We start from the raw sequence: 113513 nt of genomic DNA, 5'->3' as shown, positions 1-113513 counted from the left end.
CCGTTAGAGGCGTGCGCCGCTCAACGGCGCCAGCGTGACCCCGGCGGCTTCCAGCGCGGCACGGGCGCGCGCCGCGATCTGCACCGCCTCGGGGGTGTCGCCGTGCAGGCAGACGGTATCGATCCGGGCGGGAACATGGGTGCCGTCGGGCGTGATGATCGCGCCCGCGCGCACCATCTCCACCACCCGCGCCGCCGCCGCGTCCGGATCGTGGATCACCGCCCCGGGTAGGCGGCGGTCCACCAGCGTGCAATCGGCGTTATAGGCCCTGTCGGCAAAGATCTCGCAAGCCGCACGACACCCGAGCTGGCGCACCGCCCTTTCCTGCGCCGTCCCGGCGAGCACCATGATGACAAGCTCCGGCGCGACCGCCAGCGCGGCGCGGTAGCAGGTCAGCGCAATCTCAACATCCTCGGAGGCTATGTTCGCCAGCGCGCCGTGCAGTTTCAGGTGGCGCAGCTCTGCCCCCGTGGCGCGTGTCATCGCCAGCGCCGCGCCAAGCTGGTACTGGATCAGATGCGCCAGGCTTTCAGAAGGAAGCGACATGCGCCGCCGCCCGAAGCCCTGCAAATCGGCAAAACCGGGATGCGCGCCGATGCCCACGCCCCGCTCCGCCGCCGCGCGGATCGTCGAGGCCATGACATCCGGGTCGCCCGCGTGCATCCCGCAGGCGATATTGGCCGAAGTGACGATATCGAGGATCGCCGCATCGTCGCCCATTACCCAGGGCCCGAAGCTTTCGCCCATGTCCGCGTTCAGATCGACCGTCGTGCTCATGTGTCCGCCTTTTCCATGTCATGCCCCGCCGTGACACCGCTAATCAGCTGGTAGCTTATCAGGTCCGCCATGTGACGGGGATCGCGGATCAGCGGGCGGCGGAGCTTTCGCAACCCCTCGGCCCGGGCCTGTTCGCGCCGCGCGATCTGCACCCCCTCCTCCAGCGTGATGAAGCGGAAGCGCAGCGGCACCCCGGCCTGCGCCTGCGCCACGATGGGCAGATCGTAGGGCAGGACCGAGCCGATGCGCGGATAGCCCCCCGTCGTCTGGCATTCCGTGAGCAGCACGAAGGGCGTGCCATCCCCGGTGACCTGGATATCGCCGGGGATGATCACCTCGGACAGGATGCTGAGGCCGCTGTCGGTTCCAAAGCCCTTGTCAGGTGAGACGAGGCGCACCCCCATGCGGTTGCCCCGCGTATCGCGGGTGAAGGCGGTTGCCTCGAAGCGCGCTATTTCCTCGGGGGGGAACACCTCTGTCTGCAGGCTGGGCACCACGCGTACCGTGCCGCCGGCGAAGCGGGGACTGACCGGCAGGGTCAGGTTGGCGGCCGCGCCCCTGGCGGGTGGGCCCACGGGCAGACGGTCGCCCGCCTTGAGGGCGCGGCCAAGCCCGGCGGCCAAGTGGGTGCCGCGCGCGCCGAGTAGTTCGGGCGTGTCGATGCCGCCCGCGAGGTGCAGGTAACCATAGCTGCCCTGCTCCACCGCGCCGATGCTCAGCCGCGCGCCCTGCGGCAAGGCGTGGCTGGCGTTCCAGGCGATCCGCGCGCCGTCGATACTGGCTTTCATCGGTGCGCCGGTCAGGGCGATCACCATATCCTCGCCCGCCTCGAACGTGCCGCCCATGCCGGCCATTTCCAGCGCCGCGCAGTCGGCCCACTGTCCCAGCAACGCCGCCCCTTCGAGCAGCGCCATCCGGTCAGCGGCCCCGCCGCGCGACAGGCCGAAACCAAGGTATCCCGGCCGCCCCATGTCCTGCACGGTGACGCCGGGGCCGCTGGAATGAATGATCAACTCGCGGCTCATTTCAACGCCTCCGCCTCGGCGCCGCCCATGGGGCCGGCGTCGCGCATGTTGGAAAGCGCCTCCGGGGTGGTGGCGGGAAAGATCACTTCATCCCCGGGGCGCAGCACGAAGGGGTGCTCGGCCTCGGGCTGAAACAGGCGGATCGCGGTTTGACCAACGTGCCGCCATCCGGTTGGCGCGGTGACCGAGAACAGCACGATCTGGCGGATCGCCACGGTCAGCGCACCGACGGGCACCCTGGCCGTCAGCTCACTCTGACGCGGGATATCCCAGTCCGCGGGCAATTCCCCGAGGTAGGGCTGCCCCGGCGCGAAGCCGATCGTCTGCACCCTGACCCGCGTTTCCGAGAGGGAGGCGATCGCAGCCGCCTCACTCAGCCCGGCCATCTTGGCGGCCTCGCCCAACTGGGGGGCGAGGTCGGTGCCATAGACGGTGGGAATGCGCCACAGTCGGCGCCCCTCCGGCAAAGGGGCGTCGAACCAGTCCCGCGTGTCGATCAGCTTCGCAAGGCGGGCGCGCATTTCGTCATGGGTTTCCCACAATGGGTCGAACCGCAGGTAGGTGGAGACGAGCGAGGTCGAGGTTTCGTGCACCCCGGCCCAGCCCGCCTGTTCCACCGCCGCGCGGAACGCCAGCGCGGCGCGGTTCGCAGGCTCGCTCAGGCTTCGGGCGAAGCTGACGAGGAAGCCGTCGAAACCGGCAGTGCGCAGGCTGGGCCAGCTGGCGTCTTTGGGCATCACGCCGACTTCATTGCAAGGCATTGGGCAGCATCAGCGCGATCTGGGGGAACGCGATCAGGGCGGCGACCATGGCCAGCATCATCAGCACGTAGGGGATCGTGCCGAGCATGACATCGCTCATGTTGCCGCTCTTGCGCGCGCCCTGCACCACGTAGAGGTTCAGGCCCACGGGTGGGGTGATCAGCGCCATCTCGATCAGCACGATCATCAGGATGCCGAACCAGATCGGATCGAAGCCCTGCTCCACCACCAGCGGCACGATGATCGGGATCGTGACCACCATCAGCGACAGCGTTTCGATGAAGAAGCCCAGCACGATGTAGATGCAGACCACGACGAGGATGGTCATCATCGGCGACAGGCCCATGCCCTCAAGCAGCGACTCCAGCTCACGACCCAACCCGGCGGAGGCGAGGGTGAAGTTCAGGAACGACGCGCCCATGATCACCAGCATGATCATCGAGGTGATCTTGACCGTGCCAAGGATGCTTTGCGCGAACATCGACAGGTTCACCGTGCCGAACATCAGCGCGATAACCACCGCGCCCGCCACGCCGACGGCGGCGGCCTCGGTCGGGGTGGCCCAGCCCTTGTAGATGGTGCCGATGATTACCGTGAACAGCAGGATGATCGGCACCAGTTGCACCAGCGCGCGCAGCATTTCGGCCAGCGGGAACACCCGGCGGGCCCCGCCAAGCGACGGGCGGATCATGCAGATGATCACGGTAACCAGGATGAACGCCAGCGCCAGCGCCAGGCCCGGCACCAGCCCGGCCAGGAACAGGCGAGGGATCGAGGTCTGGGTCAGGAAGCCATAGACGATCAGGTTGATCGACGGCGGGATCATGATGCCCAGCGTGCCCCCGGCCGCGATGGCGCCGGAAAACAGCTTGGGGTCATAGCCCAGCTTTTCCGCCTGCGGCATGGCCACGGTCGCCACCGTCGCCGCCGTCGCCACGGAGGAACCGGAGGTCGCGGAAAACATCGTCGCGGTCGCGATATTGGCATGCACCAGCCCGCCCGGCAGCCAGCTGACCCAACGGTCCAGCGCCGCGTAGGTGCGCGTGGCGATTCCCGAGCGGACAAGGATTTCGCCCAGCAGCACGAAGAAGGGGATCGCGATCAGCGTCGCGTTGTTGGAGGTGGACCAGACGAGGTTGCCCAGCCCCTTCACCAACGGGAACGGGCTGAAGAAGGTGTCGATCCCGAAGCCCAGCAGGAACAGCACGATCCCCACCGGGATCGACAGCGACAGCAGGCCCAGCAGCGCGATGGAGAGATAGCCGATCATTTCAGCACCTCCTCTTCCTCGCCGAAGACGCCGATGGCGGCTTCGGAGCGGCCGTAGTCCCCGCGCATCACCATCGCCAGCGCCGACACGAAGGTCAGCCAGGACACGATGGCGAACCAGACCCAGCCCAGGAACCAAGGGGTCTGCACCAGCGCCAGCGGTGTTTCCAGCGGCGTGTTGGCGGTAGAGCTGTTGGTAAGCGAGCGCTCAAGCACCGGCCAGGACTGGATCGCGATCAGGCTGACGGTGGCCGCAAGGATCACCATCGCCAGCAGGTCCAGGACGGCGCGGAACTTCGGGCCGCCCGTGGCGCGCAGGAAGTCGATCCGCACGTGGCCGAGTTCCAGCAGCGTGTAGGCCATCCCCCAGGATGTGACGATGGCCATGACATAGCCGCTGATCTCGTCCGTGCCCCCGAAGGAGGACCCCAGCTGCCGCAGGACGATGTCTAGAAGGACAATCGTCGCGCAGCCCAGCAGGACGATCCCGATGAGGATTGCGAGCCCGTGATTTATCCGGCGCAATCCGTTCAGTAGTCTGCTGTCCATCGGGATCCCCCCTTTTGCTTGCGGATCAGTTGGTGGCGATGGTCACGCCGACGACCTGACCGACCGAAGCGTTCCAGCGCTCGGCCCATTCGGCGCCGGCGCGTTCGGCCCACTCGGGCAGCACCTCGGTGACCAGCACCTCGCGCGCCTTCTCGAAGTCGGCGTCCGACACCTCGACCAGTGTCATGGAGCGCGCCTCACCCGACGGGCAGTCGCCATTGCCGGTCAGGCAGGCGATGTCGTTGACCAGCGCGTCCTGCGCGCTGTCCCAGGCGGGAGCTTCGAACTGCGTCGTCACCTGCTCGGAAATCAGCGCCTGCATGTCCGCATCGAGGCTGTTCCACTTGTCCAGGTTGATCGCCGTCACGACGCTGTCCCAGCCGCCCAGCGGGATCGGCAGCAGATGCGTGGACACTTCCCACCAGCCCGCGGAATAGCCGGATCCGGCCCCGGTCACGGCGCAATCGACAACGCCCTTTTGCAGCGCGCCGGGCACCTCGGCGAAGCTGACGTTCACGCCCTCGGCGCCCAGCGCTTCGAGGAACTTGGCCGTCATGCGGCCAGAGGCGCGGACCTTCTTGCCCGCAAGATCGTCCAGCCCGTTGATTTCCGCGTTGCAGAAAACGATCTGCGGCGGATAGGGCGCGATGGCCAGCACGTGGCTGTTGAAACGGGTGTTGTAGATATCCTCGACCATCGGGCGCGCGGCATCGACCATGGCGCGGGCCTCGTCCGCGGTCAGCGCCAGCAGGGGCACGTCCAGCCCCTCAAGCTCGGGCGCGTCGGACACGGCGTAGTCGGCCACGGTCATCGCGACATCGTAGACGCCTTGGCCCAGCAGCGGATAGACGTCGCCAAGGCCCAGGTTCATCTGGTTGTGGGTGGTCAGCGCCACCTCGATCTGCCCGTTCGAGGCGGCTGGGAGCGTCTCGCTCCAGAAGGGGGCTTCGTACTGGATGTGCAGCGGCAGGCCGGACCAGCTGCCCACGACGGACAGGTCCTCGGCCAGGGCCGGGGCTGTCAGCAGCGCGGTTGCGGCGGCGGCACTCATCAGATGTTTCATGGTCGTCTCCTTGTTGGATTTTTCGGTTTTTGTTTCGGGTCGTGTTTGGATGACGGGCTTTGCCGTCTATTGGGCCGTCTATTGGGCTATGATGGTCGTCTCCGCGTCCTCGGGGACGTCCGCGATCAGCATGTGGCCGGGCTTGTGGGTGATGCACAGCGGCAGGCGCGCCGCCTCGATCGCCACTTGCGGGGTGACCCCGCAGGCCCAGAACACAGGCACCTCGCCCGCCCCGACCGGGGCAGGGTCGCCCCACTCGGGCCTTGCGATATCCTCGATTCCCAGCCCGGCGGGATCGCCCACATGCACCGGCGCGCCGTGCGCCTGCGGGTAGCGGGCCGAGATCCCGGTCACCTCGTCAACGCGGGTTTCGGGGATCGCGCGCATGGACACGACCATCTTACCCGAAAACGGCCCCGCGGGCACGGTATCTATGTTGGAGCGGAACATCGGCACGGTGGTATTGTTCTGGATATGCCAGACGGGAACGCCCGCCTCTTCCAGCGCCCGCTCGAAGGTGAAGGAACAGCCCAGCGCGAAGGCGACCAGGTCATCGGTCCACAGGTCCGTAATATCGGCCTGCGCGCCGCTGAGCCGACCGTCACGATAGATGTTGTACGCCGGCACATCGGTGCGGATGTCGATGTCACGCCCGAGCGTGAACATCAGCGGATTGCCGGTGTCCGAGACGCCGACCAGCGGGCAGGGCTTGGGATTGCGCTGGCAGTAACGCATGAAATCCAGGGCGAACGCCTCTGGCATGATGGCGAGGTTGGCTTGCAGGTACCCGGCCCCCAGCCCCGCCGTGTGGGACTGGTAGGCGCCCGCGCGGATGGCGGCGCGCACCGTGCCAAGATCGCTGGCCTTGAGTGATGAATAGCTGGTGTCCAAAGCAAGTCCCCCTGTGGGCACAAGCATCGCTTGCTTCAGACAATAAGGTCAAATCGATTATTTCTCTCTGACTCGATCAATTATTTTTATCAGCCATGTATCCTTCGGCGACTTCGCGCGCGATCGCGGCGCTGGTCTGCACCATCTGGCTGCGCGGCTCGCCCAGGTAGGACGCGGTGAACAGCAGCGGGGAGGGCACCCAGCCCGGGTCGAACTCGCGGATGCGCCCGGCGCGCACCAGGTCCTGTCCCAGGATGCGGGGCAGGACGGCGACGCCGATATCCTCTTCGACCAGGCGGAAACAGGCGGACAACGAGGAAGAGGGGAACAGCAGGAAATCCGGGCCGACGCGATCCAGCAACAGCTCCTTCAGCTCCCGGAAGGGCCGCGTGTTGCGCGCATAGGTCAGAACCGGGCGGGACAGGTAGTCCGCGCCCGTCACCTCGGGGGCGGCATTGGCGGCGGCATACCACGCCAGCCCGAACGCGGGCAGCGGCGTGTTGTCCACCGAAAACTCCGAGATCGGCCCGAGCAGGATCGCCAGGTCGATTTCCCGGTTCAACAGCGCAGCGCGCAGGTTTACCGAGATATCGACGTTCAGCTCGATCTGAAGCTTCGGGTATTCGCGGTGCAGGCGGCTGATCAACTCGGGCAGCCAGCATTGCGCGATGGTTTCGGACACGCCGAGGCGCAGGTGCCCCTCGATCCCCTCGGGGTCCATGACGTCCCGCTCGACCCGCTGGGCCAGGTGCTCGACCTTCTCCGCATGGGCGAGCAGCAACTCCCCGCGCTTGGTCAGGCGCATCCGCCCGCCGGCGCGGTCGAACAGGGTGCAGGACAGCGCGTCCTCCAGGTTCTTGATCCGGGCGGTGATCGCGGGCTGGGTCAGGTTCAGCCCGACGGCCGCCTTGCGCACGCCGCCAAGACGGACGACGGCAAGGAAGGTGGACAGATGTTCGAGGTTGAGTCGCGCCATGGGCCGATCCTTGCACTTCTTTGGGCCGGGACAACAGGCCATCCGTGCGCCGAACGCCCATGCCGCGCTGCGCCTGCCGCAGGAACACCTCGCCCGCCCCGGCGACGCGGGCGTAGGGCGCAAGCCGGGGTAAATATCTGGAAGCCCATGGAAAAACCTTCCGCGCGCGGTCATTCTGGGGTAGCAGCACAAAGCGCCGGTTGCGCGTTGCTTCCTTCGGGGCGGCGAACGTGTAATCTTGCGGATTTCGGGCCATGCGCGCCCAGGACATTGGTGCCGAGAGACTGGAGACGCGCCCCGTGGCGGAGAATGGGTTTCAGATGCAGTTCGATGCGACCGGGGACGGGGGGCAGCTCAGCCTTTCGGGGGCGCTGACGGTGCACGATGTGACCCGGCTGCACCAGCAACTCTCAAGCATCGCGGGGACGGGCCAGGTGACCGCCGACCTCGGCGCTGTCAGCCATATCGATACCGCCGGGGCCTGGGCTCTGTCGACGTTCGAGCAACGGCTGAGCGCGGCGGGCGGCGCGCTGCATGTCGCGAACGCCAGCGACAACGCCCTGCAGGTGCTGAAAAGCGTGCGCGACGCGATGCCGAAGCCGGAAACCCCGCCACGGCAAAGGATGGACCTCAGGGCCTTCCTTGAAGCAACCGGGCGCGCGGTGGTGAAAGGGGTCAGCTTCGCGCTGGAGTTGACGGGCTACCTTGGCATGTTCTTCTCGAGCCTCGGGCGGATCCTTGTTAACCCGCGCAAGTTCCCGTTGACCTCGCTCGTGGCGCATTCCGAGGACGTGGGCTTTCGCGCCGTGCCCATCGTCGCGCTGATGGCGTTCCTGATCGGGGTGGTGCTGGCCTTCCAGGGCTCGGCGCAGTTGCGCCAGTTCGGGGCAGAGGTCTTCGTCGTGGACCTGATCGCGATTTCAGTCCTGCGTGAGCTTGGCATCCTGCTGACCGCGATCATCGTCGCGGGGCGCACCGCCTCGGCCTTCACGGCGGCGATCGGGTCGATGAAGATGCGCGAGGAAATCGACGCGATGCGCACGCTGGGCCTGGACCCGGCGATGGTGCTTTTCCTGCCGCGCATCCTGGCGCTGCTGCTGATGCTGCCGATCCTGGGGCTGATCGCCAACGTCTCCGGCCTGCTCGGCGGCGCGCTGATGTCCTGGTTGGAGCTTGGCATCTCGCCCTCCATGTTCCGCATCCGCCTGATCGAAGGGACGGACATTTCCCATGTCTTCGTCGGGCTGATCAAGGCGCCGGTCTTCGCGCTGGTTATCGGCGTCGTGGGCTGTCACGCGGGCATGCAGGTCAGGGGCACGGCGGAATCGCTGGGGCGGATGACCTCCAACGCCGTTGTGACGGCCATTTTCGCGGTGATCGTCGTGGACGCCTTCTTTTCCATCTTCTTTGCCGAGCTCGGGATATGACGGACAACGACCAGCGCGAAGTGGTCATCCGCGTGCGCGGGCTGCGCAACCAGTTCGGCACCCACGTGGTGCACGAGGACCTGGACCTTGACGTCTACCGGGGCGAGATCATCGGCATCGTCGGCGGCTCGGGCACCGGAAAATCGGTTCTTCTGCGCTCCATCACCGGCCTGCAAAAGCCCGCCGCCGGCTCGATCGAGGTGTTTTCCGTCGATGTCCTGCACGGCACCGAGGAGGCGCGCGCCACCCTGGACGAGCGCTGGGGCGTGATGTTCCAGGACGGGGCGCTGTTTTCGTCCCTTACGGTGCGAGAGAACGTCGAGGTTCCGATGCGCGCCATCCACGAACTGAGCCCCGAGATCCGGCGCGAGCTTGCGGACCTGAAGATCTCGCTCGTGGGGCTGCCGTATCTTGCGGGCGACAAGTACCCCTCGGAATTGTCGGGCGGAATGCGCAAGCGCGCGGGACTGGCCAGGGCGCTTGCCCTCGATCCCGAGATCGTGTTTCTGGACGAGCCGACGGCGGGGCTCGACCCGATCGGGGCCGCCGCCTTCGATACGCTGATCCGCACGCTCAGCCGCTCGCTCGGGTTGACGGTCTTCCTGGTCACGCATGACCTGGATACGCTTTACGCGATATGCGACAGGATCGCGGTCCTTGCCGAGCGCAAGGTTCTGGTGACAGGAGATTTGCAGGATATGCTTTCGGTCAAACATCCCTGGGTGCATGAATATTTCCACGGCCCGCGCGCCCGCGCGGCGATGGACGCATCTGCGGGCGCTACCGGGGCTAAGGAAGAGTAACGATGGAAACGCGCGCAAATTTCGTTCTGATCGGCGCCTTCGCCCTGGCCGGATTCTTCGGCATCCTTGCCTTCTTCCTTTGGTTCGCGCGGATCGAACTGGATCGCCAGTTCGCCTACTACGACGTGGATTTTCCCACCGTCTCGGGGCTGAGCGATGCGTCCGATGTCCGCTTCGCGGGCCTTCCCGTCGGGCGGGTGGTCGATGTGCGCCTGTCCCCGACCGAGGATGGCACCGTGCGTGTCCGCCTTGAGGTGGGCTCCGAAACGCCGGTGCGCACGGACAGTATCGCCACCATCGAATCCCAGGGCGTGACCGGGGTTTCCTTCGTCGGGATCACCGCCGGCACCCCGGACGCCCCCCTTCTGCAAGAGGCGACCGAGCGGGGGATCCCGATGATCGAGCCCGGCCGCTCGGTGCTTCAGTCGCTGTCCCAGGAAGCGCCGCAGATCCTGTCCGAAACCCTTCAGGTGGTGCGCGACATTCGCACCCTGATCGGGGGCGAGAACCAGCAGCGGGTCCAGAACATCCTGGAAAACGTGGAACGCTCCTCCGTCGCTTTCGCCGATGCGCTGGACGACTTTTCAAACGTCAGCCAGACGGTATCGGACTTCGCCGACGAAATCGGCCGGTTCAACACCACGCTGGATTCCCTGACCACCGATGTGTCCGGGGTGCTGAGCGCGGCGGAAACGACGCTCGCTTCGGTCGATGACCTGGCCAAAGACGCGCAGGGCCTGGTGGCGCGGGGCTCTGACACGCTGACACGGGCGCAGGGCCCCATCGCCGCGGCTGAGCGCTATATCAACGAGGATCTTGGCCCCGCCACGGACCAGCTTCGCAGCTCCATCTCCGAAATCGAGGCGCGCATCTCGGCACTCGGTGATACCGCGGATGCACTGATGGCGACCTACGACCAGACGGGGCAGATCGCCTCGGCCCGGCTGAACGAAGCACGCGAAACGATCACCGCGACGAATGAGTTGATCGCGCGGCTCGACCAGACCCTTGGCAGCGTGGATACCGCCGCGCAACGCCTGGACGGGCTGATCGTTGATGGCGCGAACCCGCTGATCGCCGAGTTGCGCGTCGCCACGCAGGAGGCGACCTCGGTCATCCGCAAAGTCGGAGAGACCGCCGACATCGACCTGCCCGCCATCGTCAGCGATGTGCGCGCCGCCGCCGATTCCGCCTCCCGGATGTTCGAGGAGGTGGGCAACGACCTGTCCTCTGCGTCGGCCCGGATCGACGGGCTGGTCGCGACCGCAGGCGACACGCTGGAAACCGCGCGCACCACATTCGCCAACGCGAACGAGACTCTGACCGCGATCAACGGCGCGCTGGAAACCGGGGACCGCGCGCTTCAGGCCGCCGAAGGCGCGTTCACCGGCGCGCAGCGCGTCATCGACGAGGATGTCGCCGACATCACCGGACGCCTGAGCAGCACGCTCGATGAGCTAGAGGCCGCCATCGGCGCGGTGGCGGCGGATATCCCCGGCGTGACCGAGGAGTTGCGCGCCGCAAGCCGCTCGGCCGAATCCGCCTTCGCGCAGATCGAAAGCGCCGTCGACGGCAGCGCGCCAGCGTTCCGCGACTTCGCGGCGACGGCGCTGCCGCAATACGGCCGCCTGGCGGTCGAGACGCGCGCGCTGATCGAAAACCTCGACGCCCTGACCGAGCAGATCCGCCGCGACCCGAGCCGGTTCTTCCTTGACCCGCGCGCCCCCGAGTACCGCCGATGAGGAGTATCCCATGCGCCTGAGAGCCCTGCCCGCCGCCCTGCTGATGATCCTGGCCGTGCCCGGGTGTTCGGCGATTTCCTCGCTGAACTCGGCGTCCCAGCCGCTGGAGATCTATGAAATCAGCACCCCGGCTATCCAGCCCGCCGCGACGCGGCGCAATATCGAGCTGATCGTCGAGGAACCCTCCGCCAGCGGGGCGCTGGCGACCGAGCGGATCATGATCCGCCCCGCGCCTTTGCAGGCGCAATACCTGCCCGGGGTGCGCTGGTCGGACCCGGCTCCGGTGATGCTGCAAACGCAGATGCTGCGCGGGCTTTCGGCCACCGGGGCGCTCGGCTCCGTCGGGCGGCGGCCGGTGGGGACCTCGGGCGATTACGCGGTTCTGAGCGAGCTGACCGATTTCCAGGCCGAGTCGACGGGCGACGGCGATGACGTCACGATTCGCGTCCGCCTGATGGTCCGGCTGGTGCGCGAACAGGATGCACAGGTGATCGCCACCCGCACCTTCGAGGTCACCGAAGCAGCCGCCTCCTCAGACCCCGGCCCGATCGTCGAGGCGTTCGACCGCGCCGCGGGCCGCTTGCTGGGCGACGTCATGCCCTGGGTCCTGCGAAACAGCGGGGCGGCGTCCTAGCCCCCTCCCCGCCCCGAAGCGGGCGTTGATAAAGCCCGCCGCTTCTGCGCTAGTGGAAAGCCGAAGGCATGGCGCAACGGGCTCGGGGGTGGCGGCGATGAACGGCAATCAGGGCGGATGTCTTTGCGGGCGCTTGCGCTATGAAGTCGCCAATCCGCCGATACGCACCACCATATGCCACTGCAGGTTCTGCCAGCGCGCCACGGGAAGCGCCTACCTGGTCGAGCCGATGTTCGCCCTTTCGGATCTTTCGCTGACCGGGGGCACGCCCAGGACCTACACCCATGTTTCGAAAGGCAGCGGGAAGCAGGTGCATGTTCATTTCTGCGACACCTGCGGCACGAAGCTGTTCCTGACGTTCGAGCGTTTCCCGGATGTCGCCGGGATCTACGCGGGAACCTTCGACGACCCGAACTGGTTCGACCTGGAGCCCAAGACGACCAAGCACATATTCCTCGGCGTCGCGCAAAGGGGCACGGTTATCCCGCCGCATGTGAACACCTTCACCGAACACGCAACCCGGAACGACGGCACGGCTGAAACTCCCCGGGTATTCGACGCGCCCCGGATCATCGGCGGGGATTGACCGCCAGCCGGGACCGGCCAGAAGGGGCCGCCACTATTCCCCCGCCCTGACCGGCGCCGGAAAGCCGCGCACCTGGCGGCGCAGCGCGCGCCTGAGCGGCGCTTCAAGGTAAAGCGTCAGCGCGATGGACACCCCGAGGACCAGGGCCTGCACCACGATCATGCCCGCCACTCCACGCACGCCAAGGGCGGACAGCATGGCCAGGCCGAAGTTCTGGTGTAGAAGGTAATAGGCGTAGGACGCCTGCCCCACCAGCACCGCGCCGCCCCAGGACAGAACCGGAAGCCGCCGCGTGGACAGCGTGCCGAGGGTTCCAAGCCCGAACACCAGCAGGCTGACGATCAGATAGTCGAGCCCCGGCACATGCGGCGCCAGCCCCGGCCCCAGCACGCCGTAACCGATGGCCACCACGATCCCCAGCACATACATCGCGCGCACGAGACCTCCGTCCTCGCCCTGGCGCAAGGCGGCCAGCGCGATGCCGATGGTGAAATAGGGCTGATGTTCCGCGAAGATCAGCCGCGCGAACGGGTCCGCCAGCGGCACCCCGGCCAGCGCAAGCAGTCCGACCCAGGTCGACAGGGCGAAAAAGACCGCCCAGCAGGTCAGGAACCGACCGCCGGACAGGAAGAACATCAACCCCGCAAGGACATAGAAGCGCACCTCGGTCCAGAGCGTCCAGTAGGCCCCGTCGAGCCATGTGTAGCCGGATACGCCCATCAACTTGCCGACATGCGCGGGCGGCACGAAGGTCAGGCTGACAAGGTATTCCGTGACCGACACGCGCAGCGTATCGGGCCCGAAGATCGTGGTCGCCGCGAAGGTCAGCGAGCCGCAGAGGATCAGCGTCGGCCATAGCCGGATGCCGCGCAGGACGGCGAATTCGCCCAGTGACTTTGCCCGCCGCAGGCTGAGGGTGATGACGAAGCCCGACACGATGAAGAACAGATAGACACCCTGGTGCCCTTCCCCCGCCAGGGGAATCCAGGCGAGCGCTTCGCCGTAGGGCAACAGCGGATCGCCGTTGCCCGCCGGTGTCCAGAAGATCGCATAGTGATAGACGACAACCGCGAGGATGGCGATCGCGCGCAGGCTGTCCACCTGCCTGAGCCGCGCCGCCTCGGACGCGGGGTCCGCGCGGGGTCGAACCGGCTGTGCCATGGTGCGTCCTTCCCGTTTCATGCGGCTTCCTCCAGCGCGTGGGCGTAGATGGCGCAGATCCCGTCCACCCAGGCCTCCGGCGTGTGGGTGATTTCCCAGCCGCGCGCCGCCGCGGCGGTGCTCATGTCCCGCACCAACGCATCGTCGCCCGCGACCCGGACGAGGGTCTGCGCCAGGTCCGCCGCGTCCCCGGCGCGGAACGCCACGCCCATGCCGCGGCTCGTCACTTCCCCGGCCAGGTTCATCGCGTCCGAGATGATGACCGGGATGCCGCTGGTCACCGCCTCCGCCACCACCATGCCATAGGATTCCATCCCCCGGGAGGGCACCACGATCGCCCGCGCGCGGGTCAGGATCCGCCCGAGGTCGGCACGGGAGGTCCAGCCGTGCAGCCGCGCGCTGGGGCACAGGGCGGGAAGCTTGTCGGCCTCCTCCCCGGTTCCGAGGATCTCGGCGCGGACGCCCGAACGCTCCACCGCCGTCGCGAATTCGAGGATGCCCTTGTAGCTCAGCAGCTGGCCCACGTAGAAAAACACCCGGTTGCGGGCCGCATCGACGGGCTGCGCGGTGAACGGCGTGGCCGGGTTGCTGACGGTGTGAACCGCGCCATCGTACCCGGCGCGGGCCAGCAGCGGGCGCATCTTTTCATGCAGCACGATGATCTGGGGCCGGTCCTGCAACTTCCCGATATTGACGGCCAGCGAGGTGCCCCGCGCAACACGGAACAGCTTGTGCCCGTAGGAACGCTTGTCGCAATTGCGCGCGATACACCCCGCGCTCAGCGGTGTGCGGTCGCAATTCTCGCCGGAGCGGAAGTCGTAGTAGACGCCGTTCGGGCAGGCCAGGAAGTAGTCATGCGCGTGGATCACCACCCGCGCCCGAACCGGACCCAGCGCCCCGAAGATCGAGGGCGACAGGATCTGCGACCAGCCATGCACGTGATAGACCGTCCCCGGCGTGTCATGGGCGGCGATCCAGGCGCGCAGGCGGGCCGCGGAATGGCGGTTGTGAAGCCCGGTCGCGGCCGCCCTGACGGGGCCGCGCTTCAACAGCGCGTCGCTGCCGATGGCGACGGTTTCGACGCCCTCGGCCACCGGCCCCTCGGGGGTGTCGCCGGTGAAATAGGTGACGGGCACGCCCCGGCGCGCCAGCCGTCCGGCCAGCGACAGGGCAAGGGTCGTGGCCCCGCCGCGCGCAACCGAGAAGTCGTTCAGAAGGACAACCCTGTCGGCTTGCTTGACCATGCCGCTAGCCCTGCCCCCGGACCCGCGCCAGGCTTGGCGCCTGTCGGTGTCCGGTTCCGGCGGCGGGTGCGCTATGCATGGGTTACTCTCCTTCGCAATGACGGCGGGGCCAGTGTGGACGGTGCCGGCGCGAATGGGGCCGGGCGGGTCATCCCCGCCGGGCCCGGCGCGCCTGGGCGATGACGTAGCCCGACAGCACCGGCGCCCCCGGCTCGGTGGATTCCGCGGCGGCGACAAGGTCCGCCATATCGGTCTTGCCGTAGCGCACGATCACGAACAGCCCGTCGAGCAGTTGCTGAAGCTCGCGCAGTTCCGGGGCCGCGCCGATCTGCGGCAAGTCCACGATGATGGTCGAAAACTCCTGGCGACCGTGCAGGATCAGCCTTTCCAGCTCGGCGATCCGGGACAGCGACGTGAGCCCGCGCGTCGCGGCGGGGGCCTGGGACTGGGCAGGCGCGACCACGACCACCTCGCCGGACCCGGCGGGCAGGGTCGCGGCGTCGAAGTTCAGGTCCTCCACCCAATCGTACTCCTGCTCGAAGTCGAGCCCCGGGATCGGCTCCACCGGGCGCGCGCTGATGTAGAGGACTCGGTCGCCCCGCGCCGCGACGACCTGGCACAGGTCAGCCGTCACCGTGTTGGCCGCATCGCCCAGATCGAAGGCGGTGAAGCCGAGCACCAGCGGCTGGTTGCGCCCCTTCGGCAGGCTTTGCTGCACCGTCGCCTTCAGCGAGGACCAGAGTTCGCGCAGAGCGAGCGCGTATTTCGAGTTCCGGTCATCCCCGAGCTGAAGCGTCTTTCGCGTCTTGAACCCCATCACGCGCCGGCGCGGAATCTGGCCCATGCACGGCAGCCCCGTCTTGCGCGCAACCTGCGATGGCCGCTCGATCCGTTGCTTGAACAGCAGGCGGATCAAGCCGCCGGCAAGGCCGAGCAGAACCCCGAAGGTCATCCCCCCGAGAACGATGAGCGACGTCCTCGGATGGCTCTTTGACAGGGGAACCGAGGCGCGGGACACGATCCGCGCGTCGGTCACGGGGAAGGATTCAAGCTGAACGCTGCGCATGTACTGCTGAAGCAGGGTTTCATACATCACCCGGTACGCCCGGCTCTGGCTTTCGAGTTCCTGGAACTCCACCCTTGCGTCGCGCTTGTCGCGCTGTTCTCGGATGATCCGCTCAAGCTCAGCCGCGAGGCTTTCCTCGGTGATCTTGGCGGCGTCGTATTCGGCCCGCAGCGTCTGGGAGGAACGCTCCACCTCTCCGCGCAGCTGCTGGAACAGAGCGTCGAGTTCCTGCGTGGCGCTTCTGGTGACGACGGCATCTTCGCCAAAGCGGCTGGACAGGTCGCGCAGCAGCGCCTGCTGGGCCACTATCTGCTGGCGCAGGTTCAGCACCAGCGGATTGTTCGGAATTTCCGGCAGCCTGTTCGGGTCGAGCCCGTTGTTCAGTGCGGACTCCAGCGTGGACAGCCGCGCATCCAGCCCGCGCAGCGTGGCACGCGCGCCCATCAGCTGATCGTTGATCTGCACAAGCTGCTGTTCGTTCAGGAACCGCCCATCGCCGAAATCCACCAGTTCGTTGCGCGACTTGAAGTCCGCAAGGTTGATCGCCGCCCTGTTGGCGATGACGCGCACCTCCTCCAGCCGGTTGGAAAGCCAGGCCGAGCCGCGCCGCGCGGCGGTGGCCTTCGCCTCCATCTCCTGCTCGATGAAGCTGTTGGCGACGGCGTTGGTGATGTCGGCCGATTTCACCGGGTCCTGCGAGCGGGTGAACACATGCAGCACGTTCGACTGGCCCACCCGGCGCACCGTCAGCTTTCCGCGCAGGATCGCCATGGTGACGTTCATGTCCTGCTCGGGGTTCAGCGCCTGCATCGGCGGGCGGGACAGGACAAGGGCCTTGATCCGCGATGTCAGGGAGCGTTGCGGATCGAAATCCGGGTCCGACAGCAGGTCGAGCCGTTCGACCACCGGCAGCAGCACCTCGTCCGAGAGGATCAGTTGCAGGTCGTCGTCCACCGGCGCGGTCGCCAGCGTGATTGTGTTCGAGCTGACCGCCGCGATCTGGGTCTGGTCGCGATCGATCAGGATCGTCGCGCGGGCGGTGAACTGCTCGGGCGAGGAGCGGGCGTAATACAGCGCCAGCCCGCCGAAGAGGATCGTGCACAGGATGATCAAGAGCAGGTTGCGCAGAACGAAGCGGGCCACATCGCCGATGGTGAGGTACTCGCCCTCGTCCGCCGGCCCCGGGGGCCGGCGTCCCGTTTCTTCCATGCCCTTCTGAATCAGCAAATCAAGCGCCTCACAGGTTGCGACCCGTCAACGGGGGGGTCGGGAAGGTTGCGTCATTGCTCGGCTCGCTCGGCAGGTAACGCGGGCTGTCGCGCTGGCCTGTCGCGGCCTCTTCCGGGGTGCCGCGGGGGGCGACGCGCAGCACGGTCAGCACGTCGCCGGGCATCATGCGCGCCGTGGGCGCGACAGTCCGCGCGCGGGTTTCGCCCTGTTGCTGCAACTCGAAGCGCAGGTCGGTGTTCGCGCCCAGCGCGGCCTGCACCTGCACATCGTCGGCATAGGTCGCGAGGACGTTGCGGTTGGTTTCCAACTCACGCCGCTGGGCGGTGATCTCGGTGCGGGTCTGCGCCAGCAGTTCCTCGATCTCAGCACTTCGGTTCGCCTCGATGGCGATCCGCTCGCGGCTGACCGTGCTCAGCTGCGCGCGGGCCCGGAACAGCGCGAGGTCGATGTTCAGCGACTGCGTCCTCAAATCCCCCATGGCCCGCTGGGAATCCAGAAGCTGCTGGCCGCGCACGAGACCGCTTTCGGACAGGTCCTCAAGCTGACCCAGCCGGGTTTCCGTCAGCGCGATGATGGTATCGAGTGAGATCCGCTTCTTCAGCAGCGACTCCTCCTCGGCGGCGTAAAGGCGGTGCAGGTCCTCGACCCCGCCGACTTCCCGCTGCAAGCGGGCGCGGCGGGACTCGAAGACGGCGATTTCCGTGTCCTTGATCTGCACCTCGGCAGCGATACCGCCCGGATGCCCCAGCAGGTTGGGGAAGTCGATGGTGTCGCTGCCGTCACGCTCGGCGATCAGGCGCGCCTCGCGGGCAAGCTGGCGGGCCAGGGTTTCCTGCGCGCGGGCGATCGCGCCCGCCGTGACGGTGGAGGCCCTGATCTCCCCCTCGGCGGCGCGCGGCGCGCCACCGGCCAGCGCATAGGCCTTGGAAACGGTCATGCCGGGGCTGTAGGGATGCGCCCCCGCGACCAGCACCGCGCCGGTCACGATGACCGGGTTGTAGGCGACCACCTCGACAGAGGTTCCGGGCGGATCGACCAGCCCCACCACCTTTTGCAGGCGCGTGGCCACCGTGTCGCCCAGTTCCTGCGTGGTCAGGCCGGCGGCCGCGATCTCCCCCACCAGGGGAACCGAGATGCGCCCCGAGGTATCGACGGTGTAGGCGCGGGACAGCGCTTCCCACGTCTGGGGCGTTCCGATTTCGGCGCGCCACTCCACGACCTGCAACTGGATGCGGTCGTTCACCATCAGTCGGTACCCTGCGTCCTGGGCAGCGCCACGCCCCACGCCAAGGGCGGCGACAAGGATGACAAGCATCGCGCAAAGGCGCACCGCGCCGGGCCCGGCCAGGGGGGCGACAGCGACAGCCGCCACCGCTGCACGCGCGGTATTCAATAGCCTCATGGCCATGGCAAACACGTTCCCTTCCGCCGGTTTGAACATCCGTCGCCGCGCCGGTAGGCCATGCCTGCTGCCCCTTGCTGCAAAGGATATCAGACGGCCCCGCGTTCGCAAAAAACAAATATGATGCGCCACTTGCCCCCTCATATCGCCTGCGCCGCCTGGTTGCGGCGCCGGTCCGCCGCCGCGGACCTTGCCTGCGCGCGCGCGCCGAACGGGCGCAAGCCCGCCACGACAATGCCGCACAGCGCGTAGAACAGCATCGGAAACACGAAATCGCCCTTGGCCAGGATCGCGACGATCAGATGCGCCACGATCGCCCAGCGCACCGCGGTGACCAGCGCGCGCGCGTTGTGGGTCAGCGCGGGCTCCAGCCGTGACAACATCAGCAGCGATATGTGCAGCACGAACAGGATCGTTCCCGGAATGCCGACCTGGGACAGAAGCACGACGGCGATGCTCGACCCCCGGGTCGATCCCAGCCCCGCGCCCATCATGTTGGTGTCGAAGAAGTTCTGGATCGCGGTCTGGTTCCACAGCGTGCGTTCCCGCCCCGAGGCGCTGTCGAGCTTGCCGAAGACGGTTTCCTCCAGGAACGCCGACAGCGTTTCGCCAAGGGACGGCAGCAGGGCCAGCGCGAAGATCACGATGCACCCCGCGAAGAACAGGGCAAGGGCCAGTTCGGCGAAGCGCCGGAACGGCAGCGACCCGAAGAAGTGCAGGCACCGGCCCGTGACCAGCAACCCCAGCAGCATCGCAAGCCCGACATAGCCCGACCCCGAGGTCGAGATGACCAGCCCCACGAACAATCCCGCCGCCAGCGGCCCGGTGATCGCCGGGCGCACCCGGTCGATCCACAGGTTGATGAGCACCGCGAAGATGACCAGCGTGTAGCTGGCATAGGCCGAAGCCTCGCTCATGAAGCCGCACATGCGCTTCAGCCCGCCCTTTTCCAGCGCGCAGAGATAGGCGTAGTTGGCGTTCCTGACGGGCCCGAGCAGCGCGGCGCTGGAGCTGTAGAAGGTCAGCAGGTCCAGCAGGCTCGCCAGGATCTGAACCGCCGCGACGATACAGAACACCTTGATGACGAAGTCGAAATTCTGTGTCCGGCGCAGAAAGGCAACCATCGAGCAGAAGGCGGTGACGCCCAGCGTAAGGTAGATGGTCTGCGTGATGTTCGTCCCGCTCGGCACCAGCGGCAGGAACTGGATAACTTTCAGCCCGTTCGACGCCTCGGTTATGGAAACGGTGTTGGTCACGCCGGAAAACAGGCGCGGCATGAAATACCCCGACAGCACGGCGAAGACGAACAGCATCAGCAGCGTCACCCCCGCCCCCGTGCGCATCAGCGGACGAAGCAGCGCCATCACCCCCGCCCAGAGCGCGATCCGGAACGTCAGGATGATGACCGCGGCATACACCACGAGGATGGACGAGCCCCCGGCGTTGACCATCGACGCGGTTCCGAAGGCCGTGGCGATCAGCATCAGGCCAACGGCGAACTCCGGACGCCGGTAAAGGCTGAACAAACCCAAAGTCAGGAAAACCAGGCCGATAGGCTGTATCACGTCGCCACTTTCTCCGTTTTCCGGTTGCGGCCGGGCCTTCGGCTACACCGCGATATCCGATGTCGTCAGGATGGGTTTCGGGCGGTATCCCGCCTCGGTGACGGAGCGGACCAGCATCCCCGCGCCGGTGCGCAACACGTATCTCTTGCTGCGGTAGCGCCAGGCGTTCGCGATCAGGTTGGTCCCGTTCCAGAGCCGGGCGGTCGCGCCGTTCAGCGCGCGCCCGCCACGGGTCACCGCGCCATAGACCAGCATCCGGTCAGGCGTGTTTTCATAGGACGACAACAGCTTCGCCATGTCGCTGCGCGGATCGACGCTTTTCTGGTGGAAGCTCTCGTACACCGCGCCGGTGCCATGGGGCCGGGTGTGAAGCATCTGCACCTCGTCCACGATCGCGGCGCGAAAGCTCGGGTCCTTCATGTAAACGGCCCACAAACGGTCGATTCCCCAGCCGCTGTGATAGGTCTTCATCCAGTCGAGGACGTAGCGCAGGTGATCCGAGCGCAGCGCAGGGGCCATGCCTTCCACGAAATTGCTGTAGCGCAGCCGCAACCCCGCGCAGCGCAGCAGGATCGGGTAGCAGAAATAGCTGTCCGGATGCAGCGCGGGCTGCGCCACGGCCAGGTCATGCGCGTCCACGATGTTCAGAAACCGGTTCATGTCATCGAGGTTGAGCCGCACGTCGTCATCCATCAGCATGATGTAGCGGTAGCGGTCCAGCAGCCCGGGGTTGGCCTCGAACAGGCGGCTGATGCTGTCCCACTTGGTGCCCTTGTCCTTTGACAGCGGCAGGTCGCCGTCATGCTCGAAACCGGGGTGATCGTCGTATTGGCTGAGCTGCAGATCCCACAGCCGCGGCCCGGTTCCGGTCAGCCATTCCCGATGCAGGGACTTGGCGCCCACCCGCGCGACGACAAGGTGACTTCTAGACTCCATCATCATCATTACTCACACAAAATGAAGACTCACTATGCATTGGATCTACACCCACATCAACAAGCGAAGATATCGCATGATTTGAATGCTTTGAGCCACATACTCATCTAGAAATTATTAGATACACCCACCCCTTGTGGTGACTGTTTACACAGACACACCAAAATACCTTGGACACGAGTAGGCCGAGCTGCCAGTTTTAGTTTCTCAAACGCCCCCGAATCATGCAGAGTTCATCCGGGTTTCCGGACTCATGGTCCAAGCGTTGAGTCGTCAATGCATTGTTAATCATACCTGAAACCCGCCATTTTGTGGAGTAACCATGAATTTTGTCAGCCCATCCGAGACGCGCGGCCCCTGGGACCTGATCGTCATCGGTTCGGGATTTGGCAGCCTTTTCCTGCTCCAGGCCTACCTGAGGCGCAAACCGACCGCGCGGATCCTGATGCTGGAATGGGGTCATCACAATTCCGTGGACTGGCAGCTTGAACACGGCGTGAACTCGGACATCCCCCCGCAAAGCACCATGCGGCTGGAAAGCGGGAAGGAGTTCGACTTCACCATCGGCCTCGGCGGCGGCACCAACTGCTGGTGGGGCCTGTCCCCGCGCTGCCACCCCAACGACTTCCGCCTGAGGTCGACCTATGGCGTGGGCGTAGACTGGCCGATTTCGGTGGATGAGCTGATGCCCCACTACGCGGAGGCGGAGCAGACGCTGCGCCTTGCCGGGCCGAGCGATATCGGGAAGAAGCTGCCCGGCGCTGGCCGCTACCCGCAGCCGCCGCACCACCTGAGCACCGCCGACCGGATGCTGAAGGATGCCAGCCCGGACACCATCTTCGCCGTTCCGCAGGCCAAGAACTCGCGCCCGACCGAACAGGGCGGCACCTGTTGCTCGAACGGAACGTGCAACCTGTGCCCGTCCAAGGCGAAGTTCTACGGGATCGACAATTTCGCGGGGATCTGGACCCATGACACGCTGAAGATCTGCACCGGCGCGCGGGTGCGCCGGCTGGACCGGCAGGGCGACACGATCAGATCGGTGATCTTTGAAAGCGACGGCCGCGAATACCAGGCGGATGGCGACCTGATCGTGCTGGGGGCGAACGGCATCCACTCCGCCTTCATCCTGCTGCAATCCGGCATTCACGAGGGCAAGCCGGGCGCCTACCTCGGCGAAAAGCTTCTGGCGCTGGCGGAAATCCACCTCGACGGGCTGAAGCATTTCGACGGAGGGACAGTCACCCCGGCGTTCGACCTGAGCGATATCGACGGGCCGCACAGGGCAGAGTCCGGCGCGACGCTGTACCTGACCGAGAACTCGTTCAACTGGACCGGCCTGCGGCTGGACGCCCCCGGACGCTTTCGCGAGACGTTGCCCCTTGCCATCTATGTCGAGGATATCCTGCAGGAAGAAAACGCCGTCGTGGACGATGGCGGCGACCTGCCGATCATCCGGCACGCCGGGCCCAGCCCCTACGCCCGCAAAGGGCTGGACCGCGCGCTGGCGCGGCTGCCCGAGATCTTCAGCGCGCTGCCGGTCGAATCCGTGCACCTGCGCCGCGTCATGCCCACGATCGGGCATATCCAGGGCTCGCTCAGGATGGGGAACGATCCCGACACCTCGGTCTGTGACGCCAACCAGATGCACCACGCGGTGCGCAACCTGCTGCTCGTCGGCACCTCCGTCTTTCCTACGACAGGCTGGGCGAACCCCAGCCTGACGGCGTCGGCCATGTCACTGCGCGTGGGGGCGCTGGTCTGATGCGCGAACTGGAATATGTCGCGCCGCCAGCTGCCGCCGCCGCGCCGCATCGGCGGCCAACGGGATGGGAGCATTGGGATAATTCCCGCGCGCCCTCCCCTGCGCCGCTTGCGGCAAGGGAATTAAAGAATCGTCGCCGTTTGTCTAAGATCAAGCGGCGACGGGAGTAGTGCGTTTATCAGGGTTCGGGCGGCGGCCATATCCGCCGCAGGGCCGATGTAACAAGTGAACCGGACGCCCGCCGTCCGGCTGAACAAGGGGCTGCGTCGTGCAATTCATCCAGCCAGACCAAACCGCCGGGCCATGGGATCTCGTCGTCGTGGGGTCCGGATTCGGCGCGCTGTTCTTCCTGCACAGCTACCTGCAACGCCACCCGGACAAGAAGGTTCTGATGCTCGAATGGGGTCGGCACAACACCACCGACTGGCAGTTGGAGCAATTCCAGAATTCCGACATCCCGCCGCTGACCACCTTCACCAACGAAAGCCCCAAGTCGTGGAACTTCACCATCGGCCTGGGCGGCGGCACGAATTGCTGGTCGGGGATGACGCCCCGGATGCACCCGAACGACTTCCGCCTGAAGTCGCTTTACGGGCGCGGGATGGACTGGCCGATCAGCTATGACGACCTGATGGAGGATTACGACTGGGCCGAGCGGATCATGCTGATCTCAGGCCCCGACGACATGGGCAAGATGTTTCCCGGCGCCGGGAACTACCCCCAGAAGCCCCACAGGATGAGCGCCCCTGACAGGCTGCTGAAGGCGGCCAGCCCGGACGTCTTCTTCTCCGCCCCCTGCGCCAAGCTGTCGGAGGCGGTTGAGGGCCGGTCCGCCTGCTGCTCGAACGGTAGTTGCAGCCTGTGCCCGACGAAGGCGAAGTTCTACGGCATCGACAACATGACCTTCGTCTTCGACAACCCCGCCGTGCAGATCTGCACCGGCGCGCGGGTCCGCTACATCGATGCGGCAGGCGACACCGCAAAGGCCGTCGTTTTCGAAAGCGGGGGCCGGAGCTACACCGTCCCGGCAGAGCTGGTCGTCCTCGGCGCGAACGGCATTCACGCACCCTTCATCCTGCAACAATCCGGCATCACCGACGGCGCGCCCGGCGCCTATATCGGTGAGAAGATGCTCGCGCTGGTGGAAATCTTCCTCGACGGGCTGGAGCATTTCGACGGCGGCACCTCGACCACCGCGGTCGACCTGCGATACGTCGACGGGCCCCACCGCGCCGAGGGCGGCGCGAACCTCTACTGGAGCGAGAACTCCTTCCAGTGGAGCGGCCTGCGCCTTGAGCCGCCCAACCGCTTCCGCGAGGTGCTGCCCGTGGCGATAACCGTAGAGGACGAGTTGCTGGCGGATAACGCCGTCGTGGATACCGGGGGCGATCTGCCGAAAGTCGTGCACGCCGGGTTCTCGGACTACGCGATGCAGGGGCTGCAACGCGCGATCGACAAGGTGCCCGAGGTTTTCGCCGCGCTGCCCATCGAGGACGTGCAGTTCCGCCGGATCGAACCGACGACGGATCACCTTCAGGGCTCGCTGCGGATGGGCACGGACAAGGCGACCTCCGTCGTCGATCCGGGCCAGGTGCATCACCGGGTGCGCAACCTCGTCGTCGTGGGCACATCCGTATTCCCGACAACCAGCTGGGCGAACCCCAGCCTGACCTGCGCCGCGATGTCCCTGCGGCTCGGGCGGACCATGTGAGTAAAAAGGAGCCGTACCGATGAGCAGACGCCGCCTTCCCAGACCGTCGCGCCGCCAGTTCCTGGCCGGCACCGCCGCCGTCGGCGTCGCCGCCACGGGCGGCGCGGCCTGGATGCTGACCGACGACCCGAAGGACTTCATCGTCGCCATGATCCGCCGCAGCGTGCCCTACGTGGAGTTCGAGCCAGGCGCGATCGAGGAATTCGCCGCGTCCTACTACGACAAAGTCCAGGTCCAGCGCCGCGGGAACATCGAAAAGATCAGCAAGATGGCCCGGGGGATCGGCATGCCCCTGACCGAAACCGTCCTCGACGGCAACGAGAAGTACGAGAATTTCCGCCGCACCACCGTATCGACGTTCCTGATCGGCACCGACTTCTTCGACGAAACGCGGGATACCACGAAACCGGTGGCCTATTTCGGGATCAATCCTTGCGGGCGCAACCCGTTCGCGGAGTTCGCCTGACCGGCATTTCCCGCGCTGGCGGGCGGCGGCAATCCCCGTTTCGGCCGCGACAGGAATCGCCTTGGGTGACGCTATGACAAGTCACTGCGCCCCGGCACTTCACCCCGGCGCAGTCGGGCCCGGAAAATGGCAGGAACGCCACAATTCTCGGCCGCAGGCAGGGGGTGATTCCCGGGCCTCTCACCACCCTTAGTTCTAACGCCGGAGCCAAGTTTTACTTAATTTCCGTGATAATCATTACTTTCAATTATTTAGATATGTATATTTATAAATGCCAATTCCTCGCCCCCCTTCCACGCAGCCGGAAACCGACGTGACCGCCGCAGCTTGAAAAGGCTGAAGAAAGTCGTTTGTTAAGATTAGGTTAATTGACAATTGTCATAGCGAGCGAATTTGACCTGCTATAGTAAACATCACCCCGGTCGAATCGTGATATTCCGAATCGGGCACTATCAGTTTTTTGAATTTGAATACAACATATTGATAACGGAAAACTCTTAAGAAATCAGTAGGAATCAAGTCGATTCTTTGACATAGTTGGCAAGTTGGTGCTTTCCTGTTTTGGGTGTATTGTTATGAGTGACTCCAACATTGACGGCCTGAGGGACTGTGCGGACTTTGAATCCCGTACCAATCGCGGCCTTGATGTGCATAGTAGAAACACTGGCGGTTACGCGCTGAAATCACTGCTCGATTTCTGTTTCGCGTTGCTGGCGATTGTCTTCTTCGCGCCGTTCATGATCGTCGTTGCAATTCTTATCTTCGCCCATGACCGTGGGCCGGTGTTTTTTATTCAGGAACGGATCGGACAGGGCGGCCGGAAGTTTCCTTGCCTCAAGTTCCGCACCATGGTCGTCAACGCGCAGGAGCGTCTGGACAGCCTGTTGGCGGAATCCCCTGAAGCACGCATTGAATGGCGGGCCCAGCAGAAGCTGCGCAACGACCCGCGCATCACGCGCGTCGGCCGCTTCCTGAGGACCACCAGCCTGGATGAGCTGCCGCAGTTCTTCAACGTGCTGTTCGGCCAGATGAGCGTCGTAGGGCCGCGCCCCATCGTCGAGGACGAGGTGCCGAAGTATTCAACCGACTTCAGTACCTATAACTCAGTAAAGCCGGGTGTGACGGGACTTTGGCAAGTGAGCGGCCGCTCCGATACCAGTTATCGGGAGCGCGTCAGCCTTGATGTGCAATATGTGAATTCGATGAGCCTGCTTACAGATATGTCGATTATCCTGAAAACAGTGTCGATCGTGCTGAATGGTCGCGGCGCTTGCTAAGTCAGATCCCTGAAAACTTAGAGTAACGCGTAGATGATGACCATGACCCAGAAGCTTATACACCCCAGGACAACAAGCCTACGGCCATTTGCTTTCGGATTGGCAGGACGTTCCGAAACCATTTCGTAGGTCTTTTGCTGCTCTGGCTCGATGTACATTTCAGGTATCTACTCCTGTATTTGCACTAGTTACGGTATGACTACAATACGGCGAAACTTTGTACAATGGGTGACCCTTTCTGCACCGACAAATCGGCGGAAATCCAACCGCCGCACCTCGTGCCCGGGACTGCCCGGGCGGCGCGGGCGGGCCTGACGGATACCGCCAGGCACCCCCGTCTCGCCGCTATCGGCCCAGCATCTAGGGTTGCCGTCTTCAACGTCAAATACAGTGAAAACCTAGGCGACGGGCTGATCGCCGAGGCGATGGAGGCCGGTCTGGCGGAAGCGGGACTTCACGTCACGCCCCTGGACCTGGCCGGGCGGGACGACTTCGGCGCCCCGACCCTGCGCAACCGCAGCCTGGCGCTTGCGGTGCTCCGTTCCATGCCCCCGCCCCTGCGCCGGAAGGTGGTGGAGTTCAAGCTTCAGCCCCGGATCAACACGCTCATCCCCACATGGCGGGAGGCGATTTCCGCCGCCGAACACGTGGTTATCGGGGGCGGGCAACTGTTCCAGGACGGGGATCTCAACTTCCCGCTCAAAGTCGGCGCCGTCCTCGACATCGCCCGGCAGGAACGGACGCCCGTTTCGATCCACGCCGTTGGCGTCTCGGCAGACTGGTCGGCGCGGGGGCGTGCGCTGTTCGGCCGCCTTCTTGAGTGCCGGATCGGGCAGGTCACCGTGCGCGACGCGGCGTCCCGGCAGAACTGGGCAGCGCATTTCAGGGGCACGGCGCTTGAACGGGCGGACCTCGCGCCGGATCCGGTGATCGGGTTCCAGACGCCCCCCGCGCCACGGGCGGACCGCGTGCTTCTGGGCGTCACCCATCCGCGGGTGCTGTCCTACCACGGCAGCCACGGCGCCGCTGCGCCGCAGCTGACGCTGGAACTCGCGCGCCTGCTGACCGCGCGCGGCCATGCCGTGACCCTTTTTTCCAACGGCGCGCGCGAGGACGAGGACCAGATCGACGCGCTGTTCCAGAACCCGGCGGCCCACGCCCCCATTGCCGAGGGGCTGCTGTCCCGCGCGCCACGGCCCGTCCGCCCGGCGGACCTGGTAGAGAACCTGCGCCCCGCCTCGGTGGTGATCGCGCACCGGCTGCACGCCAACATCCTGGCCTATGCGATGGGTAAGCCCTGCGTCGGGCTGGCCTGGGACCCGAAGCTCGAAGGCTTCTTCAAGCTGACCGCGCGGCCGGAGTTCCTGTTCAACCCCGACACGCACCCCGCCAGCGAGATCGCCCGAACGGCGGAATACGCCGCGCGCAGCGGCCTCGACCCCCGACACCGGGAACGACTGATCGCCAGCGCACAGGACGCGCTGCTGACCCTGGCGCGATCGATCAAGGACCACAAACCCACGCAGGCGCACCCCCTGCAGGAGGCAACGCCATGAAAGTCGCGCTCGTCCACTACTGGCTGACCGGGATGCGCGGGGGCGAAAAGGTACTCGAGGCCCTGTGTGAGCTTTATCCAGACGCCGATATCTACACGCTTGTCTGCGACCCGGCGCGGATCTCGGAAACGCTTCGGCGTCACAGGATCCACACGTCCTTCCTGCAAAAGCTGCCCTTCGCGCTGAAGGCCTACAAATCGCTTCTGCCCCTGATGCCCTATGCGCTGGAGCAGTTCGACCTGAGCAATTACGACCTGGTGATCTCCAGCGAGGCGGGCCCGGCCAAGGGTGTGATCGTGCGCCCCGATGCCGTGCATATCTGCTACTGCCATTCACCGCTGCGATACATCTGGGACAAGTATCACGAGTATCGCGACAACGCGGGCTTCCTCAGCCGCATGGCGATGCCCGTTCTCGCGCCCCCGCTGCGGGTGTGGGACGTGACCACGGCGGCGCGGGTGGATCATTTCGTGGCGAACTCCGCCTGGGTCGGCAAGCGGATCGAGAAGTACTTCCGCCGCCCCTCGACCGTCATTCATCCGCCCGTGGAAACCGGCGACTTCGTGCCCGCCCCGGCCCATGAGCTGGGGGACGCGTATCTTTTCGCCAGCCAGCTGGTCGGCTACAAGCGCGCCGACATGGCCGTTCGCGTGTTCAACGACCTCGGCAAACCCCTGGTCGTGATCGGTGAGGGCGAACAGATGGCCGAGCTGAGGAAGATCGCCGGCCCCACCGTCACCCTGCTCGGCCGACAGCCGTTCGAGGTGTTGCGAAAGCATTTCCAGACCTGCCGCGCCCTTGTCTTCCCCGGCGAAGAGGATTTCGGCATCGTCCCGGTGGAAGTAATGTCCTGCGGGCGGCCCGTCATCGCGTTTGGACGCGGCGGCGCCGCCGAAACCGTGATCGACGGGGAAACCGGCGTGCTGTTTGACGAACAGACCGACGCCGCGCTGAAACAGGCGATCCATCGGTTCGAGCGGATCGAGGACAGCTTCAGCCCATCCCGCATCCGCGCCCGCGCACTGGGTTTCGACAGGTCCGTCTTCCTGGAAAAGATGCGCCGCTTCATCGACGACGCGCTGGAAAAGGACGTGATCCCGCTGGACCCGAAAGCCCGCCTTGCCGCGATCGAGGCTGCGGCTGCCCAGGGCCGGGCCGGTGGCTATCCGGCCTGACCGAGGCGCGCGTTTCTCAAGCCATTCGACGGCCTTGGCGTCAGGAGGCGTCCGCCGCAGCGCTTTGTGCGGCAAGCCCGCGCCCGGCGCCGATCGCGACATTCAGCGCCACGAAGCTGATCGCCTGCTGGCGAAGCGCGGCGGCATAGCGCAGGCGCGCATCCCCGACACGGCGCTCGGCGTCCAGAACGTCCAGCACAGACCGCTCTCCGCTGGAGAATGCGTCCTGGGACAGTTGCAACGCCTCTTCCAGCGTGGCTACGGCACGCCGCTGGGCGGCCACCGACTGGCGGGCCCGCGACACGGCGACCAGCGCGTTTTCCACTTCCTCGACGCCCTGCAACACGGTGCGCTGCCAGACCAGCATCGCCTCGCGCGCATTCGCCTCACGCGCGGACACATTGGCGGTCAGCGCCTCGCGCCCGAAGATCGGCAGGTTGATGATGGGGCCGAACCCCCAGGTCGAGCCGTTCACGCCCTCGCTGCGGGCGGTGCCGGTGATCTGGCCGGTCAGCGAGATGCTGGGATAAAGATCCGCGCGCGCGATACCGATCCGCGCCACGGCAGCGGCGAGGTTGCGCTCCGCCGCCCGGATGTCGGGGCGGTTGCGCAGCAGGTCCGCCGGCACGCCGCTGGGATAGATCGAGCGGGGGGTGGGCTGCGGCGCGCCGCGCGCCAGCTCGGACACGAGCGAGCCTGCGGGCAGGCCAAGCAAGGTCGCGACCCGGTGGCTGGCGATCCGGAACCCCGCCTCCAGGTCGGGAATGTCGGCGCGGGTTTCATCCACAAGGCCACGCGCCCGGGTCAGATCGACGGATGTGACGAGGTCGGCTTCCAGCAGGCGCTGGGTCAGGTCCACCGTCCGCTGGCGCGAGGCAAGGTTGCGGCGGGTCAGCTCAAGGCTGTTCTGGAAGAACCGGGCATCGATGTAGGCGCCGGACAGCTCGGACAGGAAGGCGAGCCGCGCCTGCTCAACGCCGAAGCCCGCCGCCTCCAGGTCGGCGGCGGCCACTGCCCGCTGCCCGCTGAGCCGACCGAAGAAGTCCAGCACCCAGGACACCTGCACCGTGCCGGTAGCGAAACGCTCGTCAACCGCGTTGGAGCCGCCACGCACCCCCGCCGCACCGTTGAACCCGCCGCCCAGCGCGATCCCCGCGCCACGGGCGACCGCCGCCGCGGCGCTCATCCGCTCGCCCGCGATCCTGGTATCGAGGTTCTGGCTCAGCCCGCGGGACACAAGGCTGTTCAACCGGCTGTCGCTGAACGCTTGCCACCAGCGCACATCGGCGACCTGGCCAATACTGCCGCCGCTGGACTGCAAAAACGACGCGGGTAGATCCATTTGCGGCGAAGTGTAGGGCTCAGCCCCGCTACAACTCACCAGCCCCACGGCTGACAGGGAAGCAATACTCGCGCGAATACCAGGTCCGAATGTCGCCAGAGCCATGAGTTCCTCCACCCCGCAGGTTTTTGCCCCGCTTCAATAAAATAAACACCACCTTACATGTTCGCTCAGGCACGGGCGAAAAAGCAAGCCTTGCGCAATATTGCGAAGAAGGTTGGCCGGAGGGCTATGGTTTTTGCAACAGTCCCTGCGGCGACCGCCCCGAATACAGCCCGAAAAGCCAAGCCATACACGGCCCTGAAACCTTTGCCGGGTGCTTATGGCCGATCCCGTCACCCAAGTCGCCGGGGTCCTTCGGGACCTTCGAATTATTTAGTCAAAGTTGATATATATTACATATTGAATGAGAAGATGTGTGGTACCGGGCGATTCCAATCCCGCAGATTCCCCTAAATCACCCCGAAAACTTCGCCTCCACAAAGTATTTTGGACGCCTGTAGGCGTTGGAGCGAATCAGGATAACGGGTTATGCTTTCCCTCGGTAAACAGTCATTCAGTTTGAAGAGGTAAACACATGGCGATGCAGGTCTACAAACGCGATCCGGCCGACTACCATGATGAACTCAACACCAAAGGCTATGCGCACCTCAAGGACATCCTGGGCGATGAATTCGTTGAGTACCTCAAATCCTTCTTCGCACGGATGATGCGCGAAGCGACGAATGAATCCGAGGACTGGAAGATCAAGGGAAAGAAGCGGCAGTTCGTCTTCGAATTCCCCTCACGGGAAGAGGCGCTGGAACTCCGGGCCGGGCTGGCGCGCCTGACGGGGATGGAGGTCGACAAGATCACCATCTCTGAGCGGCACCTGAAGGTCTATGACGACAACGCGAACCCCTACCCCGCGCCACACAAGGACCGCTCGGCCTCGCACTACTCGATCGGCTTTCCGGTCCACCTGCCGGAGGGGTCCACCGTTTGCATTTTCCCCGACCTCGACCCCGGCCCCAACACCGAGGACCGGGCGGTCTTCCTGACGGAGCGCGACCGCCCCGATCTGGCGCAGATCTACGAGAACGAGAATTGCATCATGCTGAACGAAAAGGTCGGGGATATCGTGATCTTCCACGGCTCCTCGCTCTGGCATGAACGCCTGCGCGGCGCGGGCACGGCGGTGCTCTACATCAAGTGCAACGAGACCGGGAACGACCCGCTGGGAGAGAATGTCTTCGCGGAACTGGCCGAGGCGGGGGCCTGATCCCCAGGCGCTGCGCGGGGGTCCGGCGCAGCGCAACGACTGGGCCGAAGCCCCGGCGGGGTGGGGTACGGCGGCCATGAGGAAGCTGACGCTCCACGCGATCCTGCCCGAAACTGGCCCCGCCGCTGCCGCCGCCATGACCTGCGTGGAGCATCTGCAAGCGGATGAACGCTACGCCGTCGCGGCCCTTTTCCGCGCCGCGCCCCCGCCCGCCAGGACGGGGGCAGCGGCGCGCTACCTTCAACTGGAAGCCAAGGTCTTCGCCAGGGCCGCCCAAGCCAGCGCCACCGGCGGGGCGCAACTGATGGCAGACCTTGCACCGGCGGGCCAGCCCGCCGCACCAACCCCCGATATCGTGATCGACTTCAGCGGGGATCCGGCAGCGCTGGCGCATGCGGATACCGCGCGGCTGGGGCTCTGGCGGCTTGAGGGCTTCGCCGGGTCAGCAGGGATCGCCGCCACCTTGCGCGGCGCGCCCTCGACCGTGCTGCGGGTGCTTAGGTTTTGCGGTCCGATCCCAGCCCCGCGAACGCTGGCGCAGGCTGAGTTCACGACGAAGTTCCTCGCAGCCCGCCAGGCCGCCTTCATGCGGGAAAAGCTGGTCGCCCTGCTCCGCCAGCAGCTTGCGCGGGCCGCCAATGGCGCGGATCTGCCCGATACCGGGCCGCCGCCCGCCCAGCAGGACGGCACGCCGCCGCTGGCCCCCTACCTGCGCCGCGCCGCGGGTGAGCTGTCCGCCCGCGTCGCGACACGGCTTTTGTCCAAAGCAGGCCGACGGCCCGGGCAGTGGTGCCTGATGACGGGCACAGGCGGCTGGCGGGACTTCGATCCCGCCACCGGCAGCCTGATCCGCCCCGATGGCAACCACTACTGGGCTGACCCCTTCCTCTACCGGCATGATGACGAATTGTTCCTGTTCTTCGAGGATTACGACTACGCCACGGGCCGGGGCCACATCAGCGCTGGCAGGCTGGTGGACGGCGCGTTGGTCGATGTCCGCCCTGCCCTGCGACGCCCCTACCACCTGAGCTATCCGCAGGTCTTTTCCCACGAAGGCGAGATCTTCATGCTGCCCGAAACCCACCAGGCCGGGCAGGTCGAGGTCTGGCGCGCCACGGAGTTTCCGACCGGCTGGACCCTACACGCCACCGCGCTGAAGGGGGTGCCCGCCGCCGACAGCGTGCTGTTCGAGCAGGACGGCGCCTGGTGGCTGTTCACCAATGTGACCGACGGCAGCTTCGGGGACCTGTCGAGCGAGCTGAACCTCTACAGCGTGACGGGGCCCGACCTGAGCGGGCTTCGCCCGCACCCGCTGAACCCGGTTGTCGTTGGGTCGCGCACCGCGCGTGGCGGGGGGCGGGTGTTCCGCGACGGGAACAGGGTGCTGCGCCCCTCGCAGAACAACACCCATGGCGTCTATGGCTGGGGGCTGAACTTCATGGAGATCACGCGGCTGGACGAAACCGGCTACGAGGAACGGCTGGCCCGGACCATCGCCCCCGACTTCCGCCCCGGGCTGATCGGCTGCCATCACTTCGATGCCGCCGGGCAGACCTGGGTGATCGACGCGCGCGACGGACGGGGGCACTGGGCGGGCTGACCCGCCCCACGGGGGACTGGCGGGCTGACCCACCCCACCCGGTGCCCGCGCGGGATCAGGTCGGCGGCGGGCCGAGGATCGTGATCCGGCGATCCAGCACCTGGTACACGTTGTCCGCGTTCGGCCCGACACCGAAGTCCAGCGTATCCCCCGCCTTCATGTCCAGGGTCAGCGGCGGCATTTCCCAGCTTGCCTTTCCAACCACGCCGCTGGCCACCACGGCCCCGTTCAGCCTGAGACGGATCCGCGCGCCTTCCCGGTCGTCCTTGGCGTTGCTCCATTCCGCCGAGATGTCGTAGACGCCATCCGCCGGCGCGGTGAACCGCTCGGTCGTCCAGTGCGGGACACCGCCGAAAGCCGCGCCGATGATCGTGTCCACGCGGACCTGCACCGGGAACAGGAACCTGTTGCCGATATAGCTGGTCCAGTTGGTGTCCACGTAGTCCATCCCCAGGAAGTCGCCGTCGCCTTTCTGCACGTGGTAGCTCCAGGGGCCCGCATCGAACTGGTACAGGCTGTCGAAGGCCATCCTGGGCCGCTTGACCTCCAGCGACAGGTCGCGCCCCATGACGACGAAGGGCGCATCGCTCAACTCCGTCACGGGATCGATTTCCCGCCCCGAGGTATCGAAGTAGCGCAGATCCTCGCCGCTGACCTCCACCGGGCCGGAGCCGCCCCAGGCGATGATCGCGCGCCCGTCGGTGCCGAAGCCGTAGACCTGGTCGATCGGATCGTCACTCAGCCGGACCGGGCGGCCAAGGGGCAGAAGCTGCTTGGCCAGGAAGCGGTAGGTCGCGGCGGCGGGCATCTCCGAGCCGTCCATGCGGACCAGGCCCATGTTGGGATACCATTCCTGTTCCCGGTAGGCGTACCACCACGCCGCCTTGACGTCCGACGCCCCGAGCAGCGCCGCCATCTTGGCCAGGTAGTCCGGCGCCTCGGCGGGATCGTCGAACCATTTGCCGAACTCGGTGACGTAGATCGGCACCTCGCCCCCGAATTCGCGCATCAGTTCGCGCAGGCGGGTAAGCTCGCGATCGACGAACTCGGGGAAGTCGCGGTAGGGATGCAGCGATATTGCGTCGCAATGCTCCAGCGCGCCCGCCTCGAACAGCTTGCGGAAATAGCCGAGGGCGACCGAATGCGCGCCGGTGCAGATCATCTCCACCTCCGGGGCGACACGCTCCACCTCGGCCTTCACTTCGGCGGCGAGCTTGGCGAAATAGCCTGCCGGATCATCCTCGAACGGGCCCTTCAGGAAGTTTGGCGCGTTGAACTCGTTGCCCAGCTCGAAGCGCGTGATCAGGTCGGGATAGGCCTCCAGCGTCTTGCCGACGAAGCGCGCGTAGGCCTGGCGCCCCTCGTCGGTATAGGGGGTGTTGCTGTCGTCATAGACGGGATTGGGCGTCGCGAAGACGGGCAGCGGCTTCATGCCGTTGCGCGCCGCGGCCAGGAAATACGCGGCCACGCTGGCGAAGTCGTAGCTGCCGCGCGTGGATTCGATCTTGTTCCAGTAAACGCCGTCGCGGAACTCGGTCACGCCAAGCTCCCGCGCGGGGGCCATCAGGCTCGTGCTCCAGCCCTGCGCGAAGTGCATCTGGACGTGGATCTTGAAGCGGTCGTCAGCGCCGGTGGCCGCCCCGGCCCAGGCGGAAACGGCAAGGGCCGCGGCAAGCATTCGGATACATCTCGACATCATGAATATCATCCTGAAACCGTTGTTTGAATTTCCCCGGGCCTAGTCCACGCCCGCCACCGCGCGCGGCGGCGGCAGTGCCACGCCAAGGTCGGACGCATGGTCCCGCAGCCGCTCCATCACGTCGCCAGCCACGGGAATGCCGGCCCGGGTGTTTTCCTCGGCGGCACGCCAGCGGCTTTCGCCCGGCAGCCGGGTATCACCCCCCGCCGCCGCGATCACGCCGGTAAGGAAGCGCATCCGGTCGTGGAAGTCCTCCATCGGCATCCAGCGGCGCACATCCAGCGCGACGAAGAAGTGGCCGCTGCGCGCCGGGCCGCTGAAGTCGTTATAGATCGACAGCACCTGGTGCGAGATCGCCCCGCCCGTCAGCACACCCGACAGCACCTCCACCATCAGCCCCAGTCCGAAGCCCTTGGCCCCCGCCGCGGGCAGCAGCGTGGCCTTGGACGCCAGTGCCGGGTCGGTGACCGGCGCGCCCGTCTTGTCGATCAGGAACCCTTCGGGCAGCGGCCAGCCCTTTTCCGCGTGTTCGCGCACGGTCGAGCCCGCCAGCCCGGCGGTGGACATGTCGACCATCAGCGTCCGCTCGTCGGGCATCGGCACGCCGAAGGCCAGCGGATTGGTCCCCATCACCGGATCGCGCCCCCGATGCGCCGCGACCTTGGGCGCGGAACTGCTGAGCGCCACGCCGATCATCCCCTCAAGCGCCATCTGGTGCAGGTAACAGGCCCCGATGCCGTAATAGTTGCTGTTGCAGACCCCCACCGCCCCGATCCCGGTGTCGCGCGCCAGGGCAATGGCCCGCGCCGCGCCGAGGTGCCCGGCATATTGCCCGAGCCCGTGGCGGGCATCGATCCTTTCCGTGCCCGGCGACAGCGCGGTCAACTCCGGCTCCGCGCCGAGGTCGATCAGGCCCTTTCGGACCCGCGCGACCAGCGCCGGGAGCCGGATGACCCCGTGGTTGTGGCGGCCCACGAGGTCGGACCAGACCAACACGTCCGCGTTGATCCTGGCCATTTCAACAGGGTTGCCCAGGGCGACCAGCACATCGGTCACGAACCCGGCAAGATCCTTCTGCGTGTAGCGCGCGGTCGTCATGTCACCCCGACCGGGTCCGTCGGCGTTGCGCGTGACAAAAGCGGCGCGGCGGGCGCGGGGGCCACGGCATTCCCCTGGCAAGCGGGTCAGTCATTTTCCAGGCAACCCGCCTCTGCCAGCGCGTCGGTCACCCAGTCGTTGGAGAAGACCCCGCGGCGCACGTCGGCAACGTATTTCTCCATCCGCTCCTTGTTCTGCCGCTGACGCTCCAGCAGCTCGGCAGCGTATTCATGGCGCACGACGACGACGCCATCGGTGTCCGCGACGACGATATCGCCGGGATTGACCACGACCCCGCCGCAACTGACGGCGTAGTTGATCTCCCCCGGGCCACGGTGCAGCGGGCCCAGCGGCGTCACCCCGCGGGCATAGACCGGCAGGTCGATTTCCTTCATGTCGTCCTGGTCGCGGATCAGCCCGTCGATCACGAAACCCGCGATCCCGCGATGCTTCGCCTTGGCCGAGACGAGGTCACCCATCACCGCGTGGCTGTCGTTGCCGCAGCAATCCACCACCACTACATCGCCGGGCTTCGCTATATCCAGCACGCGATGCACCATCAGGTTGTCGCCCGGATACACCTTTACCGTGCATGCGGGTCCCACCAGCCGCTGGTTGTTGATCAGGTTCCGAATGTTCGACCCCATCGTGTACATCCGGTTCAGCATGTCCGAGATATCGGCGGAACAGAACTCCCTGAGCCCGTCCACGACATCGGGATCCGGCCGCGGGGCCGTGCGCCTGATCATGAAACCCGGACCCGGCGAAATATCGGCTGACTTCGGCTTTTGACCCATCGGAACCCCTCACACAATTACAACGCCGTCCGAGGGCAAAGAACAAACTACATCGGAATCCGGCGCTTACCCAAAGTTGACGATAACACGGGAATCAGAATCCCGCTAAGTTGAAATTGCCCTACAGAGGTGTCGAGCATCATTGACCAAATACCCGTTGTATGATCTTCGCGCATGATAACAAATCGATTCGCGCAATCCTGATCACATCTAATATTTCCGAGGCCGATTATTGTGCGCGAATGGCTGAATTCTACTTCCTGAATATGTTAGGGACCGGGCGCCTGCCGGGTCCGCCCCGAAACCCTTGCAGACAACCTGAGCACGAAGGCAAGTATTCGCCGCGCGCGCCCGCGCAGCGGCGCTCGCCACAACCCTGCCCGGCACATCAGCGCCAAGGCTTTGGTTTGCGGCGCAAGAAAACGGCAACGGGCACGTCGAGACTCGAGCGCTGGGGATCAAGGGAACAGCGCCGAAACCCGTACTAGGAAAGAATCACAATAAATGTGTTATTTTGAATGTGTTAGGCGGCGCCCCCGCCCGTTTTCACCGGATTCCGCCCCGATTTTCCGGACCGGCCCGGCGAGTCATCAAACCACCCCCGGCAAACAAGGCAATGTTAACGTTTGAAAACGCTGAAGTATTTGATACTCAAATTGGAATGTAAAAAACCCTTTGTGATATTTGTATCATTGATTGGGAATAAAGTTTCCGAATCCAGCCGATTTGCAGTATGTTGTTTTTGTTTTGTTCTGTGTAGGAGTGTAGAGAATGGTGGCCCATTCCAGAGTGTTACCCGGCTCATCGATGGCGAACGACATCGTCGGCGGGTATATGCAATTGTTCTCGGATCTTCTGACAAAAATCCGCCCCGAGGAGATTGATCTCGCGGCAAATGCGCTGCGTCACACGCGGGATAACGGGGGGCTGGTCTACATCGCAGGGAACGGCGGCAGCGCGTCGACTGCCACACATCTTGCGAATGACCTTGCCAAGGCAACGAAATCTTCGGGAATGCCGCCGATCAAGGCGCTGTCGCTCAGCGACAACGTCTCCTGGTTGACGGCCCTGGGAAACGACGAAGGGTACGAGCGGATCTTTGCGGGGCAGATGGAAAACTTCCTCGGCCCCGATGACATGCTGATCGTGATTTCCGCCAGCGGCAATTCGGGCAACCTTGTCCAGGCGGTGGAAATGGCCAAGGCGCAGGGGGTGACGACCTTGGGCATCACCGGTTTCACTGGCGGCAAGCTGCGCGAACTGGTGGACCTGAGCATCTGGCTGCCGTCCCCCTCGGGGGCGTATGGCCCGGTTGAAACCGCGCATTCGCTGGTTGTCGACCTGATCAAGGAATGCCTGATGGCCGACCGACCCACGGTGCGCTCGACGTCATGACCCGACTTCAAAGACCGCGTCAGGCGGTCATTCTGGCAGGCGGGCGCGGCACGCGCCTTCAGCCTGTTACTTTGACGCGCCCGAAGCCGATGGTGGAATTCCACGGCAAACCGTTCCTCGAATACATCGTGGAGATGCTTCGCGATCAGGGGTTTGAACGGGTGCTGATGCTGCTCGGCTACCTGCCAGAGGTCATCATGGACCACTTCGGCGACGGCTCGGCCCTGGGGGTGGAGATCAGCTATGACGTGACCGACCCCGACGACCTGACCGCCTATCGCGTGCAGCACGCCGCCGCTCGGATCGAGGACACTTTCCTGCTGATGTATTGCGACAATTACTGGCCGATGGATTTCGATCGGATGTGGTCGCAGTTCGAAGCCTCCGGCGCGGAGGGGCAGGTCACGATCTATGCCAACCGGGACAAGTTCTCCAAGGACAGCGTGATCGTGAAGGACGGGATGGTCAGCGTCTTTGACCGCGGCCGCACCACGCCGGGGCTTGAAGGGATCGAGATTTCATACGCGATCCTGCGAAAGGACGTCGTGCTGCCCCTTCTGCCCGACCACCAGGAGCTGTTCGAGCAGGCCGTGTACCCTGCGCTGGCCGAGCGCGGCACGCTTGGCGCTTACTGGTCCGAGCATCGCTATTACAGCGTCGGCAACCTTGAGCGTCTGCCGATCACCGACACCTTCTTCGCCCGCCAACCCACGATCCTTCTTGACCGGGACGGCACCATCAACGCCAAGGCCCCGCGCGGCGAATACGTGACCAGCCCCGAGGCGCTGGACTACCTGCCCGGCGCGCTGGAGGCGATGGGCAAGCTGGGCGCTGCGGGCTACCGGATCATCGTGATCTCGAACCAGGCCGGGATCGGGCGCGGCGTGATGACCGAAGGACAGCTGGCCGCGATCCACGCAAAGCTAAAGGCCGATGCCGCCGCCGCCGGGGGCCCGATCGAGGCGATCTATCACTGCCCGCATCACTGGGACGACGACTGCGCCTGCCGCAAGCCGAAGGCGGGCATGTTCCACGACGCGCAGCGGGATCACCACCTGGACCTCAGCCACACCCTGTTCATCGGCGACGACCCCCGCGATGCCGAGGCAGCCGCCGCCGCCGGCACCCCGTTCGAGCAGGTGACGCCCACGCGCTCGCTTCTCGACATCGTCAATACACTTCCCCGCATAAATGGTTCAGGAGACTATCGTGAGTGATCCCCACCGCATCCTGCTGACAGGACACAAAGGCTATATCGGGTCCGTCATGGCGCCGATCCTGGTGAACGCAGGCCATGACGTCGTTGGATATGACACCGGCTACTTTTCCGACTGCACCCTGGTGCCGGACGGCACGACACTGCCGGAACTGCAAAAGGACATTCGCGACGTGGCCCCGGCCGACCTGAAAGGCTTCGATACGGTCATTCACCTGGCGGCGCTGTCGAACGATCCCATCGGCAACATCGACGAGGGCTGGACCACCGACATCAACCACGACGCCACCGTCCGCCTGGCCGAACTGGCCCGCGAGGCGGGCGTCGGGCGGTTCCTCTTTTCCTCCTCCTGCATCATGTACGGCATGTCCGATGGCGGCGTGGTGGACGAGACGTCGCCGCTCGATCCGCAGACAGAGTACGCCCGCTCGAAAGTGAAATCCGAGGCGGAGCTGACCACGATGGCGAGCGACAGCTTCTCGCCCGTCTATATCCGCAACGGCACCATCTACGGCGTGTCGCCGCGGATGCGCTTTGACACCGTGCTCAACAACCTTGTCGGCGCTGCCTATACCTCGGGCACGGTCAAGGTGCTGTCGGACGGCAAACCATGGCGCCCCGTCCTACACGTGGAGGATGTCTGCCGCTCGTTCATGAACATCATGGACGCCCCGCGCCAGGACATTCACAACCAGGCGTTCAACAACGGCGCGGACCACCTGAACCACCAGGTGATCGAGCTGGCGCAAATGGCGGTGGACGCGGTGCCCGGCGCCACGCTGGAGGTGCTGAACGAGCCCAGCGCCGATCAGCGCACCTACAAGGCCTCTTTCGCGAAGTTCGCCCGCACCTTCCCGGACTTCGAATGGAAATGGACGGCGCGCACCGGCGCGCAGGACCTGTCGGACACCTTCGAAAAGGTGGGTCTGACCGCCGAACAGTACAGCGGCAAGCATTTCACGCGCCTGAAATGGCTGAACCATCTGCTGGACGAAAACAAACTCGACCGCAACCTGAGGTGGACCTGACCCATGCCCTCGATCAATCAATCCATGCCGATCCAAAAACCCAACATCTCCGGCGTGAAGATCGTGCCGAAGAAGCAGATCGTCGATGAGCGCGGCAAGATCATGCACATGCTCAAAGCCACCGACGAGGAGTTCATCGAATTCGGAGAGATCTATTTCTCCACCGCGTGGCCAGGGGCGGTGAAGGCCTGGCACATCCACCAATGGATGACTGTGAACAACGTCGTGCTGTCGGGCCTCGCGAAGCTGGTGATGTACGACATCCGCCCCGGCAGCCCCACGAAGGGCAACCTGCTTGAGGTGTTCCTCGGCGATGACAACCACGTGCTGGTGCAGATCCCGCCGGGCATCGCCAACGGCTACAAGGCGTACGGCGACAAGCAGGTGATCCTGGCCAACTGCGCCACCCACCCGCACGACCCTGACGAAATGCTGCGCAAGCCGCCCTTCACCGACGAAATCCCCTATGACTGGGGGTTGCAGCATGGATAACGGCAACGTCGACCTGTCCGGCGGCGACATGATCGTCACGCGCACGCCGCTGCGCGTGGGCTTTTTCGGCGGCGGTACGGACCTGGGCGTGTTCTACCGCAATACGCCGGGCGCGGTGCTGTCGGCCACGATCAACCGCTACGTCTATGTCACCGTGAAGCGCCACAGCGAGTTGTTCTTCGAGCCGATCCGCATCAACTACTCGATCTCGGAACAGGTGAACACGATCGACGAGATCAAGAACAACATCGCGCGCGAATGCCTGAAGTTCCTGAACGTGGATGCGCCGATCTACATCTCGACCGTGGGGGACGTCCCCGCCTCGACCGGGCTGGGCGGATCCAGTTCCTTCGCGGTGGGGTTGCTGAACGCACTGCACGCCTACAAGGGGGAGCGCGCCTCGCCGGGGCAGCTGGCGGACGAGGCCTGCCATATCGAGATCGAGGTCCTGGGCGAGCCCATCGGCAAGCAGGACCAGTACGCGGCCGCCTTCGGGGGCATGAACCTGTTCACCTTCAAGCCGGACGAAGGGGTGACGGTCGAACACCTGACCGTCGACGGCACCGGGACCATGCGCGAGTTCTTCGACAGCATGCTGATGTTCTGGACCGGCCACCAGCGCGACACCTCGGCCGTGCTGAGCGAGCAGAGCAAGAACACCGCCAGCAAGATGGACCAGCTGAGTGCGATGCGCGACCAGGCGCTGGACATCCACCGCGGCTTTGCCGAAGGCGCGATGAACGTCGCCGATTGCGGCGCGATGCTGGACACCGCCTGGCACCTGAAACGCGGGCTGGCGAGCACCATCACCAATTCCGGGATCGACCAGGCCTACAAGGCCGGGCGTGACGCGGGCGCTTACGGCGGCAAGCTGTGCGGCGCGGGCGCGGGCGGCTTCCTGATGTTCCTCGCCCCGCCCGAGCGCCATGACGCGGTGCGCAACGCCCTGTCCAGACTGATCGAGATGCGCGTGAACTTCGAGCCGCAAGGCTCCCGCGTGTTGTCCAGTTTCGGCCCCTGAGCGGCAAAGGAGCAGCCCCATGAAGTTCACACCGCTGCCCCTGGAAGGCGCCTACCTGGTCGAGCAGGAACGGATCGCCGACGACCGCGGCTACAACGCCCGCGTCTGGTGCGCGCGCGAATTCCGCGAAGCCGGACTGCCCACCGACCTGGCGCAGGTCAACGTCATTGCGAACAAGACCAGGGGCACCCTGCGCGGCCTGCATTTCCAGCACAAACCGTTCGAGGAAACGAAGCTGTTCCGCGTCACGCGCGGCGCGATGTACGACGTGATCGTCGACCTGCGCCCCGCCTCGCCCACCTTCCTGCAATGGACCAGCGTGGAGCTGCGCGCCGATACCGGCACGATGCTGTTCGTCCCCGCCTGTTTCGGCCAGGGGTTCCAGACGTTGGAGGACGATACCGAGCTGACCTACCAGGTCAGCGCCCCCTACTCGCCCGATCACGGCGACGGCTTCCGCCATGACGACCCGCTGTTCGCCATCGACTGGCCGATGCCGCCGACGGTGATCTCGGAAAAAGACGCCAGTTGGCCCGACTTCAACCCGGAGGTTCTGAAATGATCATCGTGGATACCGCCCTCAAGCGCCGGGAAGCCGAGGGAACCCCGATCCGCGTCGGCATGATCGGCGCGGGCGCTATGGGCCGTGCCATCGCCTACCAGATCGAGCGCTGCACACCGGGCATGACCGTGGTCGCCATCGCAAACCGCAGCATCGAAAACGCCCGCAAGGCGTTTGCGGATGCCGGCGTGACAAAGGTGCTCGAAGTCGATACCCCCGAAGGCATGGCCGCCGCCATGGCCGAGGGCGCGGCGGCGATCACCACCGACCCCGCCCTGGTCTGCGCCAGCGAGGGCGTGGACGTGGTGCATGAGGTCACCGGCTCGATCGACTACGCGGCCCGCGTGATCCTGGACGCCATCGCCCATGGCAAGATGATCGTCACCATGAACGCAGAGGTGCAGGGCACCATCGGCCCGGTGCTGAAGAAACGCGCCGATGCCGCCGGGGTGCTGATTACCGACAGCGACGGCGACCAGCCCGGGGTGATGATGAACCTCTACCGCTTCGTTGAGGGGCTGGGCGTGAAACCCGTCTGCCTCGGCAACATGAAGGGGCTGCACGACGCCTACCGCAACCCGACCACGCAGCAGGATTTTTCGCGCCGCACGGGGATCACGCCGCATATGGCGACCTCTTTCGCGGATGGCACCAAGATGTCGTTCGAGATGACGCTGGTCGCCAACGCCACCGGCCTGCGCGCGGGCAAACGCGGGCTCTACGGCCCCTATTGCGACCATGTGAACGACGCGGTCGGCCACTACCCGGCGGACCAGATGAAGGACATGGGCATCGTCGACTACATCGTCGGGGCCGAACCCGCGCCCGGTGTCTTTTGCATCGGGCACGAGGAACGGGAGATGCAGACCCACTGGCTCAGCCTCTACAAGCTGGGGGACGGGCCGTTCTATACCTTTTACACGCCCTATCACCTGTGCCACCTGGAAGCGCCGACGACCGTGGCGCGCGCGGCCCTGTTCAACGACGCGACCTGCGCGCCGGATGCGGGCCATGTGGTCGACGTGATCGCCGTGGCCAAGCAGGACCTGAATGCCGGGGATACGCTGGACGGGATCGGCTGGTACATGACCTACGGCGTTTGCGAGAATGCGGACACCGTCAAGGCGGAAGGGCTGCTGCCCATGGGCCTGGCCGAGGGGTGCCGCCTGAAACGCGACGTGCCCAAGGACAGGGCCCTGACCTACGACGATATCGAACTGCCGCCCGACCGGCTGGCCGATCAGTTGCGCCGCGAACAGATGGGCTGAGCCAGCCCCGGGCGCGCGAAACAAGGGATGAACAGGATGCCAGAGACACCGAAAATCGTCCCCGTCATCATGTGCGGGGGCAGCGGCACGCGGCTGTGGCCCACGTCGCGCAAATCCTACCCCAAGCAATTCGCCAGCCTGATCGGCAAGGGCAGCCTGCTGGAACAGACGTTGCAGCGCTTCGACAAGCCCGGTTTCGCCCCGCCGCTGGTGATCACCAGCGAACCCTTCCGCTTCATCGTCACCGCGCTGACGGAAAGCATGGGGCTGAAGGACCCGCTCGTCATCGTGGAGCCCGCCGCGCGCAACACCGCGCCCGCGGCCCTTGCGGCGGCGTTCCGCATCATGGAGCAGGACCCGAACGCGCTGATGCTGCTCGCGCCGTCCGATCACCTGATCCGGGACACTGCGGCGTTTCATGTCGCCGTCGCGCGGGGCATCGCGGCAGCACAGGACGGCAGGATCGTGACCTTCGGGGTAACCCCTGCCAGGGCCGAAACAGGGTACGGCTACCTGGAACTGTCCGGCACCGACACGGGCGGCCCCCCGCTGCCCGTCAAGCGTTTCGTCGAGAAACCCGACCGCGCCGCGGCCGAGGCGATGCTGGCCGATGGCGCCTACCTCTGGAATTCCGGCATGTTCCTTGCGCGGGCCGAAACCCTGATCGAAGCCTTCAGCACCCATGCCCCCGAGTATATCGAACCGGTCAGCCGCGCGGTCTACGAAGCGGCGCCGGACCTCGACTTCATCCGCCTCGCCGCCGATCCCTGGTCCGAGGTGCCCGCAAAGTCCATCGACTACGCGATCATGGAGCGCGCCGACAACATCGTCGCCTGCGCCCTGTCCGCCGGCTGGGCCGACCTCGGCAGTTGGGACGCGGTCTGGCAGGAATCCGAGCGGAACGCGGACGGCGTCGCCACGGGCGGGCCGGTGACCGCGATCGGCTGCAGGAACAGCCTGCTGCGCTCGGAATCCGACGAGCTGGAGCTTGTGGCGCTGGGGCTGGAGAACATAATCGCCATCGCGATGAAAGACGCGGTGCTGATCGCGGACCGCACCCGCGGCCAGGACGTGAAAGAGGTGGTCACCCGCCTGAAACAGCGCGGCGCGCCGCAGGCCGAACAGCTGCCGCGCGACTACCGCCCCTGGGGCTGGTACGAAAGCCTGGTGGTGGGCGATCGCTTCCAGGTCAAGCGCATCGTGGTCGATCCCGGCGCGACGCTGTCGCTGCAAAGCCACGTGCACCGCTCGGAACACTGGATCGTGGTGCAGGGCACCGCGAAGGTCACCATCGACGACGACGTGCGCCTCGTGGGCGAGAACCAGTCCGCCTACATCCCCCTTGGCGCGGTGCACCGGATGGAAAACCCCGGCAAGGTCCCCCTGGTCCTGATCGAGGTGCAAACCGGCACCTACCTCGGTGAGGATGACATCACCCGCTACGAGGACAAGTACCAGCGCCTCTAGACCGGGACGCGGGGCCCCCCTGCCGGGCTGACCCTGACCGTCGCGCGCGGGGCGGCGGCCGGATTTTTTTACTTTCCTGCTTTCTTTTTGGATAAATTGCTTGCAACAATATAATCTTGGCGGCGCCGCAGATGGCGCCCGCCCGATCAAATCGGGACAAGACCGGAACCAACCGGCCACATGACACAGGACTGCCCAGGGAGGGGAAAAATCATGAAAAAGTTAACGGTAACATTTGCCGGCTCGCTCATCGCCTTTGCGGCCAGCGCAACCATGGCGCATGCCGACAAGCTGACACTCTATTGCAGCGCGCAGGAGGACTGGTGCCAGCTGATGGCGCGCAGCTTCGAGGACGCGACCGGGATCGACGTGAACATGACGCGCAAATCCTCGGGCGAGACCTTCGCCCAGGTCCGCGCCGAATCCGCGAACCCGCGGGGCGACGTGTGGTGGGGCGGCACCGGCGATCCGCATCTTCAGGCGGCCGAGGAAGGGCTGACGGCGGAATATATCTCGCCCATGCGCGAGCAGCTGCACGACTGGGCGATTTCCCAGGCCGAAAGCGCGGGCAACCGCACCATCGGCATCTATTCCGGCGCACTCGGCTACGGCTACAACACCGAGCTGCTCGAAGCGAACGGCCTGCCAGAGCCGAGCTGCTGGAAGGACCTGCTGAAGCCCGAGTTCAAGGGCCACGTGCAGATGGCGAACCCGAACTCCTCGGGCACCGCCTACACGACGCTGGCCTCCATGGTACAGATCTTCGGCGAGGATGAAGGCTTCGAGTTCATGAAGGGCCTTCACGCCAACATCAACCAGTACACCAAGTCCGGCTCTGCCCCGATCAAGGCGGCGGGACGCGGCGAGAACACCGTCGGCATCGTCTTCATGCATGACGCGGTGGCGCAGGCGGTGGCCGGCTTCCCGATCAAGGTCGTGGCCCCCTGCGAAGGCACGGGCTACGAGATCGGCTCCATGTCGATCATCGACGGCGCGCGCAACATGGACGAGGCAAAGCAGTTCTATGACTGGGCGCTGAGCACCGATGCGCAGAACCTGGCGCTTCAGGTCAACGCCTTCCAGGTGCCGTCCAACAAGGGCGCGGAAACCTCGCCCTCGGCGCCGGACATGAGCACGATCAAGCTGATCGACTACGACTTCAAGAAGTACGGCTCGTCCGACGAGCGCAAGCGCCTGCTGCAGAAGTGGGACGAAGAAGTCTCGGTCCTGCCTCAGTAAGTGCGTAACGACTCTGCAAAAACGACCCACCCGGTACTGATCTTCTGGATCGTTGCCGGGTGGCTCGGTTACTGTGTTCTGCCCTGGTACGGGGTGGAAGACGGCCTCTTTTCCTTTGTCTGGCTGCTCGAGGGATACCCCTTCGACGAGGATTTCGCCCCCGCCGCCTTCCTGATCGGCCAGGGAGAAAAACTCTGGCTCGCCCCGCTGCTGATCCCGCTGGCGTTGCCGCTTTTCGCCCTTGGGCGCGTCAAGTCGGACCCGCGCTATGCGCAACTGCTGATCCTGTCCGGGGTGCTCGGCTTCGGCTGGCTGATCGCGCAGGGCTTCGGCATCGGTATTCGCGGCTTCTCCTACGAGTGGCTGGAGGCGCTGTTCGGCGAACTCGGGGACCGGCAGTACGGCATGGGCTACGGCGCCATGATCGCGGCGGCGGCCTTCCTGTTCCTGCTGACCCAGGGCATCGCGGCGCGCGGCGCGGTCAACGGCGACGTGTTCGTCGTCAGCGCCATCGGCGGCATCATCGTGATCGTCACCGCCTTCGTCTTCTTTCCCATCGCCAAGATGCTGTTCGCCGCCTTCGTCACCGAGGACGGCGCCTATTCGATTTCCGTCTTCGCCGCGAAATTCTTCGACGACCGGCTCTGGGGGCTGGGCTGCTTCTTCGGCGCGCGCTGCGGCGCGGCCTGGAACTCGCTGTTCCTCGCCGTTCTGGTCGGGCTGATCACCACCGTGCTGGGACTGGCCTTCGCGCTGGTCGTGACGCGCTCGGGCTTCCGCTTCAAGCGGGGGATGCGGGCGCTGACGGTGCTGCCGATCATCACCCCGCCCTTCGTGATCGGGCTGGCGCTGATCCTGCTGTTCGGGTTGTCGGGCTCGGTCACCGTGTTTTTCGCCGACATGTTCGGCGTGCAGCCGACCCGCTGGCTGTACGGGATGCCCGGTATTCTGATCGCCCAGACGCTTGCCTTCACGCCGATTGCCTTCCTCGTCCTGATCGGCGTGGTCGAGGGCGTCTCGCCTTCGATGGAGGAGGCCGCGCAGACCCTTCGCGCGAACCGCTGGCAGACCTTCCGCACGGTTTCCCTACCGCTGATGCGGCCCGGGCTGGCGAACGCCTTCCTGCTGGGCTTCATCGAGAGCATGGCCGATTTCGGCAACCCGCTGGTGCTGGGCGGCAACTTCGATGTGCTGTCGACCGAGATCTTCTTCGCCATCGTCGGCGCGCAATACGATCAGGGGCGCGCCGCGGTCCTGGCCATGGTGCTGCTGTTCTTCACCCTTTCCGCCTTCTACGCGCAGCGCGCGTGGCTCGGCAAGAAAAGCTACACCACCGTGTCGGGCAAGGGCGATTCCGGGGTGCATCCGCTGATGCCCGCGGGCCTTGCCATCCCGGTGCTGGCCATCGCCATCGGCTGGGCGCTGTTCACGGCGGTCGTCTATGGCATGATCATCTACGGCAGCATCGTGGAGCTGTGGGGCGTCGACAACTCGCTGACGCTGAAGCACTACGTCACCGCCTTTTCCTTCCGCCTGGAGGACGAGGGCATTCGCTGGACTGGCGCCGCCTGGGACAGTTTCTGGACGACGATCACCATCGCCGCCATTGCCGCGCCGCTGACAGCGGCGGTGGGGCTGGTCACTGCCTACCTTCTGACGCGCCAGAACTTCGCGGGCAAGAACAGCTTCGAGTTCGGCACCATGCTCAGCTTTGCCATTCCCGGCACGGTGATCGGGGTCAGCTACATCCTGGCCTTCAACGTTCCCCCGATCGAGATCACGGGAACGGGCATCATCCTGGTGGTCAGCTTCATCTTCCGCAACATGCCCGTGGGCGTGCGGGCGGGCATCGCCTCGATGAGCCAGCTGGACAAGTCGCTCGACGAATCCTCGCTGACGCTTGGGGCGAACTCCTGGCAAACGTTCCGCAACGTGATCCTGCCATTGCTGCGCCCGGCCATCCTTGCGGCGCTGGTCTACAGCTTCGTGCGGGCGATGACCGCCATTTCCGCAGTGATCTTCCTTGTCTCGGCGGAATACGACATGGCCACCAGCTACATCATCGGCCGGGTCGAGAATAACGACTACGGCCTCGCCATCGCCTACTCCACCACGCTCATCTTCGTGATGCTCGTCGCGGTGGGGATGCTGCAACTGCTCGTCGGGCGGGTGCAGATCGGGCGTAGGACGCAACTCGGAACGGAGACATCCAAATGAGCGAAAAACTCCTCGGCAGCAAGGCCGCGCCGGTCCGCTTCGAAGGCGTCTCGAAGGTCTATGGCAAACACGTGGTCGCGGTCGACAAGATCGACCTTCACGTCGAAGCGGGCAAGCTGGTGACGCTGCTCGGCCCGTCGGGCTGCGGCAAGACGACGACCCTCAGGATGATCGCGGGGCTGGAAATGGCCACTACGGGCCGCATTCTGATCGGGGATCGGGACGTGACCACGCTGCCGGCGACGGATCGGGACGTGTCCATGGTCTTTCAGTCCTATGCGCTGTTTCCGCACATGAGCGTGCTGGAAAACGTGATGTACGGGCTGAAATTCTCCGGTTTCGACAAGGCGGAGGCCCGCGCCCGCGCCATCCAGGGGTTGGAGCTGGTGGGGCTAAAGGGCTACAATGATCGTCTGCCGAGCGAGCTTTCGGGCGGCCAGCAGCAACGCGTCGCCGTGGCGCGCGCGCTGGCGCTCGAACCGCAAGTGCTGTTGTTCGACGAGCCGCTGTCCAACCTCGACGCGAAGCTGCGCCGCCAGGTGCGCGAGGATATCCGCGCCATCCAGCAGGACCTGGGGCTGACGGTGGTCTACGTGACCCACGACCAGGAAGAGGCGCTTGCCGTCTCGGACGAGATCGTGGTGATGCGCAACGCCTCCATCGCGCAGATCGGCTCGCCGCGTTCGCTTTATGACGAGCCGGTCGATACCTTCGTGGCCGACTTCATCGGAGAGGCGAACCTGATCCCCTGCCAGATCACCAGCGTGGAGGGCGACACCGCCACAATCGAGATCGAGGGCCACAGCCACAGCCTGCCGTCGCGCGGGCTGGCGGTCGGCCCGGCGATCCTGGCGGTGCGCCCCTCGCGGCTTGTCATCAGCGAGGATCACGGCGCCCCGGCCCGCGTCGCCAAGGCGACCTATGTCGGGGTCCGGATGGAATATACGCTGGAGGGCGGCTTCGGGCAGGTGTTCGCCGTGCAGGACGATGTGGACACCCCGCTCGAGGTCGGCAGCGACGTCCGCCTTGCCTTCGCAAAGAATGGGCCCGTGCTTCTGCCCGTGGAATAGGGCCTTGCGTGGCGGGGCCCTGCGCCCCGCCCGCAGCTTCAGTCGACGCCCGGCCAGGCCGCGTCGGCGATGCGCTTCAACTCGTCGAACACCGATCCCGCGCCGACGACGACGCGCCCGCCGCGCTGGATCATGCGATCCGCGTCCTGCACTTCGACCCCGCCGCCGGCTTCCTCGACCAGCAGCTGGCCTGCAAGGCAATCCCAGGCGTTCATGTGCTCCTCCAGGTAGCCGAGCAGCCGCCCCGCCGCGACATAGGCGATGGACAGCGCGCCCGAGGCGTTCCGGTGGAACATCGCCCCGGACCGGACGACCGCATCCAGCACCGGCAGGACATTTTCCGCCTCGACCCGGTTGGAATAGCCCACACCGACCGAGCCGCTTTGCAGCGGCAGATCTGCAACCCTGATCGGCTGCCCGTTCAGCGCCGCCCCGCCACCCCGCGTCGCGGTGAAGGTTTCCCCATGGATCGGATCGTGGATCACCCCGATCACCGTCTTGCCGTCCAGCACGCCCGCAAGCACGACGGTCCAGGCCGGGATTGCGTTGACGAAATTGGTCGTCCCGTCGATGGGGTCGATCACCCAGGTGAAGCCGGATCGGCCCGCCACCGAGGCATGTTCTTCGCCCACGATGGCATCATCGGGCCAGCGTTGCGCAAGCGCTTGGCGCACGGCCAGTTCGACGGTCGTGTCGGCCTCGCTCACCCAGTCCTGCTGGCCCTTGCTTTCGACGTGCAGGCTGGCGGGGTCACGGAAGTGGTCCATGGCGACCTGTCCCGCCGATCGGGCGATCTCGGTAGCGCTTGAGGCGCGGGCGGCAATATCCATCGGGGCTCCTTCCTGTTGATGCGGGGCGTCCGCGCCAGCCCGGATCAGGCCGGCGCGGGGCTCACTCCGACGCGAGGCGGCTTTGCAGCAGAACGCCCGCCTCGCTGAGCAGGGGATAGGCGATCATCGCGAAACTGGTGTTCACTTCTTTCAACGAGCGCAGCACGTCCAGGTGCACGCCGCTGGTTTCGATCGACTCCATCAGCCCCTGTTTCAGCCGGTACAGGTGACGCTGTTCAAGCTTCTGCGCCATTTCGCGGATCTTCACCTTCTGCTCGACCAGGCTGCGCGCCAGGGCCGGATCCTCGTTCATCAGGACGGAGATCCCCAGCTGGACGTTGCGCAGGACCGCGTCATGCAGGTCCGACAGGTCGCGCCAGCCATCTTCGGAGAATTTCAGGTTCTCGTGGTGCATCCGGGACGCATGGCCGGCGATCTTGCGCGCGATCATGTCCGCCGCCGCTTCGAGGTTGCTGGCGATGCCCGCCAGCTCGAAAGCGCGGGTGCCAATCTCGTCCTCGTCCTTCTTGCCGTGCACGCCGGCAAGGTAGATGCGCAGGTCCAGCGCCATCCGCGCGACTTCCGCGTGGTCCCGGCGAATGGCCTGTGCCGTCGGCTCGTCATACCGCTCGAACAGGCCAAGGACATTGCGCTGCATGGTCTCCAAATGGCCGCCGATCTGTACCAACTCGCGGGTCGCGCAGGAAAACGCCCGGCGCGGATGGGCCTGCGCCTCGGGGTCCAGCGCCGATGGCAGGGCGGTGCCGGACGCGGCGGCAGGCGCGTCGGGAAGCACCAGCGTCATGGCGCGGAAGATCAGCCCGATCAGCGGCAGCCCAAGCACGACGAGCACCGCGTTGAACGCCAGGTGCAGGTTCAGCGCCTGCTGCCCCGGCGCCGCCCCAAGGTAGGCGGCGAACTGCGGAAAGACCGAGATCGCGTACAGGATCGCCGCCGCCCCACCGCCACGCAGGACAAGGTTCGCCCAGACCGCGCGCCGCACCGCGATGCCCGACTTCAGCGTCAGCACCACCGCGATGATCGAGCCGCCAAGGTTGGCGCCCAGCACCATCGCGAAGGCCGCTTCGACCGGCATTACGCCCTGGCTGGCCATGGTGACGAACAGCAGGATCGCCGCAACGCTGGAATGCACGACCCATGTGAACAAGGCCGCCACGAGGAAGGCGGAAAGCGGCTCTTCGGCAAGGAAGATCATGACCGCTTCCGTGCTCGGGCTGGCCACCAGCGGCTGGCTGGCCGCGCGGATGAGGTCGAGCGAGATGAACAGCAGCGACAGGCCGACCAGGATCCGCCCGACCTGGCGCAGCTGCCGCCGCTCGCTTTGCAGGAAGATCACGACACCCGAGACCAGCAACAGCGGGGACAGCACCGATATCGGCGAATTCAGGATCTGCGCGACGATGGCCGAGCCAAGGTCCGCCCCCAGCAGGATCGCCAGTCCAGACACGCCCCCGATCGTCCCCGAGGAGACGAAACCGGCCATCAGCACCGCGACCGCGGTGGAGCTTTGCATCAGGATCGCCGCCAGCGAGCCGGACAGCGCCGCCGTGGTCCTGTGCGCGGTCGAGCGGCGCAGCCAGACCCGCAGGTGGCCGCCGAAAGCGCGCTCGAAACCGGTTCGCACCAGCCTTACGGCCCAGATCAGAAGTGCCGCACCCGCGGCGAGGTCAAGAAGAATGAAAACAGGATTGCCCAAAGTTTCTACAAGTGTCCCATGGTCTGGATGACTTGGCCGTCACCACGATTGCGTATCGCGCCCGTCGTACAGTTTCGAATGGCGTTCGCGCACTATCGAACATGCCGACACCTTATGGAAGCCCGGATGAGAGCGCCTTGATCTTGTTGCCCATTTCATCACAGCTTTCCGCGATGCCGTTTCCGGTGCCCGATAGCGGACTGTAGGGCCGTTTTTCCCGCCGGCTTCAAAACCACCGCCTGCGCGCCACGGGGCCTCAGCCTGCAAGGGCCGCGACCCGCTGCGGGGTGACCACGTGGTGATCCGGCCCGAGGAGCTCGTGAACGAAATAGTGGTCCTGCACCGGCGCGGGCCGGATCGGCATCGCACCGAACGGCAGGTCCGACACGCATGGCGCGACCATGCTGCCCGCGACGCAGCAGGTAATGGTGCCGCTGGTCGCCTGGTAGGGGCGATGCACATGACCGGCCAGAACGAGCGTCGGGCGCGGCACCGCAGCAAGGATCGATAGGAACGCGTCGCCGCGCTCCATCGAGCAGAAACCGTCGAAAACCTTTTGGCCCAGCAGCAGCGGCGGGTGGTGCATGACGATCACGAGGCGGGACTCCGCCGCGCGCCGCACCTCGGCCCGGACCAGCGCGAGCGCGTCCTCGCCCAGCGCGCCGGTGGTGCACTTGTCGATACAGGTATCGAGCCCCAGGAGCCTGACGTCGCCCAGCTCGACCACGCGGTTGGTTAGATCCCAGTCCGCCAGCCGTTTCGACGTCTGCTGGTAGCTGCGCATCGCCGTCGGCCCGTCATGATTGCCCGGCACCACGAAGACCGGCACCGGCAGGGGCGCGAAAAGCTCTTCGAAGGTGGCGAAACACGCGGGCTCCCCCGCCTCCGTCAGGTCGCCGGAGACGACGATGAAATCGAGGCCGGCGCTGATCTCGGCAAGGTCATCGGCCACGGCTGCTGCAACCCTGCGCGCCGTGGCGGGCGTTGACGCCCCGCCCGGGGCAACGCTGTCAGACAGGTGAAGGTCGGATACATGCGCAAATCTCATCGTCTGCTCCTGTCGGTGCCGGGGCGGCCCCGCCTGTTGGTTTCCGGCACGCGTGATCTGGGCGACGAACTGCCGAGGGACTGTCGCTAAAGAAGTAATGCCAGCCGCGCCGATCGGCAACGGCCTCAGCGATGGGAACGCGCGCCCGCGCCCGGCGAGGTTTTCCCTTGTGCGCGGTGATCGCTGGTGTTTGCTGTCCCGCAAGACGACGCCGCGCCGGGCGGGTGCGGCGGGGCAGTTCCAACCTGTGAGGGGGCCGGTCATGCGGATCCTGCATTTCGGCATCGGCAATTTTCACCGGGCGCACCAGGCGTGGTACACGCAGGACGCCAATCGCCGGACCGGCAGCGTATGGCGCATCACCAGCGTTTCCCTGCGCCACCCGGACCTGCGGGACCGCCTGCGCGGCGTCGGGTTCCGCTATACCCTGCGCATCCTCGGCCCCGATGGGGTGCGCGACACGGCCATGGCGGTGCATGACGATATCCTGTTCGCCCCCGAGGATCCGCAGGCGGTGATCGCCTGCCTTGCCGAGGGCGACACCCGGATCGTCACGGTCACCGTGACCGAGAAGGGCTACTGCCTGACGGGTGCCGGGCTCGATCTGGATCATCCCGACATAAGCGCCGACCTGCGCTCAGGCGCGCCGCGTTCGCTGGTCGGGCTGCTTGCGGCGGGCTTGCGGGCGCGGGCGGCCACGGGCCAGCCGTTGACGGTGATCTCCTGCGACAACCTTCCCGACAATTCCGCCACGCTGAAAGCCGCGATCGAAGCGTTCCTCGCGGCGCAGGGGCACGATATCCTAGCGTACCTGGACAAAAGCGTGCGCTTTGCCAACACGATGGTGGACCGCATCACCCCGGCCACCACGGAGGCCCTGCGCACCACCCTGGCCGAGCCGGAGCCGGTGGCGACCGAGGCCTTCAGCGACTGGGTGATCGAGGACAATTTCGCCACCCCGATCCCCGACTGGGCCGGGTCCGGCGCGACGATCACCGCCGATGTCGCCCCTTATGAGCTGCGCAAGCTGTGGCTGCTGAACGGGGCGCATTCCTTCCTGGCCTACGCCGGGCTGAACGCGGGGCACGCGCTGGTCTCGGACGCGGTGGGCGACCCGGCGCTGGCAAGCGCGATGGGCGACCTGATGCGCGCGGCGGCGGCGGTGCTGCCCGCCGGGCTCAGGCAGGACGCGGAAGACTACATCGCCGCGCTCCTCGCGCGTTTCGCGAACCCGAACATCGAACACCGACTGGCGCAGATCGCGCAGGACGGCAGCCTGAAACTGCCGGTGCGCATCCTGGCCCCGCGCCGGGCGCGGGCTGCCGCGGGGCTGGACACCGCCGCCCATGATCGCGCCATCACCGAATGGGTGCGCTTCCTGCGCGCCGCGCATGTGGCGCAAGCCCCCCTGAACGATCCGAGGGGCGCGGCCCTTGGCGTGGCCGCAGCGCAGGGTGGGGCGCAGGGCGCGCTGTCCGATCTCGCGCTTGGACTGGCGCTGTTGGGCGAAACCGGCGGGGCGGGGCCTAAGGCCGCGCGCTGAGCGCGGTCACGATGCCGCGCAATTCCGCCAGCCCGCGCAGCCGCCCGACAAGCGGATAGCCGGGCTGGCCGCCGCGGGTCAGGTCGTCGGCAAGCTCCTGCCCGTGGTCGGGGCGCATGGGGATGTCGCAGTCCTGCCGCCCCGCAGCGCGGCGGCGGGCCTCCTCCTCCAGCACGGCGGAGATCAGGGCGACCATGTCGGTATGCCCCTCCAGGTGGGCGGCTTCGTGGAACGATCCGGGATGGGTGCCCGACTCGCGCAAGACGTTGCGCAGGTGCAGAAAATGCACCCGATGCCCCATGCGGCGCATCATCCCCGGCAGATCGCAGGCCGGGTTCACGCCGAGCGAACCGCTGCACAGCGTGATGCCGTTCGCCGGGCTGTCCGCCGCGGCCAGAAGTGCTGCGTAGTCCGCCTCGTCCGACACGATGCGCGGCAGGCCAAGCAGCGGAAACGGCGGATCGTCGGGATGACAGCACAGGCGCAGGCCAAGCGCCTCAGCCAGGGGGACCACCTCCTGCAGGAAATCCGAGAGGTTGCGGCGCAGGCGCGCGGCGTCGATCCCGTCGTAACTGGCGAGCAGCGCCTTGAAATCGTCGAACGACAGGTTCTGGTTCGCCCCCGGCAGCCCCATGACGATATTGGCCATCAGCGCCGCCCGGTAGGCATCGCTCATCGCTGCATTGCGCGCACGGGCCTGCTCGACCAGGGCCTCGGGGAAATCCCCGGCCGCGCCGGCGCGTTGCAGAACGCAGATGTCGAAGGCGGCGAAATCGACCAGGTCGAACCGCATGCAACGCGCGCCATTGGGGCGGCGGTGGGTCAGGTCGGTCCGCGTCCAGTCGAGCACCGGCATGAAGTTGTAGCACACCGTCTGCAACCCGGCGCGCGCCAGGTTTTCCAGGCTGTGCTTGTAGTTGGCGATATGCGCGCGCCAGTCGCCATCCTGCTTCTTGATCTCCTCGGACACCGGCAGGCTTTCCACCACTTCCCATTGCAGGCTGGAGGGCGTGCCATCGCTGCGCATGGCGACTACGCCCTGGCGCTTGCGGATCTCCTCCATGCTCCAGACCGCGCCGTTGGGGACATGGTGCAGCGCGGTGACGATACCCTCCGCCCCCGCCTGCTCGACGAAGTCGATCGGGACCCTGTCCGTGGGACCGAACCAGCGCCAGACCTGTCTCATGCTTGTGCCTCCGCTATGGTAGGGGGCTGTTGCGCGCGAACAGCCTGGGGCGCGACGTGATCCTCAGGTGGCCGGTGAGCGTCAGGCATTCCAAAGAACCCCGCCGAAGCCGCTGACATCGTACCCGCCGTAACTGCGCGCGCGCGCAGTGAATTCATCGCTTTCGCAGAAGGCGAAGAACTTGCGCAGCTGCGGCTCGAACCAGGCGGCGCGATGGACGAGCAGCGCGAACTGCTCCTCGATAAGCGGCGCGAATTCCAGCCCGTAGGAGCGCGCGACCGATTCAAGCCCGAAGGCGGCGTCCGCGTCGCCCCGGCGGACCGCCTCGACGGCGGCATCCTCGGTGCGCGCGACATCGGCCAGGTCCAGCGCGGCCAGGTCCAACCCCTCGGCTTCGGCGAGTTCGCGAAACAGGGTGTCCGTCCCCGATCCGGGCTGGCGCGGCACGACGCGCCGCCCGGCCAGGTCCGACAGCGCCGACGGGGCCGGCGCACCGGGGCGAAAGACCAGACCGCGCCGCCTTTTCGCGAAGGAAACCAGCGCGGCGTTCTGATCCGCCGCCAGGCGCGACACGATCGGCACGTTCCACGCGCCCGACGGCGCATCGCGGATGTGCAGCCCCGCCGCCACGCCTTCCGCGCGCAGGAAACGCTCCAGCCCGTCGAGCGAGCCGTCGTAGAACGTGGCCAGCCCGCAGCCGGACTGGCGGATCGCCCAGTCGAGAAGCGGGTCGTGGCTGCCCAGCAGGATCGGCGGGCGGGCGCCCTGCGCCTGCGCCCCGCTGCCCCCGGATTTCGAGCGTTCGACCCAGGCGCGGATCTCCGCCGCCGGGAACAGAAGCTTGCCCGTCGCCCGCGAGCAGGGCACCGCCCCCGAAGCGGCAAGGTCATAGACCTTGCGCTCCTTCAGGCGCAGCAGGTCCGCCAGTTCCCTGACGGTCAGGTATTCGTGGTCGGGAAATACGGTATCCGTCATGCGAGCCCTGTGAATCTGCCGGGGCGGCCCGGAAAGGCCACCCCGGAAACCCTATCAATTGTCAGGTGCGTTGGGGAAGAAAAGCTGTTGATCGGCAACCTTGTAGGCCCCGATCGCCTCCTGCCCCGCGCCTGAGAGCAGCCAGTCCGCGAAGGTCCGCGCCGCCGCGATGTTGACCGAGGGGCATTTTTCCGGGTTCACCGGGATCACGCCGTACTGGTTAAACATGTCCGCGTCGCCCTGCACCTTGATCGCGTAGTCCTGCTTGTTGGCGAAGCTGATCCAGGTCGCGCGGTCGGTCATCACGTAGGCGCCCATGCCGATGCCCGCGTTCAGCGTTGCGCCCATGCCCGAGCCGGTTTCGCGATACCACTCGCCGCTGGCCGCCGTGGGATCGACGCCGGAATCCGCCCAGAGCGCCATTTCCTTCTTGTGCGTCCCGCTGTCATCCCCGCGCGAGGCGAAGAGCGCGCTGTTCACCGCGATCTCCATCAACGCGCCCTGCACGTCATCCATGCCGTCGACATCGGCGGGATCCTCCGCCGGGCCCACGATGACGAAATCATTGTACATCAGGTCCGTGCGCTCGGTTCCGAAACCGGCGGCGACGAAGGCCTCCTCAGACGGTTTGGCGTGGACGAGCAGCACGTCTCCGTCGCAGTTTTCCGCGTTGCGGATCGCCTGCCCGGTGCCCACGGCGACCACGTTGACCTTGATGCCGGTCTGGTCCTGGAAGATCGGCAGAAGGTAGTCGTAAAGCCCGGAATTCGCCGTGGAAGTGGTCGACTGAATGATGATCGACTGGTCCTGCGCCATGGCGCTACCCGCGAAAAGCAGGGCGGCGGCGACGGCGGGTCCGAGGGTGGGTCTTGGCATGGTGATCTTTCTTTCGGTTGGTAAGTCAGACGACAATTCTGCCGTCCAGGTAGGCCCGCGCCGCATCGCACGCCGGCTCGGGGAAGAAGTCGTGCGCGGGGCTGTGCGCCGAGACGCGGCCACGGTGCAGGAAGACGACATCGTCGGCCATGCGCCGCGCCTGCCCCACGTCATGGGTGACGAAGATGATGCGCACGCCACGGTCGCGGGCCTGCGCCACGATGCCCTCGATCGCCAGCACCGACGCCGGGTCGAGGCTGGCCGTAGGCTCATCCAGCAGCAGCACATCGGGGTCGGTCGCCAGCGCGCGGGCCAGCGCCAGGCGCTGCGCCTCGCCGCCCGACAGAAGCCGCGCGGGCTGGCCCGCCTTGTGCGCCAGCCCGACATGGGCGAGCAGCCCGTCCCGGCGCGCGGGGTCCTTGCGCCGGGCCTTGAGAACAAAGTCGATATTCGCCGCGACCGAGCGGCGCAGCAGCACCGGCTTCTGGAACACCAGCGCCTGGCGCGCCGTCATCGCAGGGGCCGTGTGCCCGCCCCAGTCGATCCGCCCCGACGTCGGGGGCAGCAGCCCGTGCAGCAGCTTCAGCAGCAGGCTTTTGCCCGCCCCGTTGGGGCCCATGATCATGGTGCAGCCACGCGGGCCAAGGGTCAGCGACAGCCCGTCCAGCACCGCCGCCTCGCCAAAGCGCAGCACCAGGTCCCGCACCTCCAGCGGCGGGGGCGCGCCGCGTTGCGCGGGTCGGTGCGCCGGTTCCTTGGCCGGGGCGCCGGTCATGGACAGCACGTCAGACATAGGCCTGCCGCGCCGCCGTCATGCGCACCGATTGCACCGCCGCGTTCACCCCCAGCGAGATGACAAGCAGGATGATGCCGAGCGCCAGCGCCAGCGCCAGGTCGCCCCTCGACGTCTCCAGCGCGATCGCCGTGGTCATCACCCGCGTCATGTGATCGATGTTGCCGCCCACGATGATCACCGCCCCCACCTCGGCCACGGCGCGCCCGAACCCGGCAAGACCGACGGTCAGCAGGGAATAACGCGCGTCCCAGATCAGGGCCCGCACCGTCTGTATCCGCGTCAGGCAGAGCGAGCGGAACTGCTCGGCATATTCCGCGTGCAGATCCTCCAGCACCTGGCGCGACAGCGCCGCCACGATTGGCGCGATCAGGATCGTTTGCGCGATGATCATCGCGGTGGGCGTGTAAAGCAGCCCCAGGAACCCCAGCGGCCCCGAGCGGGACAGGTGCAAGTAGACCAGCAACCCGACGACCACGGGCGGCAGGCCCATCAGCGCGTTCATCACGATCAGCACCGCGTTGCGCCCCCGGAAACGGCCGATGGCGACCAGCGCGCCGATCGGCAGGCCGATCACGCAGGCGACCGCCGCCGCCGTCAGACTGACGCGCAGCGACAGAAGGACGATTTCCAGCAGATCCGCATCCGCGGAAAACACCAGGGCGAAGGCAAGGCCGAGGGCATCGATGATGCTTTGCATAATGTCCCACGCTTTGCATAATTTCCCGCCCTGTCGACAGCTATGCAGTTTGAGGGCGGATGTTCAAGCACGACGTGCCCCCCTGCGCGGACGCGCAGGGGCATCCGCGGCGGGGCGAGTGCCGCCGAAGGGGGGCGACACCCCCGAGCATGTCGCGAAGAAGCCGTGCGCTTAACCGGCGTTGCGCTCCGCCTCCACCGCCGGGTTGGCGGATCTCTTCCCGGGGCGCGAGAAGAAGATGACCACCACCACCGACAGCAGCAGGAAGAGCAGCGACAGCGGGCTCTTGAACAGGAAGAAGGGGTCCGCCCCGGAAACCGCGAAGGCCTGCCGCACCGCGCTTTCAAGGTTGCCCGCAAGGATGAAGGCAATCACGAAGGGCAGCGCCGGGATGCGCAGCTTGCGCATGAGGTAACCGAGGATCGCGAAGGCGAACGCGAAGTAGAACGCCTTGAAGTCGGTTTCCTGCACGTAGATCGCCGTCAGGGTCAGCAGCAATACCATTGGCAGCAGAACCTGTTTCGGCACCCGCGCCATGATCCCGCAGGCGCGCATGATGTGGCCGCCGATGATCCAGTTCAGGATGTTGGCGAACATCATCGCGGTGAACAGGCCGAAGGCGATGATCAGCTCCGGGTTCACCTCGGCCGTGGTGAAGCGAAAGACCGACGGGCCGGGGTTGAACCCGCCGATGGATTCCGCCGCCAGGATCAGGAACACCGCGCCCACGTTGCCCGGAATGCCCAGCGACAGGACCGGGATCAGGTTCGCGCCGGACACCGACGAGTTCGCCGCCTCGGTCGAGGCGATGCCTTCGGGGGTGCCCTTGCCGAAGGGGACCGGCCCCTTGTGCATCTTCTCGCCCATGGCATAGCCCAGCGTCGCCGCCAACGTAGAGCCGATCCCCGGCAGCGCGCCGATCACCGTGCCGACCACGGCGGAAACCCCGACGAACGGCATCAGCTTGCGCCGCTCGGCAAGGCTCAGGCCGTTGTCCGTCGATTGCGGCACCTCGGGGGTGGCAACGCCACTGGCGCGGCGTTCGCGGAACATGTCCTCGAAGGCGACCAATACCTCGCCCAGGATCAGCACGCCGAGGATCGCGGTGATAAGCGGCACCCCGGACTGAAGGAAATCCGTGCCCATGGTCAGGCGCGGGTAATTGTCCTGCCCGCTGGCGATGGAGGCGATGAAAAGCCCCAGGAACGCCGCGATCAGGCCCTTCATGGGCGACTGGCCGACCACGGCCGCAACGAAGCTGAGCGACAGGATGATCAGCGCCGCCTTCTCGTTGAAGCCGAGGTAGGCCTCGACCACGATGGCGAGGAAGGGCGCGCAGGTGAACAGCACGATATCCGAGAACGTATCCCCGGAGACCGAGGCGAAATGCGCCGTGCGCAGCGCCTTGCCCGCCTGCCCCTTCTGCGCCATCGGATACCCGTCCAGCGTGGTCAGCATCGCATCCGGCGTGCCGGGCGTGTTGAACAGGATCGCGGGCACCGATCCGCCCACCGTCGACCCCTTCATCACCCCGACCAGGAACCCGAGCACCGGCAGAAGTGCCTCCGGCGTGAAGCCGAAGATCGACAGCAGGATCGGCAGGGACACCGCCATCAGGAACGGCCCCGCCAGGCCCGGGGTCGCCCCGCCGACGATGCCGACAAGGAAGCCCGCGACCACCATCAGGACGGAAATCGACATCCCGATACCGAAGACGGCGAAGGCCTCGGGGCCATTGAAGAAGGCCATGACACCGGCCCAGACATACTGCAGCGGTTCCATGTCACCAATCTCCGTTGGGGGGCAGAAGCAACGTGTCGAAGGGCACGTCGAAGACGAGGATCAGAAAGCCGGTGAACAGGACGGCCGCCGCAAGGCGGCGCGCGCGCGCCCGCCCCTCGATCAGCGAGGTCAGGCCCCAGACCAGCGACACCCCGCCAAGGATGAAGCCGAGGTACTTCCAGGGGGCGGTGTCGCGCATCTGGCGATAGGTCCGCTCCGGGTCGCCGAAGATCTCCCACAGGATTGGCCCCGCCCAGAACATCAGCAGCAGGGACCCCACGACGATCAGCACAAGGGCACCAAAGAAGGCCGCCGTCGTGCCGTCGAAAACCCCGTAGGGCCTGGCCGCCGCCGGCTTGCGCCGCAGGCTCAGCACCAGTTGGACGACGGCCGCTATCAGCATGCCGCAGGCGGCGATGCTGGGCAGGAAGGCGTCGCCGATGTTGGTTTGCCGCCGGAACGTCTCGACCATGCCGGTTTCGCTGTCGCTCGGAATCCAGACGAACAGGGCCAGGGCCGAGAACAGCGCCACGAAGCTGGAAAGCAGTATTTCAGATCGCCGATCGAGCATCGGTACACTCCTGAAATTTCGGAAAAAAAGGGCGGCCGGGGCGTCGTTTCCCGGTCATATGCGGCTTGGAACCCTGTCAGGACGAGTCTTCGGGCAGTCTTGCCGCAGCGTCGTAGCCATCTTGCCTTTGGCCTGCAAGACCGCCCGCCAACTGAGGGGCGGCGGCTGTTGCGACCGGCCCCGTAACGGGTGTGTTTTCATGTACCGCCATTGTCCCCTCCCCGGAATCTGGCTTGTTTCTGCGATCAGGCCGTGAGCGGCGATGCCCCGATTGGCCCCGCCGTCCGCACCCCTGCCCGCACCTCGTTGGCCGGGATGTCGGGGCGTTCCTTTGCCTCGTTATGATTTTCCGGTCCGCTTTGTGTTTGCAGCCACCGGCAGACCATGTAGAATCGTATGCAGTAATATTGATACATTCTCAGCGAATGTGTTGAGTGCGCAACATTAGGGGCGACATGGATTTCATCGATACCAAACAGACCCGCGACAGGCTGCTTGCCCTTTCCCAACTGGAGGAAAGGCTTTCGTTCCGCATCTCGCGCCTCAGCAAGCTGGTCGATAACGACGCCAGCCGGTACCTGGCGGGATCGTCGCTGAACCTGACCTCCTACAGGATCCTCATGGTGCTGAGCATCTTCCGGGAAACCAGCGCCGCCGATCTTGCGCGGCTGATGGTGATCGATCGCGCGCAGGTCAGCCGCTCGGTCGCCGAGATGATGAAGCAGGGCTTCCTGGCGGATCGGGGGGACCCGACCAACAAGCGCCGCAAGCTGCTGCAACTGACCGAAAAGGGTCAGGCCGCGCTGGACCGCGCGCAGCCGCATTTCGCCCAGCGCCAGAAGCAGTTCCAGGACCTGCTGAGCGCCGAGGAGTTTTCCGGGCTGACCAGTGCGATCGACAAGCTCTCGCGCCTGCTGGCGCAGCTGCTCGAACACCCCGAGGCGCTGCCGAGCGCCGAGCAGGCCGGAAAACAGGCGCACGCCCAGGACGGGGAGCACTTCGGGGAACACAGGGTGGAACACGGCGGAAACTGATCTCACCGTCAGACCGGCCCATGCCGGTCAGGGTGCGCGGCGGCGATGGCGGGAACCTCGGCGCAGGCGCGCGCCACTGCGGTGATGCGCGGACAGCCGGACAGGTCAACGCCCCAGCGTTCCGCGTTGTAGACCTGCGGCACCAGGCAGATATCCGCAAGGCCGGGGGTATCGCCGTGACAGAAGCGCCCCTCGGCGGACGCAGCCAGCATCCGCTCCACCGCCGCCAGGCCGGAGGTCATGAAGTGCCGCATCCAGTCCAGCCGCGCCTGCTGCCCGCCGCCGGTCAGCGCCTCGACATGCTCGACGACCGACAGGTTGTTGACGGGGTGGATCTCCATCGCGATGGCATAGGCGGTGGCCCGCACCCGCGCGCGCGCCGCCGGATCGGCGGGAAGCAAGGCAGGCTCGGGGCGCGTCTCGTCGAGGTATTCGACGATGGCCAGGGATTGCGTCAGGCGAAGACCGTCGATCTCAAGAACCGGGACAAGGCCCTGCGGGTTGATCTGCCGGAACGCCTCTGCCCGATGGTCGCGGGCGAGCAGGTCGGTCCGCAGGCAGCGCCACGAAAGCCCCTTCAGGCCCAGCGCGATGCGCACCCGGTAGCTGGCCGAGGATCGCCAGTAGTCGTGAAGGATAATATCGCTCATGCTTCCGCACCGCCGATCAGGATCTGGCCAGCGCGTTCGACCAGCGGAACCGGGTCGAGCGCGCAGCCCGCGCCGAACCCGTCCACGCCCTTGCCCGTCTCGGCATCAAAGCCCGCCTGGTGGTTGGAGCAGCGCAGCGTCACCCCGTCGGCGGCCAGCACGTTCCCGGTCCGCCAGTCCAGCGGCAGGTACTGGTGCGGGCAGGCGTTGACGTAGCCGAGCAGCCGCCCATTCACCCGCACCAGAAGCAGCGGGAACCCGTCCAGGTCCACGCCAAGGGTCGGCGCGGTCATGTCGTCGGCGGCGCAGACCAGCGTGCCGGGCGCCGGGGCGCCGGGCATGTCCTTCCACGCGTCGCTCATGCGGGGACGCCATCCGGCGCGGGCAGGATCGTGCCCGAACAGGCGCCGAAGCCGATGCGCACGTCGCCCTCGCACCAGCCGCGCAGGGTGACGGTGTCGCCATCCTCCAGAAAGGTCCGCGTGCCCCCCTCCACCGGCAGGGGATCGCGGCCGTTCCACGTCAGTTCCAGCAGCGAGCCGAAGCTGTCCTTCGCCACCCCCGAGATGGTGCCCGAGCCGAGCAGGTCCCCCGGCTCCATCGCGCAGCCCGACAGGGTGTGATGCGCCAGCTGCTGGGCGGCGGAGTAGTACATGTACTTGTAGTTCGTCCGGCTGATCGTCGTGGCGGCCTGCCCTTGCGGTGCCAGGTCCACCTCCAACCGAATGTCGAAGTTGTTCGGCGTCTCCTCCTCAAGGTAGGGCAGCAGGGGCTTGACCCGCTCCGGCGTGGGGGCGCGGTAGGGCTCCAACGCGTCTCGGGTCACGATCCACGGGCTGATCGAGGTGCCGAAAGCCTTGGACTGGAACGGGCCGAGGGGCTGGTATTCCCACACCTGGATATCCCGCGCGGACCAGTCGTTGAGCAGGACGTAGCCGAAGATGTTGTCATAGGCCTGCGCGGTCCCGAGGGGCTGGCCCATCGGGTTGCCGGTGCCGACGATGGCGCCCAGTTCCAGCTCCATATCCAGCTTGGCCGAAGCGCCGAGGCGTGGGGCGTCGTCCTGGGGCCCCTTCAACTGCCCCAGCGGGCGGCGGATATCGGTGCCCGACACCACGACCGTCGAGGCGCGGCCATTGTAGCCGATGGGAATATGCAGCCAGTTCGGCATCAGCGCATTGTCGGGATCGCGGAACATCGTGCCGACGTTGGTCGCGTGCTCCCGGGAGGCGTAGAAATCCGTGTAACCGCGCACGAAGACCGGCATGTGCATCCGCACTGCCTTCATCGGCACGAGGGCGCGGGACACCTGCGCGCGCTCATCGCCCGTGGGCGCGTTCGCCGCGTCCAGCAGGTCGGCGATCCGGTGGCGTGTCTGGCGCCAGGTGGCCGCACCCAGCGCCATGAACGCGTTCAGCGTACCATCGGCGAACACGGCCTCGTCCCCGCCGGGCCGCAGCACGCCCTGCTCCTCAAGCGTGGTGAGGTCGAGGACCTGGCTGCCGATCGCCACGCCGATACGCACCGCGCCGCCGTCCCCGCTACCGTCGCGCGAAAACGCGCCATAGGGCAGGTTCTGGATCGGGAAATCGGTGCTGGCGTCGTTCGCCCCCTCCACCCAGGAGCGGCGGGCGGGGTCATGTGTTTCGTCAAGTCTGCTCATCAGTCTGCCTCTTGTGATTAGCCGTCGGCCCCCTTGCGAAAGCCGGGCCTGTCGCAGCGATGGCAACGGGCCCGGCTTCCGGCGATGTTGGAACCGCGGCGCGGCGCGGTCATGCCCTCAGGCGTCGGCCTTCAGCACGCCGCGCTGGATCTGGTCTTCCTCGATCGACTCGAACAGGGCCTTGAAGTTGCCCTCTCCGAAACCATCGTCGCCCTTGCGCTGGATGAACTCGAAGAAGATCGGCCCGATCACCGTCTTGGAGAAGATCTGCAGAAGAATCCGCGTGTTGCCGCCATCGACCACGCCTTCCCCGTCGATCAGGATGCCGTGCTTCATCATCCGCTCCAGCGGTTCCTCGTGGCCATGCACGCGCTTGTGGCTCATTGTGTAGTAGGTCTTGGGCGGGGCGGGCATGAAGTCGATCCCGTTGGCCGAGATCTCGTCCACCGAGTCGTAGATGTTTTCCGTCGCCACGGCGATGTGCTGGATGCCTTCGCCCTTGTATTCCTTCAGGTATTCCTCGATCTGGCTGTGCTCGTCCGCGCTTTCGTTGATCGGGATGCGGATCTTGCCGTCGGGGCTGGTCAGCGCGCGGGAAAACAGGCCGGTCTGCTTGCCCTTGATGTCGAAGTAGCGGATTTCGCGGAAGTTGAACGCCTTGGCGTAGAAGTCGTACCAGGTGCTCATGTTGCCGCGCTGCACGTTGTGCGTGAGGTGGTCGAGGTAGTAGAATCCGGCCCCCTTGGGTTTCGGGTCCGCCTCGCCCAGCCAGTCGAACTCGGCCTCGTAGCAGGAGCCCGCGTCGCCGTAGGTGTCCACGAAATAGAGCAGAGAGCCGCCGATGCCGACAACGGCGGGCACGTCCAGCGTCTTGTCGTCGCCGGTGTATTCCTCGGCCCCGTAGTCCAGCGCGCATTTCAGCGCGTGCTGTGCGTCCACAACGCGCCACGCCATCGAGGGGGCGCAGGGACCGTGATCCTCGACGAAGCGGGCGGCATGGGTGTTCGGCTCACGGTTGACGATGTAGTTGATGTCGCCCTGGCGATAGAGCGAGATGTCCTTGGTCTTGTGCCGCGCAACCTCGCTGTAGCCCATCTTCTCGAACAGCGCTTCGAGCTTGCCGGCCTCGGGGTGGGCGAACTCCACGAATTCGAAACCGTCGGTTCCGGCGACGTTCTTCTCGGTGATCTTAGCTTTCGGTGCATCATGCGGAAAGGGACCCATTGGCGTCCTCCTGTTCATGGTCGCGCTGACGTGCCCTTCACGCGACAGACAAGAACCCGGCCCGCGGGGATCGGAGGGTCCGGCGGCGATTCCGCGCATCCTCCGATCAGGTGTATTTTCCCATTTTTTATGGTGATAAGTCAACATTTAAGTTGTTATTTCCATATCCAAATCCCCTTGCGGCAGCGCCTCTCACCAGCTCAGCCAGTGCAGCCTGGCAAGGACAAACGCGCCTAGGAAAACCGTCTCGGCAACGATCAGCACAAGCGCCTGTCCGCCGACGTCAAGGATTGTGCGCAGAGATGTCTTCATGCCCACCGCCGCGATCGCGACGATCAGCGCCCAGCGCGAGATCGCGCTGACCACATCCGAAACCGCCGCCGGAACAAGGCCGAAGGAGTTGACGGCCGCAAGCCCGAGGAAGGCCCACACGAAACCCGGCACCAGCGGCGGGCGCTTGCCGCCGTCCGCGGCCTCCGCCCCGGTAGCGCGCACGACGAGCGAGATGCACAGCACCACCGGCGCCAGCATGGTCACGCGGATCAGCTTGACCAGCGTCGCCGTTTCCCCCGCCGGTTCGGACACGGAAAACCCCGCCCCGACCACCTGCGCCACGTCATGGATCGTCGCCCCGAGGAACACGCCCGTCGCAAGGTCGTCGAGCCCGGAAAGCTGCGCGATGGCGGGATAGACGACCATCGCGATGGTGCTGAGGACCGTGACCGACAGCACCGCGAAGGTCAGGTTGTCCCGCGACTGCGCGTTCTTCGGCAGAACCGCGGCGATCGCCATGGCCGCCGAGGCGCCGCAGATCGCCACCGCGCCGCCGGTCAGCATGCCGAAGCGCAGCCCGCGGCCCAGAAGGCGGGCGCCGATCAGCCCGACCCCGATGGTCAGGACCACGCCCGTGATCGTCAGCATCACCAGCGGCGCGCCCAGCTCGACCAGAAGGCCCGCGCTTATGCGCACGCCCAGCAGCGCGACGCCGATCCGCAGCACGCTGCGCGCGGCGAACTCCACCCCCTGCACGCAGGGCCCTTCTTCGGACAGGAAGTGGAAGGCGATGCCCAGCAGAAGCGCCAGCAGCATCGCCGGCGCGCCGTAGTGATCCGACAGGAACTGCGCGGCCAGCGCGATGACCAGCGCGACCAGCAGCCCCGGCAGCCTTGGCGCGATCAGCCTGCCGCCGGGAAAGCGGTTGAGGAAAGCGGCAGGGTCACGTTGGCTCATGGGGCTCTTTCCGAAGCAGGGCTTCTTGTCATATTGCATGCTGCGGCACGCAGCGCCATTCTTGGAGGCGCGGGTTTGGATTGGCGTCAGCGCAGCGGCAGACCCATCTTCTGGCCAAGGGCCTCCAGTTCCGCCAGGACGGGCCGGGCCAGCGGCACGCCCTCACGGCGCGCCTGCGCCTCGGCCTGCGCCGCGCGCTCACCGGGGATGCGTGCCGCACCGGCGTCCGCCGCCTTGTAGGTCGCCGTCCATGCGGCCATGTGCGCATCATAGGCGGGGCGCCCACCCGGTGTAAGATGCTCGGGCGAGAGCAGCAGAAAGAAGGCGTTCAACCCGCCCGAGGCGCTGGCGACCCCGCCCTCGGGGTTGAGGCTTTCAGCGTGGATCGCCCCGGCCAGGCTGGCCGAGAGGACCTCGACGATCATCGCCAGCGCCATTCCCTTGTGGCCGCCGAAAGGCAGCAGCGAGCCGCGCAGCGCGCCGTCGGGATCGGTCGTCGCCGCGCCGTCACTGTCGATTGCCCAGCCTTCGGGGATCGCCTCTCCTTCGCGGGCGGCGAGCAGGATGTTGCCCCGCGCCGCCATGCAGCAGGCCATGTCGATGACCAGCGGCGGCCCATCGGGCCGCGGCGCGGCAAGCGCCAGCGGGTTGTTCCCGATCATCGGCCGTGTCGCGCCGGGCGTGGCCATCACCGGAAGCGTGGCTTGCAGGATCAGGCAGACCGCGCCCGCCTCTGCCGCCTGCAGCGCGAACATTCCGACCGCCCCCAGGTGCGCGATGTCGCGGACCTGGCAGACAAGCGAACTGCGCCCCTCAAGCTCTGCCAGCGCCGCGTCCATCGCCTTTGGCATGGCGACCTGGCCCAGCATTCCCCCGGCGTCCACCCGCAGCGCCCCGGCGGCATCCGAGAAGCCGAGCGCGCCGGTCGCCGCGATCTCACCCGCGCTGAGCTTGTGGATATAGCTCGCCAGTCGCGAGACTCCGTGGGTCGCGAACCCCCGCGCATCCGAGCGCACCAGCAGCTGCGCGGCCAGGGCCGCATCGCTATCGGCGACGCCGCCCTTTCGCAGGATCGCGGCGGTCCAGTCCTCCAGCGCGCTCCAGCCGATGCGCTCGAAGACCGCCGTGTCGCGGTATCGCTTGCTGTCGTCGGTCTGCGGGCTGCGGGTCATGTCATCCTCCGGCGGGGTGGGTATCAGGTAAGCGCGGCAATATCGGGGTCGGTTTCGGCCAGGATCCTGAGGAACCCGTTGTCGATCCGGCTGATCGAGATCTCGGTATCCCCGTGGAGCTCGCTGGCCGTCAACCGTCCTGCGGCGGTCTGGCGCATCATGTCCATGATCCGGTCGGCGGCGCTATCGAAGTCCATCCCCTCGGTGACGATCTGCGACAGGTCGACGTCGATGTTGTCGGCCATCCGGCTGGCGGTGTCCGGGCTTCCCGTCAGCTTGATCGTGGGCGAAACCGGGTTGCCGATCGGGTTCCCGCGCCCGGTGTTGAACAGGATCATATGCGCGCCCGCCGCGCCGAGGGCGGTCGTGTTCTCGGTTCCCGGGGCCGGGGCATCCAGGAAGACGACGCCGCGCTTGCTGGGCCGTTCGCCGTTGGCGAACACCTCGTTCAGGGGCGAGGTGCCGGACTTGCGGATCGCGCCGAGGGACTTTTCCTCGGTCGTGGAAAGCCCGCCAAGGATGTTGTCCTCGCCCAGCGGCGCCATGTTCAGCCCCATGTGGTCGGCGTGTTTCTCACAGCGGGCCACCGCCGCGAGCAGCTTGGCGCGGACCTCCTCCGTGGCGGCGCGATCCGCCAGGAAATTCTCGGCGCCGATGATCTCCTCGATCTCGGACAGGATGAGCGTGGCCCCCGCGGCGCTGAGCCGGTCCGACACGACGCCCATCGCGGCATTGCCGCTGATCCCGGAGAGCGCGTCGGAGCCGCCGCATTCCAGCCCGATCACGAGGTCCGACACCAGCGCCCGCTCCAGCCGCGCCGGGCTGGCGTCGATCAGCGCGTTCAGCCGCCGCACGCCATCGGCGAAGGCGTTCAGCGTGCCGCCCTGGCCCTGCACGTCGATCCAGTCCACCGGGCGCCCGGTCTTGGCGATTTCGCCCGCGATCCGCTCGGCCGTGACATGTTCCAGCCCGACCACCAGCGCCGCCTGGCAATTGGGGTGGCTGCCGTAGTTGATCAGCGTCGTATCGTGAACGCGCTGATCCTCGCCCTTCTGGCCACGGCCATAGGCGGCGACGATCGGCACCGCGCCCCGGACCGCGCCGGCGATGCGCCGGGCCAGCGGGTTGCAGTTGTCCATCACCGCGATGACCAGCGGGAAGTTGCGGATCCCCACGCGCCCGTCGGAGCGCCGGTACCCCATGAAATGATCGAAGCTCATGCCTGGCCTCCCTGCTGCAGGTCGCCGCGAATGCGGTTGCTGGCGATATTGTGCACATGAACATGGCCGCCCGCCGGGATCGCGTCGGTCGCGACGCCTATCACGACGCCGTATTTGACAACCTCGTCCCCGGGGGCGAGCGCGCTGAGTGCGATCTTGTGGCCGAAGGGAATCTGGCAGGGGATCGTCAGCGTGACGGGCGGCCCGGCGGTGTCCGGTTGCCAGGTGGTGCCTGCGGCAATGTCCGCCGCGGCCGTGGCGACATTGTCCTTGCTGTCGACGATGATCAGGCCAGTCATGGCGGATCCCCTTGGTGTTTGGTGGTCAGGTTCCCGGCCTGTCCGGGCTCGCAACGGCGAGGGTGCCGCCCCGCCGCGCCCCGATGGGCACGGCAGGGCGATTGTCTTTCAGCGTTACTCGTCGACGTCGGCCAGAAGCCGGGTGTCGTTCTCGATCGCGCGGGCCCGGCGGGCATCCAGCTCGTCGCCCGAGATCACCCGCGCGCCGGCAAAGCTCTTGACCAGCAGCTTGTGGAGGTTGCCCTCCTCGTCGTTGACGATGCTCGCGATTGCCTCGGCCAGCGCCGCGCGCGCGTCATCCGGCACGCCCGCGGGGGCGATGATGACGAAATCGGTGCCGAAGAAGTAGGGAATCCCGAAGGCGGACAGCAGCGGGGCGTCCGGGGACACCTCCAACGGTTCCAACTCGCCCGACACCAGGTTGACGAGCTGCCCGTTGAGCACGTTCGCGCCCTGGTGCCCGCCGAGCCAGGCCATGTCGGTGTCATCGGCGATCACCGCGCCCATCGCGGCCTGGCCGCCCTGGGTCATCACCACCGTCAGGTCGATGTCATGCTCGCGCGAGATCAGGTAGACCGCGTCGCCAAGCTTCTGGGTCGGCACCGCGACCGAAAGCTCCTCACCAGCGCGGGCCGCCGCGATCACGTCACCAAGGTCGTTCCAGCCGCGATCCGCGCGGGCGACCAGGCCCATCTGCGTACCCGCCAGCGTGGTGACCATGGTCATGTCCGCCACCGCGTAGCCGGGGTTCTGCGTCACGAGTTCCTTGTAGATCAGCGGACCAAGCGGCGCCAAGGCGATGGCCGTGCCGTCGCTCGGCATGTCCGTCAGCTTCGAGGCCATCAGCCCACCGCTCTGACCGGGCAGGTTCTGGGGGCGCACCTCCCAGCCGAATTCCTCGTTCAGGCCGGAGGCGAGGAACCGCGCCATGGAATCCGACGAGCCGCCCGCGCCGAACGGGATCAGCAGGTCGATCGGACCGGGCGGGGTCCAGTCCGTATCGGCATGGGCCGGACCGGCGAATGCCAGGATAGCCGCGATCCCGGCCGCTTTCAGGAAATCAAAACTCATTTCTTCCTCCTCGTTGTTGTTCTAGGTGCCCGCTTCCAGCCAGCAGAGCGAACTGCAATTCGGGGCAATGACCGTCGGCAGATGCACCCCACGGGCGCCGTCGGGCAGCGCCACGTGAAGCGTCACCGCCTGCGTCGTGACGGCCGCCGGCGCGTTCCCGGCGAAGCGCGCGCCGCTCTGGATCACCACGTCAAGGCGGGTGCAGGCCGGCAGCTCCACCGCCGCCCGCCCGCCGGTATCGGTGACGCAGTGCGACAGGAACTCCCTGCCGCCATGCGCGCCCACGCGGTGCAACTCGACCGGCACGCCACCGGCATGCTCGCCCGTGGTTCCGTCGAGGATGTGAATGCTGAACCGGATCGTCTTGCTTTCCATTTCGATCATCCCCCCGGGGCGAAAAACGTGAATGGCGGTGCCGCCTCTTTTCAGAAACGCTAGGCAAACGCCAATTCTTGTGCAAATGCCGATGCGACCTATACTATACCGAAACGGCATGGGAGGCGGAGACGGCATGGAGTTGCGGCAGCTGAGGTATTTTCTGGCCGTTGCCACCCACGGCAGCATCAGCCAGGCCGCGCGGATGCTGAATATCGCGCAACCGGCGATCAGCCGGCAGATCCAGCAACTGGAACAAGAGCTGGGCATCACCGTCTTCGCGCGCACCGGCAGCGGCGCTGCGCTGACCGCGGACGGGGCGCGCCTGCGTGTCCTGGCGGAAAGCGTGATCCAGCGCGTCGCCCTGATCGAGGAGGAGTTCTCGCAACAATCGCCGCACGCGCGCCGGCTGAGCATCGGATTGCCCCCGGCGATCAGCAAGCTGCTGCTGGCGCGCACGGAAAGCCCGCTGACGGCCGTGCAGCGCACCGCCCTGTTGCAGTTCAGCGAAGCGCCGAGCCACCGGCTTGAGGAATGGGTCCGCTCGGGCGACATCGACTGCGCGGTTCTGACCAATCCGCCAGGAGACAACACCTTTGCCGTGGCGCCGCTGTGGGACGAGCCGCTTTTCGTCATCGGCGCGCCGGGCATGTTCACGGCGCGAAAGGTCCCGATCTCCGCCCTGGACGGGCACCGGTTCGCGCTGACCACCGAGCAGGACCGGGTCCGCCGCTACCTTCAGGGCGAGTTCGACCGCCACGGCATCAGGACCGAGATCCGCATGGAGGTCGAATCCCATTTCGCCTGCATCAACGAATGCGCCAGGGGAGAGTTGAACTCCATCCTGCCCTTCTCGGCGTTCTCGAACGACCTGCGCTCCGGGACGATCAGCGCCGCGCTGGTCGAGGGGCTGAAGATTTCCCGGATGTGGGGACGGCGGCGCTTACTGCCGGAAACGGACCCGATGATCCGCCTGCAGGCGATCATGCGTGACCGGATCGCCCCGCGTTACCTTGAGGAGATCGCGGACTTCGTCTCGGGCAAGGCCATGCCGCCCGGCTGACGCGGGACCGCGCGCAAGCTGCGGGGCGCAAAGCGTTTTTCCATGCCGCGCCGGTATGGCGTATTCGGATTCGGCATTTGATCCCTGCCGTAAGGGGACACTAGGTTCACGGGCGCTCCGGCAAGGCAGGCTCCCCCTCGCTGTCGGACCTTGTCGAAGCCATGAAAGGATCCGAAGCTTGTCAAAGGCACTGTCGGAGAATGCGCTCACCCGCCTGACGGACATCGTCGGTCCATCCGGCATCGTCAGCGGCGACGCCACCCGGCGCTACCTGGACGATCCGCGCGGAAAGCACCACGGGCAGACCGGCCTCGTGGTGAAACCGGAGTACACCGAACAGGTTGCGCAGATCGTGACCGCCTGCGGCGAGCTCGGCCTCGGAATCGTTCCCTTCGGCGCGGGGTCCGGCGGCGTGGCCGGGCACATGAGCCTCGACGACAGGCCCGTCGTGACGCTGTCGCTCGAGCGGATGGCCGCGATCCGGCAGGTGGACGCCAGGAGCAACGTGATCGTCGTCGAGGCGGGCGCGATCCTGGCGGACGTGCAGCGCGCCGCCGAGGCGGTGGGCCGCAAGGTGGGCCTGCGCCTCGCCTCGGAAGAAAGCTGCACGATTGGGGGAAACCTCGCGACGAACGCGGGCGGTGTGAACGTGCTTCGCTACGGCAGCGCAAGGGATCAATGCCTGGGGATCGAGGCGGTCATGCCCGATGGATCCGTCCTGAGTGACATCGCGACGGTCCGCAAGAACAACACCGGCTACGACCTTCGGCACCTGATGAGCGGGTCCGAGGGAACGCTGGGCATCATCACCGCCGCCGCGCTGACCCTGTTCCCCAGCACGGAAAAGGGGCTCACGGCGCTTTGCGCGGTGCCCTCGCCTGACGCGGCGCTCGACCTGCTTCACGCGCTGACGGCGCAGTTCGGAACCGTCGTGACGGCCTTTGAACTGCTGTCGCGGCTGGGCCTTTCCCTGGCGCTGAAACATATCCCGGACCTGCCGGACCCGATGGAGGAAAAGCACGACTGGTATGTCCTGCTTCAGGTGGATTCCGCCGCCGCGATCTGCGAGCTGATCGAGCAGTGGCTGGGCGAAGCATTCGAAACCGGGCTGATCCAGGATGCCGTGCTGGCCTCATCCCAGAAGCAGGCCGATGCGCTTTGGAAGCTGCGCGAGGCCGCGTATGAGTACAACCGGCTTGAGGGCGCTTTCGTCACCTCGGACACCGCCGTGCCGCTCAGCGGGATCGGGACCTTCATCGATGAAGTCGCTGCGGGGATCGCGCGGGTCGATCCGGCGCTGAGGGCCAATTTCTATGGCCATGTCGGGGATGGGAACATCCATGTGAACATCTTCCCGCCCGAAGGAACCGCGTCAAATCGCCAAGACCCCGGTCAGCAGGCGCTCGCACGCAGGCTGAGCGACCTCATCAACGAGGTGTCCGTCACCCTGGGCGGCACGATCAGCGCCGAGCATGGCATCGGGCGCAGCCGCATCGCGGATCACGAGCGCTTCGCCGATCCCACGAAACGCAGGATTCAGCAGGCGATCAAACAGGCCGTGGACCCGCGCGGCGTGATGAACCCGGGCGCGTTGTTCCGGGATTGAGGCGCGCACCGGGGCAGCCCGCCTGGCCCGCATGCGCCAAGGGTCGGTGTCAGATCCGTGGCAGCCGCCAGGTGGGGATCAGCGCGGAGCGTTCACAGAACGCGCGCGTGTCCGCGCCGGAAAACAGCCCGTCCCGGGTCACGAGGACCGTGCTCCAATCCCGCGCGGCGGCCCCGAGGATATCCGTGTGCAAGGTATCGCCGCACATGGCGATCCGTTCTGGCGCGATACCCGGCAGCGATGCCTCGACCATCTCGTAGACTTCCGCGAACGGCTTGCCGAAGAAACGGATGTCGGCCACCCCCTCATCCGCGAGCAGGTGGCCGTAGTGGCCGGGCTCCAGCGAAAAGCCGAAGTCGCGCGGGGCCACCAGGTCGGCGTTCGCGATCACGACAGGACGCGGGCGGCGGGCCAGGCTTTCGCTCAGCATCGCCTGGCGCGCCGCACTCCAGGTTTCGGTGGACAGGAATAGAAAGCCGTCGACCCCGTCATAGGCTGTCCGGTCATCCTCCAGGCGGCGGGCGGCGGCGGGAATGTCCGACAGATCGTCCGACGGCGCGGCGATGCAGCCCCAGAGCCGGTCGTCCAGACCGGCAAGCGCCGCGTCCCGGCTGGTCACGATCTCGTCCGGGTCGATCCGCATCCCCAGCTTCCTGAACTTCGCGGTGGCGGCGTCGTGGTTGTAGCTCGCGGCATTGGACAGGATCCGGATTGCGTGCCCCGACGCCCTGAGCTGATCCAGGCGGTCCGCCGCGCCCGCGATCGGGGTTTCGCCGACATTGAGCACGCCGAACGCATCGAAGACGAAGGCATCGACCCGTGGCGAGACATCCAGAAGGGAGTCCACATCGATGGTGTCCGCCCCGAACCGCGCTGACGGAAGCCTGTGCCTGACTGCTTCATACCGATCAAAGATACTCGCGACGTCGTCCATGCGGCCCCTTCGCCCTTTCCCCGAGGCTGCGCACCTTGTCCGCAGCGATACTGGGATCGTAAGGATCGATCAGGAAAATGAAAGCAAAAACGACATAACAACATTTCCAGACGCCCAGTCAGCATGGGCAAAATCTTAGATCATTGTTATTTATGACATTTTAATGACGAAAAATCAGGGCCGGCGACGAAAATTCTGAAAATCACAGGATTTTTGTTGTTTTGTGGCTTTTTTCCGATATCGTTCCGACAGTGGGGTGAGGAATCCGATGGCATCCAAATCGATCAGACGACGCGACCTGATCCAGCAGGTTGTCCAGGAACGCGGAGGGGTGAGCGTGGGGGCGCTGGCGGAAATGCTTGGCGTGTCGACGCAGACCATCCGGCGCGACCTCGACATCCTGTGCGACGGGGGCAGCCTGCATCGCGCCCACGGGCGAATCGAACTGGCCGAGGATCACCTGAACACCCCTTTCGAGCAGCGCGCGGGCACCAACCTGGTCGGCAAGCGCGCCATCGCCGAAGTGGCCGCCGCGCAGATCCCGGATGGCGCCACGCTGTTCATTTCCATCGGCTCGACCGTTCTCAGCGTCGCGCGCGCGTTGCACCGGCGCAAGGAACTGACCGTCATCACCAACAACCTCAGCGTCGCCATGTCGCTGAGCGAGGAAGTCTCCAACAGGATCATCGTTCCGGGCGGCGAGATCCGCCTGCCCGACCGGGATTTCATCGGCGAGGAGGTCGTGGATTTCTTCGCCCGCTACCGCGCCGAATTCGCGATCTTCGGAACGGCCGGGATCGATGCAGACGGCGGGCTGTTGGAGTTCCACCGCGCCGAGGTGCGCGTGTCCGAGCGCATGCGACGGAACGCGCAGAAGTCCATCCTTCTGATCGACCGCAGCAAGTTCGGCCGCCACGCCCCGGCAGCGGGCGGCAACGTCTCCGAGGTCGACCTCGTGATCTGCGACCGCCCCCCGCCGCCAGAATTTTCCGAGCTCGTCGACGGGCTTGGCCAACACATCGTATTTGCAGAGGACGCGGACTGACCATGGCCGATCCCTTCGTTCACGTAGACAACGTCGCCAAGCGCTGGAACGGGCAGCTCGGGGTCGAGGGCGTTTCGCTGTCGATCCCGCGCGGCTCCTTCGTAGCACTTCTCGGGCCTTCGGGCTGCGGGAAGTCGACCACGCTCAGGCTGCTTTCCGGGCTGGAACTGCCGGACGAGGGGACGATCTCGATCGACGGTCAGAACGTGACCACCGCCGCGCCATCGGAGCGGAACCTGTCGATGGTGTTCCAGTCCTACGCCCTGTTCCCGCATCTGAACGTGGCCGAGAATGTCGTCTTCGGGCTGAAGGTACGCCGGGTCAGCGCCGCTGAGCGCAAGGAAAAGCTGCATCGCGCTTTGGAGATCACCGGCCTGCTCGGCTACGAGGCCCGCAAACCGGGTGAGCTGTCCGGCGGGCAGCGCCAGCGCGTAGCCCTGGCCCGCGCCATCGTGGCGAACAAGCCGCTGTGCCTGATGGACGAACCGCTGTCGAACCTCGACGCGAAGCTGCGCGCCTCGGTCCGCAAGGACATCAAGAAGCTTCAGATCGACCTGGGCATCACCGTCGTCTACGTCACCCACGACCAGACCGAGGCGATGAGCATGGCCGATATGGTCGTGCTGATGAAGGACGGGCGCATCCAGCAGACCGGCACGCCCGAGGACTTGTACTACCGCCCCGCCAACACCTTCGTGGCCGAGTTCGTGGGCGCGCCGCCCATGGCGCTGATCGAAGGATCGGCGCTGCCGGGGTTCGGCGATACCCCCACAATCGGCCTCAGGGCGGAAAGCGTGCGCGTGGCCGAAAGCGGCGCCGGGCGGCTGACCTGCAAGGTCACCGAATGCGAGTTCCTGGGCTCGGAAACCTTCATCGGCCTGTCACACCCCGCTGCTAACGGTCTGACCGTCAGCATGCCGGGGCTGAAACACATCCCGTCCGGAGACGACCTGGAAATCACCTTCGACGACGAGGATCTGCATTTCTTCGATGCGGCGGGCCAGCGCCTTGCGCGTCAAGTCGGGGCCCCCGCGGCATGAGGGAACGGCGATTTGCAACAACCAAACGGGAGAAGATCATGACCTCTTTCAAGAAACTAGGGCTGGCCGCCGTATCGGCCGTAGCACTTGCCGCACCCGCGGCGGCACAAACCGAACTGACGATGTACTACCCCATCGCCGTCGGCGGCGCGCTGACCGAAGTGGTGGACGGCATCGTCGCCGATTTCGAGGCGGAGAACCCCGACATCAAGGTGACCGCGATCTATTCCGGCAACTACGATGACACCCGCGTGCGCGCCCTGTCGGCGCTGGCCTCCGGCGAACCCGCGCAGCTTGCGGTGATGTTCTCCATCGACGCCTATGACCTGATCGAGCAGGACCTGATCGTGCCCTTCGAGGATATCGAAGGCGTAGATCAGGCCTGGCTGGACAGCTTCTATCCCGCGCTGATGGCCAACAGCCGCGTCGAGGGCAAGACATGGGGCATCCCGTTCCAGCGCTCGACCATCGTGGCTTATTACAACAAGGACATGTTCCGCGAAGCCGGACTTGACCCCGAGGCCCCCCCGGCGACCTGGGACGAGATGGTCGAAATGGGCAAGGCGCTGACCAAGGACGACACCTACGGGCTGATGATCCCGTCCACGGGCTATCCCTACTGGATGTTCCAGGCGCTGGCGATCCAGAACGGCAAGGAACTCATGTCGGATGACGGCCTGACCACCTATTTCGACGATCCCGCTGTCGTGGAAACGCTGGAATTCTGGAAGTCCCTGTCCACCGAGCATGGCATCATGCCCGAGGGCACCGTGGAATGGGGCACCCTGCGCCAGGCCTTCCTGGAAGGGCAGACCGCGATGATGTGGCATTCGACCGGTAACCTGACGGCGGTGAAGAACAACGCCAGCTTCGACTTCGGCGTCGCCGAGCTGCCCGCCAACGTGCGCCCCGGCTCACCCACGGGCGGCGGCAACTTCTACGTCTTCAAGGAAACCACGGAAGAAGAGCGCGCAGCGGCCATGCAGCTGATCGAGTTCATGACCGCGCCCGAGCAGGCAGCCGCCTGGTCAATCGCCACGGGCTACATGGGCGTTTCGCCCGCCGCCTACGAGACGGAGGCGCTGAAAGCCTACACCGCCGAGTTCCCGCCGGCACTGGTTGCCCGCAACCAGCTTGAGAACGCCGTTGCCGAATTCTCGACCTTCGAGACGGCGCGCGTGCGCGACGGGCTGAACAACGCCATCCAGGCGGCGCTGACCGGCGCGAAGTCCCCGGCCGACGCGCTGGCGGAAGCCCAGGAAGCCGCCGTGCGGCTGCTGCGCGACTACCAGTAAGCGCGAAGACACCATCTGGCCTGCGCCCGGAAACGCCCGGGCGCAGGCAAACCAAAAGGCGAAAGGCCGGGACATGGCGGAACATGTGAACCTCGAACGGCGCAGGCAGGCGATCTATGGCTGGCTGCTTCTGACGCCCGCCGCGATCCTGCTGACGACCTTTGCCTTTTACCCCTCGATGGCGACACTGTGGACGAGCCTGTTCAGCCGCGGCACGCGCCGCCGCCCAAGCGAGTTCGTGGGGTCCGAGAATTACACCGACCTGTTCGCAGATCCGACGTTCTGGAAAGTGGTCACGAACAACCTGATCTACGCAGGCGCGACGATCCCGATCTCCATCGCGATCGCGCTTGGCATGGCGCTCTGGGCCAATTCCAAGATCCCTGCGCGCGGCTTCGTGCGCACCGCCTATTTCACGCCCACGGTCCTGCCGATGATCGCCGCGGCGAACCTGTGGCTGTTCTTCTACACGCCGGGGCTTGGTGTGCTGGACCAGATCGGCAGCCTGTTCGGCCTGCCCTCGGTCAACTGGCTGGGCCAGCCCGAAACCGCGCTCTGGGCCGTCATCATCGTGACGATCTGGAAGGAGGCGGGCTTTTTCATGATCTTCTACCTTGCCGCGCTGCAAACCATTCCCGAGGACCTGAAGGAAGCCGCCGATATCGAAGGCGCCAGCCGCTGGACCTATACCCGGCGCATCGTGTTCCCGCTGCTGATGCCCACGACGCTGTTCATCATGGTCAACGCGCTGATCAACTCGGTGAAGCTGATCGACCACCTGTTCATCCTGACGAAGGGAGGGCCGAACGACGCCTCGAAGCTGATCCTCTACTACATCTGGGAAATGGCCTTCGCCTTCTTCGACGCGCCCCAGGCGGCCGCGATGACGATCATGGTGCTGCTGGTGCTGGGGATCGTCGCGGCGATCAAGTTCTCGTACCTCGACAAACGGACGCATTACCAATGAGAGCCCTCTCCCGCCATATCGAGACGCTGGGCGCGCTGCTGCTTGCCGTCATCTGGATCTCCCCTCTGGTCTTCGCCTTCTGGGCGGCGTTCCATACCACGTCGGACGCGGTCAACTTCAACGTCACCGCGGCCTGGACGCTGGACAACTTCCGCACCGCCTGGGATGGCGCGCCCTGGCTCAGGTATTTTCTGAACACCTTCGTGCTGGTCACCGTCATCCTGATCGGCCAGTTCGTGATCACCACGCTTGCGGGTTTCGCCTTTGCCAAGGTGCAGTTCCCGGGGCGGGATTTCGTGTTCATCCTGGTGCTGATGCAGCTTTTCATCCTGCCCGAGGTGCTGATCGTCGAGAACTACGCCATGGTCTCTCGCTTGGGGCTGTTCGACTCGATCCTCGGCGTGGGGATGCCCTACATGGCCTCGGCCTTCGGCATCTTCCTCATGCGCCAGGCCTTCAAGGGCGTGCCGATCGAGCTGCACGAGGCCGCCCGGGTTGAGGGCTGCGGTTGGTTCGGCATCCTGTGGCGGGTCTATGTCCCGCTCGCCCGGCCCACGTACCTGGCCTATGCGCTGGTTTCCGTCTCGACCCACTGGAACAACTTCCTGTGGCCGCTGATCGTCACGAACTCGCCGGATACGCGGCCCCTGACCGTGGGACTGTCGATCTTCGGCGCGCCTGAGAACGGGGTGGATATCTCGGTCATTTCTGCCGCGACGATGATGTCGGTCGCGCCGCTGCTGATCGCCTTCCTCGTGTTCCAGCGCCAGTTCGTGCAGGCCTTCCTGCGGGCCGGGATCAAGTAGGCGGATGGCGCGTTTCCTGCAGCTGACCGACCTGCACGTGGTGACCCGGGGCGCGCTGGCGTCCGGCGTGCTGGACACGCGGGCGCTTTTGCGCGCGGCGATCGACCGGCTGGTTGCACGCCTCGACGCGCTCGGCCCGCTCGACGCGGTGCTGCTCACGGGCGACATCAGCGACGACGGCAGCCCCGACAGCTACGCCTTCGCGCGCGCCGAGCTTGACCGCCTGCAGCTTCCCCTTCTGGCGATCCCGGGCAATCACGACGCGCGCGAGCCGATGCGCGCCGCTTTCGCCGATACGCCGGGAATGCCGGGAAGTGGGCTGGTCGACTGGACCGTCGATCTTGCCGGAACCCGCGTCATCGGGCTGGACACGCTCGTCGAAGGGCAAGGCGGGGGTAGGCTGCGCGCAGAAAGCCTGGCGCTGCTTGCCGATGCGCTGGACTGGCCCGGCCCGGTCGTGGTGGCGCTGCACCACCCGCCGCTGCACACGGGCATAAAGTTCATGGACGCCATCGGACTGGAGAATACCCCCGCGCTGGAAACGGTGCTTGGGAGCGCGCAAGCCGACGTCACGGTGATCGCCGGCCATGTTCACGGCGTCTATCACGGGCGGATCGGGCAGCACGCGGTGGCGACGGCCCCCGCGATCTGCAGCGCCTTCGCGCTGGACCGGCGGGACAGCGCGACGGTGGGGTTCCTTACCGGCCCGACAGGATGCGCGGTGATCGACACCGCCCCGGGCGGCGTCTGGAGCGCGCTGCCCCTCGACCCGGCCGAGGGCCCCTACCCGTTCTGAGCGGCACGCGCGGCCAACGCCGGCCGCGCTGCACCACCGATCACATCGTCCGTGGTAACCAGAGCGCGATGGCCGGGAACAGGATGATCAGCAGGAGCCGCACGATATCCGCCGCGAGGAATGGCATGATGCCGCGGAAGATGGTCCGAAGCGGGATATCTCGCCTGACCCCGTGCATGACGAAGACGTTGATGCCGATGGGCGGTGTGATCATGCCGATCTCGATCACCACGATCATCACGATGCCCCACCAGATCGGGTCGTATCCAAGCCCGACCGTCACCAGCGGAAACACGAAGGGCAGCGTGATCACCATGGCCGCGATGGAGTCGAAGATCGCGCCAAGGACGATATACATCAACGCCAGCATCATGATGACAAGCAGCGGCGCAAGATCGAGGCTGACAATACCTTCGATCAACGCCGAGGGAAGCTGGGTCAGGGTCACGAAGTTCGAAAAGATATGCGCCCCGATCAGGATGGTATAGAGCATCCCCACGCTGTAGGCGGTTTCGGCCACCGTCCGGCGCAGGCTGGCGCGGTCGAGCTTGCCGCGCGCGAAGGCGAAAAGCATCGTGACCAGAACACCGGCGGCGGCAGCCTCGGTCACGGTGAAAATCCCGCCGTATAGTCCGACCGTCATGATGCCGATGACGAGGATAATCCCCCATGTCGATAGCGCGACCCGCGCCGTTTGCCCCCAGGTTGCCCTTTCCCCCGCGGGGGCAAGGGCCGGGTTCCGGCGCACGACGACATAGATCGCAAGAATGTAGATCCCGATGGTCAGCAGGCCGGGAAGGATGCCGGCGATGAACAGGTCCACCACGAATTGCTCGGTCAGGAAGGCATAGATCAGCATGATCGAGGACGGCGGGATCAGCGAGCCCAGGGTTCCGCCCGCCGCGATGCTGCCCGCGCCAAGGCTCTGTGCATAGTTGCGGCTTTCCATTTCCGGCAGCGCGATACGCGCCATCGTCGCGGTGGTCGCGATGGAGGAGCCGCAGGCCGCCCCGAACCCGCCGCAACCGGCGATGGTCGCCACCGCCAGCCCGCCCTTTCGGTGACCGATCAGCGCGTTGGACAGGCGATAGAGGTCCCCCGCAAGCCCCGAAGTGCCCGCGAAGGCCCCCATCAGCAGGAACATCGGGATGATGACGAGTTCAGGGCTTGATATCGCGCCCGCCGTCTCGGTTCCGAACATGGCGATGGCGGCACTGAGGTTGCCCGTCAGTACGGCAAAGCCGATGACTCCTGCCATTGCCATGGCGATGCCGATCGGAACGTGCAAGGCGATCAGGCTCAGCATGCCGGCGAAGCCGAGAAGTCCAACGATAATGGGGTCCATGAATTCTATCCTCGGCTCTCGTTGCCGGTCTGGCCGTCAAGTTCGGGGTGGTCCGGCAGCAGGGGATTCCCTTGCCGAAGGTTCGCGACGGTTTCGAGCAGGACGAGGCACTGGATCGGCACACAGACCGCAAGAAGCAGGGAGGTCAGGAACCACGACGGCCAGGCCGGAATGTTCAGAAGCCAAGTGACCTGCTGGTTGTCGAAGATGTCCCAGGAATAGTCCCCGACGCGCCATACGATGCCGAGGATCACCAGCAAGGTCACCGCCTGTCCGAAGACTTCCACCGCCTGCCCCGCCCGCGTCGGAAGGCCCCGTCCGAGAAAGCGGATGGTGATGTTCTGCCGCGCTGCCAGCGCCGCCGGGAAACAGGAGGCCACGACCGGGGGCGTGACGATCTCGACCAGGTCGCTGAGGCCATAGATCGGTGCGTTGAACACGCCGCGCATGATCACGTCGGCGAAGGTAGCGACCGAAAGGATCAACAGGCCGAGCAAGCCGATCGCGGCGGCGTCCTCGCTTCGACGGAGCCACTTCAGGATCAGCGCGCTTGCCGACATCACGGCACCTCCTTCAGATGGAAAGGGCAAGGCGGTATTGTTGCGCCGCCTTGCCGGGGTTGGGTCGTTGCTGCGATCAGTTCTGCGCGCGGACGGATTCGAGGGCCGAAACCGCCTCTTCATAGAGGTTCACGCCGTTTTCGTTCGGCTGGTTCCATTCCTCAACCACGGGCTGAAGCAGGGCGCGGACCTCTTCGATCTGTTCATCCGTCCAAGTATACACGGTCTGCTCACTATCGGCGCTGATCTTGGCCTTGCTTTCTTCCTGCTGTTTGTCCAGCCCCTCGCCCAGGACGCGGGTGAACCACTCGCCAGAGTAAGTGTCAAAGGCTGCCTTGGCTTTCGGCGGCAGGTTTTCATAGGTGTCCCGACGCATCGGGAAGATCACCGCGACAGAGCCCAGCTTCAGGTCCCACATGTGATGCTTGGCGGCATCCGCGATACGGAAGTTGTAAAGGTTACCGGGCGCCATCATGGCCCCTTCGAGCAACCCGCGAGAGATGTTCTCGGCGATCTGCGGGGCCGCGACGTTGCCGACGGGCGTTGCGCCCAGCAAGCTGGCCATTTCGGTCTGGATCGGTCCGGCAACGCGCAGGCGCGTGCCCGAAATGTCATCCAGATTGGCGATCGGTTCGGCAGATGACAACGCGTAGGGCCCGGTCATGATGATCCCGACAAGCATCAGGTCCTCGAAGTCCGAAACCAGGCCTTTCTCGTACAGGCTGTATGCGGCGAGGCCGGCCTCGACGTTGGTTTCCGCCAGGAAGGGCAGTTCGAAAACCGACAGTTCGGGAAAACGGCCCGGGGTGTAGGCGACCACCACTTCGGCGATATCCGTGATCCCGTTTTCGACCATGGACAACTGCTGCACCGGGCTCTTGCCCAGCGAACCACCGGGGTAATGCTCGATCTTGAGCGTCCCTTCGGAGGCTTTCTCGACCGCTTCGATGAAAGCGGGAACGCTCACCCGGTTGTTCGCGCTCATCGGCGAGAAAGCGGAAGAGAATCGCAGAGTGGCCGTTTCCTGTGCGAGCGCGGGCGCACCGATGACCGCGACCGCAAGGCCCATCGCACCGGCTAGCTTTCTGAAATTCTGGATCATTCGTATCTCCCTGTCTGTTGGAAACGGGTGCCCGGAAGGCGTCCCCCCTCTGTCATCCGAGCCTTTTCCGGTCCGGAATTATTGACAAGTCTATGCTGGTATATACAATTTATGCAAACAAAAATTGCGTGGCCGCGCGAAAGGGACCAAAGTGAAAAGAAACACCGAAAAACAAAGCACGAGCCCAAGGCGGAGCAGAACGTGAAGACACCGGCCAAGATCTCCAGGATTCCCCTGAGTCGCCAGATCAAGAACTACATCCTTGACGGCATCTCAAGCGGGAACCTTTCCCCCGGCGACCGCATCCCTTCCGAGGCGGAACTGGCCAAGCATTTCTCCGCTTCGCGGATGACGGTCAATCGCGCCGTGTCGGAACTGACCGTGGAGGGGCGTCTCAACCGGGTTCAGGGTCTTGGCACCTTCGTGGCCGAGTTCAAGACGCTTGCCCCCCTGTTCGAGATCCGAAGCATCGCGCAGGAAATCGAAGATCAGGGCAAGGAGCATTCCAGCATCCTGCTTGAGGCACAGCGCGGCCCCGCGACAAAACAGGAAGCCGGCCGCCTGGAGGTCCCCCTGGGCGAGGACATCTTCAAGATCCAGGTGCTCCACCTCAGCGACGGGCATCCGATCCAGATCGAGGTCCGCCTCGTCGTGCCGAAATTCGCGCCGCTTTTCCTGGAGCAGGATTTCACCACCGTCACGGCCTCGGACTACTTGCAGAAGAACGTCATGTTCAGCGAGGTCGAGCACAAGGTTGACGCGATCTCGGCCGGACCCGAGATCAGCAAGCTGCTGGAAATCGAAGAAAATGCCCCCTGCCTAAGGTTGATTCGCCGCACCTGGCTGGGCGAGGACATCATCACCTACGTGCAACTGATCCACCCGGGCGAGATGTTCCGCTTCACCGGGCGTTTTTCCGGACCGCAGGCCGTAAGGGACATGCCGTGTTGATCGGCTGCACCCGCATGTACAACGTCACGCCCGGGGTTGCGGAACTCTGGCGCGCGTTGATCGAGCGCGCGGCCGACAGGGCGGGAATCCCGCTTGAGGTCATCGACTACCCCGCCCCGGCGCCGCTGGACGCCCTTTGGAGCAGGGATGACATGGGCTGCGTGTTCATGTGCGGCTGGCCGTTTCGCCGCTCGACCCACGATCCGCGAATCGTCGCGGCACCGGTGCCCGACACGGCCCTTTGCAGCGGCCCGACCTATTGCACGGTCATGGTAGTAAGGGCCGACTCTGCCCATCAGAGTCTTGAGGATACTTTCGGCGGGCGCATCGCCTGGACCGATGAAGGGTCCCATTCGGGGTTCAACGCGCCGCGCAGGATGCTGCTGGCCCATCGAAAAGACGGGCAGCCCCTCTATCGTGAAAGCATCGGGCCCGTCGTCACACCCCGCGCATCGCTCAACTCCGTGATCGAGGGACGGGCAGACATCGCGCCGGTGGACAGCTACTTCCACCAGTTGCTGGAACGGCATGAGCCCGAGACGGCAGCGAAGCTGCGGGTCGTGGCGCGGACCGATTGTGCGCCGATGCCCGTGCTGACGGCGGCACGGGCCGTCCCGGCAGAAACCGCCGAGGCCCTCGGCCGCGCCCTGGAAGGGGCCGCCGGCGATCCGGCTAGCGCTGCCTTGCTACGAGACCTTTGCCTCAGCGGTTTCGAGCGGGTCCCCGACCCCGAGCGCTACGCCCTGACCGAAACCTGGGATGAGGAAGCGCGCCGCGCCGGATATCACCGGCCCGGCTGAGCGAGGCGCGGGGCGCGTGCTACGGCCCGCCGCGGCAACAGCACGCGGCGGTAACCGGAATATCCGCGCGCGCCTGCGCGATTTTCAGCTTCTGGGCGACCAGCGCCGCCTCTGTGTTCGCGCCACGTTCGGTGAGGCATTCCAGCAACCCCTTCAGCGCCCAGATATTGTCGGGGTGCTGGACGCAGCGCGCGACTTCGTCGCTGAGACCGAGGTCGGCGCGATAGACTGCCTCGGCCTCGGCCAGGTGGCCCTGTTCGGCCAGAAGCGCGCCAAGCGCGTGGCGCGGCGGATGCATCCAGGCCCAAGGCTCCGTATAGGCCAGGTTGTCATCGCGCTCGGCAGCCAGGCGCAGGGCGCGGAACGCCTGCTCATAGTTGCGCTTGCGGTACTCCAGCTCCCCCTCAAGCATGGCCACGCCCACGGCGAGCATGTCCACGATGGGATTGCTGAGGAAGATGGCGTCCGGCGGGATTGCGGCAATCGCCTTGTCCAGGCGTCGCTGCGCGTCCTCGGCCGCGTCAATCCGGCCCAACGCGGCATTCGCCACCCCCTGGCCATAGGCATGCATGGCCGCGCGGATCGGCGTCAGCTCCGGGTTCTGCGGGGCCGGTTCGGCGACCAGCTCGTGCCATTTCCCGAAACGCACGTGAACATGGGTGCGCATGGCGGAATACCCGTCAAGGATCGCCGCCATGAAGGGAAAGCTCTTGCCGATCAGGTCTGGCGTTGCGGTCGTGCAGATCCTGTCCGCCGCGTGCAGCGCATCGCCGTAGTGCCCCAGCATCATTGCTGCAAACATCAGCAGGTGCAGGTCATGGCAACGTGCCGTGGTATAGAAATTCGCCGCCCCCCGCACAGCAACGTAGCGGTCATCCACCGCTACCGCCCGCTTGCTGACGGCGACCGACTGGGCATAGTCCCCGCACTGCACGTAGATATGCGCCGGCATGTGATGGAAATGCCCCTCGTCCCGGGCGATTGAGGACATCGTGTCAGCGGCAATCAGGGCGGCCTCGGGGTCCTGGGACATTTCCAGCGCGTGCATGTACATGTGCAGCACGCCGGGATGCGGGGGGCCGCCCTGCACGTCCATCTGCTTCAGCGCGCGTTCAAGCACGCCGCAGCACTCCACGATATCCGCGCCCGGCATGGGCACCCCGGTGCGGATGTCCCAAAGCTTGCGCGGGTTGCGGGTGACCGCCGCCTCGACAAAAAGCGCGGCAATGTCCAGGTCTTCGGGGAAGCTTCGGTGCGCCGCGCGCATGGCGTCAGTGTAGCTGTCGTGCCAGCGGGACAACTCCTCCAAGGGGGCGGCCGCCGCCCGGGGATAGCGCAGGACAATCGCCTGGATCAGCGCCTGTTCGGTCAGCGTCGCCCCGCCTGACAGGGCCACCGCCCTGGACGCCGCATCATGGCAGACCGGTAGGGTCGCCGCCACTTCCCGCGGAGTGAACCGAATCCAGGGCCGATTGTAGAAGGGCCCGCTTGCATAGGCGATGCCCCACCAAGCCATGGCACAGCCCGGGTCGTGGCGCAGAGCCTCGTGGAAGCAGAAGACCGCCTCTTCGTGGTTGTAGCCGTAGGTCCATGCCAGGCCACGATCGAACCAGACCTGCGCCTGTGGCGAAGCGGTCGTGATCTCTCTCCGCCAGGCGTTGAGGTCGAACTCGTAGTCCTGCGCCATCGCCACCCCCGTTACCTAAAACGCAGCTTCTGGCCGATTCCGAGCCGCGCCGCCTTCTCCACCATCGCCGCGCCAAGGGCCACGTCGGTGCTGGAAAGCCCCCGGTGCCAGAACAGGATGGTCTCATCATCGGATTCCCGTCCCGGCTTCTTGCCGGCGACGACATCCCCCATCTCGGCGTAGAGCGTTTGTTCGGTCAGCTTGCCTTCGTCCACGTGACGGCGCAACGATCCGTAGGGGCGGCCCGGGCCACACTGCCCCCAGTCATCGACCAGGATCTTGTCCATGATGTCTGTCAGGTCGAACTCGACCGCGCTCATGGTGCCATAGGGTACGACGTAGGCGCCCTTCTTGATCCAGGCCGTCTTGAACATCGGCTCGGGGGCAGGCAGGCGTGTTGCCTCGACCATGATGTCAGCGCCCTCAAGGCAATCCTGCCAGTTGTCGGTCACGATCACCTTCTTGCCGAGGTCACGCTCCAGGCGCGCGCCGAAGGCATCCCGGCTTTCCGGGCGGCGGGAATGGACACGGATTTCCTCGAAATCGAAAAGGTGATCCATCAGGCGGATATTCCAGTAGGAGGTACCACGTGTGCCGACGTGGCCAAGGATCTTGCTGTCCTTGCGCGCGAGGTATTTCGCACCGATCGCGGTGACGGCGCCGGTGCGCATCTCGGTGATGGCGGTGGCGTCCACGATCGCCTTGGGAATGCCGGTTTCCGGATCGAAGAGGTTGAGCACCGCCAGCTCCGACGGCAGCCCCTGCTTGTAGTTGTCCACGAAGTCGCCGACCACTTTCACACCGGCCACGCCCAGCGGCTTCACGTAGCCGCGCAACACGTTGAAATGCCCCTTCTCGGACGTCTCGGGGACAAGGTGCACACGGGGTTCGATCACGGTTTCGCCGCGGCCCTGCGCCGCGAGGCATGTTTCCACCGCCGCCAGGATTTCCTGGTCGGTCAGCTCAAGCGCCTCGACGTCGGGGTAGTTCAGATAGTCGATCCAGATCTCGGACATAAGCTCGGGTCCTCCGCTTTTCGGGCGGCCCGCCCTGCGATCAGCCGCCGCCCGGACCGTTCCTGTTGACGGCATCAGCGTATCGTTTATACATATATATACAAGTTGTTTTTTCCCTTGCAGGAGGTAGCCTTGGAAACCGGAACCAAAGACGGGCGTGGCCTTCTGGACGGCATTCGCATCGTCGATTTCTCGCGCGTGCTGGCGGGCCCTTATTGTTCGGCCCTTCTGGGCGACCTTGGGGCCGAAATCATCAAGGTTGAACCGCCGCAGGGCGACGACCAGCGCGTGATGGGCGTTATCCGCGATGGCGAAAGCGTCAATTTCGCGCTGCTCAACCGGGGCAAGAAGAGCATATGCCTCGATCTCAAGGACCCTGGAGGGCTTGAAACGGCCCGGCGCCTGGCCGCTACCGCCGACGTGGTGCTGGAGAATTTTCGCCCCGGTGTCGCGGCGCGGCTGGGCATTTCCTACGATGACCTGCGAGCGGAAAAGCCGGACCTGATCTATTGCTCCATCTCCGGGTTCGGGCAGGAGGGGCCGCTCTCCAAACGACCGAGCTATGACGTGATCGCACAGGCGATGAGTGGGCTGATGAGCATCACCGGCGCGGTCGACGGGCCGCCGATGCTGGTGGGTGACTCCGTGGCGGATGTAAGCGCGGGCATATTCGCGGCCTTTGGCATTGCAATCGCCCTGTTCCACCGCGAACGCAGCGGCGAAGGCCAGTATCTTGACGTCGCGATGCTCGATACCCTGCTGACGATGATGCCCACGGCGCTGTCACGGTATCAGGGCCTCGGGGAAGCGCCGATGCGCCATGGCAACAGGCACCCCCTGACCGAGCCTTTCGGGGCCTATGCGGCCAAGGACGGGCATTTCATCGTGGCGGTGGCGAACAACCAGCTTTTCGCCCGGCTTTGCGAGGCCATCGGCCAGCCCGGCTGGGCAGAGGAGCCCCGGTTCGCCAGTGTCCAGAGTCGTACCGCGAATCGCGATGCGATCGCCCGCGGGCTGGAAGAATGGGCCGCCGAACGGAGCGTCGAAGAGGTGGTCGAGACCCTTCTGGCCGCCAGGATCCCCAGCTCTCCGATCTGGGACCTGGCGGAGGCGGCCGAGAGCGAACATTGCCGCGCGCGCGGCGTATTCCGCCCGCTTGACCATGACGTTTTCGACACGTTGCGCACCCCCGAACAGCCGGTGCATTTCGCCGGGCGCCCGCGCGGCGTACCCACGCGGGCCCCGGCCCTCGGTGGGGAAACCGAAGCGATCCTGCGGGACTTGTCCGACCGGCGAGAAGTGGGGGGAGAAGAGGCATGAGATACGCATTTTCCGACGCCGACACGGCATTCCGCGAGGATGTTCGCGCGTTTCTGGGCGAAAACCTGCCAGCCGATATAGCGCGCAAAGCCGAAAGCGGCCAACGGCTGGAGAAGGCCGATTTCCAGCGCTGGGAAAAGATCCTTGCCACCCGCAACTGGCTGACGGTCGGCTGGCCAGCGGATCAGGGCGGCCCCGGCTTCACCGCGACCCAGCGCTACCTTTTCGAACAGGAATACAGCGCGCTGCCGACGCCCCGGCTGAAGCAGTTCGGCATCGGCATGGTGGGGCCCGTCATCTATACCTTCGGCAACGAAGCCCAGAAACAACGCTTTCTGCCCGGTATCCGGGAAAGCCGCGACTGGTGGTGCCAGGGGTTCTCGGAACCCGGCGCGGGGTCTGACCTGGCGGCGCTCAGCACCTCGGCCAAGCGCGACGGCGATCATTACGTCGTCAATGGGCAGAAGGTCTGGACCACCTATGCGCAATGGGCTGACTGGATGTTCTGCCTTGTCCGCACCGATGCTGACGCGAAGAAGCAGGCGGGCATCACCTTCCTGCTGATCGACATGAAAAGCCCCGGCGTCACCGTGCGCCAGATCCCGATGATGGACGGCGACAAGGAACTGAACGAGGTCTTCCTCGAGGATGTGCGCGTCCCCGTTGAGAACCGCGTGGGAGAGGAAAACCGGGGCTGGACCTATGCCAAGTTCCTGCTCTCGCATGAGCGGCTGAACATGTCCAACGCCGCCCGCTCGCGTCGCCAGCTCAACCGGCTGCGCGCCCAGGCTAGCGCGGCGCCGAATCCGTTGCGCTCCGAGCGGGACCGGATCGCCACCCGCCTCGCGACGCTGGACGTGGAGCTGTCGGCCCTTGAGCTGATGGAGCTGCGCATCCTCAGCGCGCTCAACGCCGGGCGTGACATCGGCGCGGACGCCGCCAAGCTGAAACTGCGCGGCACCGAGATCGCGCAGGCCCTCTCGCGGCTCGCGCTGGAGATGGCGGCACCTGTCGAGGGGCTTTCGCTGGACCAGGGCTGGCTGAACGGCGCGGAAGATGGCGTGCCGGGCGCCGCGATGGCTGAATATCTCAACCTGCGCAAGCTGAGCATATGGGGCGGCTCTAACGAGATCCAGCGCACCATCCTCGCCCGTTCGCTGCTCGATCTTTGAGGAGAGCGTCATGGATTTCGAACTGAATGAAGATGAAGCGCTGGTCGCGGAAATGGCGGGTAAGTTCGCGGCCGCCTGCACGCCGGGTGACAGCCATTGGAGCGCGTTGGCCGACATGGGCTGGTTCGGGTGTCACCTTCCTGCCGACACCGGCGGCTCGGGGCTGGGCATGGCCGGCGCGTCGATCCTTGGCGAGGCGATGGGCCGTGCCTGCCTGACCGACGGCTACATTGGCCACGCCATCATCGGGGCGGGCGCGCTTGCCGGCGCACCCGACCGCGCCGCACTGCTTGAGGCGGCGATCACCGGGACCACCCGGCTTGGCGCGGCGCTGATCGAGCCGGACCGTCGGCACGATCTGACCCGCCCCGCGACCACCGCGACGCCTGTTGACGGCGGATACCGGATCGACGGGATAAAGGCCCCGGCGCTGCACTGTCGGGGGGCGGATCATATCGTGATCAGCGCTTCGATCAGCGCGGAGCCCGCGCTTTTCCTGCTACCCCCCGATGCTGCGGGAATAGCCCTGACCCAGATCCCAGGACCGGACGGCCGCGATCTGGCCCGGCTGAAACTGACCGGGGTGATCCTGTCGGAGAGCCATCGCATAGACGCGCCCTCCGACCTGCTCGCGCGCCTGGAAATGGCGTTCCTGATTGCGCTGGCGGCGGAATCCTGCGGCGCGATGCAGCAACTGGTGCAAATGACCGGCGCGTACCTGGAAACACGCCAGCAATTCGGCCGCCCGATCGGCAGCTTCCAGGCGCTTCAGCACCGGCTGGCGGACATGCATGTGGCGCTGGATGAGGCGCGCTCACTCATGCTGGCGGCGGCAATGGCCGCCGATGCGAACGCGCCCGAAGCCGCGCTCATCACCCGCAAGGCGTGGATCCAGTGCGGCTGGTCGGCCCGGCGCATCGCCGAAGAGGCGGTGCAGATGCATGGTGCGATCGGTATGACCTCGGAATGCCAGGTCGCGCATTTCGTGAAGCGCCTGACAGCGAACGAACTGGTTGGCGGGCACCCTGGACTGCATCTCGGCGTGCTGTCCGCGATGGCCTGAACGCGGGGAACCACCGCCCGCCTTGGTCGCGGCGTGCATGAGCCAGTCCCGCCTCCTGGGGCTGGCCGGTTCTGTCGTTCCAGCTACAGATACCGGACACAGCGCCGCTACCCAGGGTAGCGGACAGCTGACCGCCCAGCGCATTTTCGAAACCGAGGGAAAGCTCCCCCTCCCCGAGTTGAAGCTTCTGGCCCGGCACGGGGTTGCCAAGCCGGCATGTGCGGAATCCAAAAACCTGGTTGGCCGAGATGCTCAGGGGCACAGGGTTTTCCACGTGGGATTGATGACCAAAAGGAAATCCGGAAAATCCCGCGTCGAAACCATTGAAACATGCCGCGCAATTCGCCTGAAACGCACCGGGCCTAGAACTCCTGCTCACAGGGACGGCGACACCCGCCGCCCGCACACCTCGACAGAGCCAAGGAGCAAGACCCAATGACCACCGAAACACTCGAGAAGCCCGCAAAGATCGCGATGAACGGCGTGGATGTCCCCACGTTCCTCGCCACCCTGGGCGCCGTGGGCGAGACGCCCGCGATTGCCGACTTCACCTTCCGCGCCAAGGGCGAATGGGTGAACGGCACGCATTCCCGCGCCACCTTCCCCGGCTTCTTCGGCGCGATGGCCGAGCAGCCCCACCGCCAGGATTACGCCGTCGATGTCGATCATCCGCAGGTGCTCTGCGGGGCCGACAACGGCCCCACCCCGGTGGAGATGGTCCTCGCCGCGCTTTCGGCCTGTATCACGGCTGGTATCGGCAACATCGCCTCGATCCGCCAGGTGAAGCTGCGCCGCGTCGCGACTGCCGTCGAGGGGGATATCAACCTGAACGGCATCCTCGGCCTCGACAAGACGGTGCGCAACGGCTTCTCCGGCATCCGCATGACCGTGACCATCCAGGGCGATGCCCCGCGCGAAGAGCTTGAGAAGATCGTCCGCCAGTCCGTCGCCCGCTCGGCGGTCTACGACATCCTGACCAACGGCGTGGCGATCGATATCGCCGCCGACGCCGCCTGACGTCGCAGCGGGCCGGCCTGGCGCCGGCCCGCGCCCCGAACCCCTTCGACATGAAAAAGGAACAGACCGATGAAAACCACCTATCCCACCACCCTGGCCCAGCGCGTGATGAGAATACCCCGCCCCGGCGAGAGGATTCCGCCGCACCAGGCCTTCATCGCCTGGTGGCACAACCGCGACCGCTGAACCACCCCACGTCTCCCCCTTCCATGCCGCCCGCAGCCCCGTGCCGCGGGCGGCTTCCGTTTGCGAGGGCGTTGCGCGGACTGAAACCTTTGAAACCCGTTTCGGCGCGGGTCGCGACACGGGTGAAACGCGGCCCGCCCATGATCCCCCGAGCAACACCTTTTCAGGAGCTTGACGGATGCAACGACACACGGGCGCGATCATCATCGGCGCAGGCCAGGCCGGGCTGGCCCTCAGCCGCAGCCTGACGCTGCGCGGCGTGGAGCATGTGCTCCTGGAACGCGGCCGCCCGGGCGAGCGCTGGCATTCCGAGCGGTGGCCCGGCCTTCGCCTTCTGACGCCGGACTGGATGAACCGCCTGCCCGGCATGGCACCCCCAAAGGCCCCATCCGGCTTCATGCACGCCACCGCCTTCGCCGCGACGCTCGACGCCTATGCCCAGCGCCACGCCGCCCCGGTGGAGACGGGGTGCGAGGTGACATCCCTCAGCCATGACGACGGCTGCTTTCGCGTCGCCACAAGCCGGGGCGACTGGAGCGCACCGGCGGCGGTCATCGCCAGCGGCGCCTGCGACCAGGCGGCGGTGCCCGCATGGGCCACCGAGCTTCCCGCGGATATCGAACAGCTTGCCACCACCCGCTATCGCGGCGCCGAGGGGCTGGACCCGGGCGGCGTGCTGGTCGTCGGGGCCTCGGCCACCGGCGTGCAGATTGCGGCGGAAGTGCGCGCCTCGGGGCGCAAGACGGTCCTCGCGGTCGGGCGGCACGTCCGCTCGCCCCGCCGCTACCGGGGCAAGGACGTTTTCGAGTGGCTCGAGCTGGCCGGCTTCCTGAGCGACCCGCGCCCCTTCGGCGTTTCCGCCGAGAAGCTGATGTCCCTGCCCTCGATGCAGCTGACCGGCAGCAGCGGCGGGCGCGCCATCGGGCTCGCCACCCTCGCCGAGGCGGGGATCCGCGTGGTCGGACGCGCGCTGGACGCCGCAGGGCACAGCATCCGCCTGGGCACCGACCTGCCGGACGAGATCATCCGGGCCGAGGCCCGCCGCCAGACGCTGCTGCGCGTGATCGACCATCACGTCGCGCTGGCGGGGCTGCGCGCCCCGGAAGACCCCGGCGCTTGGGCCCCGCCCGCGCCGATCCCCGCCGGCCCGGCCCGGCTGGACCTGCGGGCCGACGGGATACGCACGGTGATCTGGGCCACCGGCTTTCGCCGGCGCTATCCCTGGCTGCACCTGCCCGTGCTCGATGCGCGGGGCGAGCTGATCACCGACGGCGGCGTCACGCCGGTGCCAGGGCTTTTCGCCCTCGGCCTGCCGTACATGCGCCACCGAAGCTCGGCCTTCATCCACGGCGTCGGGCGCGACGCCGACGCCATTGCCGCGCGCATTCACGCGCAAATTGCCCTTCCCCGACACCTGGCCGCCTGAAAGGAGCCGATATGACCAACCGTATTTCCCCTGATGTCATCGTGGTTGGCGCGCGCTGCGCCGGGGCCGCGACCGCCATGCTGCTCGCCCGACGCGGGCTGCGTGTGCTTGTTGTCGATCACGCCCGCCCGGGCAGCGACACCATGTCGACCCATGCGCTGATGCGCGGCGCGGTCATGCAACTGAACCGATGGGGCGTGCTCGACGCGGTCATCGACGCGGGCACCCCGGCGGTGCGCCAAACGCGCTTTGTCTACGACGGGACGGCGTTCGATATCGACCTGTCCGGCGACGGCGGGACCGACGCGCTATACGCGCCGCGCCGCTGGCTGCTGGACAGCCTGCTGGTGGACGCCGCGCGGCAGGCCGGTGCCGAGGTGCGCTTCGAGACCGGCTGCAAGGCCCTGCTGTTCGACGAGTCCGGCGCGGTCTGCGGCGTGCGGTTGCGCGACCGGACCGGGCAGGAAGAGGATATCCACGCGCCGCTGGTGATCGGCGCGGACGGGCGCAACTCCGTCGTCGCGCGGCAGGTGAACGCCGCCACGCGGCAGCGCGGGACGCATGGATCAGCCTGCGTCTACCAGTATGTTTCGGGCGTTCCGCAACGGGGCTATCGCTGGCACTTCGCGCAGCCGACCTCCGGTGGGATCATTCCGACGAACGCCAGGTTGTCCTGCGTGTTCCTGACCGTAGCGTCTGACACACTGGGCGATGCCCGAAGCACGTCGATCCAGGACATGGCCAAGCGCCTCCTGCCGTCGATGGCCGAGGACATGGGCGACGCCGTCGCGGAGACGCGGCAGGTCGCCTTCCGGGGGCAGCCCGGCTACCTGAAGCAATCCGACGGGCCCGGCTGGGCGCTGGTGGGGGACGCGGGGTATTTCCGCGACCCGATCACCGCGCATGGCATCAGCGACGCCCTTCGCGACGCCGAACTGCTGGCGAATGCGATCACCTCCGGAATGATGCACGGCTATACCGCCCAGCGCGATGCCCTGTCGCAGGACATCCTCGACCTGAGCGACCGGATCGCCGCGCATGACTGGTCGATGCCCGAGTTGCAGGCGCTGCACTTCGAGCTCAACCGGGCGATGAAGGCGAACCAGGCGGTGATCGCGGGACTGGACCAGCAGCACGCCCGCGCCGCCTGAGGCGTGCGCGATGGACAGGAACAAGGGCCCGGCGCGACCTCGCGCCGGGCCTTTGGCGTGCGAGCGGCCCGCTTTCCAAACGCCGCCAAACCGGACAAAAAAAAGACCCGCCAGAACGGCGGGCCAGTCAGGGAGGGATGCGGAATGTCGGCGGGGCGGGCCTAAAGGCGATAGGTCCGGCCCGTGATATGGTCCACTTCAAGGCCCGCATCGCGGGCCACGGCGGTCGGCAGGTGTTTCGTGACCCGGTAGGCTTGGCGTTCCTGGCGGCGCTTTTGCAGCGCGTCGTAGAGTTGGTTCAGTTCCTTCATGGCAGCGTTCCTTGGCTTGCGTTTCGATACCAGCACTATCGCCCGCCAAGGTTTCAGCCTGTTGTCGGGCCGCCGCCCGTCGCGTTTCCTTTGCATCGCCGTTCGCGCGAACCCGAAACAATTGAAACAATCGCGGGCAGCAAGTGAAACACGCCTGTTACTTGAAACGCCTCTCATATTCGGCACGAGTTCATGAAATCCTTGCCTGAAAGGCCCTTCTGCGCCCATGCTGGATACATTCTGCAGTATTCCCGTTTCCAGACACATGGCCCAACGGGGCCAAAGCGAGGGCGCAATGGAACAGACATTGTTTGAGCGTTACGGCGGTTTCTCGGTGGTCAGCAGGATCGTGCTCGACCTCTATGAACGACTTCTGGACGATGACGACGTGGGCCCGTTCTTCGACGACATCGACATGGCGCGCATCGTCGATCACCAGACCAAGTTCCTGTCATCCCTGATGGGCGGCCCCGCCTCTTATACCGAGGATCAGATCCGCAAGATGCACGCACGCCTCGACATCAACGACGTGCATTTCGACAAGCTCGAAGCGATCCTGCGCCAGACCCTCAGCGATCACGGCGTGTCGCAACAGGACCAGGACACCATCGTCGGCGCCTTCGAGTCGCGCCGCAGCCTGGTGGTGGAGAAGGCCCCATGACCATCGCCGCCATAAACGAACAGCTTCTGCGCGCCATCGGCGTCGGCGTCGCGCTGCTCGACCTCGACAGCTTCCGCCTGCGGTTCTGCAACGACACCTTCCGCGAATGGTTCGGCGAGATCGAGATCGGCGGCGAGTTGCTGGACCTGTTCGCAGGCTTCGATGCGGACAAGCTGCGCGAGGGGCTGGACACCGAGGGGCGTTATACCACCGAAACCACCTTCCGTCTGCGCCGCCGCACGATGACCATCGCCATGTCCTTCAACCGCGCGCTGGACGACGGAGAGGCGATCGCGGTGCTGGTCTGCCAGAACATCTCACGCATCAAGGAGCTGGAGTCGATGATCGATTCCTATTCCATGATGGTCGAGCGCAACACCCGCGAGATCAAGCGCGAGAAGGAGCAGGTCGAAAAGCTGCTGCTGAACATGATGCCCCGCTCCGTCTACGAGGAATACAAAACCTTCGGCGTGGTGACGCCCCGGCTGTACGAGCCGGTCTCGGTCGTGTGCATCGACTTCATCGGCTTCGCGGAAATGGTTAGCGCCCATGACCCGGCGGTGATCGTCAGCGAGCTGAACGACATCTACACCGCATTCGATCGGATCGGAGAGCAGTTCGGCTGTGCGCGCATCCGCGCCGTGGGCGATCTTTACATCGCCGTCGCCGGCATGCCCGACCCGGCCGAAGACCACGCCCAATCCGCCGCCAATGCCGCGATCCGCTTCCTGCGCTACCTGTCTCAGCGCAACACCTCGCACCAGATCCAGTGGACCTGCCGCGTCGGCATGGCGTCGGGCTCGGTCGTGGGCTCGGTCGTGGGGGTGCAGAAATACATCTACGACGTGTTCGGCCCCGCCGTCATCCATGCCAGCCGCCTGCGCTATCACGCGCGGCCCATGAAGATCGTCGGCAACGCGGCGCTGGTGGAACAGCTGGGCAGCCAGTTCGCCATCAGCGACGCCGGAACCCTGGCCCTGTCGGAGGGCGAAGAAGAACCGGCCTTCGCTATCGAGGCCGAGGTTCGCACCTTGCAGGACAGCTGACCATGGGGGGCCTGCCAGACACCCGCCCACCCCACCAGGGCCCGCACGGCGGGGAGGCGGATGTCCTCGCGGACCTGATGGACGCGCTGTCCGAGGGGCTGGCCGTGTTCGACGAAAACGCCACCCTGCTGCGCTTCAACGCCGCGTTCCGGAAGATGAACCCGGTGATCGCGGATATTCTCTCGGAGGGGTTGAGCTGGGACATCCTGCTGCGCGAATGGGTGGTCCGCCAGGGCCTGCCCGCCGAAACCGTCGAGCGCCTGTCCTTCATGGAGGCCCGCCTGGCCGAGGGCGACTGGATGGTCACCCCGCTGGAGGTGGAACAGGGCGGGAGCGCCTATGAGCTGACCTTGCGACAGACAGCAGCGGGCGGGCTGGTGCTGGTCCAGACCGACATCACCGAACGGCGCTTGATGGAGGAAAACGAGCGCGCCGCCGACCAGCTTGTGCGCAAGGTTCTGGAATCCTGCCCCGCGAACATCATCATGTCGCGCGTCGGCGACGGAGAGATCATCTACCGCACCCCCGCCGCGACCGAGCTTCTGGGCACCGCGCGCCAGACCCACGCGCATTTCGCCTCACGCGATGAGCGGGCGGATTTCATCACCGCCCTGCTGCCCGAGGGGCGCGTCGACGACATGGCGATCACCGGCATCCGCGCCGATGGCGCGCGCTTCCCCAGCATGGTGTCCGCGCGGCTGATCCACTACCGGGGGGAGGATGTGCTGGTGTCCACCACGGTCGATATCTCCAAGGAGGTAGAGTTGCGCCGCAGGCTTGCCGATCAGCGCGAGCAGATCTTCCAGGCGGAAAAGATGTCGGCCCTGGGTGAGCTTCTGGCCGGTGTCGCGCATGAGCTGAACAACCCGCTGTCGGTCGTCGTCGGCCATGCGCTGATGCTGCGCGACGAGACGACGGACCCGGAGACCCTGCGCCGGGTGGAAAAGATCAGCGAGGCGGCGGAGCGGTGCACCAAGATCGTGAAAAGCTTCCTCGCGATGGCGCGCCAGCAACCGGCCAGGCTGGTGCCCATCGATCTTGCCGAAACGGCAGAGCTGGCGCTGGATGCGCTGGCGCACAGCGCCGAAGGCATCCGCGCCGAGGTGCTGACCGACATGCCCATTGGCCTGCCGAAAGTCCGGGGCGATGCGCATCAATTGGCGCAGGTGATCATCAACCTCGTCACGAATGCCGACCAGGCGATCCGCGAAAGCGGCTCCGGCGGGCGGATCGAATTGTCGCTGCGCCATGACGCGGGGGCAGACGCGATGGTGCTGACGGTCGCCGACGATGGCCCCGGCATCCCGGACAAGCTGCGCAACCGCATCTTCGATCCGCTGTTCACCACCAAGCCTGTCGGCTCGGGCACGGGGATCGGGCTGGCGCTGTGCCACCGGATCGTCACGGCCCACGCCGGGCGCATCCGCGTCGCCCCCGATCGCGGCGCGGGCGCGACGCTCATCGTGGAGCTGCCCACCACGCAGGACCAGGTCAGCGGCATCGTGGACACCGCCCGACTGGTCACGCGCGAAACCCGGGGCCGCATCCTTGTGATCGACGACGAGGCGGACGTCTCGGACCTGATCCGCGAAATCCTCGCCCGCGACGGTTTCGAGGTGGAAGTCGCCAACAGCGGCGAAAGCGGGCTGGAACGTGCCGAGGCCAGCGATTTCGCGGTGATCCTGTCGGATCTCAACATGCCGGGGCTGGACGGGCGGGGCTTTTACGAACGCCTTCTGCGCAGCCGCCCCGCTCTGGCCCGCCGCGTCGGCTTCGTGACCGGCGACACGATGAGCCCGCAGGCGCGCGGCTTTCTTGACGGGGTGAACCGCCCCTTCCTGGAAAAGCCGATCTCCCCCGCTGAATTGCGCAAGCTGGTGCACTCCATGCTGCAAGAGGACGCTGAAAAGCCATGAGCGACCATATCCTGATCTGCGACGACGAGGCGGACCTGCGCGAGATGCTGGCCGAATACCTTGGCAAGCGCGGCTTTAACACGACGATGGCCGCCAACGCCGAGGAGTTGCGCGCGCAGCTCGCGGATGAGCGCCCGGACCTGATCCTGCTCGACATCAACATGCCGGGGGAAGACGGGCTGTCGGTGCTGCGCGGCCTGCAAGGGCCCGATGCGCCGCTGGTCATCATGCTGACCGCCGCCGGAGAGGTGGTGGACCGTGTCGTGGGCCTGGAAATGGGCGCGGACGACTACCTGGCCAAGCCCGTGGACCTGCGAGAGCTGGCCTCCCGCATCAAGGCGGTGCTTCGGCGCAGGACCATTACCGCCCCCAAGGCTGAGGCGGAAACCGGGCGCACGCGCTTTCGCTTCGGCAAGACCTGGTTCGACCTGGAGGCCGCTAAGCTGATCGGCGAGGACGGCAACGAACTGCCCCTGACGTCCATGGAATTCAACCTGCTGAAGCTGTTCGCGCGCAACAAGGGGCGCGTGCTGAACCGCGACCAGATCCTTGAAGGCGCGCATGACCGCGCCTGGGATCCGTTCGACCGCTCGATCGATATCCGCATCTCGCGCATCCGCAAGAAGATCGAGGTGAACCCCTCCAAGCCCGAGGTGATCCGCACCGTGCGCGGTGTCGGCTACATCTACGACCCCGGCTGAAACAACTGAAACGCAAGCCCGCGCCGCCCGACACACGGCGGAAATGCGGCGCGTACAGATTGGCGGCATCACCTTCAACAAAGGATGCCACCGATGAGCCTTTCCCCTGACGACATCCGCGATCTTCGCGTCACCTGGGCCCTTGTCGCCAAGGACGCCGAAGGCGCGACCACCGCCTTCTATGAAGAGCTGTTCCGCATTGCGCCCCGGCTGCGCCCGCTGTTCGCGGGGGCCGACCTGAAAGCGCAGGGCCGCAAACTCGCGTCGGCCATCGGCCTTGTCGTGCGCCACGCCGACAACTTGGCCCCGGTGCTCGGCCCCCTGCGCGACATGGGCGCGCGCCACACCGGCTACGGCGTGCGCGCGGCGGATTACGACGCCGTCGGCCAGGCCCTGATCGCCACGCTGCAAGCCGGGCTTGGCCCCGCGCTCACCCCGAGGGCCCGCAACGCCTGGATCACCGCCTATTCCGCCGTGGCCGGCGCCATGCAGGCCGGCGCCGCGGACCTAGCCCGCGAAAGCGCCTGAGCCCCCGGCGAGGAGAGTTCCCATGACCCCGACACCCCGCACCCTGCCCCGGACCACGCTGACCGCGCCTGCCCGCCTGAAGAGCGCGCGCCCCGCCAAACTGACCCGCACGCGGCTTACTCTTGGCGCCGGCACCCTGTCCGCCGCCGTCTTCCTGCACTGCATCGTGCCGCTGCTTTGACCCATTGAGACCCCTGAAAGAAAAGGACAACCAGATGACACATCCCCACGCGAACATCCTTGGCACCGTCGGCAACACCCCGGTCGTGCGCGTCACCCACAACGTCCCCGAGGACGTGGAGCTTTACGTCAAGCTCGAGGCGTTCAACCCCATGGGCTCGGTCAAGGACCGGCTGGCCCTCGGCATCATCGAGGCGGCCGAGCGCGACGGCACGCTGAAGCCCGGCCAGACCGTGATCGAGGCGACCTCCGGCAATACCGGGATCGGGCTGGCCATGGTCTGCGCGGCCAAGGGCTATCCGCTGGTCGTGACCATGGCGGAAAGCTTCTCCGTCGAGCGCCGCAAGCTGATGCGCTTCCTCGGCGCGCGGGTGATCCTGACGCCAGCCTCGGAAAAGGGCACCGGCATGATCGCCAAGGCGCGCGAGTTGGCCGAGAAACACGGTTGGTTCCTCGCCCGCCAGTTCGAGAACGAGGCCGGCCCCGACATCCACTCAAGCACCACCGCCGAGGAGATCCTGGCGGATTTCGGCGAAAACGGCCTGGATTACTGGGTGTCGGGCTTCGGCACCGCGGGCACGATGAAAGGCGTCGCGCGGGTCCTGAAGGCCCGCAGCCCGCGCACCCGCATCATCGCGGCAGAACCCGACAACTCGGCGTTGCTGAGTTCGGGGGTCGTGCAGCCGTTCAACGATGACGGCTCGGCCGCCGCCAGCCACCCGGCCTTCCGTCCGCACCTGATGCAGGGCTGGACGCCGGATTTCATTCCGAAACTGGCACATGACGTGATCAAGGCCGGCCACATAGACGAGATCTGCCCCGTCCCCGGCGCCGCGGCGCTGCGATGCGCGCGCGACCTCGCACGGGCCGAAGGAATCCTGTGCGGCATATCCTCAGGCGCGACCTTCGCCGCCGCGCTGGACGTCGCGCGCCGCGCGCCCAAGGGTTCGCGCATCCTGGCGATGTTGCCCGACACGGGGGAGCGCTACCTCTCGACCCCGCTGTTCGCGGAGATCGAGGAAGCGATGAACGCCGAGGAGCAGCAGATCGCCGCTTCGACCCCGCGCTTCCGGTTCGACGCGGCCCCCGCAGCCGCGGCCCCGGCGGCCCCTGTCGCGGCCAGCGCGGAAGCCCTGGCCGAGGTGCAGGCGCTGATCTCGGACCCGGAGGAGCCGGTGGTGCTGTTCGCGCTGGAGTGGTGCGAATTCTGCTGGTCCGTGCGCAAGCTGTTCGCCGCCGCCGGGATCGCCTATCGCTCGGTCGACCTGGACGGGGCGGCCTACCGCGACGGGGATCGTGGCGGCGCGATCCGCAAGGCGCTGGCCCAGGTGACCGGCGTGCCGACGATCCCGCAGATCTTCGTTGGCGGCACCCATGTGGGCGGCGCGACCGAAACCTTCGACGCTGTCAATGACGGGCGTTTGCAGAAGATGCTGGCAGAGCTTGGCCACGCGGCGGACACCACCGGGATCGGCAACGCCTACAGCTTCCTGCCCGCCTGGCTGCACCCGCGCAAGCCCGCGCCGGACCAAGCCGCCTGAGGAGCGCAGAGATGCACGTTGACGCAGAATCCCGCTACCGCTGGGTAATCTTGGCGGCCGCCTCGGCCATGCTGGCCATCGCCATGGGGCAGCTCGTCAACGGGCTGTCCACCTTCTTCGAACCGCTGGAGCAGGCCGAGGGTTGGCGCCGGGGCCAGATCGCCTTCATCAACACCGCTGGCCTGGTAGGGCTGGCGGCGGGGGGGATCGTCATGGGGGCGCTCGCCGATCGGATCAACATCCGGCTGGTGGTACTGACCGGCGCACTGAGCTTGGGGCTGGCGTTGATCGCCGCGTCCTTCGCCACGGCGCTCTGGCAGCTCTATGCCCTGTTCTTCCTGGCTGGGGCACTGGGCGGCGGCGCGTTGTTCGCGCCCCTGTTCGCGCTGGTCGGTACGTGGTTCCGCACCGGCGCGGGGCTTGCCATCGGCATCGCCTCTGCCGGGCAGGCGGTCGGTCAGGGCAGCGCCCCCCTCGCCAATACGCTGCTGGTCGCCGAGTTCGGCTGGCGCGGCGCATTGCTGGTGATCGGCATCGGCGCGCTGGTCACGCTGGTGCCGCTGGCGTTCCTTCTGCGCGCGCCGCAAAGCGCAAGCACGGCGAGCGGGGCTGAAGCGCCCCCGGCCGCCGCGCCATTGCCGACCCCGCTGATCACAACCGTGCTGAGCCTGGCCGTCGTCTTCTGCTGCTGCCTGATGGCGGTTCCGCTGATGCACCTGCTGCCGCTGATTCAGACCTGCGCGATCCCGGCCCCGGAGGCAGGCGGCGTCGTATTCGTGATGATGCTGGCCGCCGTCGCCGGGCGCATCGCCTTCGGCAGGCTGGCGGACATGATCGGCGCCTTGCCCGCATACCTTGTGGCCAGCAGTTGGCAGACCGCGCTGGTGTTCGGGTTCGTGCAGCTTTCGGACCTCAACCAGTTCTACCTGTTCGCCCCGATCTTCGGCTTCGGCTATGCCGGGGTGATGACGGGCCTGCTGACGACGATCCGCACGCTGATCCCGCCAAGGTCGCGCGCGGGCGCCAGCGGCATCATCATCGCCTTCGCCTGGTTTGGGCACGGGTTGGGTGGCTACATGGGCGGGGCCATCTACGACATCACCGGCACCTATGAGCGGTCCTTCGCGATCGCGAGCTTCGCCGGCGTCGCGAACCTGCTTTTGATCGGCACCCTCTGGTGGATGTGCCGCCGACCCGCGCAAAAGCAGCTTACCGGCGCAGCGCTTCCCGCGTAAGCGGGGGGCGCAACCCTTGGCAGATGCGGCGCGGGCGCGGTTGATTTCACTGGATTATCGCGTTTGGTTCATAGTATACAATTTGTAAGGCGGTGAATCCGGAAGATCAGCAGCGCCCGTATCGAGGAACCAGAAATGACCGCCGAAGCCATGCTGTTGGGGTTCGATCTCAACCTTTACGCAATCTCTTTCGTCGTGATCGTGGTCGCGGCTGTCGCGCAATCCTCCTTCGGGCTGGGGTTCGGCGTCGTGGCCGCGCCCGTGCTTGCCCTGATCGATCCGGGCATGTTGCCGGGGCCCTTGCTGGTCCTTGCCATGCTGACATCGCTGATGGTGCTGATCCGGGACCGCAAGGACGTGCGGTTCGGCAACCTCAGCTATGCCCTCGTGGGACGTGTTGTCGCCAGCGTCCTTGGCGCCTTTTCCGCCAGCATGCTGGGGGAGCGCGAGTTCATGATGCTGTTCGCCGTGCTCATCTTGCTGGCCGTCGCGCTCAGCCTTACCGGGCGGCGGGTTCTGCCCACGCGGCGCAACCTTTTCCTGGCCGGGTCCGCGTCGGGCTACATGGGCACCATCACGTCCGTGGGCACACCGCCGATGGCGCTGGTCTACCAACACTCCCCCGGCGCGGAGGTGCGGGCGAACATGTCCGCGTTCCTGACCATCGGGGCGCTGGTGTCGATCCTTTCCCTCATGGGGTTCGACGCCTTCGACATGACCGAGATGATCTTCGCGGTGTCGCTGACGCCCGCGCTGGTGCTGGGCTTCCTCGCCTCCGGCTATATCAAGACCTATATCGACAACGGCTGGATGCGCCCCTCGATGCTGGTACTCTGCGTGCTGGCGTCGCTGACGCTGCTGGCCAAGAGCCTGGCGCTGTGACGGCGCCGGCCCTTCAGGGCCGGCCCAGGGTCACCCGCCACAGACCCTCCCCTTCACGATAATCATGGTCTGCACCGGGGGCGTTGTGGCTCCTTGCGACGGGTGCAACCCCGGCGCCGCGTAATAGCCCGCAGCACCACGAACGGCCGGGGTTTCCCCCAGCCGTCGCGGTCGCGAAGCGGTGGCCCTGTACGGCTGATGTTCGGTGAAAGGGAAAGGATTGTCCCGCCGGGGGGCGGGACAATCTCAGCGGGTCAGCCAGGCCTCGGCCTTCTGGACCACGAAGTAGATGGCGACGGAGATCAGGCTGAGGATCACGATGGCCGCCATCACCATGTCCATGCGGAAGATCTGGCTGCCATAGACGATCAGGTAGCCAAGACCCGCTTTCGACGCCTGGAACTCGCCCACGATCACGCCCACGAGGCTGAGCCCGATATTGGCCTTCAGCGTCGCCATGAAGGTGTGGACGTTGCCGGGCAGCACGACCTTGCTCAGGATCTGCCGCTTGCCCGCCCCAAGGGTGCGCGCGAGCTTGATCTTGTTCGGGTCCGTCTGGTTGAACCCGGTGTAGAGCATCAGGATCGTGATGAACAACGAAACGGCAATCGCCACGGCATAGATCGAGCCCGTCGGGCCCAGCCAGATGTAGAAGATCGGCACAAGCGCGATCTTGGGCAGCGCGTTGCCGACCACGAGGAAGGGATCGAGGATCCGTTCCAGCATCGGCGAAAGCCAGAGGCAGATCGCGATCGCCGTGCCCAGCACCATCGCAACCGTGAAGCTGATGACCACTTCCATCATTGTCACGCTGATATGCCAGCCGAGGTTTTGCAGCGCGAGCAGTTCCAGGAACCCGTCCCAGACCGCCGTCGGGTAGCTGGTGAGCATCGGGATCACCAGCTCCATCCGCGGGGCGACTTCCCACAGCACGAGGAAGGTGATCAGAAGCAGCGCGCGCGCGGCCTGCACCATGAAGCGATCACGGGCCCGCAGGGACAGCCATTTCTTGTAGGCAGCGCTCGGAGGTGCTGTCGCAGGGGCCTTTGCGGGCGCCTCCACGGCGGAAACGGTCTCAACCATGGTTCTCCATCTCCGTCCAGATTGTGTGGTAGTAGTCCCGGAACTCTTCCGCGTCGCGCGCATCCATACTGCTTGGCCGTGTCGGTCCAAGACTATCGAAGGAGATTTCGTGAATGCTCTTCAGCCGGCCCGGGCGGGGGCTGAGCACGACCACCCGGTCGGCCATGGCAATGGCCTCGGGGATGTCATGGGTGACGAGGATCGCGGTCTTGCCCTCGCGGCGGATGATGTCCCCGATTTCTTCGGCGATGGCCAGACGGGTCTGGAAATCCAGCGCCGAGAACGGCTCGTCCAGCAGCAGGATATCCGGCTCCATGCACATGGTCCGCCCAAGGGCCGCGCGCTGCCGCATCCCGCCCGACAATTGCCCGGGCGTGTGGTGCAGGAACTGGCCCAGCCCGTAGCTTGTCAGGATGCGCTCGGCCCGCTCCCGCGCCGCAACCAAGTCCATGTTGCGGATTTCCGGGCCGAGCAGCGCGTTTTCCAGGATGGTGCGCCATTCGAACAGCGTATCCTGCTGCAGCATGAAACCCACCTGCGGCGACGGGCCGGTCACGGGCTTGCCGTCGATCAACACCTGCCCGTCGGTCGGCCGCATCAGCCCGCTGAGCAGGGACAGCAGGGTCGACTTCCCGCAGCCCGATTGCCCGACGATCGAAACGAACTCGCCCTGATCGACGGAGAAACTCATGTCCTTCACGGCATGGGTTTCCCCGGACTCCGAGAAGTAGCGCAGGTTCACATTGCGAAATTCGACTTTGGGTGGCGCCTTGCGGCCCCACCCTGAAGCGACTTCCTTGTTCATTCGGTCACCTCGAAGAACTGTGGATCGACCAGGCGCTCATAGGGGATCGCGCCGCCGCTGGGCATCAGGCCGTTGGCCTCCAGCAGCGCTTGCAGCGCGGTCATCGCCTCTGGCGTGACGGCTGGCGTTGCCTTCCAGACCCCCGCTTCGCGGTGCCGCGTGACCGAGGAGGCAAGCTCTTCGGCACTGATCCCCGGGAAGTAGGGCGCGAGAGAGGCGGCAACCTCTTCCTCGGGGGCTTCGGCGATCCAGGCCTCGGCGCGGGCAATGGCGCGGGTGAAGCCGCCGACGATCTCGGGGTGTTCCGCGATGAAACTCTCGCGGGCGATGAAGACGGTGTAGTCGATCTCACCCACGGCCTGGCCGACGTTGGTCTGAACGTGCAGCCCTTCGGATTCCAGCTTGGTCACGTCGGGCTCGAAGAAGGTCCCGTAATCGGCCGCCCCGGAAAGGAAGGCCCCCATTCGCGCGGGAATGGCGACATTGGTGATGATTTCGACGTCCTTGTCCGGGTCCAGCCCGGCATTCTTCAGCGCCTCGCGCAGGAAGTTCGCCGGGGCGGAGCCGACGCGCCACCCAAGGATCTTCTTGCCCTTGAGAGAGGCCCAGTCGAACGGTTCTGCCGCGGGCTCACGCCCAACGAGGAACGATCCGTCCGTGCCGGTAAGGCCCGCGAAGATGCGGATCTTCTCCGGCGATTTTCCGGCCTCGACGTAGACCGTCGTTTCCGGCCCGGCGAGGGCGATGTCCACGGAGCCACCCAGGATCGCCGCCGTCACCTTGTCGCTGCCCTGGCCCGCGACCAGGTCGAAGTCGATCCCCTCTTCCGCGAAAAAGCCACGGTCCAGCGCAACGTAGAGCGGTGAGTAGAACAGCGAATGGATCACTTCCATGAACGAGATCTTGGTAACCTCGTCAGCACGGGCAATGTCTGGCGCAAGCCCGAACGTGACCGCGGCCAGCCCCGCAGCAAAGGCCATCCGACGCGTGAATTTCATATTTCTTCCCCTGTGGTCCGTTATGATAATTCTTTTATTATCCGGTTGATACCACTTTGGTTCTTTGTATACAATAGTCTTGTTTAAACTTTTGATCGCCCCGCGATCACCCATGTTTTACCACGGAAAAACCCGGCAAGCATGCCAGCAGGAGCGAGAATGAGCCAGATCCACCCCTTCGAGATGCCCGCCTGGGCGCAGGACCGCATTTTGGCCCGCCAGGGGCGCCCGCTCGTCTTCGACAAGCAGCCCGCGGACAAGACCGCCCTGGTGGTGGTGGATATGCAGACCTACTTCCTGGATCCCGCAAGCGGCGCGTCGGTGCCGAACGCGCGCGCGATCGTGCCCAACATCAACCGGCTGGCGGAAGCCTTGCGGGCCGCGGGCGGGAAAGTCATCTGGATCCGCACCCTGTTCACCGAAGAGGCGCTGGCCGACATCCCGCATTTCCACCGTGAACTGCTGACCCCCGAGCGGTTTGAAACCCGCTGCGCCGCGCTCGACCGCTCGGCGGAGGGCTCGCAGCTGTGGCCGGACCTGGACGTGCGCCCAGAGGACATGATCGTCGAGAAGACGCGCTACAGCGGCATGATCCAGGGCGCGGGCGATCTTGAGGCGCAACTGCGCGACGCCGGGATCGATACGCTGCTGATCACCGGCACGATGACAAACGCCTGCTGCGAGTCGACCGCGCGGGATGCGATGATGCGCAACTTCCGCACGACAATGGTCCACGACGGCTGCGCCTCGATCCGTGACGATGAGCACGCCTTCGCCCTGATCCATTTCGCGCTGTTCTTCGGCGACGTGACCGGTACGGACGAACTGATTCAGCGCTATGGCTGACGGCGCGTCCCGAGGACATCGGCTCCGATTCTGCCCCATTTGCCGCAACTGGATCGGGCGGCTGCACCACGGGGTCGACTGAATCGAACAAGCAGGGACATGACGGTACACCGATCGCACCTTCAGTGGGTCAACATCGCGCGGTTTAAGCGTCAGCCCTTGTCGGCGCTGACCTGTGCAGGCAAAGGTCGGCGTCGAAAAACCTCCAGGGGCCGGGGACGCGTTTGGGGTGGATCACCAGTTCCCTCGCGATCACCTGGGGGTCCTTGAACACCTCTTCGAGGGTGTTGATCGGTCCCGCCGACACCTGCCTGGCCTCCTGCGCCGTCAGGAAACTCTCCGATGACCACGCGGAGATGGCGACCGACAGGCTTTCCGTCAGCGCCTGACGGTTTTCCACCCGCAGGGGGTTGCAGGAAAAACGGGAATCCCCGGCCAGCTCCGGCACCCCAAGCACGGCGCACAGGCCGGCGAACTGGCGGTCGTTGCACACCGCGACGATCACGTGCCGTGTTATGAGCGTCGTGCTTTATGTCGATGGTGTCTGGACCCGCCTAGCGCCGCGGCCGGGATGGCGGGCATGGATCGAGGACGAGGGACTTCTGCTGGTCTGGGACGGCGCGGCCTGGGTGAGCATCCTGCCCACCGTTCTGCAGAAGATGGGGCTGCTCGGCATCGGTACCACGGCGGATGCCGCCAACCCGTTCTCGGCCAAACTGGACGCTGCGCTCTGGACGGCGAAGACCGCAACCGAGGGCGGGACCGGCGATCTCACCTACACCTTGAACAAGGAGGCAAAGGTAGATGATCTCAGCCTCACCCTCCAGACTGGCTACGCGACCAAGGCACTGCTCGGTCTCTTCGACTCCGATGATTTCCAGCTCGCAGTCTCCGATGATGGTAGCGCCTTCTTCGACACGTCCAGCGTGGACCGGCTGACCGGCATCATCGATCAGCCGCGCCTTCCTCGCTACAAGGGGATACACGAACTACGATAACTATGTCTGGGTCGATACCTGGACAAAACCCGCCATCAACAATACCGACTACAATGACCAGAACACCTTCGATGCCGGGAACAACTATTTCGTCGCGCCCGCGGATGGCACGTATCTCTTCGGCGCGACGCTTTTGTTCATGGTGAATTGCAGCACATCCTCCCGGATGCGCGGGCGGCTGGTGGTGAACGGATTGACCGAGATAAGGTGCTCGCTCGAAGAGAGTTCCGGCGCGCATGTCTCCGAAGCCACCGCGCTCTGGTTGCAAACCATGGTGGCGCTCAGCGCGGGCGATACTGTCGAGCTGCAGGGGTATTTTCGGGCGGCGGACCGGTATTTCGCCGCCGACCACACATCGTCCTGGGGGACGAAGGCGGGCTGAAGCTCCACAGAAAAGCCGACGTTCATCGTGAGGGCGTTCGAACATGCAATGAAGCGCACCATCGTGAAAGGAGGGTGGAGCTGCTCAGGTGCATATTGCGACTTCTGCTTCCACAGTGCTTCCACGGGCCTGGAACGCAAATAGCGTCCCGTTTGGCAGGCGCGTAACTGTCTGTGTTATCGAAGGAATTTTTTTCGGGAGTAGGATTTGAACCTACGACCTTCAGGTTATGAGCCGAAACCTGAGCGATTCCAATAACTTAGAAAAATCAGTGGCTTATGCGATAAGCCTTTGATCCCACACATATTCCGTTCCGGTATCGTCCGTCATCGACCGGCGTTCAACGTCCCAAACCGAGCCAAACAGGCGTATGCGGGTTGACGTGGCGTTGACATGAATTGCGCGATCATCAATCGCGCTGCGGAACAGCGTTGCGGAAACCAGCTTCGGTAGGGTGGCTCCGAAGGATGTATCGAGCGGGTTATTTCGGTGGCCCCTCTGGCGGTGTCAGTAGTCGCAAAACTGATAGACGCGCGCGGGGTGACATCCTATGCGGGCTTCATGACCAGTGCAGCCTCCCATATCCCGTCCACCGACCGCATCCTTGCCGGTGTTACCCTGATGGTGGGGTTTTGCGTAACGGCACCTCTGCTCGATGTGGCGGCCAAGCTGGCATCGGGCAGCGTTCCGGTGGGACAGATCACGGCCGCACGCTTTATCGTTCAATGCGCGCTGATGGCGCCGGTTGTATGGATCATGGGGCTATCGCTACGGGTGGCGCGGGGACAATGGCTGGCACTGTTATTTCGCGCGGTGCTTTTGCTGGGCTCGACTTTTTGCTTCATCGCCGCGATCCGCGTCATGCCACTGGCTGATGCGTTGGCAATCGTTTTCGTGGCCCCGTTCATCGTGCTGCTGGTGGGCAAGTTCTACCTGGGCGAAGATGTCGGCCCGCGCCGCGTGGGGGCGGCGATTGTGGGCTTTGTGGGTGTCTTGTTAGTGATCCAGCCCAGTTTCGCGGCCTTTGGCGCGGTGGCCCTGTTTCCGCTGGGCACGGCTGTGGGGTTCGCCTTCTATATCCTTGTGACACGGGGACTGTCGCGGCGGGTTCATCCCGTGACCCTTCAATTCCACACCGGCCTGATCGCCAGTCTGCTGTGCCTGCCAGTGATGGTGCTCGCCCAGGGCACGGGGTCCGACCTGCTTGATCTCGTCTGGCCCGAGGGGATTGCATGGCTCTGGCTTCTGGGGGTCGGGTCTTTCGCCACGCTGAGCCATATGATGATGACCTATGCGCTGTCACTGGCCCCCTCGGCCACGTTGGCGCCCCTGCAATATCTGGAACTGCCAGTGGCAACCTTGCTGGGCTATCTCGTGTTCCGCGATTTCCCCAACGCGCTGACCCTGACCGGCATTGCCATCATCATCGGTGCGGGTCTGTATATGATCCACCGCGAAAGGGTCACTGCCCGCCAGTTGATCACTGAACGTGCGGCTCCGCCGATCTGAGTTGGCCTGCGATCTTCAATGACAAGGATCCTCAACCACGGACACTCCAATTCGAGAACCGGCAGCATAGGACCACTTCCAGCTAAGCCGCCAGTCGGACCACGGTCGGTTGGCGCGCTACCTTAGCATGATGAAGACTGGCAAGATCTGCCATCGCACCTTACGGTAGCTGTCTTGTAGCCACATCACGTGCTAAGGATTGGTGACCGGCGTAATCGGGTCTGCTGCTTTGCATGGACAAATTTTCTGAGCCACTATGCTCTTGTTTGCAGCTTAGATCCCGGAGTTGACCTTGATAGATTATCGTCTCTTCCCATTACTCGAAACGCTGGCGGCATCGAACCTTGATTGGCTGGTGAAAGATATCTTGGCTATCGTTGAAATGGGCGACACACAAATAGCGTCGGAAGGTGCCATGTACGCCGCTCAGGAACGCATCCGACTTGACCAAGACTTGCGGTCTGAGCAAGACGACCAAGCCGAAACAGCCGCTTCAATACCATGGTCAGGGGATGAACAAGTTGCCCTTGCGGCGGATATCGTGGTTAGACGGGTCAAAGAATCGCTTGTTATGGCACGAGCCTCAATCGAAGTTGTTTCGACGCTTATTGGAGAAGGCGAAAGAGCGGATACCGGCTATTCAGTCGAAGGACTGGCTCTTTTAGGGGATGATGGGGAGTCGGCAGTCTCAATAGACAGACCGGCAATTGACCACGCTATAGAATCCTTTGATCAGTTGCGGCTCGCTGTAGAGGAATGGAAGTCAGAAATGCTCAGGGGAGCTTAAACTCTGTGATACCCGGGATCTCTGGAGCGCTGAATTCAATAGTCGGCAGTGCTACTGTGCTGAAGAATGCTGGTGGCGCTGGTCGCATTTACGAGCTGTTTCTGATGACAGCTATCGCAGATAGCTTGCGAGCGGCAGGTGCGAGCGTCTGGATAAAGCGGTCGGACGGTACCCGGATACGTTCTAGCGACGCGAACCGGCAGTTCGTGCAGCGCGGTGGTTCGCCCTCCGGCCTGCCGGGCAGTGCTCAAGGTTCCAACGGTATGAGCGCAATCGCCTTTCAGCTACACAACTCCCGACGGGAGTGGGAAATCTGGAACGGAGTGCAATTCTCTGGAAGGAGTGGCGGGAAGCACGAATTCGATATTGCTATCGTGCCAGCGCATACGGCCTCGGCGCTGCGCGGGCGAATGAGAGGCGGTGTTCCGTTCGGGCGGCCCGTCGTCGCCATTGAGTGCAAGGACGTGTCCACACCTGGGACTATTGATGAGATGCGTGCTTTCGTTGCTCGTCTCTACGATGTAACAGCTCTAAAGGTGCATGCTCCTTACCTATCGAGCGTATGCAGCCCGTTAACAAGCATTCATCCGGGTCAACCTTCCCTTGACGTACCACATGGAACATTTCGAGATAGCAATTTCGCTTGTCGCAGTGTTTTGGTCAGGAGAACCGGGTTCGCTTCGGGGGCTCTGGCTATGACCAGTTACTATTCTATCGATCCGAGGGGCAATATCGTGCCAGGCTCCAGTCAACACACAAGCCTGCTTTCGAACTTGACCGCATGGATCGGTGCAAATTTGATGTGACTTAACTGACATTAGAGATGGGCGTCGGTTCGGAGAATAGGCTCAAGACATTGAGCTGCCCCCCGAAAATCGGACGCTGACGTAAGCTATGATTTGCTGTCTGCTGATCTTCGACGAGAAGGAGATCAGAGATGTCGAAACGGAAGCAGCATTCGCCTGAGT

General features: G+C 65.7%; 106 protein-coding genes and 1 pseudogene. 58 read left to right on the top strand and 49 right to left on the bottom strand.

Annotated features, from left to right (window positions below; translation table 11 throughout):
• Positions 1-3: 3 nt before the first annotated feature.
• From DJ029_RS09075 to DJ029_RS09040, 8 genes are all read right to left on the bottom strand, one after another.
• Entirely contained in the window at positions 4-777 is a 774-nt protein-coding gene (locus DJ029_RS09075; RefSeq protein ID WP_112322115.1) for a LamB/YcsF family protein, read from the bottom strand.
• Positions 774-1802, bottom strand: a complete 1029-nt coding sequence (locus DJ029_RS09070; protein ID WP_112322114.1) for a 5-oxoprolinase subunit C family protein — start codon at positions 1800-1802, stop codon at positions 774-776. Before DJ029_RS09070 ends, DJ029_RS09075 begins: the two co-directional genes overlap by 4 nt.
• Entirely contained in the window at positions 1799-2539 is a 741-nt protein-coding gene (locus DJ029_RS09065; RefSeq protein WP_112322113.1) for a 5-oxoprolinase subunit B family protein, read from the bottom strand. Before DJ029_RS09065 ends, DJ029_RS09070 begins: the two co-directional genes overlap by 4 nt.
• A 10-nt stretch (positions 2540-2549) precedes the next feature.
• Positions 2550-3833 carry a TRAP transporter large permease gene (locus tag DJ029_RS09060; RefSeq protein WP_112322112.1) on the bottom strand — a complete coding sequence of 428 codons (1284 nt, stop codon included), beginning with the start codon at positions 3831-3833 and terminating at the stop codon, positions 2550-2552.
• Positions 3830-4381: a TRAP transporter small permease subunit gene (locus DJ029_RS09055; RefSeq protein ID WP_112322111.1), complete on the bottom strand. Its 552-nt coding sequence runs from the start codon at positions 4379-4381 to the stop codon at positions 3830-3832. Before DJ029_RS09055 ends, DJ029_RS09060 begins: the two co-directional genes overlap by 4 nt.
• A gap of 25 nt (positions 4382-4406) precedes the next feature.
• Entirely contained in the window at positions 4407-5444 is a 1038-nt protein-coding gene (locus DJ029_RS09050; RefSeq protein WP_112322110.1) for a TRAP transporter substrate-binding protein, read from the bottom strand.
• A 78-nt stretch (positions 5445-5522) separates the two neighbouring features.
• Complete coding sequence (locus tag DJ029_RS09045) at positions 5523-6362, bottom strand: putative hydro-lyase (protein WP_112322109.1); 840 nt, start codon at positions 6360-6362, stop codon at positions 5523-5525.
• A gap of 49 nt (positions 6363-6411) precedes the next feature.
• The gene (locus DJ029_RS09040) at positions 6412-7311 is read right to left on the bottom strand and encodes a LysR family transcriptional regulator (protein WP_112322108.1); all 900 of its coding nucleotides are present in this window, start codon (positions 7309-7311) and stop codon (positions 6412-6414) included.
• Between DJ029_RS09040 and DJ029_RS22405 the strand changes: the two genes are divergently transcribed.
• The 6 genes from DJ029_RS22405 to DJ029_RS09015 all read left to right on the top strand — a co-directional run bounded on the left by DJ029_RS22405 (position 7310) and on the right by DJ029_RS09015 (position 12503).
• Positions 7310-7444, top strand: coding sequence for a hypothetical protein (locus tag DJ029_RS22405; RefSeq protein WP_258165085.1), 135 nt, complete (start codon positions 7310-7312; stop codon positions 7442-7444). The genes DJ029_RS09040 and DJ029_RS22405 overlap by 2 nt on opposite strands.
• A gap of 187 nt (positions 7445-7631) precedes the next feature.
• Complete coding sequence (locus DJ029_RS09035; RefSeq protein ID WP_112322530.1) at positions 7632-8738, top strand: ABC transporter permease; 1107 nt, start codon at positions 7632-7634, stop codon at positions 8736-8738.
• A complete protein-coding gene (locus DJ029_RS09030) occupies positions 8735-9541 on the top strand; it encodes an ABC transporter ATP-binding protein (RefSeq protein ID WP_112322107.1) in 807 nt (268 codons plus the stop codon). The genes DJ029_RS09035 and DJ029_RS09030 overlap by 4 nt, the downstream gene beginning before the upstream one ends.
• Positions 9542-9543: 2 nt before the next feature.
• Entirely contained in the window at positions 9544-11283 is a 1740-nt protein-coding gene (locus DJ029_RS09025; RefSeq protein WP_112322106.1) for an MlaD family protein, read from the top strand.
• A 10-nt stretch (positions 11284-11293) separates the two neighbouring features.
• Positions 11294-11917, top strand: coding sequence for an ABC-type transport auxiliary lipoprotein family protein (locus DJ029_RS09020; RefSeq protein WP_112322105.1), 624 nt, complete (start codon positions 11294-11296; stop codon positions 11915-11917).
• A gap of 97 nt (positions 11918-12014) precedes the next feature.
• Positions 12015-12503: a GFA family protein gene (locus tag DJ029_RS09015; protein WP_198671106.1), complete on the top strand. Its 489-nt coding sequence runs from the start codon at positions 12015-12017 to the stop codon at positions 12501-12503.
• A gap of 33 nt (positions 12504-12536) precedes the next feature.
• Here the strand turns inward: DJ029_RS09015 and DJ029_RS09010 are convergent, their stop codons facing one another.
• The 6 genes from DJ029_RS09010 to DJ029_RS08985 all read right to left on the bottom strand — a co-directional run bounded on the left by DJ029_RS09010 (position 12537) and on the right by DJ029_RS08985 (position 21116).
• Entirely contained in the window at positions 12537-13664 is a 1128-nt protein-coding gene (locus tag DJ029_RS09010) for an acyltransferase family protein (RefSeq protein ID WP_198671105.1), read from the bottom strand.
• 17 nt (positions 13665-13681) lie between these two features.
• Entirely contained in the window at positions 13682-14908 is a 1227-nt protein-coding gene (locus DJ029_RS09005; RefSeq protein WP_112322103.1) for a glycosyltransferase family 4 protein, read from the bottom strand.
• Positions 14909-15056: 148 nt separating this feature from the next.
• Positions 15057-17201 (bottom strand): GumC family protein, encoded by a 2145-nt coding sequence (locus DJ029_RS09000; RefSeq protein ID WP_157966328.1) that lies wholly within the window; start codon positions 17199-17201, stop codon positions 15057-15059.
• Between the two features lie 10 nt (positions 17202-17211).
• Entirely contained in the window at positions 17212-18612 is a 1401-nt protein-coding gene (locus DJ029_RS08995) for a polysaccharide biosynthesis/export family protein (protein ID WP_157966327.1), read from the bottom strand.
• A gap of 134 nt (positions 18613-18746) precedes the next feature.
• A complete protein-coding gene (locus DJ029_RS08990) occupies positions 18747-20171 on the bottom strand; it encodes a hypothetical protein (protein ID WP_112322100.1) in 1425 nt (474 codons plus the stop codon).
• 42 nt (positions 20172-20213) lie between these two features.
• Positions 20214-21116 carry a DUF707 domain-containing protein gene (locus tag DJ029_RS08985; RefSeq protein WP_112322099.1) on the bottom strand — a complete coding sequence of 301 codons (903 nt, stop codon included), beginning with the start codon at positions 21114-21116 and terminating at the stop codon, positions 20214-20216.
• Between the two features lie 313 nt (positions 21117-21429).
• Between DJ029_RS08985 and DJ029_RS08980 the strand changes: the two genes are divergently transcribed.
• The 6 genes from DJ029_RS08980 (at position 21430) to DJ029_RS08955 (ending at position 29057) form a co-directional block, all read left to right on the top strand.
• A complete protein-coding gene (locus tag DJ029_RS08980) occupies positions 21430-22872 on the top strand; it encodes a GMC oxidoreductase (RefSeq protein ID WP_112322098.1) in 1443 nt (480 codons plus the stop codon).
• Positions 22873-23140: 268 nt separating this feature from the next.
• On the top strand, positions 23141-24583 hold the full coding sequence (locus DJ029_RS08975; protein ID WP_112322097.1) for a GMC oxidoreductase: 1443 nt from the start codon (positions 23141-23143) through the stop codon (positions 24581-24583).
• Positions 24584-24602: 19 nt separating this feature from the next.
• Positions 24603-25049, top strand: coding sequence for a twin-arginine translocation signal domain-containing protein (locus tag DJ029_RS08970; protein ID WP_112322096.1), 447 nt, complete (start codon positions 24603-24605; stop codon positions 25047-25049).
• Between the two features lie 575 nt (positions 25050-25624).
• Positions 25625-26326 (top strand): sugar transferase, encoded by a 702-nt coding sequence (locus DJ029_RS08965; RefSeq protein WP_112322095.1) that lies wholly within the window; start codon positions 25625-25627, stop codon positions 26324-26326.
• A 224-nt stretch (positions 26327-26550) separates the two neighbouring features.
• Positions 26551-27882: a polysaccharide pyruvyl transferase family protein gene (locus tag DJ029_RS08960; protein WP_112322094.1), complete on the top strand. Its 1332-nt coding sequence runs from the start codon at positions 26551-26553 to the stop codon at positions 27880-27882.
• Positions 27879-29057: a glycosyltransferase gene (locus tag DJ029_RS08955; protein ID WP_112322093.1), complete on the top strand. Its 1179-nt coding sequence runs from the start codon at positions 27879-27881 to the stop codon at positions 29055-29057. The genes DJ029_RS08960 and DJ029_RS08955 overlap by 4 nt, the downstream gene beginning before the upstream one ends.
• A gap of 40 nt (positions 29058-29097) precedes the next feature.
• Here DJ029_RS08955 and DJ029_RS08950 read toward each other — a convergent pair whose 3' ends face one another.
• Positions 29098-30504 carry an efflux transporter outer membrane subunit gene (locus tag DJ029_RS08950; protein WP_112322092.1) on the bottom strand — a complete coding sequence of 469 codons (1407 nt, stop codon included), beginning with the start codon at positions 30502-30504 and terminating at the stop codon, positions 29098-29100.
• A gap of 472 nt (positions 30505-30976) precedes the next feature.
• Between DJ029_RS08950 and DJ029_RS08945 the strand changes: the two genes are divergently transcribed.
• Complete coding sequence (locus DJ029_RS08945) at positions 30977-31660, top strand: phytanoyl-CoA dioxygenase family protein (RefSeq protein WP_112322091.1); 684 nt, start codon at positions 30977-30979, stop codon at positions 31658-31660.
• Positions 31661-31736: 76 nt separating this feature from the next.
• On the top strand, positions 31737-33260 hold the full coding sequence (locus DJ029_RS08940; protein ID WP_112322090.1) for a glucosamine inositolphosphorylceramide transferase family protein: 1524 nt from the start codon (positions 31737-31739) through the stop codon (positions 33258-33260).
• Between the two features lie 55 nt (positions 33261-33315).
• Here DJ029_RS08940 and DJ029_RS08935 read toward each other — a convergent pair whose 3' ends face one another.
• From DJ029_RS08935 to DJ029_RS08925, 3 genes are all read right to left on the bottom strand, one after another.
• Positions 33316-34959: a hypothetical protein gene (locus tag DJ029_RS08935; RefSeq protein ID WP_157966325.1), complete on the bottom strand. Its 1644-nt coding sequence runs from the start codon at positions 34957-34959 to the stop codon at positions 33316-33318.
• Positions 34960-34998: 39 nt separating this feature from the next.
• Positions 34999-36057, bottom strand: coding sequence for an Ldh family oxidoreductase (locus tag DJ029_RS08930; protein WP_112322088.1), 1059 nt, complete (start codon positions 36055-36057; stop codon positions 34999-35001).
• A gap of 86 nt (positions 36058-36143) precedes the next feature.
• Positions 36144-36806: an RraA family protein gene (locus tag DJ029_RS08925; RefSeq protein ID WP_157966324.1), complete on the bottom strand. Its 663-nt coding sequence runs from the start codon at positions 36804-36806 to the stop codon at positions 36144-36146.
• 855 nt (positions 36807-37661) lie between these two features.
• Here DJ029_RS08925 and DJ029_RS08920 point away from each other — a divergent pair.
• From DJ029_RS08920 to DJ029_RS08870, 11 genes are all read left to right on the top strand, one after another.
• On the top strand, positions 37662-38249 hold the full coding sequence (locus DJ029_RS08920; protein ID WP_157966323.1) for a D-sedoheptulose-7-phosphate isomerase: 588 nt from the start codon (positions 37662-37664) through the stop codon (positions 38247-38249).
• On the top strand, positions 38246-39466 hold the full coding sequence (locus DJ029_RS08915) for an HAD-IIIA family hydrolase (RefSeq protein ID WP_198671104.1): 1221 nt from the start codon (positions 38246-38248) through the stop codon (positions 39464-39466). The genes DJ029_RS08920 and DJ029_RS08915 overlap by 4 nt, the downstream gene beginning before the upstream one ends.
• Entirely contained in the window at positions 39459-40493 is a 1035-nt protein-coding gene (locus DJ029_RS08910; RefSeq protein ID WP_112322084.1) for an NAD-dependent epimerase/dehydratase family protein, read from the top strand. Before DJ029_RS08915 ends, DJ029_RS08910 begins: the two co-directional genes overlap by 8 nt.
• Before the next feature lie 3 nt (positions 40494-40496).
• Complete coding sequence (locus DJ029_RS08905; protein ID WP_198671103.1) at positions 40497-40985, top strand: dTDP-4-dehydrorhamnose 3,5-epimerase family protein; 489 nt, start codon at positions 40497-40499, stop codon at positions 40983-40985.
• Entirely contained in the window at positions 40978-42006 is a 1029-nt protein-coding gene (locus DJ029_RS08900) for a GHMP family kinase ATP-binding protein (protein WP_232823025.1), read from the top strand. The genes DJ029_RS08905 and DJ029_RS08900 overlap by 8 nt, the downstream gene beginning before the upstream one ends.
• A gap of 19 nt (positions 42007-42025) precedes the next feature.
• Positions 42026-42568: a dTDP-4-dehydrorhamnose 3,5-epimerase family protein gene (locus DJ029_RS08895; protein ID WP_112322083.1), complete on the top strand. Its 543-nt coding sequence runs from the start codon at positions 42026-42028 to the stop codon at positions 42566-42568.
• Positions 42565-43836: an NAD(P)H-dependent oxidoreductase gene (locus tag DJ029_RS08890; RefSeq protein WP_112322082.1), complete on the top strand. Its 1272-nt coding sequence runs from the start codon at positions 42565-42567 to the stop codon at positions 43834-43836. Before DJ029_RS08895 ends, DJ029_RS08890 begins: the two co-directional genes overlap by 4 nt.
• Positions 43837-43872: 36 nt before the next feature.
• Positions 43873-45303: a mannose-1-phosphate guanylyltransferase/mannose-6-phosphate isomerase gene (locus DJ029_RS08885; protein WP_112322081.1), complete on the top strand. Its 1431-nt coding sequence runs from the start codon at positions 43873-43875 to the stop codon at positions 45301-45303.
• Positions 45304-45516: 213 nt separating this feature from the next.
• Positions 45517-46542, top strand: coding sequence for an ABC transporter substrate-binding protein (locus tag DJ029_RS08880; protein WP_112322080.1), 1026 nt, complete (start codon positions 45517-45519; stop codon positions 46540-46542).
• On the top strand, positions 46543-48759 hold the full coding sequence (locus tag DJ029_RS08875; protein ID WP_112322079.1) for an ABC transporter permease: 2217 nt from the start codon (positions 46543-46545) through the stop codon (positions 48757-48759).
• Positions 48756-49829 (top strand): ABC transporter ATP-binding protein, encoded by a 1074-nt coding sequence (locus DJ029_RS08870; RefSeq protein WP_112322078.1) that lies wholly within the window; start codon positions 48756-48758, stop codon positions 49827-49829. The genes DJ029_RS08875 and DJ029_RS08870 overlap by 4 nt, the downstream gene beginning before the upstream one ends.
• A gap of 38 nt (positions 49830-49867) precedes the next feature.
• On the opposite strand, the gene DJ029_RS08865 is transcribed toward DJ029_RS08870, so the two are convergent.
• The 3 genes from DJ029_RS08865 to DJ029_RS08855 form a co-directional block, all read right to left on the bottom strand.
• A complete protein-coding gene (locus tag DJ029_RS08865) occupies positions 49868-50659 on the bottom strand; it encodes an inositol monophosphatase family protein (RefSeq protein ID WP_112322077.1) in 792 nt (263 codons plus the stop codon).
• A 61-nt stretch (positions 50660-50720) separates the two neighbouring features.
• Positions 50721-52376, bottom strand: a complete 1656-nt coding sequence (locus tag DJ029_RS08860; RefSeq protein ID WP_112322076.1) for a Na/Pi cotransporter family protein — start codon at positions 52374-52376, stop codon at positions 50721-50723.
• A 256-nt stretch (positions 52377-52632) separates the two neighbouring features.
• The gene (locus tag DJ029_RS08855) at positions 52633-53424 is read right to left on the bottom strand and encodes a metallophosphoesterase family protein (RefSeq protein WP_157966322.1); all 792 of its coding nucleotides are present in this window, start codon (positions 53422-53424) and stop codon (positions 52633-52635) included.
• A 262-nt stretch (positions 53425-53686) separates the two neighbouring features.
• Here DJ029_RS08855 and DJ029_RS08850 point away from each other — a divergent pair, with 262 nt between their 5' ends.
• Entirely contained in the window at positions 53687-54967 is a 1281-nt protein-coding gene (locus DJ029_RS08850) for a mannitol dehydrogenase family protein (protein ID WP_198671102.1), read from the top strand.
• Here DJ029_RS08850 and uxuA read toward each other — a convergent pair.
• The 7 genes from uxuA to DJ029_RS08815 form a co-directional block, all read right to left on the bottom strand.
• Positions 54951-56153, bottom strand: a complete 1203-nt coding sequence (gene uxuA / locus DJ029_RS08845) for a mannonate dehydratase (RefSeq protein WP_112322074.1) — start codon at positions 56151-56153, stop codon at positions 54951-54953. The two genes, DJ029_RS08850 and uxuA, sit on opposite strands and share 17 nt — an antisense overlap.
• A gap of 81 nt (positions 56154-56234) precedes the next feature.
• On the bottom strand, positions 56235-57128 hold the full coding sequence (locus tag DJ029_RS08840; protein WP_112322073.1) for a helix-turn-helix transcriptional regulator: 894 nt from the start codon (positions 57126-57128) through the stop codon (positions 56235-56237).
• 54 nt (positions 57129-57182) lie between these two features.
• A complete protein-coding gene (locus DJ029_RS08835; protein WP_112322072.1) occupies positions 57183-58004 on the bottom strand; it encodes an ABC transporter substrate-binding protein in 822 nt (273 codons plus the stop codon).
• Positions 58005-58029: 25 nt separating this feature from the next.
• Entirely contained in the window at positions 58030-58797 is a 768-nt protein-coding gene (locus DJ029_RS08830) for an ATP-binding cassette domain-containing protein (protein WP_232823023.1), read from the bottom strand.
• Positions 58790-59497: an ABC transporter permease gene (locus tag DJ029_RS08825; RefSeq protein WP_112322071.1), complete on the bottom strand. Its 708-nt coding sequence runs from the start codon at positions 59495-59497 to the stop codon at positions 58790-58792. The genes DJ029_RS08830 and DJ029_RS08825 overlap by 8 nt, the downstream gene beginning before the upstream one ends.
• Positions 59498-59668: 171 nt before the next feature.
• Positions 59669-61279, bottom strand: a complete 1611-nt coding sequence (locus DJ029_RS08820) for a tripartite tricarboxylate transporter permease (RefSeq protein WP_112322070.1) — start codon at positions 61277-61279, stop codon at positions 59669-59671.
• A 1-nt stretch (position 61280) separates the two neighbouring features.
• The gene (locus tag DJ029_RS08815; RefSeq protein WP_112322069.1) at positions 61281-61850 is read right to left on the bottom strand and encodes a hypothetical protein; all 570 of its coding nucleotides are present in this window, start codon (positions 61848-61850) and stop codon (positions 61281-61283) included.
• A 455-nt stretch (positions 61851-62305) separates the two neighbouring features.
• Here DJ029_RS08815 and DJ029_RS08810 point away from each other — a divergent pair, with 455 nt between their 5' ends.
• Positions 62306-62884 carry a MarR family winged helix-turn-helix transcriptional regulator gene (locus DJ029_RS08810; protein ID WP_112322068.1) on the top strand — a complete coding sequence of 193 codons (579 nt, stop codon included), beginning with the start codon at positions 62306-62308 and terminating at the stop codon, positions 62882-62884.
• An 8-nt stretch (positions 62885-62892) separates the two neighbouring features.
• Here DJ029_RS08810 and maiA read toward each other — a convergent pair whose 3' ends face one another.
• The 10 genes from maiA to DJ029_RS08760 form a co-directional block, all read right to left on the bottom strand.
• The gene (gene maiA, locus DJ029_RS08805; RefSeq protein ID WP_112322067.1) at positions 62893-63534 is read right to left on the bottom strand and encodes a maleylacetoacetate isomerase; all 642 of its coding nucleotides are present in this window, start codon (positions 63532-63534) and stop codon (positions 62893-62895) included.
• Positions 63531-63896, bottom strand: coding sequence for a Rieske (2Fe-2S) protein (locus tag DJ029_RS08800; protein WP_112322066.1), 366 nt, complete (start codon positions 63894-63896; stop codon positions 63531-63533). The genes maiA and DJ029_RS08800 overlap by 4 nt, the downstream gene beginning before the upstream one ends.
• Positions 63893-65197, bottom strand: coding sequence for a fumarylacetoacetase (fahA, locus tag DJ029_RS08795; protein WP_112322065.1), 1305 nt, complete (start codon positions 65195-65197; stop codon positions 63893-63895). Before fahA ends, DJ029_RS08800 begins: the two co-directional genes overlap by 4 nt.
• A 117-nt stretch (positions 65198-65314) precedes the next feature.
• Entirely contained in the window at positions 65315-66421 is a 1107-nt protein-coding gene (hppD, locus tag DJ029_RS08790; RefSeq protein ID WP_112322064.1) for a 4-hydroxyphenylpyruvate dioxygenase, read from the bottom strand.
• Between the two features lie 192 nt (positions 66422-66613).
• On the bottom strand, positions 66614-67651 hold the full coding sequence (locus tag DJ029_RS08785) for a YeiH family protein (protein ID WP_112322063.1): 1038 nt from the start codon (positions 67649-67651) through the stop codon (positions 66614-66616).
• An 86-nt stretch (positions 67652-67737) separates the two neighbouring features.
• Positions 67738-68823 carry an Ldh family oxidoreductase gene (locus DJ029_RS08780; protein ID WP_112322062.1) on the bottom strand — a complete coding sequence of 362 codons (1086 nt, stop codon included), beginning with the start codon at positions 68821-68823 and terminating at the stop codon, positions 67738-67740.
• A gap of 23 nt (positions 68824-68846) precedes the next feature.
• Positions 68847-70043, bottom strand: a complete 1197-nt coding sequence (locus DJ029_RS08775; RefSeq protein WP_112322061.1) for a UxaA family hydrolase — start codon at positions 70041-70043, stop codon at positions 68847-68849.
• Positions 70040-70342 (bottom strand): UxaA family hydrolase, encoded by a 303-nt coding sequence (locus tag DJ029_RS08770; protein WP_112322060.1) that lies wholly within the window; start codon positions 70340-70342, stop codon positions 70040-70042. Before DJ029_RS08770 ends, DJ029_RS08775 begins: the two co-directional genes overlap by 4 nt.
• 114 nt (positions 70343-70456) lie before the next feature.
• A complete protein-coding gene (locus DJ029_RS08765; RefSeq protein WP_112322059.1) occupies positions 70457-71413 on the bottom strand; it encodes a Bug family tripartite tricarboxylate transporter substrate binding protein in 957 nt (318 codons plus the stop codon).
• Positions 71414-71434: 21 nt separating this feature from the next.
• Positions 71435-71788 (bottom strand): peptidase associated/transthyretin-like domain-containing protein, encoded by a 354-nt coding sequence (locus tag DJ029_RS08760; protein WP_157966321.1) that lies wholly within the window; start codon positions 71786-71788, stop codon positions 71435-71437.
• A 136-nt stretch (positions 71789-71924) separates the two neighbouring features.
• Here DJ029_RS08760 and DJ029_RS08755 point away from each other — a divergent pair, with 136 nt between their 5' ends.
• Both DJ029_RS08755 and DJ029_RS08750 read left to right on the top strand, forming a co-directional pair.
• A complete protein-coding gene (locus DJ029_RS08755; protein ID WP_198671101.1) occupies positions 71925-72851 on the top strand; it encodes a LysR family transcriptional regulator in 927 nt (308 codons plus the stop codon).
• A gap of 178 nt (positions 72852-73029) precedes the next feature.
• Positions 73030-74457: an FAD-binding oxidoreductase gene (locus DJ029_RS08750; RefSeq protein ID WP_198671100.1), complete on the top strand. Its 1428-nt coding sequence runs from the start codon at positions 73030-73032 to the stop codon at positions 74455-74457.
• Positions 74458-74506: 49 nt separating this feature from the next.
• On the opposite strand, the gene DJ029_RS08745 is transcribed toward DJ029_RS08750, so the two are convergent.
• Complete coding sequence (locus tag DJ029_RS08745; protein ID WP_112322055.1) at positions 74507-75391, bottom strand: HAD-IIA family hydrolase; 885 nt, start codon at positions 75389-75391, stop codon at positions 74507-74509.
• Between the two features lie 268 nt (positions 75392-75659).
• Between DJ029_RS08745 and DJ029_RS08740 the strand changes: the two genes are divergently transcribed.
• The 6 genes from DJ029_RS08740 to DJ029_RS08715 all read left to right on the top strand — a co-directional run bounded on the left by DJ029_RS08740 (position 75660) and on the right by DJ029_RS08715 (position 81340).
• On the top strand, positions 75660-76436 hold the full coding sequence (locus DJ029_RS08740; protein ID WP_112322054.1) for a DeoR/GlpR family DNA-binding transcription regulator: 777 nt from the start codon (positions 75660-75662) through the stop codon (positions 76434-76436).
• A gap of 2 nt (positions 76437-76438) precedes the next feature.
• On the top strand, positions 76439-77476 hold the full coding sequence (locus DJ029_RS08735; protein WP_112322053.1) for an ABC transporter ATP-binding protein: 1038 nt from the start codon (positions 76439-76441) through the stop codon (positions 77474-77476).
• Between the two features lie 38 nt (positions 77477-77514).
• Positions 77515-78771 (top strand): ABC transporter substrate-binding protein, encoded by a 1257-nt coding sequence (locus DJ029_RS08730; RefSeq protein WP_112322052.1) that lies wholly within the window; start codon positions 77515-77517, stop codon positions 78769-78771.
• A 73-nt stretch (positions 78772-78844) separates the two neighbouring features.
• Positions 78845-79738 (top strand): carbohydrate ABC transporter permease, encoded by an 894-nt coding sequence (locus DJ029_RS08725; RefSeq protein ID WP_112322051.1) that lies wholly within the window; start codon positions 78845-78847, stop codon positions 79736-79738.
• Entirely contained in the window at positions 79735-80544 is an 810-nt protein-coding gene (locus DJ029_RS08720) for a carbohydrate ABC transporter permease (RefSeq protein ID WP_112322050.1), read from the top strand. The genes DJ029_RS08725 and DJ029_RS08720 overlap by 4 nt, the downstream gene beginning before the upstream one ends.
• Positions 80545-80548: 4 nt before the next feature.
• The gene (locus tag DJ029_RS08715) at positions 80549-81340 is read left to right on the top strand and encodes a phosphodiesterase (protein ID WP_112322049.1); all 792 of its coding nucleotides are present in this window, start codon (positions 80549-80551) and stop codon (positions 81338-81340) included.
• Between the two features lie 40 nt (positions 81341-81380).
• On the opposite strand, the gene DJ029_RS08710 is transcribed toward DJ029_RS08715, so the two are convergent.
• From DJ029_RS08710 to DJ029_RS08700, 3 genes are all read right to left on the bottom strand, one after another.
• A complete protein-coding gene (locus DJ029_RS08710) occupies positions 81381-82685 on the bottom strand; it encodes a TRAP transporter large permease (protein ID WP_112322048.1) in 1305 nt (434 codons plus the stop codon).
• A 5-nt stretch (positions 82686-82690) separates the two neighbouring features.
• Positions 82691-83245, bottom strand: a complete 555-nt coding sequence (locus DJ029_RS08705) for a TRAP transporter small permease (protein ID WP_157966320.1) — start codon at positions 83243-83245, stop codon at positions 82691-82693.
• 76 nt (positions 83246-83321) lie between these two features.
• The gene (locus DJ029_RS08700; protein WP_112322046.1) at positions 83322-84347 is read right to left on the bottom strand and encodes a TRAP transporter substrate-binding protein; all 1026 of its coding nucleotides are present in this window, start codon (positions 84345-84347) and stop codon (positions 83322-83324) included.
• 201 nt (positions 84348-84548) lie between these two features.
• On the opposite strand from DJ029_RS08700, the gene hutC reads away from it, so the two are divergent.
• The gene (gene hutC, locus DJ029_RS08695; RefSeq protein WP_157966319.1) at positions 84549-85298 is read left to right on the top strand and encodes a histidine utilization repressor; all 750 of its coding nucleotides are present in this window, start codon (positions 84549-84551) and stop codon (positions 85296-85298) included.
• Positions 85292-86098: a phosphate/phosphite/phosphonate ABC transporter substrate-binding protein gene (locus tag DJ029_RS08690; RefSeq protein ID WP_112322044.1), complete on the top strand. Its 807-nt coding sequence runs from the start codon at positions 85292-85294 to the stop codon at positions 86096-86098. The genes hutC and DJ029_RS08690 overlap by 7 nt, the downstream gene beginning before the upstream one ends.
• A 19-nt stretch (positions 86099-86117) precedes the next feature.
• On the opposite strand, the gene DJ029_RS08685 is transcribed toward DJ029_RS08690, so the two are convergent.
• Entirely contained in the window at positions 86118-87785 is a 1668-nt protein-coding gene (locus DJ029_RS08685) for a tetratricopeptide repeat protein (RefSeq protein WP_112322043.1), read from the bottom strand.
• A gap of 11 nt (positions 87786-87796) precedes the next feature.
• Positions 87797-88801, bottom strand: coding sequence for an ornithine cyclodeaminase family protein (locus tag DJ029_RS08680; protein ID WP_112322042.1), 1005 nt, complete (start codon positions 88799-88801; stop codon positions 87797-87799).
• A gap of 132 nt (positions 88802-88933) precedes the next feature.
• Between DJ029_RS08680 and DJ029_RS08675 the strand changes: the two genes are divergently transcribed.
• The 6 genes from DJ029_RS08675 to DJ029_RS08650 all read left to right on the top strand — a co-directional run bounded on the left by DJ029_RS08675 (position 88934) and on the right by DJ029_RS08650 (position 96136).
• Positions 88934-90121, top strand: a complete 1188-nt coding sequence (locus DJ029_RS08675; RefSeq protein ID WP_198671098.1) for a CaiB/BaiF CoA transferase family protein — start codon at positions 88934-88936, stop codon at positions 90119-90121.
• Positions 90118-91293 (top strand): acyl-CoA dehydrogenase family protein, encoded by a 1176-nt coding sequence (locus tag DJ029_RS08670; protein ID WP_112322041.1) that lies wholly within the window; start codon positions 90118-90120, stop codon positions 91291-91293. The genes DJ029_RS08675 and DJ029_RS08670 overlap by 4 nt, the downstream gene beginning before the upstream one ends.
• A 10-nt stretch (positions 91294-91303) precedes the next feature.
• Complete coding sequence (locus DJ029_RS08665) at positions 91304-92356, top strand: acyl-CoA dehydrogenase family protein (protein WP_112322040.1); 1053 nt, start codon at positions 91304-91306, stop codon at positions 92354-92356.
• Positions 92357-92791: 435 nt separating this feature from the next.
• Positions 92792-93373 (top strand): OsmC family protein, encoded by a 582-nt coding sequence (locus tag DJ029_RS08660; RefSeq protein ID WP_112322039.1) that lies wholly within the window; start codon positions 92792-92794, stop codon positions 93371-93373.
• Between the two features lie 364 nt (positions 93374-93737).
• Positions 93738-94985: a flavin-containing monooxygenase gene (locus DJ029_RS08655; protein WP_112322038.1), complete on the top strand. Its 1248-nt coding sequence runs from the start codon at positions 93738-93740 to the stop codon at positions 94983-94985.
• Positions 94986-94996: 11 nt separating this feature from the next.
• Positions 94997-96136 (top strand): NAD(P)/FAD-dependent oxidoreductase, encoded by a 1140-nt coding sequence (locus tag DJ029_RS08650; protein ID WP_112322037.1) that lies wholly within the window; start codon positions 94997-94999, stop codon positions 96134-96136.
• A gap of 161 nt (positions 96137-96297) precedes the next feature.
• On the opposite strand, the gene DJ029_RS21725 is transcribed toward DJ029_RS08650, so the two are convergent.
• Positions 96298-96447, bottom strand: a complete 150-nt coding sequence (locus DJ029_RS21725; protein WP_157966318.1) for a hypothetical protein — start codon at positions 96445-96447, stop codon at positions 96298-96300.
• A 295-nt stretch (positions 96448-96742) separates the two neighbouring features.
• Here DJ029_RS21725 and DJ029_RS08645 point away from each other — a divergent pair, with 295 nt between their 5' ends.
• From DJ029_RS08645 to DJ029_RS08610, 10 genes and pseudogenes are all read left to right on the top strand, one after another.
• Positions 96743-97108: a group I truncated hemoglobin gene (locus DJ029_RS08645; RefSeq protein WP_112322036.1), complete on the top strand. Its 366-nt coding sequence runs from the start codon at positions 96743-96745 to the stop codon at positions 97106-97108.
• Positions 97105-98154 carry an adenylate/guanylate cyclase domain-containing protein gene (locus tag DJ029_RS08640; RefSeq protein ID WP_112322035.1) on the top strand — a complete coding sequence of 350 codons (1050 nt, stop codon included), beginning with the start codon at positions 97105-97107 and terminating at the stop codon, positions 98152-98154. The genes DJ029_RS08645 and DJ029_RS08640 overlap by 4 nt, the downstream gene beginning before the upstream one ends.
• Before the next feature lie 2 nt (positions 98155-98156).
• Positions 98157-100070 (top strand): hybrid sensor histidine kinase/response regulator, encoded by a 1914-nt coding sequence (locus tag DJ029_RS08635; RefSeq protein WP_112322034.1) that lies wholly within the window; start codon positions 98157-98159, stop codon positions 100068-100070.
• The gene (locus DJ029_RS08630) at positions 100067-100771 is read left to right on the top strand and encodes a response regulator (RefSeq protein WP_112322033.1); all 705 of its coding nucleotides are present in this window, start codon (positions 100067-100069) and stop codon (positions 100769-100771) included. The genes DJ029_RS08635 and DJ029_RS08630 overlap by 4 nt, the downstream gene beginning before the upstream one ends.
• Positions 100772-100864: 93 nt before the next feature.
• Positions 100865-101299 (top strand): globin domain-containing protein, encoded by a 435-nt coding sequence (locus tag DJ029_RS08625; protein ID WP_157966317.1) that lies wholly within the window; start codon positions 100865-100867, stop codon positions 101297-101299.
• Between the two features lie 22 nt (positions 101300-101321).
• On the top strand, positions 101322-101480 hold the full coding sequence (locus tag DJ029_RS21720) for a hypothetical protein (protein WP_157966316.1): 159 nt from the start codon (positions 101322-101324) through the stop codon (positions 101478-101480).
• Between the two features lie 34 nt (positions 101481-101514).
• A pseudogene (gene cysK / locus DJ029_RS08620) lies at positions 101515-102552 on the top strand (cysteine synthase A); the annotation flags it as partial.
• Positions 102553-102621: 69 nt separating this feature from the next.
• Positions 102622-103020, top strand: a complete 399-nt coding sequence (locus tag DJ029_RS22105) for a glutaredoxin domain-containing protein (protein WP_308860935.1) — start codon at positions 102622-102624, stop codon at positions 103018-103020.
• A gap of 11 nt (positions 103021-103031) precedes the next feature.
• Positions 103032-104255 carry an MFS transporter gene (locus DJ029_RS08615; RefSeq protein WP_112322030.1) on the top strand — a complete coding sequence of 408 codons (1224 nt, stop codon included), beginning with the start codon at positions 103032-103034 and terminating at the stop codon, positions 104253-104255.
• Positions 104256-104390: 135 nt separating this feature from the next.
• Complete coding sequence (locus tag DJ029_RS08610; protein ID WP_112322029.1) at positions 104391-105137, top strand: sulfite exporter TauE/SafE family protein; 747 nt, start codon at positions 104391-104393, stop codon at positions 105135-105137.
• A gap of 246 nt (positions 105138-105383) precedes the next feature.
• Here DJ029_RS08610 and DJ029_RS08605 read toward each other — a convergent pair whose 3' ends face one another.
• From DJ029_RS08605 to DJ029_RS08595, 3 genes are read right to left on the bottom strand one after another with little or no spacing between them, the layout of a single operon-like run.
• On the bottom strand, positions 105384-106220 hold the full coding sequence (locus tag DJ029_RS08605; RefSeq protein WP_112322028.1) for an ABC transporter permease: 837 nt from the start codon (positions 106218-106220) through the stop codon (positions 105384-105386).
• Complete coding sequence (locus DJ029_RS08600; protein WP_112322027.1) at positions 106213-107025, bottom strand: ABC transporter ATP-binding protein; 813 nt, start codon at positions 107023-107025, stop codon at positions 106213-106215. The genes DJ029_RS08605 and DJ029_RS08600 overlap by 8 nt, the downstream gene beginning before the upstream one ends.
• On the bottom strand, positions 107022-108023 hold the full coding sequence (locus tag DJ029_RS08595; protein WP_112322026.1) for an ABC transporter substrate-binding protein: 1002 nt from the start codon (positions 108021-108023) through the stop codon (positions 107022-107024). The genes DJ029_RS08600 and DJ029_RS08595 overlap by 4 nt, the downstream gene beginning before the upstream one ends.
• A gap of 159 nt (positions 108024-108182) precedes the next feature.
• Between DJ029_RS08595 and DJ029_RS08590 the strand changes: the two genes are divergently transcribed.
• Positions 108183-108869, top strand: a complete 687-nt coding sequence (locus DJ029_RS08590; RefSeq protein ID WP_112322025.1) for a cysteine hydrolase family protein — start codon at positions 108183-108185, stop codon at positions 108867-108869.
• A 145-nt stretch (positions 108870-109014) separates the two neighbouring features.
• On the opposite strand, the gene DJ029_RS08585 is transcribed toward DJ029_RS08590, so the two are convergent.
• Positions 109015-109374 carry a CoA transferase gene (locus tag DJ029_RS08585; protein ID WP_157966315.1) on the bottom strand — a complete coding sequence of 120 codons (360 nt, stop codon included), beginning with the start codon at positions 109372-109374 and terminating at the stop codon, positions 109015-109017.
• Positions 109375-109384: 10 nt separating this feature from the next.
• Between DJ029_RS08585 and DJ029_RS22100 the strand changes: the two genes are divergently transcribed.
• From DJ029_RS22100 to DJ029_RS21715, 4 genes are all read left to right on the top strand, one after another.
• A complete protein-coding gene (locus tag DJ029_RS22100; RefSeq protein WP_232823022.1) occupies positions 109385-109867 on the top strand; it encodes a DUF2793 domain-containing protein in 483 nt (160 codons plus the stop codon).
• 193 nt (positions 109868-110060) lie between these two features.
• On the top strand, positions 110061-110249 hold the full coding sequence (locus DJ029_RS22095; protein ID WP_232823021.1) for a hypothetical protein: 189 nt from the start codon (positions 110061-110063) through the stop codon (positions 110247-110249).
• Positions 110250-110810: 561 nt separating this feature from the next.
• Entirely contained in the window at positions 110811-111758 is a 948-nt protein-coding gene (locus tag DJ029_RS08575) for a DMT family transporter (RefSeq protein ID WP_112322523.1), read from the top strand.
• Between the two features lie 292 nt (positions 111759-112050).
• Entirely contained in the window at positions 112051-112545 is a 495-nt protein-coding gene (locus DJ029_RS21715) for a hypothetical protein (RefSeq protein WP_157966314.1), read from the top strand.
• Positions 112546-113513 lie beyond the last annotated feature (968 nt).

It is taken from the genome of Oceanibium sediminis (assembly GCF_003265325.1).
Taxonomy (GTDB): Bacteria; Pseudomonadota; Alphaproteobacteria; order Rhodobacterales; family Rhodobacteraceae; genus Halovulum; species Halovulum sediminis.
The sequence above is the reverse complement of the archived record's forward strand: the minus strand, read 5'-3'. Positions and strand labels throughout refer to the sequence as shown.

Excerpts from the sequence above, each read along its gene's own strand:
- DJ029_RS09075 (WP_112322115.1), bottom strand. The coding sequence starts at position 777 with ATGAGCACGACGGTCGATCTGAACGCGGACATGGGCGAAAGCTTCGGG.
- DJ029_RS09070 (WP_112322114.1), bottom strand. The coding sequence starts at position 1,802 with ATGAGCCGCGAGTTGATCATTCATTCCAGCGGCCCCGGCGTCACCGTG.
- DJ029_RS09065 (WP_112322113.1), bottom strand. The coding sequence starts at position 2,539 with ATGCCCAAAGACGCCAGCTGGCCCAGCCTGCGCACTGCCGGTTTCGAC.
- DJ029_RS09060 (WP_112322112.1), bottom strand. The coding sequence starts at position 3,833 with ATGATCGGCTATCTCTCCATCGCGCTGCTGGGCCTGCTGTCGCTGTCG.
- DJ029_RS09055 (WP_112322111.1), bottom strand. The coding sequence starts at position 4,381 with ATGGACAGCAGACTACTGAACGGATTGCGCCGGATAAATCACGGGCTC.
- DJ029_RS09050 (WP_112322110.1), bottom strand. The coding sequence starts at position 5,444 with ATGAAACATCTGATGAGTGCCGCCGCCGCAACCGCGCTGCTGACAGCC.
- DJ029_RS09045 (WP_112322109.1), bottom strand. The coding sequence starts at position 6,362 with ATGCTTGTGCCCACAGGGGGACTTGCTTTGGACACCAGCTATTCATCA.
- DJ029_RS22405 (WP_258165085.1), top strand. The coding sequence starts at position 7,310 with ATGGGCCGATCCTTGCACTTCTTTGGGCCGGGACAACAGGCCATCCGT.
- DJ029_RS09040 (WP_112322108.1), bottom strand. The coding sequence starts at position 7,311 with ATGGCGCGACTCAACCTCGAACATCTGTCCACCTTCCTTGCCGTCGTC.
- DJ029_RS09035 (WP_112322530.1), top strand. The coding sequence starts at position 7,632 with ATGCAGTTCGATGCGACCGGGGACGGGGGGCAGCTCAGCCTTTCGGGG.
- DJ029_RS09030 (WP_112322107.1), top strand. The coding sequence starts at position 8,735 with ATGACGGACAACGACCAGCGCGAAGTGGTCATCCGCGTGCGCGGGCTG.
- DJ029_RS09025 (WP_112322106.1), top strand. The coding sequence starts at position 9,544 with ATGGAAACGCGCGCAAATTTCGTTCTGATCGGCGCCTTCGCCCTGGCC.
- DJ029_RS09020 (WP_112322105.1), top strand. The coding sequence starts at position 11,294 with ATGCGCCTGAGAGCCCTGCCCGCCGCCCTGCTGATGATCCTGGCCGTG.
- DJ029_RS09015 (WP_198671106.1), top strand. The coding sequence starts at position 12,015 with ATGAACGGCAATCAGGGCGGATGTCTTTGCGGGCGCTTGCGCTATGAA.
- DJ029_RS09010 (WP_198671105.1), bottom strand. The coding sequence starts at position 13,664 with ATGGCACAGCCGGTTCGACCCCGCGCGGACCCCGCGTCCGAGGCGGCG.
- DJ029_RS09005 (WP_112322103.1), bottom strand. The coding sequence starts at position 14,908 with ATGGTCAAGCAAGCCGACAGGGTTGTCCTTCTGAACGACTTCTCGGTT.
- DJ029_RS08995 (WP_157966327.1), bottom strand. The coding sequence starts at position 18,612 with ATGGCCATGAGGCTATTGAATACCGCGCGTGCAGCGGTGGCGGCTGTC.
- DJ029_RS08985 (WP_112322099.1), bottom strand. The coding sequence starts at position 21,116 with ATGATGATGATGGAGTCTAGAAGTCACCTTGTCGTCGCGCGGGTGGGC.
- DJ029_RS08980 (WP_112322098.1), top strand. The coding sequence starts at position 21,430 with ATGAATTTTGTCAGCCCATCCGAGACGCGCGGCCCCTGGGACCTGATC.
- DJ029_RS08970 (WP_112322096.1), top strand. The coding sequence starts at position 24,603 with ATGAGCAGACGCCGCCTTCCCAGACCGTCGCGCCGCCAGTTCCTGGCC.
- DJ029_RS08965 (WP_112322095.1), top strand. The coding sequence starts at position 25,625 with ATGAGTGACTCCAACATTGACGGCCTGAGGGACTGTGCGGACTTTGAA.
- DJ029_RS08960 (WP_112322094.1), top strand. The coding sequence starts at position 26,551 with ATGGGTGACCCTTTCTGCACCGACAAATCGGCGGAAATCCAACCGCCG.
- DJ029_RS08955 (WP_112322093.1), top strand. The coding sequence starts at position 27,879 with ATGAAAGTCGCGCTCGTCCACTACTGGCTGACCGGGATGCGCGGGGGC.
- DJ029_RS08950 (WP_112322092.1), bottom strand. The coding sequence starts at position 30,504 with ATGGCTCTGGCGACATTCGGACCTGGTATTCGCGCGAGTATTGCTTCC.
- DJ029_RS08945 (WP_112322091.1), top strand. The coding sequence starts at position 30,977 with ATGGCGATGCAGGTCTACAAACGCGATCCGGCCGACTACCATGATGAA.
- DJ029_RS08940 (WP_112322090.1), top strand. The coding sequence starts at position 31,737 with ATGAGGAAGCTGACGCTCCACGCGATCCTGCCCGAAACTGGCCCCGCC.
- DJ029_RS08935 (WP_157966325.1), bottom strand. The coding sequence starts at position 34,959 with ATGATGTCGAGATGTATCCGAATGCTTGCCGCGGCCCTTGCCGTTTCC.
- DJ029_RS08930 (WP_112322088.1), bottom strand. The coding sequence starts at position 36,057 with ATGACGACCGCGCGCTACACGCAGAAGGATCTTGCCGGGTTCGTGACC.
- DJ029_RS08925 (WP_157966324.1), bottom strand. The coding sequence starts at position 36,806 with ATGATCAGGCGCACGGCCCCGCGGCCGGATCCCGATGTCGTGGACGGG.
- DJ029_RS08920 (WP_157966323.1), top strand. The coding sequence starts at position 37,662 with ATGGCGAACGACATCGTCGGCGGGTATATGCAATTGTTCTCGGATCTT.
- DJ029_RS08915 (WP_198671104.1), top strand. The coding sequence starts at position 38,246 with ATGACCCGACTTCAAAGACCGCGTCAGGCGGTCATTCTGGCAGGCGGG.
- DJ029_RS08905 (WP_198671103.1), top strand. The coding sequence starts at position 40,497 with ATGCCCTCGATCAATCAATCCATGCCGATCCAAAAACCCAACATCTCC.
- DJ029_RS08900 (WP_232823025.1), top strand. The coding sequence starts at position 40,978 with ATGGATAACGGCAACGTCGACCTGTCCGGCGGCGACATGATCGTCACG.
- DJ029_RS08895 (WP_112322083.1), top strand. The coding sequence starts at position 42,026 with ATGAAGTTCACACCGCTGCCCCTGGAAGGCGCCTACCTGGTCGAGCAG.
- DJ029_RS08890 (WP_112322082.1), top strand. The coding sequence starts at position 42,565 with ATGATCATCGTGGATACCGCCCTCAAGCGCCGGGAAGCCGAGGGAACC.
- DJ029_RS08885 (WP_112322081.1), top strand. The coding sequence starts at position 43,873 with ATGCCAGAGACACCGAAAATCGTCCCCGTCATCATGTGCGGGGGCAGC.
- DJ029_RS08880 (WP_112322080.1), top strand. The coding sequence starts at position 45,517 with ATGAAAAAGTTAACGGTAACATTTGCCGGCTCGCTCATCGCCTTTGCG.
- DJ029_RS08870 (WP_112322078.1), top strand. The coding sequence starts at position 48,756 with ATGAGCGAAAAACTCCTCGGCAGCAAGGCCGCGCCGGTCCGCTTCGAA.
- DJ029_RS08865 (WP_112322077.1), bottom strand. The coding sequence starts at position 50,659 with ATGGATATTGCCGCCCGCGCCTCAAGCGCTACCGAGATCGCCCGATCG.
- DJ029_RS08855 (WP_157966322.1), bottom strand. The coding sequence starts at position 53,424 with ATGAGATTTGCGCATGTATCCGACCTTCACCTGTCTGACAGCGTTGCC.
- DJ029_RS08850 (WP_198671102.1), top strand. The coding sequence starts at position 53,687 with ATGCGGATCCTGCATTTCGGCATCGGCAATTTTCACCGGGCGCACCAG.
- uxuA (WP_112322074.1), bottom strand. The coding sequence starts at position 56,153 with ATGAGACAGGTCTGGCGCTGGTTCGGTCCCACGGACAGGGTCCCGATC.
- DJ029_RS08840 (WP_112322073.1), bottom strand. The coding sequence starts at position 57,128 with ATGACGGATACCGTATTTCCCGACCACGAATACCTGACCGTCAGGGAA.
- DJ029_RS08835 (WP_112322072.1), bottom strand. The coding sequence starts at position 58,004 with ATGCCAAGACCCACCCTCGGACCCGCCGTCGCCGCCGCCCTGCTTTTC.
- DJ029_RS08830 (WP_232823023.1), bottom strand. The coding sequence starts at position 58,797 with ATGTCTGACGTGCTGTCCATGACCGGCGCCCCGGCCAAGGAACCGGCG.
- DJ029_RS08825 (WP_112322071.1), bottom strand. The coding sequence starts at position 59,497 with ATGCAAAGCATCATCGATGCCCTCGGCCTTGCCTTCGCCCTGGTGTTT.
- DJ029_RS08820 (WP_112322070.1), bottom strand. The coding sequence starts at position 61,279 with ATGGAACCGCTGCAGTATGTCTGGGCCGGTGTCATGGCCTTCTTCAAT.
- DJ029_RS08815 (WP_112322069.1), bottom strand. The coding sequence starts at position 61,850 with ATGCTCGATCGGCGATCTGAAATACTGCTTTCCAGCTTCGTGGCGCTG.
- DJ029_RS08810 (WP_112322068.1), top strand. The coding sequence starts at position 62,306 with ATGGATTTCATCGATACCAAACAGACCCGCGACAGGCTGCTTGCCCTT.
- maiA (WP_112322067.1), bottom strand. The coding sequence starts at position 63,534 with ATGAGCGATATTATCCTTCACGACTACTGGCGATCCTCGGCCAGCTAC.
- DJ029_RS08800 (WP_112322066.1), bottom strand. The coding sequence starts at position 63,896 with ATGAGCGACGCGTGGAAGGACATGCCCGGCGCCCCGGCGCCCGGCACG.
- fahA (WP_112322065.1), bottom strand. The coding sequence starts at position 65,197 with ATGAGCAGACTTGACGAAACACATGACCCCGCCCGCCGCTCCTGGGTG.
- hppD (WP_112322064.1), bottom strand. The coding sequence starts at position 66,421 with ATGGGTCCCTTTCCGCATGATGCACCGAAAGCTAAGATCACCGAGAAG.
- DJ029_RS08785 (WP_112322063.1), bottom strand. The coding sequence starts at position 67,651 with ATGAGCCAACGTGACCCTGCCGCTTTCCTCAACCGCTTTCCCGGCGGC.
- DJ029_RS08780 (WP_112322062.1), bottom strand. The coding sequence starts at position 68,823 with ATGACCCGCAGCCCGCAGACCGACGACAGCAAGCGATACCGCGACACG.
- DJ029_RS08775 (WP_112322061.1), bottom strand. The coding sequence starts at position 70,043 with ATGAGCTTCGATCATTTCATGGGGTACCGGCGCTCCGACGGGCGCGTG.
- DJ029_RS08770 (WP_112322060.1), bottom strand. The coding sequence starts at position 70,342 with ATGACTGGCCTGATCATCGTCGACAGCAAGGACAATGTCGCCACGGCC.
- DJ029_RS08765 (WP_112322059.1), bottom strand. The coding sequence starts at position 71,413 with ATGAGTTTTGATTTCCTGAAAGCGGCCGGGATCGCGGCTATCCTGGCA.
- DJ029_RS08760 (WP_157966321.1), bottom strand. The coding sequence starts at position 71,788 with ATGGAAAGCAAGACGATCCGGTTCAGCATTCACATCCTCGACGGAACC.
- DJ029_RS08755 (WP_198671101.1), top strand. The coding sequence starts at position 71,925 with ATGGAGTTGCGGCAGCTGAGGTATTTTCTGGCCGTTGCCACCCACGGC.
- DJ029_RS08745 (WP_112322055.1), bottom strand. The coding sequence starts at position 75,391 with ATGGACGACGTCGCGAGTATCTTTGATCGGTATGAAGCAGTCAGGCAC.
- DJ029_RS08740 (WP_112322054.1), top strand. The coding sequence starts at position 75,660 with ATGGCATCCAAATCGATCAGACGACGCGACCTGATCCAGCAGGTTGTC.
- DJ029_RS08735 (WP_112322053.1), top strand. The coding sequence starts at position 76,439 with ATGGCCGATCCCTTCGTTCACGTAGACAACGTCGCCAAGCGCTGGAAC.
- DJ029_RS08730 (WP_112322052.1), top strand. The coding sequence starts at position 77,515 with ATGACCTCTTTCAAGAAACTAGGGCTGGCCGCCGTATCGGCCGTAGCA.
- DJ029_RS08725 (WP_112322051.1), top strand. The coding sequence starts at position 78,845 with ATGGCGGAACATGTGAACCTCGAACGGCGCAGGCAGGCGATCTATGGC.
- DJ029_RS08720 (WP_112322050.1), top strand. The coding sequence starts at position 79,735 with ATGAGAGCCCTCTCCCGCCATATCGAGACGCTGGGCGCGCTGCTGCTT.
- DJ029_RS08715 (WP_112322049.1), top strand. The coding sequence starts at position 80,549 with ATGGCGCGTTTCCTGCAGCTGACCGACCTGCACGTGGTGACCCGGGGC.
- DJ029_RS08710 (WP_112322048.1), bottom strand. The coding sequence starts at position 82,685 with ATGGACCCCATTATCGTTGGACTTCTCGGCTTCGCCGGCATGCTGAGC.
- DJ029_RS08705 (WP_157966320.1), bottom strand. The coding sequence starts at position 83,245 with ATGTCGGCAAGCGCGCTGATCCTGAAGTGGCTCCGTCGAAGCGAGGAC.
- DJ029_RS08700 (WP_112322046.1), bottom strand. The coding sequence starts at position 84,347 with ATGATCCAGAATTTCAGAAAGCTAGCCGGTGCGATGGGCCTTGCGGTC.
- DJ029_RS08685 (WP_112322043.1), bottom strand. The coding sequence starts at position 87,785 with ATGGCGCAGGACTACGAGTTCGACCTCAACGCCTGGCGGAGAGAGATC.
- DJ029_RS08680 (WP_112322042.1), bottom strand. The coding sequence starts at position 88,801 with ATGTCCGAGATCTGGATCGACTATCTGAACTACCCCGACGTCGAGGCG.
- DJ029_RS08670 (WP_112322041.1), top strand. The coding sequence starts at position 90,118 with ATGAGATACGCATTTTCCGACGCCGACACGGCATTCCGCGAGGATGTT.
- DJ029_RS08665 (WP_112322040.1), top strand. The coding sequence starts at position 91,304 with ATGGATTTCGAACTGAATGAAGATGAAGCGCTGGTCGCGGAAATGGCG.
- DJ029_RS08660 (WP_112322039.1), top strand. The coding sequence starts at position 92,792 with ATGACCACCGAAACACTCGAGAAGCCCGCAAAGATCGCGATGAACGGC.
- DJ029_RS08655 (WP_112322038.1), top strand. The coding sequence starts at position 93,738 with ATGCAACGACACACGGGCGCGATCATCATCGGCGCAGGCCAGGCCGGG.
- DJ029_RS08650 (WP_112322037.1), top strand. The coding sequence starts at position 94,997 with ATGACCAACCGTATTTCCCCTGATGTCATCGTGGTTGGCGCGCGCTGC.
- DJ029_RS21725 (WP_157966318.1), bottom strand. The coding sequence starts at position 96,447 with ATGAAGGAACTGAACCAACTCTACGACGCGCTGCAAAAGCGCCGCCAG.
- DJ029_RS08645 (WP_112322036.1), top strand. The coding sequence starts at position 96,743 with ATGGAACAGACATTGTTTGAGCGTTACGGCGGTTTCTCGGTGGTCAGC.
- DJ029_RS08640 (WP_112322035.1), top strand. The coding sequence starts at position 97,105 with ATGACCATCGCCGCCATAAACGAACAGCTTCTGCGCGCCATCGGCGTC.
- DJ029_RS08635 (WP_112322034.1), top strand. The coding sequence starts at position 98,157 with ATGGGGGGCCTGCCAGACACCCGCCCACCCCACCAGGGCCCGCACGGC.
- DJ029_RS08630 (WP_112322033.1), top strand. The coding sequence starts at position 100,067 with ATGAGCGACCATATCCTGATCTGCGACGACGAGGCGGACCTGCGCGAG.
- DJ029_RS08625 (WP_157966317.1), top strand. The coding sequence starts at position 100,865 with ATGAGCCTTTCCCCTGACGACATCCGCGATCTTCGCGTCACCTGGGCC.
- DJ029_RS21720 (WP_157966316.1), top strand. The coding sequence starts at position 101,322 with ATGACCCCGACACCCCGCACCCTGCCCCGGACCACGCTGACCGCGCCT.
- DJ029_RS08615 (WP_112322030.1), top strand. The coding sequence starts at position 103,032 with ATGCACGTTGACGCAGAATCCCGCTACCGCTGGGTAATCTTGGCGGCC.
- DJ029_RS08610 (WP_112322029.1), top strand. The coding sequence starts at position 104,391 with ATGACCGCCGAAGCCATGCTGTTGGGGTTCGATCTCAACCTTTACGCA.
- DJ029_RS08605 (WP_112322028.1), bottom strand. The coding sequence starts at position 106,220 with ATGGTTGAGACCGTTTCCGCCGTGGAGGCGCCCGCAAAGGCCCCTGCG.
- DJ029_RS08600 (WP_112322027.1), bottom strand. The coding sequence starts at position 107,025 with ATGAACAAGGAAGTCGCTTCAGGGTGGGGCCGCAAGGCGCCACCCAAA.
- DJ029_RS08595 (WP_112322026.1), bottom strand. The coding sequence starts at position 108,023 with ATGAAATTCACGCGTCGGATGGCCTTTGCTGCGGGGCTGGCCGCGGTC.
- DJ029_RS08590 (WP_112322025.1), top strand. The coding sequence starts at position 108,183 with ATGAGCCAGATCCACCCCTTCGAGATGCCCGCCTGGGCGCAGGACCGC.
- DJ029_RS22100 (WP_232823022.1), top strand. The coding sequence starts at position 109,385 with ATGAGCGTCGTGCTTTATGTCGATGGTGTCTGGACCCGCCTAGCGCCG.
- DJ029_RS08575 (WP_112322523.1), top strand. The coding sequence starts at position 110,811 with ATGACCAGTGCAGCCTCCCATATCCCGTCCACCGACCGCATCCTTGCC.